The following is a 115026-nucleotide window of genomic DNA, read 5'->3' as shown; positions in this document are numbered from 1 at the left end:
CCCATGGTTACCTCTCTTCGATGTGGACCTCACCGATATCGGGAGGCCGGGTGGCCGCTCGGGATACGGGAGGCCGATGTCGCCCGGGGTCCTTCGACTCGATCGGTCACCGTGGTCGGACTCCCGGTGTCGGTCGGCATCGTCATCGATACGCGCCCACCACCGCAGTCAGCATACTTTCAGCTAACAGAACGTGGATGCTTTCCCGTACAGCGTCGAGGTTCGGAGCCATTGGATGGGCCACCACCGCGATCCTCGGCACGCTGCGGCGGTTCGAGAGCGCAATGGACGTTCGAAGCCGTCGGACGCCGCACGGGAACACAGCGACGGAGGCCGAGGGGGTCAGCGGAAGAAACCGAGCGCCGCGGTCAAGGCGACGGCCATGCCGAAGGCGATGAGGACCGCTGCGACCACGGAGGCCGACATGATGACGACGCCGGTGGTCAGGGTCGTGACGATCAGGCCGGACAGCCAGGCTGTACCCGGCTCGAACTTGGGAGATCTGTCAGGAGGGGTCGGTTTCACAGCCATATCGGGAAGACTCCCCGTGCTATTGATTGCGGAGCCGTCACACTCGGTGGCAGCTATCCGGTTGCTGAACGGTGATGGCCGACATTCCGGCGCGGCACCAGCGGGCGGAGGCTGTCTTCTTCAACCGTTCCACTCGGCGATACCGCCGTCTCGCAGGGCGACCCGGCGCTGGCTGAACAGCTTCGCGACGATCCCTAGTTGATATTTTTACCAGCATACGAGCTTGGTAGTAGACCATTCCGTGATAGTTAACCAGAAAGTTGCTTGAATTGCGCGGGCATCGTGACCGGTCTCATAGGCCTCCGATGCCGGACCGTCACCGAGCCACTCGCCGACGAGTTCCGCACACCCCGCACCCGCCAACGGGCGGCGAACGCGGCGGTACCCGCGCGCGGACCGGCACCGATGTACGAAGATCATCGGGTACCGCGTCGGCGCGGCCGGACCGGAATCGGTGCCAACGAGCGCACCCGTTCCCGGTGCGTCCGCGCGCCGCCGCGCCCGCACCGATCGACCGCCCGGTCGTCCCGAAGGAGTTCCGCCCGTGACGATTCCCGGTCACCCCATCGACATCCTGCTCGTCGAGGACGACCCGGGCGACGAATTGATGACCCGGGAAGCCTTCGAGGACAACAAGATCGGCAATACCCTGCATGTCGTCCGCGACGGGCAGCAGGCTCTGGACTTCCTGTTCCGCGAAGGCGAGTACGCCGACGCGCCCCGACCGGATCTGATCCTGCTCGATCTCAACCTGCCCAGATACGACGGCCGCCAGATCCTGGAGAAGATCCGCGCCGACGACCAGTTGACCGCCATCCCCGTGGTCATCCTGACCACATCCGCGGCCGAGGAGGGCATTCTGCGCAGCTATCAGTTGCACGCCGACGCCTACATCACCAAACCTGTCGACCTCGAACAATTCGTCGCCGCCATCCGGCAGATCGACGACTTCTTCGTCCACGTCGTGCGGCTGCCGCCCCGCGGTTGAACCCCGTCAGTCACGCACTCCCGAGACGGCCTTGGCGTTGGCGGCGAAATCGGCGAAGGTGGTGCCGGATTTCTCGCGGTGACTGAGGGCCCGAATAGATACGTCGTGGCCTTCCGCCGCCTTGCGCAACGCCCCGACGGTCGCCTGTTCCCGGGGGATGTGCGCGAACGGGTCGAAGGAATACCAGCGCATCGCGTTCTCGTGGGTGATCTTGTCGATCTCGGCGTCGGGCACGTCATAGGTGGCGAACACCCGCTCGAGTTCCTCCGGAGCGCCCGGCCACATCGAATCGCTGTGCGGGTAGTCCATCTCCCAGCACATATTGTCCACGCCGATCTCGTGGCGATTCTTGACCCCGATCGGATCGGAGATGAAACAGGTCAAGAAGTGCTCGCGGAACACCTCCGACGGGCGCTTACCCCCGAAATCCTGATGCGTCCAGGTGGAATGCATCTCGAATGTGCGGTCCACACGGTCGAGGAAATACGGAATCCAGCCCGTGCCGCCCTCCGAGAGCGCGATCTTCAAGTCCGGGTAGTCCTTGATCGGTTTGGACCACAGCAGGTCCGCCGCGGCCTGCACGATATTCATCGGCTGCAAGGTGATCATCACATCCATCGGCGAATCGGGCGCGGGTATCGACAGTCGCCCCGACGATCCGATATGGACGCTCATCACCGTGTCGGTCTCCACCAGCGCCCGCCACAGCGGCGTCCAGTAGTCATCATGGAACGATGGATAGCCGAGCGCGGCAGGGTTTTCGGTGAAGGTCAGCGAATGCACACCCTTCTCCGAGACGCGCCGCACCTCCGCCGCGCACAACTCGGCGTCCCAGATCACCGGCAACGCCATCGGAATGAACCGGCCGGGATGCGAACCGCACCACTCGTCGATATGCCAGTCGTTGTAGGCGCGCACCAGTGCCAGCGAGAAATCCGAGTCATCGGTGGCGAACAGCCTCGCGGCGAACCCAGGGAAGGACGGGAAGTTCATGGTGGCCAGTACGCCACCGGCGTTCATATCCTTGACCCGCTCGTCGGGGTCGAAGCAGCCGGGACGGATCTCGTCGAGTCCCTGCGGCTCGAGTCCGTACTCCTCCTTCGGTCGTCCGGCGACCGCGTTCAGCGCGACATTCGGAATTACCGTGTCGCGGAACCGCCAGGTATCCGACCCGTCGGGATTGTGCACCAACCGGGGAGCCTCGTCGATATATCGCTTCGGCAGGTGATTCAGGAACATGTCGGGCGGTTCGATGATGTGGTCATCGACACTGATCAGAATCATGTCGTCTTTGTCCACAGTGGTTCCTTCCCTTGTCACCACGAGGTGCTATACGCGCGTACAGGTTATCGCAGCGCAGGAAGGGAATATGGGGAATTCGCGGGACCGGTCCGAGAAGTTTCCACCGGAAGTCGCGCCGATCGACACGGCCCGGCGCCGTGGTCATTTCCAGGGGGTCAACACCACTTTTCCCCGCGAATGCCCTGACTCGCTGAGCGCGTGGGCGAGCACGACGTCGTCTAACGGCAACACGCGGTCGAGATGGACGTACAGGTCCCCGGCTACGGCAAGTTCCCCGATCGCCACCAGTTCCGCGGGTCGCGGACGCGCGGTGATCCTGCGGCAGCGCGGATCGTCGACGGCATCGGATTCCTGGGCCGTGATATAGCGGCCGTCCGCGCGCAGCACCCGGAGCGAACGCTGCCCGTATGCCCCGCCGACGAGATCGAACACGACGTCGACGCCGTCGAGCACGGTCGTGAAATCTGTCGTGGTGTAGTCGATCACCTCGTCGACGCCGAGCCCGCGGGGGAATTCGTGATTGACCGCTCGCGCCGTGCCGATGACGTGCGCGCCGCGTTGCCGGGCGAACTGGACGGCGAAATGGCCGACACCACCGGCGGCGGCGTGGACGAGAACGCGCTCGCCGACCTGAGGATTCGCCGCTACCACCCCCTGCCACGCGGTCGACGCGGCCGTCGGAAGGGCAGCGGCACGGAGATCGTCCAAACCCGCCGGGCGCGGACCGAGACGGTCGGCGCGCGCCACGACGTACTCGCAGTAGGTGCCGGTGCGACTGTGCACCATGCCGAAAACAGCGTCCCCCGAGCCGAATTCGGTGACGTCGGGGCCGACTCCCACCACCGTGCCGGACAGATCGAACCCGACGGTGAAGGGCGGCGGACCGAGGAATCGCACGCGACCCGAGCGCAATGCGCAGTCGACGGTGTTCACCGACGTCGCACCCAACCGGACCAGCACCTCACCCCGACCGGGTTCGGGAATCGGGACGTCGATGGTTTCGAGCACGTCCGGACCGCCGAGCGTGCGCTGACTGATCGCCTTCACCCGCCGCCGCCCGACACCGAGCCGCGCCGGGACCGCATCACGTTCGTCGCGGCGCGGGGTGACCATCGACCGTCGCGGATCCGGCGGGATCCAGGTATCGCTCGAACGCGTCCACCAGTTCCCGATGCGCGGTGGTGACCCCTATCCCCCGCTCCAGGTTGAGAAATTTCGGCATTCCGGTGAGCAGGAGCAACAACGCGCCGGGAGCGATATCGTCGCCGAGCGGGCCGAAACCCCGGTAATTCGTGGCGAGCGCCGCCAATTGGAGCGCGCGCACCTGCTCGGTCACGGCGGCGATCTCCGCGCGCACCGATTTCCTGTGGTTGCCCAGGGCCATGAACTCGGTGGTCAGCGCGCTCGTCGCCTCGTCCCGACTGTAATTCCAGAGCACTCGCGGCAATTGGTCGGCCGGCACCTGGAGCACCCGCGTCAGATGCGCGATATTGCGCTCCGAATAGCGGCGGATCGCCGCGAGGAAGATCCCGTCCAGGGTGCGGAAGTAGTACTGCACCAGACTCGGGGTCACGTCGGCCTTCGCCGCCACCGCGCGGAAGGTCACCGCGGCATATCCTTCGTCGAGCATCAACCGCTCGACACAGTCGAGCAGGATCTCCCGCGTCTTCGATGTCTCCGCACCGAAACGGCGAGGTGTCACCGTCATACCCACCTCCGCTCGCCCGTCATGAACTACCGTCGCGACAGTATGCTATACGATCGCATAGCATCGCAGATCAGGCGACATTACCGGCCGAAGTCGCGGCCACTCGCGATTTCCGACGTCGCCATATGGCTGCACCGAAAGTATTGTGCGCCTTGCCATTCGACCCGACACAGGTTCTCGTGAACCTCGCGTTAACGATTCCCGAATCGGTTGTGTTGCCAAGAGTTTGCGGATAGGTTTGAATGCGTTCCAGTTTTCAGACTGGGGTCGAGCCCGGACGGGCGTCGCGATGCCGATCGCATACGAGATTCGCAGGCCGTCATCTTCCGCGGCAACCGGACTGCGGCCCTCTTCGATCATCGATCATGATGCAGCCAAGGGAGTTCCACATGTCTGTTATGTCCGAAGTGTCGACGGTCCGGCCGTTCACGGTCGAGATTCCCGATGCCGATGTGGACGAAATGCGAAGACGTATCCGTGCCACGCGATGGCCCGAGAGGGAGACCGTCGCCGACCGGTCGCAGGGCACCCAGCTCGCGACGGTTCAGGCACTCGCTCGCTATTGGGCCTCGGATTACGACTGGCGCGCCTGCGAGGCGAGACTCACCGCTCTACCCCAGTTCATCACCGAGATAGACGGTCTGGACATTCATTTCGTTCATGTCCGCAGTAAGCACGAGGACGCGCTACCGCTCATCGTCACGCACGGATGGCCGGGCTCGATCATCGAACAGCTGAAGATCGTGGCGCCGCTCACCGATCCCACCGCCCACGGGGGTGATGCGTCGGACGCGTTCCACCTGGTGATTCCCTCGATGCCCGGCTACGGGTTCTCCGGCAGGCCGACAACGACGGGGTGGGGTCCCGAGCGCATCGCCGGCGGTTGGATCGAATTGATGAGGCAACTCGGATACACCCGGTTCGCGGCACAGGGCGGGGACTGGGGTGCGGTCGTCACCGATCTGATGGCGGTCCAAGCGCCACCGGAACTGGTCGGTATCCACACCAATATGGCGGGCGTGGTGCCGCCCGATATCGACGCGGCACTGCAAACGGGAAATCCGCTGCCGACCGATCTCTCCGACGAGGAGAAGCGCACCTGCGAGCAATTGGATTTCGTGTGGAAACACGTCGGCTACGCACTCATGATGGGGACGCGGCCGCAGACACTGACGGGTTTGGCCGATTCGCCGGTCGGCCTGGCGGCTTTCCTCCTCGATCACGACGCGGCGAGCCTGGATCTGATCTCCCGGGTCTTCGCGGGCGAGACAGAGGGACTGACCCGCGACGATATCCTCGACAACATCACCCTGTTCTGGCTGACGAATACCGGGGTCTCGTCCTCGCGCCTGTACTGGGAGAACAAATTCTCCTTCTTCGGCGCGAAGGGTGTCGAAATCCCGGTCGCCGTCAGCGTTTTTCCCGACGAGCTCTATCGCGCACCACGATCCTGGGCCGAGCGTGCCTACCCCGGCCTCGTGTACTTCAACGAAGTCCACCGGGGTGGTCATTTCGCAGCCTGGGAGCAGCCCCGGCTCTTCTCCGAAGAAGTGCGCGCGGGCTTCCGGTCGCTGCGCTGATCCCATCGTCGACGAACCTGTTCGAACCTCGATGACCTGACCGGTATTCGAGCGAAGCCGTCAGGCCGAGACGGCCGAACTGACGACCGCCTGGCTCCGCCGACGCCTGTCGGCGGGGACTCGAACACCGCGATCCTGAGCAGGAGATGGTCCGCGCTCGTCCCCGGCCGGGTCACACACCGGGGATATTACGCAGGTTCAGTCGGGCGAGGTCGACGATGTCGCCGACGCCGCCCGACAGCACGATCTTGCCCATGGCCATGGCGAATCCGCGCGCCTCGGCGGCGGTGAGGTGCGACGGGACTTCCAGCGCGTCCGGGGTGGTGACCACGTCCAGCAGTGCGGGACCGTCGTGTTCGAGGACCGCGCGCACGGCGTCGCGCAGGTCGCCGGGTTCGGTGACGCGGCGGGTGTGGAAACCCGCCGAGGCGGCGATCGCGGCGTAGTCGACCTGGTCGTGGTCGGTTTCGAACGGCGGATCGCCCGCGACCATCATCTCGAGGCGCACCATGCCGAGGCTGGAGTTGTCGAAGACGACGATCTTGACCGGCAGCCGGTGGGTCTTGACCGTGAGCAGTTCGCCGAGAAGCATCGCCAGGCCGCCGTCGCCCGAGAGCGAGACGACCTGGCGGTCGGGGTGGGCGAACTGCGCGCCGATCGCCATCGGCAACGCGTTGGCCATGGAACCGTGCACGAACGAGCCGAGCAGCCTGCGGCGGTCGGTCGGGGTGATGTAGCGGGCGGCCCAGGTGCAGCACATACCGGTGTCGACGGTGAATATCGCGTCGGCGGTAGCGAATTCGTCGACCAGGGCGGCGAGATGTTCGGGGTGGATGGGTGTGTGGGTGGCGATGTGGGTGCTGTAGGTGTCGACGCTGTGCCGCAGTTTCCGGTGGTGGGAGTGCAGCATCTCGTCCAGGAAGGCACGGTCGTCGCGCTGTGGGAGACCGGGCAGCAGCGCCTCCAGCGTCGCGCCGACATCGGCGACGATTCCCTGGACGATGGGCGCGCGGCGACCGAGCCGCGCGGGGTCCAGATCGACCTGGATGTTGTTGCGCGTCGGGAGAAAGTCGTCGTACGGGAAATCCGTGCCGAGCAGGAGCACCAGGTCGGCGGCGTGCAGTGCCTCGTAGCAGGCGCCGTAGCCGAGCAGGCCGGTCATGCCGACGTCGTAGGGGTTGTCGTACTGCAGGATGTCCTTGCCGCGCAACGTGTGTCCGACCGGCGCGCACACCCGCTCGGCCAGGCGCAGCACATTGTCGCGGGCGGCGGCACAACCGATTCCGCCGAAGATCGCGATGCGGTCGGCCGCCTGGATTCGGTCGGCCAACTCCTCGACGGCGGCGGACTCCGGACAGGGTGTGGCCGCGGCGCGGACCATCGCGCTGTCGACCGGATCGGCCGCGGCGGACTCGGCGAGGATATCGCCCGGCAGGACCAATACCGCGGCGCCGCGTCTGCCGGTCGCGCTCTGGATCGCGCTGCGGGACAGTCGCACGACCTGTTCGGGGTGCGCGACGGTCTCGCAGTAGTGACTCGTCTGCGCGAACAGCGTCTCGGGTTTGGTCTCCTGGAAGTATCCGGTGCCGATCTGCCGACTGGGAATATGGGAGGCCAGAGCCAGTACCGGCGCGCCGGAACGATGCGCGTCCATCACCCCCTGGATCAGGTGGGTGTTGCCGGGTCCGCAACTGCCCGCGCAAACCGCGAGGCGTCCGGTCAGCTGGGCCTCGGCCGATGCGGCGAACGCCGCGGCCTCCTCGTGATGGACGTGCACCCACTCGACCCTGCCGTCCCGGCGCACCGCGTCGGTGAACGCGTTGAGACTGTCCCCGACCAAGCCATACACCCGGCGCACCCCGGCCTGGACGAGTACCTCGAGCAGTTCGTCGGCCACCGTACGACCCATCGAATTCCACTCCTTCGACATCCGGTTCCCGCGAGCATCGGGCGAGCCGATGCGACGGTGCTGAACGTGCAGATTCGAGCAGTGCGCGCGAGCGTCGAAGACGAGCGTGCCGATCGGCACACTACGAGTTGTGCACCGGGTCCGGTCGGCGGACACACGGGGGTGACCAGGCCGTTGTATTTCCGCCGGTTTCAGCGGTCGGCGTCGGTGAACCGGATGACGCCGCGGATATTGCGCCCTTCCAGCATGTCCCGATAGCCGTCGTTGACCTCTTCCAGTCGGTACCGGCGGGTGACCATGTCGTCGAGATTCAATTTGCCCGCCCGATACAACGCCAGCAGATTCGGGATGTCGTGCTGTGGATTGCCCGCACCGAATATGGTGCCCTGCAAATTCTTCTGGAACAGGGTCAGCATCGACAGATTCAGCGTGACCTCGGTATCGAGTATCCCGCCCATCGCGGTGACGACACAGGTGCCCGCCTTCGCCGTCAACGCCAGATACAGGTCGATATCGCGACCCTCCACCCGACCGACCGTCACGATGACCTTCTGGGCCATCGCGCCCGCCGTCAGCTCCGGAATCTGCGCGAACGCGGCGTCGATATCGGGATAGACGTGGGTGGCGCCGAAATGCAGCGCTTGCTCACGTTTCCACTCGACGGGGTCGATGGCGAAGATGTACCGGGCTCCCGAGAGCACCGCGCCCTGCAACGCCGCCACCCCGACGCCGCCGATTCCGATGATCGCCACATCCTCGCCCGGACGCACGTCGGCCGACCGTGTCGCCGATCCGAATCCGGTCGTGACACCGCAGCTGAGCAGACACGCCACCTCGAACGGGATCTCCGGATCGATCTTGACGACCGAGCTGCGGTGCACCACCAGATACGGCGCGAAGGTGCCGAGCAACGACATCGGATAGACGTCGCGGCCCCGCGCCGTGACCCGGAACGACCCGTCCGACACCGACGCGCCCGCGAGCAGCCCGGCACCGAGATCGCACAGATTCGTCCGGCCCGCACGACACGACGGACACCGGCCGCAGGACGGAATGAACGACAACGCGACGTGATCGCCCACCGCGATATCGTCGACGCGCTCTCCGATCTCGATGACCACGCCCGCACCCTCGTGGCCTCCGAGAATCGGGAACGACGCCATCGGAATATCACCGGTGGCCAGGTGGTGGTCGGAATGACACAACCCCGCCGCTTCCATCCGGATCTTCACCTCGCCACGACGTGGATCACCGATCTCGATGTCCTCGATCGACCACGGCTGATGGAAATCCCAGATCAACGCGCCCTTGGTCCTCATCGACCACCTCCAGTGCTGATTACGCTTACAATAACACTTACGGTATCTCTATCTGTATGGCGTCCGAACTCGAATTCGGGATGTCGCCGGAGCACACTTTCGACGCTCCGGACGACCGTGCCCGAATCCGTTGAGCGCACAACCAAACCGGGGGCGGGGGCAGTGCGAATCCCGAGGGATGCCGGTTCTACCGAGGCATCACGGAGCGGTTCGGACTACCCGAGAGGATCCTCGACAGTGAGCAAACGGCGATCGGCACGGACGGCGACGGTGCACTGGGTGCTGGCGGGAGCACTCGCCGCCGCGGGCCTGGTCTGCGCACCCGGTGCCGCTCACGCGCAGCCGGGGGCGGCCCATGTGGTCTCCGCGGAGAATGTGAACGACAGGCAGCAGAACGTCATGGTCTTCTCGCCCGCCATGAACAGGCCGATCATGGTGCAGGTCATCAGGGCCGCGGATACCACGAGACCGCGACCGACGATGTACCTGCTCAACGGATCCGGGGGCGGCCCGAATCAGAGCGGCTGGGACGCGCAGACCGACGCGGTGAGTTTCCTGCGCGACAAGGACCTCAATGTCGTCACCCCCTACGGCGGCAGCAATTCCTATTACACCGACTGGGTGCGCGAGGACGCCGTCCTCGGCTACAACAAATGGCAGACATTCATCAACGAGGAATTGCCGCCCGCCATCGAGGAATTCCTCGGCGCGAACAACGACCGGGCGCTGGTCGGCGTCTCCATGAGCGGCACCTCGGTGCTGAATCTGGCGATCGCCAAACCCGGATTCTGGCGCAGTGTCACCTCCTACAGCGGTTGCGCACAGACCTCGGATCCCGTCGGGCAGGAGTTCGTCCGCATCACGGTGGAGAACTGGGGCGGTGGCCAGAGCGTCGAGAACATGTGGGGCCCGCGCAACGGACCGCTGTGGCGCGCGAACGATCCGCTGGTCAACGCGGAACGGCTGCGCGGCACCGAGATCTACCTGAGCACGGGCAGCGGGATCCCCGCCGCTCCGCACGACACTCCCGCCGATCCCCGGGTCCAGGACGGTCGGATTCCGCTGCCGGTCCAGATCGCGTTCGGCGGACCGATCGAGGCGGCCATCCGCTACTGCACACTGAACCTGGCGAATCGGCTCGATGAGCTGAATATTCCTGTGACGGTGGACGACAGGCCGGTCGGCACCCATTCCTGGGGTTATTGGGAGGACGACCTGCGACGTTCCTGGCCTTTCCTGGCCCGGTCGGTCGGCAGCCGCGAGAACTGAGTTCCACCGCGTAGGTCGCGTGGCCCGAATCGAACGCCGGGTCAGCGGGCGCGCGCGATGACGCCGCGCGTTCGACTCCCGTCCGGCAACTCCCACGCGATCGACACCTCACCGGATGCGGGCGCCGCGTTCGACGGAACCGGCACCCGCACGAGGTCGACACCGGCAACCTCCGGCGCCGCGCCGACCAGCACGGTGGGATCAGGAGTGTCGCTGGCATGCTGGGCCTGCGCCCGGACGCCGCCGCGGACCAGTGCCCGCAACTGCGTCCGGAAGACCGGGTCCGCGGGCGCGTCGTAGACGAACCGTGTGCCGAGCACCCCGTGCTCGGTGGTTCCGACGAGCGCGCCCGCGCACTCCGGCAGGGCGGCGGCCCGGTAGGTCATCGGCACGACGTAGCCGACCGGCTCGGTACCGGCCGCGTCGGTCACGACCACCACTTCGATTCCCACCTCGCCCTCCGGGTCGTCGAGCCGGAATCCGCCCGCACGGGCGAGCCGAGGACGTTCCGGGCCGCGGTACCAGGACTGCCGCGGCAGCCAGACGGTCAGCAGTTCCAGCTTCGACGGGACGAGGGTGGTGTTGTGGACGATCGCCATGTGCCGAAGCGTTTCACATCGCACCGACGAGCGGTGCCGACCCCGCACTCCCGGGGCCGGGAACAGCCCGAGCGATCAGCGGCATCACAGGGCGTCGGGTGCTCGGTTCACGAGTTCAGCTTCGCTCCGATCCGGCCACCGCCGATACCTGGAATGTCGAGCTGGATGCCAGGTCCTGGCGGCGGTCCGGAACGGTTGAGAGGCGACGTCACGCGGGGGCACCGAGCGGAGGGCGCTCGAGGACGCGGGGCTTGTACTCGACCAACTGGATGCGGCCGTCGAAGGTGCGGTGCTCGATCATCTCGAGGGCGACATCCGGATAGCCGTCATAGATACGTTCCGCGCCCGTGGCACCGGTGATGACCGGGAACATCACGACCCGGAATCGGTCGACGAGTCCGGCGCGTAGCAGAGACCGGCACAGGCTCAGGCTTCCGATCGTGGTGAGGAGTCCCGAACCAGTCGATTTCATGGCGCGGACCGCCTCGACGGCGTCGTCACGGACGAGCGTGGAATTGGCCCACGTCAGAGGCTGCTCGAGCGAGGAGGAGAACACCACCTTGGACGCTTTCGTGAGCCCGTCGACGGACGCCTCTTCTTCCGGCCTGAACTCGTCTTGGCCATCGGGGACCTCGCCCGCGGCGAAGCCCGACATCAGGCGGTAGGTGTTCGCTCCCATCAGGTGGGTGGCCTCCGGCTGCTCCCCGAGCCAGCTGAGGTACTCCGGACCCTCCAGGCCCCAGAACCCGGGCCATCCCTCTCCCGACGCGTAGCCGTCGAGGGAGGTGATGAAGTCGACGAGAAGCTCCGACATAGCGGTGTCCTTTCCTAGGGTGTCATGAGTTTCGACTCCCCGGGAGCCGCGAACTCATCGGCCGAGCTGTGGGTAACGAGCTATGGGTAACGAGGCTAGGCTCGAACACGACCGCTGTGTCGAAACGGTGTGGGAAGGGGAACCCGTGGCCAAGGTGTTTTCGTCCATCGATGATTCGTTGCGTGAGTTCATCGCGAAGCAGGCGATGTTCTTCGTCGCGACCGCGCCCTCCGAGGGGGGTCGGGTGAATCTGTCTCCCAAGGGGTACCGCGATACCTTCGCCGTGATCGACGATCACACCGTCGCCTACCTCGATCTGTTCGGCAGCGGCGTGGAAACCATCGCGCATCTGCGCGACAACGGCCGGATCACCATCATGTTCTGTTCGTTCACCCGCAACTCCCGAATCCTGCGCCTGTTCGGCACGGGCCGTGTCGTCCGCCCCGACGACGCGGAATTCGACACCCTGCGAACCCATTTCGGGACGGAGCACCCCGGCGTTCGGATGGCCATCGTGATCGCGGTGGATCGGATCGCGGATTCGTGCGGATACGCGGTCCCCTACTACGACCTCGTGGGCGAGCGACCCGTTCTGGATGCTCATCTCGCCGTGGTGCCCGAGGAGAAATTCGCCGGACGGATCGCGGGCGACAACGGCCACAGCATCGACGGTCTGCCCGCCCTCGACCCCGAACATCCCCTTCCCCTGCGGTGATCATCGCTGTCGAAGGCCGAGGGTGCCGGGCAAGTCCACGCCACCGAGGCTTGTGACCCTCGGGTCATGACAGCGGAGCGAGCACCCGCCGGACGAAATCGCTCGGCCACGAATCCGTTCCGTCCGCGGTCATGTCCCGCAGAACATCTCGGATCCTCGGATCGCCGAACCTCAGGATTCCGACCAGGCCCAGTTCGGCGCATCGGTTGACCAGGGGACGCAGGATCCGCTCGGCTTCGTCTCGTTCCTCCGTGGCGGCCAGGCACGTGATCAGGAGAAGTCTGGCGCGCAGCAGCGCGCGGGGGCGCGGCATTCGCGCGATCCTGTCGACGAGGCGACGTGCCCGCTCACAGGCCAGCGCGGCGGCCGTGGTCGAGTGCCGAGCCAGCAGTCGTCGGATCGCGGACTCCTCGCGGAATTCGGCGGTGAGCAACGCGATGCCGTCGGTGTCGCTCGGCGGCATCGGGTCGGGTGCGGGTTCGGTGTCCGTCAGGCCCGCGAGCAGGCCGTCGTTGTCGACGCGGGCCCGCAGGCGTGGCAGTGATTGCTCGTCGGCGATCCGGCGGCCTTCTTCGAGATACCGTCGGGCCGTGTCGAGATCCCCGCGCAGCGCCTTGATGCGCGCTCCGGTTCCGTAGCTGGCCGCGATCGCGTCGACCATGGCGCCCTCGGTGCCGAGCACCGAGTACCCCTCGTCGAGTAATTGCTCGGCCGCGTCGATCTCGCCGACGTCGAACAGCAGCTCACCCAGGAGCGCGCCCGCGGTGCGCGCGCTGTGCGAACCGCTGCCTCCGGAATTCCTCGCGACCTGGATGGCCTTGCGGAAACTGTTCTGGGCCGTGCGGATATCGAGCTCTTTGTTCGCGGCGATCCCGTCGAAGCAGTGCCCGTACATGGCGCTGAACGGGCCGCGGTTGCGGCGGTGATAGGCCTCGGCCCACTGCTGCAACCGGTGTGCTTCGGGATAGTCGAAACGGTAGATGGCGACGAATGTCGCCATATCGGCCGCGGTATTGACCACCCACGGATCGAACAGCTCCGGGCGCGCCAGACAATCCGCCAGGCGTTCGCTCACACCGTCGACGCGATCGCCCGCGACGCGGACGGCGGCGTCGAGTACCGCGGCCTCGACTTCCACCGCGTCGGCATCCTCGACGCCCTGCGCGAGCAGAGCTCGCACCTGTGCCAGCGCGGTGTTGACCCCCACCGGATTTCGCAGCAGCAGGCCGGCCCACGCGGTGGTCAACTGCAATCGCGGACTCGCGCGGACGGCGGCGGGCGGAAGTTTCGCGATGAGCCCGGGCACGATCGCGAAACGCCCCTGTTCCATCAGCCGGGTGCCGTCGTCTTCGACCAGTTCGACCGCGCGGGCCTCGTCTCCGGCGGCCAGCGCGTGATCGACGGCCTCGCGCAGGTACTGGTGCTCGGCGAACCATCGGGAAGCGTTGCGATGCAGGTCGGCGACCCATTCGGGATGTTCGCGGGCCAGGCGCTGACGGAGGAAGTCGGCGAACATGTGGTGGTAGCGCAACCACCCCGGGTCCGAATCCACCCGGCTCAGGAACAGGTCGCGCGCCTCCACCTCGGCGAGTAACGCGGGCCCGTCCGGTGTTTCCGACAGTTCCGCGGCCAGGCCGGGCGACAGCCGCCGGGTCACCGACGTACGCAGAACGAAGGTCCGCAACCGTGGTTCCAGACCGTCGAGCACGTTCTCGGCCAGGAAATCACCGATGGTGTTGCTACTGCCGGAGATACTGCCGATCAGCTCGCCCGGATCGTCACAGTCGCGCAGCGACAGCGACGCCAATTGCATTGCCGCGACCCACCCTTCGGTCGATTCGGTCAGGTGGGTGATATCGGTCGAATCCAACGCGAGCCCGCCCGCGCCCTCGAAGAACAACCGCGCCTCGGCGAGCGTGAAACGCAAGGTGTCGGCGCCGATCTCGACCAATTCGTCGTGGACGCGCATCTTGCTCATCGGCAATCCGGCACGGTTGCGGCTGGTCACGATGAACTGCAGGTGGTGGCAGCCGTGTTCGAGCAGGTAGCCGAGCACCGCGACCGCGGCCGGATCGACCACCCGGTGCCAGTCGTCGATGACGAACGCGACCTGCCTACCCTCGGAATGGACTTCGTTGATCAGCGTGGTCAGCACATAGGGTTCGGCGTCCTCGCCGTGTAACTCCATCAGGCGAGTCAGTTCGTCGGCGAGGGCGGGCAGCGCCTGCCGCAACGCCTCGACCAGATGGGCGAGCAACCATGCGGCGTTGTTGTCGTCGCGGTCGATACTCAACCAGGCGACCGCGACTCCCTGCTCGACCAGTCTGGCGCGCCACTGCGCGGTCAGCGTGCTCTTGCCGAAACCCGCAGGCGCGTGGATCACGATCAGCCTGCGCCGATGTCCGTCGTCGAGCATGCCGAACAGCCTGTCGCGCGACACCAGCGGACGGCTCGGCGTCGGCGGCCGGAACTTCGTCACCACCGTCGGGCGCGGACGTGGAGTACTCGGCACCGACGCCTGCCGCGTTTCCACGATCGATGCCACGGTGCGCGGCGGTTCGGAGATCTCGTCCACCGCTCGCGATCGTGAGGGCAGTGCCATCTGATCCACCGCGAGACCGTAGACCTGCTGGATCTCGGCCAGGTGGGTGCCCAGAGCGGCGGCGGACGGGAACCGATCGGCGGGTTCCTCGGACATGGCGCGCTCGATCGCGCGGCACGCCTCGTCGGGGATGTCGTGTTCGCGCAGGTCTGGGATCGGTTCGGAGGTGATGCGCAGGAATTGCGTGACGACCTTCTCCCCCACCCGCCGCTCGAAGGCCGCGTGCCCGGTCATCAGACAGAACAGGGTGGCACCGAGACTGTAGACGTCGGAGAGCGCGGTCGGCGCGTGCCCCTTGAGCACTTCCGGCGCGGTGAAGGCGGGCGAGCCGGTGATCACACCGGTACTGGTCACGAAACTGCCGGAGACATGGGCGATTCCGAAATCGGTCAGTTCCGGCTCACCGTATTCGGTGGTCAGGATATTGCCCGGTTTCACGTCACGATGCAGCACTCCGGCGCGGTGCGCGGCCTCGAGCGCGCCCGCCACCTTCACACCGATCCGCACCGCTTCGCCCCACGGCAACGGCCCGTCGCGTTCGATGCTGTCCTGCAACGACTTCCGCGGATGGAACGGCATCACGATATAGGGCCTGCCCGCCGTCAGGACACCGCTGAACAGGATGCTGACGATATTCGGATGCCCGGACAGTTTCCCCATCGCGCGCTGTTCACGCAGGAAACGTTCCAGATGCTCGGCCTCCAGATCCGCCGTCAACACCTTGACGGCGACGGTCCGGTCCAGCGCGGGCTGCTCACAGCGGAACACCACACCGAACCCGCCGCGCCCGATCTCGGCGGCGTCATCGAAACCCGCCGCTTTCAGATCGGTGGCTATCCTTGCGGCGAAATCACCTTCGGTGCGTAACTGGCCGTCATCGACCATCGGCGGACCCTAACTCCCGACCCGTAGCCCCGCTCCGGAACCACGATATCCGGGACGGGCGACCGACCCACCTAGCAGCATATCGCCAGCATACGCGGCTAGCACCGTCATCTCGGCTGATCGGAGCCGAAGTTCGATCCGGACCCGTGGTTCCAGCAAACCCACAGGACGGGGCCGGACTCCCTCCGACGAGAGTCGTCGGAGCGAGTCCGCGGCGAGCCTATTTCGCCAGTGACGTGAGCAGGGCCCTGGTCTGCGCGCCCTCGTCACCGCCCGCGAACACCGCGCCGACGAATTCGGTGGCGCCCGCTTCGAAAATCGCCTCGATCCGGGCCGTCACCTCTTTTTCCGAGCCGACGATCGCGAGGTCGCCGGGGCCGGATACACCTTCGCGGTCCATCATCGCCCGGTACGAGGGCAGTGAGCCGTAGGCGGCGAAATTCTCGGCGGCCGTCGCGCGCGCGGCGTCGGCGTCGTCGGTAACCAGGACCGGCAGCGCGCAGACGACGCGGGGCGCGGGGCGCTCGGCCTGCGCCGCCGCGGCGGTGATGGTCGGCGCGATGTGCTCGCGGATGGTGGCCGGGCCGGTCATCCACAGAACGGTGCCGTCGGTCCGGCGTCCCGCCAACCGCAGCATCGCGGTACCGAGGGCCGCGAGCAGTACCGGCACCCGGCCCTCGTTGGCGACCGACAATTGCAGGTTTGCGGTGTAGGTCTCGCCCGTATAGGACACGGGGCGATTCTCCAGTAGTGGGACCAGGATCGACAGGTAGTCCTTCATGTGCCGGGCGGGCCGGTCGAAGTCGTAGCCGAACATGTTCTCGATGACGATTTTGTGGGACAGACCGATCCCCAGATTCAGCCGGTTCGGGCCGACCGCGAGCGCCGTGGTCCGCGCCTGTTGGGCCAATGCTCCGGGATGACGCGGATAGGTGGGCACCACGGCGGTGCCGATCTCGATATCGGGCACCTGACTGCCCGCGACGGCGAGCGCGGTGAGCGCGTCGATGCCGAAGATGTGCGACAGCCACGCGGAATCGAAACCCTCCTCGGCGCCGCGTCGCAGTTGCTCGGTCAAGCGGACCAGGCCGTCGGGCCCGGAGGGTGCGTCGAGCATGATTCCGATCCGCACTGCGAACCTCCTCGTATCGGGACGGTGGACGTGGCGACACGATCGCGCCGACTATCGAGCCTACGTCGCCGCGCGCACGCGGCCGAATGCCCCCGGCGTCGCGAGGCCACGAGGGGGCGCGACGCGAAATTCGGTGGGCACGCGGTGTTCCGGGTGGTAGGAATCGGCGTTATGTCATCAGAAACGGGTTTGTTCGCCGGGACCGAACTTGTGTCGCGGATCGAGGGGGCCGAACGAACTCTCATCGAAGAGGGGGCGCGGGCAGCGGCGGCGCGCGAACCCCGCGAGCGGGTCGTCACGCTGCCGATCGGTGGCGGTAGCGCGGTGTGGGCGGGCCCGGATTCGCCGTTGGACAAGGTGGTCGGTGTCGGCATGGACGGCGGCCTCGACGAGAACGATCTCGTCGCGGTGGAACAGGCATTCGCCGAACGGCGTTCGCCGGTGCAGTTCGAGGTCTCGACGGTGGCCGATCCGGCAGTCGTGACACAACTGACCCGGCGCGGTTATGTGCTGTCGGGGTTCGAGAACGTCCTCGGTCTTCGCCTGGCACCCGGGCGGCGCGCCCACGCCGCGACGGGTATCGATATCGAGGCGGTCCCGCCTTCGGATCTCGATATCTGGATGACGGTGGTGGTCGACGGCTTCGCGACCCCCGATACCCGGGGTGTCGCCTCCCACGAGGAATTTCCGCGCGAGGCCATCGAGAGCGCCGAACGCGATATGGCCGCGACGAGCGGTTTTCTCGCCTCGCTCGCGAGGATCGACGGCGCGCCCGCCGGTGGCGCGGGCCTGCGTCTGAGCGACGGGATCGCACAGCTCTGCGGCGCGGCGACCCTGCCCCGATTCCGACGACGCGGCGTGCAGGGCGCGCTGCTCTCCGCACGTCTGGCCCTGGCGAGCGAAGCGGGCTGTGATCTCGCGGTCGTCACCACACAGCCCGGGTCCACGTCACAGCACAACGCGCAGCGAACCGGTTTCCAACTGCTCTACGCCCGCGCGATCCTCGTCCGCCCCGCGCCCGACTGACCTCCGCCGGGACGCCGCGAGGCCGTATCACCCCGACCAGGTGATGCCCGGTCACGGGTGATCGTCGGACGCTGGTCAGCGTGCGCACCGCTCCCGCCGTCGCGCGCCTGCCCTGTACGGACCGGAGGACGGATCACCGATGACGAGCCAGGTATCACCCGATGTCGCCGCGCACGCCTACCTGTACGGATTTCCGCTCGTCTTCGATCTGGAGCAGGTCCAGCGGGCAGTGCACGAGGGAATCGGATCGAATCCCGCGGCGCCGTTCAACACGTTCTCCCATGCCAGGACGTTGGCCGGACCGGCCGACACCTTCGTGTCGATCAACAACGACACCGTGTATTCGATGGCCCAACTCGATCTGTCGGTCGGGCCGGTGGCCCTCCATGTGCCCGACACCGCCGGGCGGTACTACGTCCTACAGTTCATCGACGCGTGGACCGACAATTTCGCCTATGTCGGTCACCGTGCCACGGGGACGGGGACAGGCGATTTCCTTCTCGTGCCACCGGATTGGGACGGGACGGTTCCGGCCGGTAGCACCGTCATCCGGTTCCCGACCCGGGTCGCCTCGATCCTCGGTCGGTGGGCATGTTCGGGAGCCGACGACCTTCCCGCGGTGCACGCGTTACAGGACGCCACGACGCTGACGCCGCTCGACAGCGCGGCCGAGCCGTCGGGACTGCCTTCTCCGGACCCGGCGGTCGGCGCGAACCTGCTGTTCTTCGAAAAACTCCGGGTGTGGTCGCAGGCGTTCCCGCCCGCGGATCGCGACCGTGAGTTGCAGGACTCGTTCGCGTCGATCGGTATCGGCGACGTCGGCGCGTCCCCGTACGTGTCACCCGACGTCGAGACCGCGTCCGCGCTGTACACGGGTCTCGCCGCCGGGGAGAAGGAGCTGGATTCGGTTCTGCTGCACGGAGCGAGTCTGGAGTCGAACGGCTGGAAGTTGACCTTCCACGCGTTCGACTACAACCTCGACTTCTTCGAGGTCGGCACGCTCGACGACCCGAGATTCAAGACCGCGGACCCGAAGGTGCGGATCCTCGAACGGGCGGGAGCGGCCAAAGGCGGGCTCTGGGGCAATCACGCCTACGAAGCCGCCTATCTCGTGACCTACGTCGACGATCAGGGCCGTCGGCTCAACGGCGCGAACACCTACACACTGCGTCTGGATCCGACGCCGCCGGTCGGCGCGTTCTGGTCGCTGACCATGTACTCCATGCCGGATTTCTTCCTGGTGGCCAACCCGATCGACCGCTACTCGGTCGGCGACCGCACCCCGGGAACGGTCCTGGAGGACAGCGGCGCCATCACGATCACCATCAGCCACACCGCCCCGACCGATCCCGTCGCGTTCGCGAACTGGCTTCCCGCGCCCGCGGGTGATTTCCGGCCGATACTGCGCATGTACGAGCCCGCGCCGTCGGTGCTCGATGGAACCTACGCGGTCCCGGCGATCACCAGGACCTGACCGCACAGCCATGACCGCACAGCACTGCCCCGCGTCGACCTCCGATTTCGATCCGAATGCTTGACTGATTCCAGAAAGCGGACGAGACTTCGGGACGTGCCGACCGGCTCGGAGTTCCAGCAGTTGCTGCGAGGAGTTTCGTTACGCGTGACCCGTCCGCGGGTCGCGGTACTGAGCGCGGTGCACGACCACCCGCACGCGGACACGGATTCGATCATCCGTGCCGTTCGGTCCGAATTGCCCGAGGTGTCGCACCAGACGGTCTACGACTCGCTCAGCACCCTCTCCTCCGCCGGACTGGTCCGGCGGATCCAGCCGTCGGGATCGGTGGCCCGCTACGAGTCGCGGGTCGGCGACAATCACCACCACGTCGTCTGCCGCACCTGCGGGGTGATCGCCGATGTCGACTGTGCCCTCGGCGCGGCACCGTGTCTGACCGCTTCCGATGATCACGGCTTCGCGATCGATGAGGCCGAGGTCGTCTACTGGGGTCGGTGTCCGGACTGTGCGCAATCACAGATTTCTCGATCAACCCGGTGATCGCAGCCCCGATCACCCCTCCACGGAAGGAATGCTGTGGCATCAGATAGCCGCCCGACCGAAACTCGCGACGCGAGCGAGAGCGAGAACCCGGCGATCCCGGCCCCGACGGTGAAAACCGACCAGCGCCCGCACACCAACACCGACTGGTGGCCGGAGCAGATCGATGTCTCGGTGCTGCACGGCCACTCGTCCAAGGCCAATCCGCTCGGCGCGGATTTCGACTATCCGACCGAATTCGCGAAACTCGACGTCGACGAGCTCAAGGCCGACGTCACGGCGGTGCTCACCGATTCGCAGGACTGGTGGCCCGCCGACTACGGCCACTACGGCGGGCTCTTCATCAGGATGAGCTGGCACGCCGCAGGCACCTATCGCATCGCCGACGGCCGGGGCGGCGGCGGACAGGGCGCCCAGCGTTTCGCGCCGCTGAACAGCTGGCCCGACAACGCCAATCTCGACAAGGCCCGCCGTCTGCTGTGGCCGGTCAAGCAGAAGCACGGCAACTCGATCTCCTGGGCCGACCTGCTGGTGTTCGCGGGCAATGTGGCACTGGAATCGATGGGGTTCCAGACCTTCGGTTTCGGCTTCGGCCGTCCCGATATCTGGGAGCCGGAAGAAGTCTTCTGGGGTCCGGAGGACACCTGGCTCGGCGACGAACGCTACAGCGGCGACCGGGAACTGTCGGGACCGCTCGGCGCCGTCCAGATGGGTCTGATCTACGTCAATCCCGAAGGGCCCAACGGCAGGCCGGATCCGGTGGCGGCGGCACGCGATATCCGCGAGACGTTCGGCCGCATGGCGATGAACGACGAGGAGACCGCGGCACTGATCGTCGGCGGTCACAGCTTCGGCAAGACCCACGGCGCGGGCGACGCCGACCTGGTCGGCGCGGAACCGGAGGCCGCCCCGATCGAACAGCAGGGCCTCGGCTGGAAGAGCGCGTTCGGCACCGGTAAGGGCAAGGACGCGATCACCAGCGGCCTCGAGGTGGTCTGGACCGCGACGCCGACCAAGTGGGGCAACGGCTTCCTCCAGAATCTCTACGGCTACGAATGGGAGCTGACCGAGAGCCCCGCGGGCGCGGCGCAGTGGAAGCCGAAGGACGGCGCGGGCGCGGGCACCATTCCGGATCCGTTCGACGGGCCCGCGCGGACGCCGACGATGCTGACCACCGATCTCGCGTTGCGCGAGGACCCGATCTACCGCGAGATCACCCGCCGCTGGCTCGACCATCCAGAGGAACTGTCCGAGGCTTTCGCCAAGGCGTGGTACAAACTGCTGCACCGCGATCTCGGACCCGTCAGCCGTTACCTCGGGCCGTGGATTCCCGAGCCGCAGCTGTGGCAGGATCCCGTCCCGGCCGTCGATCACGCGCTGATCGACGAGCGGGATATCGCGGCGCTGAAGAACAAGATCCTCGACGCCGGCCTCTCGGTGACCCAGTTGGTGAAGACCGCGTGGGCGTCGGCGGCGAGTTTCCGCAGCACCGACAAGCGCGGCGGGGCCAACGGCGCCCGGATTCGCCTGGAGCCGCAGCGCAACTGGGAGGTCAACGAGCCGGATCGGCTCGCCGAGGTCCTGCCCGTGCTCGAGCGGATCCAGACGGAATTCAACGATTCGGCGTCCGGGGGCAAAAAGGTCTCACTCGCCGACGTCATCGTGCTCGCCGGGTCCGCCGCGGTCGAGAAGGCGGCGAGGGACGCCGGACACGACGTGACGGTGCCGTTCTCGCCCGGTCGCACCGATGCCACCCAGGCCGACACCGACGTGGAGTCGTTCGCCGTGCTCGAACCACGCGCCGACGGGTTCCGCAACTATGTGCGGGCGGGCGAGAAGGCACCGCTCGAGCGTTTGCTGCTGGACCGGGCATACATGCTCGATCTGACCGCGCCCGAGTTGACCGTGTTGATCGGTGGTCTGCGCGCCCTCGGCGCCAACTACGGTGGCACCGCGCACGGTGTGTTCACCGACCGGCCCGGCGTGTTGAGCAACGACTTCTTCGTCAATCTCCTCGATCAGAGCACGCGCTGGAAGGCGTCGGAGTCCGCGGAGAACGTCTACGAGGGCTTCGACGGATCCTCCGACACGGTCAAGTGGACGGCCACGGCCAACGACCTGGTCTTCGGGTCGCATTCGGTACTGCGCGCGGTGGCCGAGGTGTACGCCCAGCGCGACGGTGCGGCGAAATTCGTGAACGATTTCGTCGCCGCCTGGGTCAAGGTGGCCGACAACGATCGGTTCGACCTCACCTGATCGGTGTGACGACTCCGGGCCCGTCCCCGTGGGGGCGGGCCCGGAGTAGTTCGCGCGGTGCCGGGTCGGCGTCGACGTCGACGTTCAGGATCCGTGGAAGAGCCGTTCGCACGGCAGGCGCGGCAGCGGGCGACGATCCTCGATCGTATCGCGGATCAATTCGATGGTGTACCAATGCTTTCGGGTCCAGTCCTGGATGATGTTACGTGCCGCCGCGACCGACACCACGTAGTCGAACACCGTGTCGGCCAGCCAGATCCGCAGGTGCACGTCCCCTTCGGACGGGAACCATCCTTCAGCGGTCATCGCATGCCTTCTCCTCGGACCCGAGACACCTTTTCCGCGGCGGCCGCCCACCGCCGTGAGCACATCGCGCAGGTGTTGCTCCCACCACGTTCGACGCGACATTCCCGACCCTGTCGGCCCCGTCGCCCGGCATTACCGAATGCTTCCCATATGTTAACGCACATTCTGATCAATACAATACATCTACCACGTCTCATTACCATTTATGTGACCGACTGATTAACAGAAATTTTGCACCGGGTAGCCTCGCGCCCAGGCGGCCTCCACCCGCGAATCGGGCAACTGCCGCGAATCGGATCGATTCGAGAGTCCGGGCGGGGTGCGGCAGGATGGGGTCACCATGAACGACGAGGACGATTCCGCCCCGGGCGGCAGGTGGCGTCATACCGTGCGACTCGCGGCGTGCGTGATCTTCCTGCTCGGGACGTTCTATCTCGTCGCCGTCGCCCGGGTGATCGATATCGATGGCGTGCGGTCCATGGTGGCGGCGACGGGCCCCGCCGCGCCGTTCGTCTACGTACCGGTATCCGCTGTTCTCGGCGCGATCCTGATCCCCGGCCCCATTCTGGCCGCCGGGAGCGGACTGCTGTTCGGCCCGCTGGTCGGCACCTTCGTGACACTGGGCGCGACCGTGGGCACCGCGACGATCTCCAGTTTCCTCGGGCAGCGCGCGGGCCGCGACAGCGCCCGCGCGCTCCTGGGCACCGCGCGTTCCGATCGCATCGACGCGCAGGTCGAACGCCACGGCCTGTGGGCCGTGGTCGGGCAGCGTTTCGTGCCCGGCATCCCGGACGCGATGGCCTCCTATGTGTTCGGCGCGTTCGGAATTCCGTTGTGGCAGATGGCGGCGGGCTCGTTCATCGGGTCGGCGCCGCGCGCCTTCGTCTACACCGCGCTCGGCGCGTCGATCGGCGACCTGTCCGCACCACTGGCCTACACCGCGATCGCCGTGTGGTGCGCCACCGCGATCATCGGCACCTTCGCCGCACATCGCGGGATCACGCACTGGCGCCGACGCGAGGTACGCCGGGAACCCGACATCGAGCCGACGGAACAGACGTCCCGGCCGCTGGTGTGTAGCGAGGGAACCGATCCGCACGCGTAGCGACCACGAGTAGCCGAGGGGAACCACCATGGAAGCCGATCTCGATTCCGATGGCACAGCGCTCTACCACCGCACGCGAGGCAGTGGACCGATCCTGCTGCTCCTCCCCGGCGGGGACGGTGATGCCGACACCTACGACCGGCTCGCCGACCATCTGGCGACCGATTTCACCGTGGCGACCTTCGACCGGCGCGGATTGTCCCGTAGCGCAGACGCCGGACCACCGTCGGATATTTCCACCCACGCCGACGACGCGGCACAGATCCTACGAACGCTGTCCGACGCGCCCGCCGCCGTCTTCGGCTCCAGTATCGGCGCGGTCATCGCCCTGGAACTGCTCACCAGGCACCCGGATCTGGTGCGGCTCGCCGTGGTGCACGAACCTCCCGCCGCGGCACTGCTCTCCGAGCCCGAACGTTCCGAACTCGCGACGGCGCAGTACGAGATCGAGCAGTCGCATCTCGCCGACGGTGTGCCCGCCGCCATGGCCCAGTTCGCACGACTGGCCGGTCTCGCGGTGGTCGATCGCGAACCCGATGTGGACCTGCCCGGCCCCAGCCCCTACCGGGCGGGCAATCTCGAGTACTTCCTGACCCACGACGCTCCGGCCGTTCGGACGTATCGTCCCGACACGGCCGCGTTGCGCGACCGTTCCTCGGCGATCATCCCGGCGGTCGGTGCGACGACAACCGGCGTGATCGCGCGGACCGCACCCGCGCTCGCCGCTCTGTTGGAGGTGAGCGTCGTGCGATTCCCCGGTGGGCATACCGGTCCGCGCATGTATCCCCGCGCGTACGCGCAAGGATTACGCGAACTGTTGCAGGCCTGAACGAATTCGTCGGCGACTCTTCACGACACGAAGACCCCCGTCCAGCGACGCCTGCTACGTCGTCGCCTTCAACATCTGCTCCGAATCCGCCGGTCGCAATCCGTCCGCGCGGTCCGCGAAGTAGCGCCGCCTCTGGTCGTCGGCCGAAATGATCTCCGCGGTGGCGAAACCCGACTCCCCCGCCAGACGCAACATCTCGTCCGGGCCGAAGAAGCTCAGGAACGGGGTTCCCGACGCGCGGGCGTTGCGCTCGATGACCTGTCGTATCGCCCGCTCGTCCGGCCCGACGAGTTCGAGCGGTTGCAGGTAGGTCATGGCCACGGTCGATCCGGCGGCAAGTCTCGAAAGCTGGTTCAGGGTAGCGATATTCGCCTCGCGGGTCAGATACATGGCGACCCCGGTGGAGCTCACCACGGCGGGGCGACCCGGATCGAATCCGGCGGCGATCGACCGGTCCCACCACGAGTCGGTCTCGAAATCGACCGGCACCAGCCGCAATCGTTCCGGGACGCCGAATCCGAGGTCGGCGAGACGTCGGCGTTTCCATGCCTGCGGCTCCGGCCGGTCGATCTCGAAGATCCTCAGCCGGGCCGCGATATCGGGCCTGCGCTGGGCGAAGGTGTCCAGACCCGCACCGAGCAGAATGTATTGGTCGACACCGTGTTCGACCTGTTCGGCGACCAGATCCTCCACGAATCGCGCGCGGGCGACGATTCCCGCGCGGGACGAACTCGTCGCCTTCGGGTCCATATCGGGTCGGTTTCGCCAGTCGTCGTCGACGTCGGCGAGCCGCAGTCCGATCTCGTCGGACATCACGTGCGGCTCCGAATCCTCCAGCACGTGCAGTGCCCGCCACAGCGCGACCCGGACCGCGGTGCTGTCCGGCCCTGCGGTCGCTTCGGCCCCCATCGTCACCCCTTGCCCGGGGCTTGCAGGGCCCAGAGGCGGCCGTCCGGATCACGGACGGTCATTTCCCTTGTGCCGTAGTGAGTTTCCTCGAAGCCGCTGACCACGTCGACATCACCGTCGAGGTGGACCTGCTCGGGATCTGCCACCTTCAGCATCAGCTGGGTACGGGGTTGCTCGGTCCCGGGGATCTCGGCGACGAAGACATACGGTCGCCCTTCACCGTTGCGGAACTGGCCGGAGTTGTGGCCGGTGTCGAATTCCATCTCGAAGCCTAGCGCTCGGAGAAATCCGGCCGTGCGGCCCCAATTATGCGTTTCGAGGAATACCGCTTCGATACCTTCGGTGGTCATGTCATTCCTTTCCGGAAGTCTGCTGATCGGTGTCGTCGAGGTAGGCACGCAACGCCTGCGCGACCAGTGCCGACAGGGATGAACCCGTCTCGATCGCGCGGAACTTGACCTCTTTGATCAGTCCGATCGGCAGGTACACGTTGAACTGCTTCACATCCTCGTCGCCCACCGACCGATGCTAGCATGCTAGCCTACTAGTAGTCGGCGCGTTCCCGAACCGGTTCGAGCGCCGACCGGATGTGCGAGGGTGGAGGGCATGACGGTAGAACGGTTCGAGGTCCAGCGGCAGATCGCCGCGTCACCCGCGGAGATCTTCACGCTGCTGCGCTCCCCCGAGGGGCACGTCACGATCGACAGTTCCGGCATGCTGCAATCGGCGGAGGGCAAACCGGTCAACGGTGTCGGCGACGAGTTCGTCGTGCACATGGATCGTGAGTCGCTCAACGACTTCCCGATGGGCAAATACGACGTGACGGTCATCATCACCGAATTCGAGCAGGACGCGCATCTGGAATGGACGATCTCCGGCGCGATCCAGCCGCCGATCGAACACCTCTACGGCTACCGGCTCGAACCCAGCGAGATCGGCACCCTGGTCACCTCGTACTACGACTGGAGCAAGATCGCCCCGCGCTATCGGGAAGCGGGCATCTTCCCGATCATTCCGGAATCGGCACTACGCGCGACCCTGGGCATCCTCGCCCGCACCGTCCAGAAATAGACACTCGAATATCGGAGAGTTCGCCCGCGCGACAAGGGTTCACCCACCGTCGCGCGGGCGAAGGCCGTCGGTGACGGTCCGGTGAACGAGATCACCGCGACACTGACGCGTCTGCTGCCCGTCGCCGGGCTGGTGGTCTCGGGATGGTGGCTGGCACGGCGGAAGATCATCGCGAGCGAGCTCTCGAAACCACTGTGCGACTTGGCGTTCCTGCTGTTGATCCCGGCATATCTGTTTCCGAAACTCTACGGCAGCGATCTCGGGCGCCTGTTCGACCTCACCGCGATCGGCGCGTACGCCGCCGTGGCGATCACCGGCATGGTGATCGTCGCGACGCTCTGCCTACGCCGCGCCGAACTCGGCCCCGCGGACACCGCCCTGCGGATGATGGCCGCCTGCCAGGTCAATACCGCCTACTTCGCCATCCCGGTGTTCGTGCAACTGTTCGGCGACGCCGCGCCGATCTTCCCGATCCTGATCCTGCAGGTGTGCCTGCTGACCGTCGTCGTGCTGACGGTTCTCGAATTCGCCCGAACCGACCACGAGACCCGTCGGAATCCGGCGGTGACCGTCACGCGATCGGTCGGCGCGGCGTTGGCCACGCCCGTCGTCGTCGCGTGCGTCGCCGCGATCGTCGCGAATCTCGCCTCGTGGCCGGTGCCCGAATCGGTCCTGTCGGGCCTGTCCTTCGCCGGAGACGCGGCCTCACCGGTGGCGTTGATCGCGCTCGGCCTGCATCTGGGCGGCTCCACGCTGCGCCTGCGCGGCGCGACCCCGGACGAGAACGCCGTCATCGTGTTCAAATGCGCGATTCTGCCGTCGATGGTCTACGGGGTGACCGAATATGTTGTCCACGTAGACGATCCGTGGCCCGCTTACCTCACGATGCTCGCGGCCATGCCGACACCGCAGAACGTCTTCGTGCTCGCCGGACGATATAACGTCGGACTCGATTTCGCCGGATCGGTGGTCGTCAAGACCACGGTCGTGGCTTTGGTACTTCTTCCGGTCTGGACCTTGCTCGTGACGTAGACGTATCGGGGCCGTACCCGCTGTCGCGTTCAGCCGAGGGACGTCAGCACGAAACGCTTTCCCGGGTCGACCATCTTGCGCACCGTCGACCCTTTCGCGTACTCGCCGAGCGCCGTCATATTCCAGCCCTGTGCGCCACGAGTCAGCATGCACATGAACGCACCGGTCATCCGCTCCCCCTTGGACAATTCGAAACGCACCAGTTCCGCGCCGGAATTGTCGTCCACCAAGCGGCAATGCGCGCGGCCGACCTGGTCGAAGGTATGCCCCGCGAACGAGTTGACGGTGAACACCAGGGCGTAGACCTCCGGACCCAACGCGGTCAGATCGACCGAGATCACCTCGTCGTCGCCCTCGCCACGTCCGGTCAGATTGTCGCCGGAGTGCCGGATGACGCCGTTGAACGCCTCCTGCCTCATGAACCAGACATTGACCAGCTTCTTGGCCCGGTTGTCGTAGGCGATGACCGAGGCGTCCAGGTCGATGTTGCGTCCACTGACAGCCGGGTCCCATCCCAACCCCATCCGCACGCGACTCAGTGGCGGCGCACCCTGTTTGGTGAGCGAGACGGTTTCGTTCTTGCGCAACGAGACTCGGCCCTTGTCCAGGCTGACCGTCGGCTGACCGAATCGCGGCGCGGCCTCGGGTGATGTCCCATCGAACGGCGAGGCGGCGGGCGGTGCACCGAACGCGGGCGGGTGTTGGGGATAGCCGTGACCCGGCGGTTGTCCGGATTGCGACGCCGGATACGGCTGCGCACCGTACGGCTGAGGCGCGGCGTCCACATGGGGCGGTTGCGCGGGATACGGCGTTGGATAGGGCTGCGCCTGTTGCGCGGGGTACGGCTGCGGCGGGGCGGCGTACGGCTGCTGGCCGGGGAACGGCTGCTGGGACGGCGCGGCGAAAGGCTGCTCAGGCTGGGGCGTGCGGTACGGCTCGGGCGCAGGGTACGGCTGCGGCGCGGTGCCGACCGGCGGAACGAGCGGCCGGGATCGATCCTGCGCCTGCTGAGCCGACGCCGACGCCTGCCCGGTGGACACCGGCGCCGACTGCGGTTCGTCGTCATCGACACTGATACCGAAATCGGTGGCGATACCGGCCAGCCCGTTCGCGTACCCCTGACCGACCGCGCGTACCTTCCACGCGCCCTGACGCCGGTAGATCTCGCAGGCGATCAGGGCGGTCTCGCGGCCGAGATCGGTCGGCGCGAAGGTCGCCAGCACCGTACCGGTCGCCGTATCGGTGACCGTCACCCGCAGCGGGCCCGCCTGGCCCCAATCGGCCGGTCCGGAACCGTCGAGACTCGCGGTCACCACGATCTTGTCGATCTCGCCGGGTACCGAGCCTGGAGCGACGCGGACGGCGTCGGGCGGCTGCACGGTGACCCCGGGCGCGGTCGGCTGGTTGTAGAAGACGAAGTCGGCGTCGGAGCGGACCTTGCCCGCGGGCGTGAGCAGTAGCGCCGCGACATCGATCGGTGCCGCCGCGACCACGGCGACCAGAACCTCCGAGGCGGCGATCGGCGCGTTCGCGCCCTTGACCAACTCCATGACTCCCCTTCCCTCGACACCGTCCACCTTAAGGGTGGCGCGGGTTCGGTGATCGCCCGTCGGCATCGCCACAGCGAACATGATGCGCGACCGCGGGCCCACGCGGTGCGGAACGACTCGGTGATCGCATCCTGACAATCCTTGACGGTATTGCACAGCGCGCGGGCGACAGGAGGTAGCGTCGAGTCGCGATACACGCCGGGACCGGCCGGCGAGAAAGAGGATTGAAAATGGTCAAATTCGATCTGGAGCAGGCAGCCTCGGCGATCGCCATCCAGCAGCTCGTTCACGAATGGGCCCATGAGCTCGACGTCAACAACGGACTCGTCGGCATGGGTGAACTGTTGGTCGAGGATGTCCGCTACAACGTCGGCGGCACAGTTCGACAGAACCGCGACGAGGTGCTGCAGTTCTACAAGGACCGTTACGCCCGGCTCGAGGCCACCGAGGAAGGTGTGCCGTTCCATCGCCACACCCTGCACAACCTGCGCGTCGACTTCGGCGGTGCGGACTCGGCCACGATCGATTTCGGTCTCGCGTACTTCACCACCGCGGGCGTCGCCGCCAAGCAGGAGCAGACCGATACGGCGCTCGTCGCCGACGTGCACATGGAAGCCCGCCGCGACGAAGAGGGTGAATGGCGTATCTCGCTGTTCGACAGCGCCCCCACCTTCCGGCGCGTGTAGATACCGAATTCTTCGGGCCGTTGCTCATCGATTCTCGACCGCGCAGCCCGGTCGAGAATCGTCGAGACGTAGGCGTCAGCGCGGTCGGCAGGCTGTCGACCGCGCGCCGACCGGGCCGCGTGGATAGTTCGGCGGCAAGATACTCGATCGCTGTGGGCAGATGAACGTCGGTTCCGGTGACACGGATCTGCCGAGTCGGTGTGAGCCGATGCCTCGGACTGCCTCTACCACCCGAATGCGGCTCAGGCTGAGATAATTTACCCCGTGGTTGAGTCTACGATCGTTCTCGATCGAGTGCGTGGCGCGCTGTTGGGTGGAGCGGTCGGCGACGCTCTCGGCGCACCGATCGAATTCATGGACCTGGCGAGAATTCGTACACGTTTCGGTACGGGCGGGACGACCGGGTTCGTCTCGAATCGCGCAGTGCCATGTGAGGTCACCGACGACACGCAGATGACGTTGTTCACCGCGGAGGGCCTGTTGCGCTGGCGGCCGGGGACCGACCCGGCACCCGCACTACGTCATGCCTATCTGCGCTGGCTACGAACGCAGCGTCGGCGCGAACCTCCTCCCCACAACGACAGTTGGCTGGCCGAGCAACAATTCCTGTATGCGGTCCGCGCGCCGGGTACCGCCTGTTTGCGCGGGCTCGACCAGCAGTTGCGCGGACTGCGCACGCCGCATCGCGTGGGCAAGCCGGGACCGCTGAATCCCGATTCGAAAGGGTGCGGCGCGGTGATGCGTTCGGCGCCGTTCGGTCTGGCCGGGTTCGGGCCCGATATGGCCTTCGCCTTCGCCGGTCGTTGTGCGCAACTGACCCACGGCCACCCGACCGGGTACCTCGCGGCCGGAGCGCTCGCCGCATTGCTGGATCGGGTACTGAACGGCACGGAACTGACGGTGGCGGTGCGGGATACCATCGCACAGCTGACCGAGGTGACGGGTGCGCAGGAGACGGTGGCCGCACTGCGCCACGCCGTGGAATGCGATGCCGCCGGAGCGGCGAGTCCGGAGCGGGTGGAGGCGGTCGGTGCGGGCTGGGTGGCCGAAGAATGCCTCGCCATCGGCGTCTACTGTGCGCTGTACGCCGCTCGGACCGGCGATATCCGCGGTGCACTGCTGTTGTCGGTCAACCATTCCGGTGACTCCGATTCCACGGGATCGGTGGCCGGCAACCTGCTCGGAGTCACCCACGGACTTTCCGCGCTGCCGACCGAGTGGGTCACCGCGGTCGAGGGACACGCCACGATCCTGCGCGTCGCCGACGATCTCGTCGCGAACTTCTTCCTGCGCGACAGGACCGCCCTCGGTGGTCGGTATCCGTTCGAGGACTGAACGCGCGCGCCGGGTGCATCTCGGGATGCGAATTCAGCGGATGGTTCCCTTTCCCGGGATCAGCGGCACGTCCAGGGCGGTCACCCAGCCGGGCGGGAGATCGTTGACGGCGGGCACCGCGTTGAGGGCGCGCATACCGGTGGCGAGGCAACCCGCGACGGCGGGGGTGCGGCCGGAGCCGTCGGTGAATCGGAACGAGGTCTCCTGGGAGATCGACGGGGAGCCGATGATATCGACCCGGTAGACGTCGTCGCTGGTGCCCGCGGGCCAGTCGGGTGCGGCGTCGCGGCCGATCCGGTTGACGTGCTCGAGGGTGATCACCTCGCGGCCGCGGTGAATTCCGTTGATGGTGAATCTGATCGCGGCCACGCTGCCCGCCGCGACGACGCCCTTGGCGGAGGGGCGATCCCGAGGTGTCACCCATTTGTCCCAGGTGGTCGTGATGTCGTCGAGTTCGATCCCGGCCGCCGACGCGATCATCGGCACGGTCGCGCCCCACGCCATGACGAGCAGGTCGGGATGTTCCAGCAGCGCGGTGAATTCCGGGGGATGGCCGATGCCCATCTCGAATTCGTAGTCGCCTTCGTAGGCGGTGTAGTCGAGCAGTTCCGATGCCCGGACCGACCGCACCTCACCGCAGAGACCCATGAGAGTCATGGGGAACAGATCGTTGGCGAAACCGGGGTCGATACCCGTGGTGAAACACGAGGCGCCGCCTTCGGCGCACGCCTCGGTGATCGGGTCGCGCCACACGTCGGGCAACTTGTCCATCCCCGGCCACACCCACGGGGTCATGGCGGTGGAACAGACGTCGATACCGGCGCGCAGGAACGCCCCGATCACCCGGATGTTCTCGTCGGCCAGCGCCGCGGTGGGTCCGTAGTGCACGACGGCGTCCGGCCGTGCCGCGATCAGCTCCTCTATCGAGTTCGTCGCCAGCACACCGGTTTTCGGCTGCCCGCACAGCTCGCCCGCGTCCTTGCCCACCTTGTCGGGATTGTTCACACCGACACCGACCAGGTCGAACAGCGGGTGCCGCACGATTTCGGCCAGCACCATCGAGCCGACGACGCCGGTACCCCACAGCACGATTCGTTTCTTCACCGCTACTCCCGTCGTCATCGGTGGAATTCACCGCAGTCCACTGTCAGCATCTGCCCGGTGACGGCGGTGGCCAGATCGCTGGCCAGGAACAGGGCGGCACGGGCGACTTCCTCCGGCCCGGCCAGCCGTCGCAGATCGGTCGGCGCCGCTTTGCGCCGATAGATCTCGGCGTGGTCGACCCCGGCCTGGTCGGCGAGCCAGTCGAAGTAGGCCTTGTTGATGCCCTCGTAGACATAGGACGGCGCGACACTGTTCACCCGGATCCCGCGCGGCCCCAGTTCGGTGGCCAGCGACGACGCCAGATGCGCCAGCGCGCCCTTGGACAGTTTGTAACCGGAGTACTCGGGCTGGGAGCTGTAGGAAACGCAGGAGTTGAGCATGACGATCGACCCGCGCGAACGTTCGAGCGCATCAGCGAAGAGGGCCGAAAGTCGCAGCGGGGCGAAGACATTGGTCTCGTTCGCGGTGCGCAACGCGTCCAATTCGATCTGCGTGATCGGGTTCATCGGCGGAATGGCGAACGCGTTGTTGATCAGGCAGTCCACCCGGCCGAATTCGTCGAGTGAGCGTTCGACCAGCGCACGGCGTTGCTGTTCGTCGGTGATGTCGGTGGTCGCCACTAGGGCTCTGCGCTCGAGAGCCGCCACCTCGTCGGCCAGTTTCCGCAGCTTCGTCTCGGTGCGGCTCACCAGGACCAGGTCGGCGCCCATTCGGGCCGCCTCGATCGTGAGCGAATGCCCGAGCCCGGGGCCGATACCGGACACCACGATGACTTTGTCCAGGAGCAGCGGCACCGGCCGATAGGTGTCGGGCGGGTCGGTGAGGTGCTGAGTAGCGGACATGAACTCCTCCTCGAGCCCATAGCAGTTACAGAGCGTAACGACTTAGATGTGACAGACTGTAACGACTCTTTATCGCACCGACAAGGACGGATTTCGTGACCGCACGCCACCGGCTCGGCCCGCACCGCGATCCCGCCGTGGACCGCGCCGTGCTCGACGCCGCGCGGAGCCTGGTCGTCGAACAGGGTTACACCGCGACCTCGATCGACGCGATCGCCGCGCGCGCGGGTGTCAGTCGTCCGGCGATATATCGGCGCTGGCCGTCCAAGGCGCATCTCATCGCCCAGGCGGTATTTCCCGATGTCGGTTCCGAGCAGGTCGCCCCCGATCTGACCTCCGAGATCAGCAAGGTGATCCGGGGGACCATCCAACTGTTCGGCTCGGCCGAGACCCGCGCCGCCATGCCGGGCCTGATGGCCGAGATGCGCGAGGACGCGGGCCTGTACCAGAAACTCTCGGCCCGGCTCGATACCCCGACCCGCGACGAACTGGCCGAATACCTCTCCGAGGACCGGGCCGCGGGCAGACCGGGCCCCGATCCCGACACGGTGCTCGACACCATCGCCGGCGCGGCCCTCTTCGCGCTCTGCGTGCGCGGTATCGATGATCTCGACGGATTCTCCGCGTCGCTGGAGGATCTCCTGCTGCACGGCATCCTGGGCATGCGCGCGCAGGCCGAGGATGGCGGGGCCGAGCCCTCCTGATCCGTCTCAGCGGGGTATCGCGGGCGCCAATCGAGGCACCGGCGGGAGCGGCGAGGCGTCCGGTGCGGCGCGCAGTGCCTGGATCGCGAGCGCCGCGAAACGTCGGGACGCCGCCACACGCTCCGGTGCCGCTTCCGCGTCGATGCCCGCGTTGGCCATGAGGACGAGGATCAGGTCGTCGATGACGAAATCCGGACGGAGTCGGCCTGTCGCCTTGGCGCGCCTGGCCGACTCGGCGACCGCGGCCAGCGCGGCTCCGCGATCCGCGCCGAAGTCGATGGCGTCGGGGTAGGCGGACATGAAAGCCGCGGTGAAACCTCCGTTGCGCGCGTGCAACACGCACAACTCCTCGATCACGAAACAGAAGCCGCGCCACGCGTCCGGGTCGGCGAGCCCCTCGTGGACGATCGCGCGGCAGGCGCGCATCTGGTCCCGGAAAGCCGCCGTGATCAGTGATTCCTTCGTCGGGAAGTGGCGGTAGAGGGTCGCCGGGCCGACTCCGGCGCGGCGGGCCACCTCGCGCATGGGCGCGCTCAGCCCGTCGGCGGCGAACACCTCGCGGGCCGCGTCGAGGATGCGTTCACGGTTGACCAGGGCGTCACTGCGCGGGGTGTGAGTCAAACGGTCGGTCATCACTCTCACTTCCGGTAAACGGACGGAAGCGTCCGTTAGCGTCGGTCGACGGTACCGAAACAAGGGAGACGACGGTGCAGGCAGTTGCGATCCGAACATTCGGCGATCCCACCGGGCTCGAGGTCGTCGACCTCCCCGACCCGAACCCCGAGCGGGGGCAGGCGCTGATCGTCACCGAGGCGATCGGCGTCGGCGGCGTCGACTCGGTGATCCGGCGCGGCACCCTCGCCGAATACGGATTTCGGGAGGGACACATCCTCGGCGGCGAGGTGGCGGGCACGGTCGCCGCGGTCGGCGCGGAGGTCGATACCTCGTGGGTCGGTCGGCGGGTCTGGGGTTTCGCCGGACTCGGCGGCGGTTACGCCGAGCAGGCCGTCGTTCCGGCCGAATCGCTGGTGCCGTTACCCGCGAACATGTCGGCCGTCGACGCGGTGACGGTCGGAAGTTCCTCGGTCGTAGCCCATTTCGGTCTACGTCACGCGCGATTCGTGCCCGGCGAGTCGGTACTGGTGCGCGGCGCGGCGGGCGGCATCGGCATCATGGCGGTCCAGCTCGCGGCGCGCGGTGGCGCGGGCGCGGTGGCGGTCACCACGTCTTCGCCCGAACGCGGGAGTCGACTGCGCGCGCTGGGCGCGACCCGTGTGCTCGACCGTTCCGGCGACGCAGGCGAGGCGTCCGACGACTACGACGTCATCATCGATGTGGTGTCGGGCGTCGATCTGCCCTCGTTCTTCGACCGGCTGCGCCCGAACGGCCGCATGGTCGCCGTCGGGGTCGTCGGGGGCAACCCACCCGCCGACTTCGGGACGCGGATGTTCGCGGCCTTCCAGCGGTCATTGTCCTTCGCGACCTTCAGCGCGAATACGGTGACCGATTCCGACCGCCGTGCCGTGACGGCCGAATCGCTGGCCGCCACGAGTCGCGGTGAATTGGAAGCCGTGGTTCACGAGGTATTACCGCTCGAACAGGCCGCGCTCGCACACCGGAAGATGGACGCCGGTGAGGTCTTCGGCAGGCTCGTGCTGACACCATCGGGGCAGGCATCGAAGTGAACGCGCCGCTTCGCCTCTTCCAGCACATCGATTCCGTCACGCCGGATCCGATCGCCGACCGCTTGCTCGGACGTTCGACTACATTGGCGACCGACCCGCCTTCAGCAGTAAGAGGACCCACGGTGCGCGTATCGCTCGATGTGGTGCACAACGATCTCGACGACTTCCACAACGAGAAAGTCCCGAATCGCTTCCTGCGACTGCGCTCGGACAACGGCACCGTCCACCGAACGGATTCCGGCACGGCGGGTAATTTCGCGCAGATCATCGAGGCGCTACCCGAATGCGGCCCGTGCTGGGTTCTGTGCCATTTCAGCTATTTCGACACCTCCGGCAATCCGTGTCTGGAACCGCTCATCCTGTCGTGGGCCCCACCCGCCCTCCGCGGCAGGACCGGCGCGCGACTGGTGCTGGGCGCCCAGCGAATCGGCGACTACTTCGCCCCCTCGCTGCCCCAGATCCTGCTGTACCGACCCATGTCGCACGAGGAGGTCGCCCACTTCCTGCGCTCGCTGGCGCGAGTCTGACGGAAGCGGGCCGTTCGGTCGGGAGGTCGATTACCGCCGGATCACGTATTCGGAGACCGCTGCAACGACCCGGTGCCGACCGGCGCGGGGACATTGTCGCGATTGGGTGTCATGACCTGCGGCGACCGCACCGGCGCGGCGTCGGCCGGATTTTCGGCCAAGGAGATCGGTGTGGGCGCCGACGTCGCCGGAAGGTGGGCGTCGACGCATTTGACCAGCTGCCGGATGGTGAACGGTTTGAGCAGGTAGTCATCCGCGCCCGCCGCCATCACCGCCGCGATCATCTCGGGATCACGGCTGGCCGAAACGACGACGATGGGCGTCGGCGCGAGCGCACGTATCGCCTTGCACACGGCAACACCGTCGATATCGGGAAGCACGAGATCGAGCAGCACCAGCCGCGGATGCGACCGCATGAATTCGGTGATAGCCCGTTCACCGGAACCCGTCACACACGGCCGCAGACTCTGGCCCGCCAGCACGATGCCGATCATTTCCGCGATCGCCCGATCGTCTTCGACGACCAGTACCTCCGCGGGCACCGCCCAATAATCACGCAGGCACACAGGTCTGTGTTGCTTGCGAGCGGCGGAACGCCGCGACCCCGGTGGGTACTGACTCATGCGCAGGTCCTCCCAGACACCAGTCGAAACGCGCCTGTCGGATCGCTCCGCACCGCGCTCCCCTCGACCGCGGCGCAGTGTGCAACCGCTATCGAATGAGATCTCGACGCTATGTGTGAACAAACCGGTTCGCAATACCGGTCAGTCTTTTTATGGAGGTTGATACCGGTCGGTATCGGCCCGCTACCCTCTCGTTATCAATTCGACGCCCAGTTCCCATGGCACGTAACCAAAATGTTGCCAACCAGGTTTCAGTCTTGAATTGTTCCAGGTAAAGGCGATATCAGATGGTTTTCCAGACGATACTTCGCGCGCCTCCCACATCAAGAAGGGACCGGCATTGTGATGCGCGGCGATGCGCAACGGGCTTCTCGCGACAGTTGGCCGTGTTCTCGCGCCGTCGGGTGGCGTGACGTCGCCCCGACGTCATGTTCTACAGTGACGTGCGCGACTGGCGTCACGTGGAGCTGACCACGAGGAAGCGCGAGATCGGAGTGTCGTCCGCCTGGGTGCTCCCGAATTCGACTTCGGGAAGTGGGGCACGACGATGACTTTGCGGTACGGCACGAATCCGCATCAGCAGGCGCGCGTCATCGACGGAAGCGGCGATCACCTCAGGGTGTTGCGTGGTTCCGCGTCGATGATCAACTATCTGGATGCGCTCAATGCCTGGCAACTCGTTGCCGATGCGCGACGCGCGGCCGGCAGAGCGGCAGCCGCCTCGTTCAAACATGTTTCCCCGGCGGGTGCGGCGTTGGACGGTCCACTCGACGACACCATGCGCGAGAGCTGGGGGTTGGGCACCGCGCGGCTGGGATCCCTTGCCGCAGCCTATGTCCGGGCTCGCGACGCCGACCCCCGGTCGTCGTACGGGGACATGGTCGCGGTATCCGAACCCGTGGACGACGAGCTTGCCGAAATGCTGGCCACCGTGGTGTCCGACGGCATCATCGCGCCGGGATACGCGCCCGGGACCGTCGCGAAGCTGGCCCGCAAGAAGAAGGGGCGCTTCCTCGTCCTCGAGATCGACCCCGCCTACCGACCGCCGTCGACCGAGATCCGTACCGTTTTCGGCGTCGCGATCGAGCAGGACCGCGACAACCGACCGATCACCGCGGACCTGCTCGACGCTGTGGACGGGTCCGCGCTCACCGATGCCTCGACCACGGATGCGCTGCTGGGCATGATCACCGCCCGCTTCACCCAATCGAACACCGTGGTCTTCGTACGCGACGGCATGACCGTCGGAGTGGGAGCCGGGCAGCAGTCACGTGTCGACTGCACTCAATTGGCCGGTGCCAAGGCACGAACCTGGTGGACACGCCGCCATCACAGCATCCGGAGCTTGGCCCTACCTGCGGACCTGCCGCGCCAGCAGCGGCTGAACTGGCAGATCGCCCTCGCCGCAGGCACTCTCACCGCCACACAGCACGACGAACTCGCGCACCTTCTGCTCCGGTCCGGTATCGCGATCGAAGACCTCGAACCCGCGACTCGGAGCCACCGACTCAGCGGCCTCACCATGGTTTCCGACGGCTATCTGCCGTTTCGCGACAACGTCGACGTCGCCGCCGAACACGGAGTCGCGGTCATCGTCGAACCGGCGGGAGCACTTCACGGCGACACGATCGTCCGAGCATGCCGCGAACACGACATCGCACTCGTCCGCACGAACCGCCGAATGTTCCATCACTGACCGGAACCACGACCGTCGGGGTTTCCCCGCCGCCGAAGCCCTCCCCGCGATCGCCCGTTCGGAAAAGTGGCAACCACCGGACCCACGCCTGGCCCGGCGTTCACGGCCCGGCATGATCGCGTCGACAGCGGACCGACACTTCACGAAATCTGAACGATTCCCGAAGTCCAAGTTTATTGTTCGGCCCGTCGGCGTTGGGCACACTGCACTGGGATCGCGGGTGCGATTGCGGACAGGGTCGAGCAGGAGGGAGCGGCGTATGTGTTGTCATCGCGTGCTCCGCGACCTCTCGACGGTCACTCCTCGGACCATGTTCTGTCCGAGTCGCTGTCGCCGCTGAGACCGTCCCCGTCGCGCCGCTGCCGCGCGCTGCCATTGAACGACAAGCTCTTTCGCGCGATTCCCCTGCGCGTCCGGTGAACGATCGCGCCGCAATCCTTTGTCGTGCCGTTCCGAGACAAGTATCGGAGTACCCCTTTCATGAGTATTTCCTCTTCCGGCGGACGACGCCTGATCGCCCTGCTGGCGATCGGCGTGACGTTGTTCGCCGGGGCGTGCAGTTCCGCCCTGGGCGGCGACGGCGATCCGGCGGGCGGCCCCGGCTCGGGCCAGACGCTGCGGCTGGCGTTGTCACGCCAGTTCACCGGATTGAACCCGCACAACGGCGGATCGCCGGATAGTGACGGCTCGGTGAAGGGGACGGTGTACGAGTCGCTCACCTATCTCGATCCCACCGGTCAGGTACAGCCGCGACTGGCCGTGAGCTGGACGAATCCGAGCCCGCTCGAATGGCGGTTCACCCTGCGCGACGGAGTGCGGTTCTCCGACGGCACCCCGCTCAGCGCCCGGGAGGTGGCCTGGAACTTCACCGAGCTGCTCGATCCAGCGACCAAGAGCCAGTTGGGCGCGCAGCTGAAGATCTATACCGCTTCGGTGACCGCGGCGGATGCGAACACCGTTGTCTTCCAGCTGAAGTCGCCCGCGATCGACCTACCTTCGCGGTTGTGGAACGTATACATCACCACCGAGAAGTTCTGGCAGACGGGCAATCTCAATACCGAGGCGATCGGTACCGGCCCCTACCTGCTGAAGTCGATCGACCTCGAGAACGGCGCGACGCTGACAGCCAACCCCGAATACTGGGGTAGCAAACCCGCGTTCGGCGATGTCGAGTACAAGGTGCTGCCCTCCGAGGCGGCCCGCGTCTCGGCGGTACAGGCCGGGGAGGTCGACATCGCGTTGAACCTCGATCCGCTGAGTCTGGATCAGTTCCAGAGCAACGCGAAATACCGTGCGACGTTGTCGGACAGTTCGTGGGTCCAGGTGATCTCCATCAACGAGAACAAGGGCGGACCGCTGGCCGATGTCCGAGTGCGCCGCGCGCTGAACTACGCGGTCGACAAGAAGTCGATCATCGACGGGCTCCTGAAGGGCGCGGTGAAACCGTCGCAAGGCCAGGTGATCGCGCCGCCGTTCTTCGAGCCGAATCCCGCGGTGTCGGCCTTCGAGTACAACCCCGAGCGCGCCAGGCAACTACTCGCCGAGGCCGGATACGCCGACGGCGTCACAGTGCAACTCGACATCCCCGCGGGCACCTACGCGGCGGGCGCGGCCATCGGTCAGGCGGTGGCACAGCAGGCGGCCGCGGTCGGAATCAAGATCACCATCACCGAAACACCGTTCCCCGCCTGGCTTTCACGCCAGAACCAACCCAGTGAGCAGGCCGCCGATCTGGTCTACATCGGCTGGGGTGGTCAATATCGCAACGCGTACACCGTCTTCGACCCGTTCACCAGCAAATCCCGCTACAAGCAGAGCAATATCACCGATCCGGTCTTCGACGATCTGGTGAACCGTCTGCAATCGGCCACCGACGCCGAGACCGCGCGCACCCTCGCCGCCCAGGCGACCCAGCGCTACTACGACGAGGCGCACACCGTGTTCCTGTGGCCCGGCACCTTCAGCTCCCTGGTGGCCGACGGCCTCACCTGGTCGCCGCGCACCACTCGCTATCTCTACGCACAGGAGGTCGCACGCACATGAGCGATCGACAGATCTTCCTCGCGGGGTACATCCTCTTTCCCAGCAATCATTACGTCGGGGCCTGGCGACATCCCTACTCCGAGCGCGATTTCAACGACCGCGCGCTGTTCGAAGACGTGGGCCGCACGCTGGAACGCGCTAAGTTCGACATGGCGTTCATTCCCGAAACCCTGGCCTACAACCCGAATTTCGCACGCTACGGGCTGAGCAACGGTATCAAGCACGAACCGACGCAGCTGGCGGCGGTCATCGCGGGCGTCACCCGGCACCTCGGAATCGGCGTCACGCTCTCGGCCAGCTACAACGCGCCCTATCACCTCGCGCGCACCCTCGGCAGCCTGGACCAGTTCAGCGGCGGGCGCGTGGCCTGGAACATCATCATGAGCAAAGGGGCCCCGACCCAGGCGAACTTCCCGTTCGTGGAGGAGTTGGAGCGCGACGAACTCTACGACCGCGGCGACGAAGTGGTCGAGGCGACCGTGGCGCTGTGGGAATCGTGGCGCCACGACGCGCTCGTCGCCGACAAGAGGTCCGGACTTTTCGTCGACACCGACAAGGTGACCACACCGGACTATCGGGGCAAGTACGTGCAGGTGCGCGGCCCACTCTCGCTGCCGCCCTCACCGCAGGGCACACCGGTCCTCATCCAGGCCGGGGATTCCGCGCGCGGCAGACGATTCGGCGCGAGGTGGGGGGAACTGATCTTCGCGATCGAGAACAACGAGGCCGATCTGCGCGCCAAGCGCGACGATCTGCGCAAGCTCGCGGCAGCGGCCGGACGTGACCCCGACAGCGTGAAACTCATCGCGGCCGTGCAGCCCATCGTCGGCGAGACCACCGAGATCGCGCGGGCACGCCAGCGCTTCCTGACCACGTTGGTCGACACCGACGCGGCTATCGCGTTCCTGAGCCAGTTCGTGCGAACCGATCTCACGGGACTGCCGCCGGAGTTGCGCTTCAGCGACGCGGTCGCGCGGCGAGCCACCGACGAGGCCGCGGGAGTCCGACTACTGGACAACCTCACCGCGCTCGCCGAGAGCAACGGCGACTCGCTCGACACCGGCCTCGGGCTCGGTGAGGTCGCCAAGATATTCGGCGCCAGTGAGTTCACCCCGCAGATCGTCGGCACCGGCGTCGAAGTCGCCGATCAGCTTGCGGCGTTGTTCGAAGCGGAGGCCGTGGACGGCTACGTCCTGTCGCCGACGCATTTTCCCGGCGCGTTCGACGACGTGGCCCGCGCCGTGGTGCCGGAACTACAGCGGCGCGGGCTCTTCCGCCGCGAATACGCCGACACCACCTTGCGCGGGAACCTCCTCGGCCGCCCCTACCGACACGGGCAGTCGTGACCGCGGCGGTGGCCCCGGCCCGCAGGGTGGTGCGATTCCCGTTGAATCCGCGGTATCTGGGCACGCGAGTGGTCACCGGCCTGCTCGCGGTGTGGGGTGCGATCACGGTGGTGTTCTTCGCGCTCTACGCCAGCGGGAATCCCGCGGTCATGCTGATCGCGCCCGACGCGCCGGCGGGCGAACTCGAACGGGTCAGCCGGTTGTACGGATTCGACCGACCGCTCTACGAACAGTACGTCCGGTTCGTCGGCGCGGTGCTGAGCGGCAACTTCCCGGATTCGCTTCGCTACGACAGTGATCCACTCGCGCTCGCGCTGGGACGGCTGCTGCCCAGTGCCACCCTGGGGGCCGCCGCGCTGCTGATCGGCGTGGTGGCGGGCGGGCTCATCGGCTACGTCGCCGCCACCAGCCGCTCACCGTTGCTGCGGCGGTTGCCGGTGTCGGTGGCGACCATGCTCGACGCGATCCCCGGATTCTTCCTCGCGGTGCTACTGGTGTTGCTGTTCTCGGTGACCCTGCACGTGCTGCCCTCGCGTGGGGCGGGCTCGCTCGCCCATCTCGTCCTTCCGGCGCTGACACTGGGAATCTTCTTCGTTCCCACCATCTCCCGCGTCTTTCGCACCGCGCTCGTGGAGGTGCTCGATTCCGATCACGTCAGGACCGCGCGGGCCAAGGGGCTCAGCACGGTCCGGCTCACGGTCCGGCACGTGATCGGGAATTCGCTCGGCTCCACCCTCAATGTCCTCGGCATCCAAGCCGGTGTCCTGCTGGGCGGCGCGGTGGTGACCGAATCGATCTTCTCCTGGCCCGGTGTGGGCCAACTGTCGGTGAACGCGGTGCAGAATCGCGACTATCCGCTGGTCATCGCGTGCGTACTGGTCATCGCCCTCGGATTCGTCGTGATCAATCTCGTCGTCGATGTCCTGTCCGCGCTGTTCGACCCCAGGATCGCGCTGTGAGCGCCCGGCGCGGACGCGGCCTGCCGATCGCGGGCGCACTCGGCATCGCGGCACTGACCCTGTTGATCGTCGTCTCGGTACTCGCCCCCGCGCTGTCCACGCACGGTCCGCTCGACCAGGACCTCGGCGCGGTGCTGCGACCGCCGAGCGCCCAACATTGGTTCGGCACCGACGAACTCGGGCGCGACGTGTTCAGCCGCGTTCTGCACGGCGGACGTATCGGACTCACCGTCACCGCCGTCGCCGCGGTGATCGCGGCGGCTATCGGACTGACGCTCGGTCTGCTCGGCGCACTGTTCGGCGGGTGGGTCGACGCGGTCGTCGGGCGACTGGCCGATGTGCAACTCGCCATTCCGTCGATCGTGCTGGCGCTGGTGATCCTGTCCTTCGTCGGCAATTCGACGGGCCCGCTCATCCTGGTCCTGGTGTCCGGGTCCTGGGTGCTGACCTTCCGGGTGATCCGAGGACACGCCCAGTCGGTGGTCAACCGACCGTTCATCGAGGCGGCACGGCTGTCCGGCGCGAACCGCCGCGATATCGCCGTTCGTCATCTGGTGCCGAGCGTGCTTCCGCTGTTCACCGTGGCATTCACCCTCAACGCCTCGGCGATCCTGCTGCTCGAGTCGAGTCTGGGCTTCCTCGGACTCGGGGTCCAACCGCCCACGCCGGATTGGGGGTCGATGGTCGCGGGCGGCCAGGCCAGGCTCGACAACGCCGCGTGGGTCGCACTGTTTCCCGGCGCGGCGCTGATTCTCGCGATCGTCGGTTTCCAGCTCACCGGAGACGCGCTCGCCGAACGATTCGCCGGGCGACCGCGTCGCGAGATCGGTCGACCGTTCGGCACCCGACACGGCGAGGAGGTCGCCCCCGCGATCACGGTAGAGGAGTCGCTGCGATGACCACGGTTCTGGTGCAATCACCCGATCGCGACGAGACGAGACCACCGCCGGGCGATCCGATCGCGGTGGTCGACGACCTGCGTGTCTCGGTAGGCGGGGACGGGCAACGCCACCTCGTCGTGGACGGGGTGTCGCTATCGGTCCACGCGGGTGAGACTGTCGGACTGGTAGGCGAGTCGGGGTCGGGAAAGACCATGACCGCGTTGGGGCTAGCGGGGCTGCTACCCCGCGGCGCCGCCGTCGATTCGGGCCGGATCACCCTGTCGGGTATCGACCTCGCCGCGCTCACCGACCGTAGACGCGCGCGAGTGCGCGCCGAGCGACTCGGCGTGGTCTTCCAGAATCCGACCGCCTCGCTCAACCCGCGCCTGACGATCGCGACCCAACTGCTCGAAGCGCTCCCCCGGACGGCGGGTTCGCGTGCCCGGCGACGGGCCCGCGCCGCGGAACTGCTCGGCCGGGTGGGCATCACCGAGGTGGGCAAGACACTCGGCGCGTTCCCGCACGAACTGTCGGGCGGGCTCAATCAGCGGGTCGTGATCGCCCTCGCACTGGCCCGCGACCCGGCGCTGCTGATCGCCGACGAACCCACTACCGCACTCGATGTCAGCGTGCAGGCGCAGGTTCTGGATCTGATCGATCGGCTCAAGGACGAACTCGGGCTCGGCGTGCTGCTCGTCAGTCACGACATCGGGGTGATCGGCGACCGCACCGACCGGGTTCACGTGATGTCGCAGGGCCGGATCGTCGAATCGGGGCCGACCCGGCGGGTACTGCACGCGCCCGAACACGAATACACCCGGGAACTGCTGGCGGCCACACCCGCCCTGCTGCGTCGCGCACCCGCCGAACCGGTGAAGACCACGGCGGAACCCCTGGTGCGGGTGTGCGACGTACGGCGCGCGTTCCCGGTCGCGGTGCCCGGTCGGCTGCGCAAGGCGAGACATGTGGCGCTGCACGGTGTCTCGTTGGACATTCCCTCGGGTGCCGCTGTCGGGATCGTCGGGGAATCCGGTTCGGGAAAAACGACGCTGGCCCGCCAGATCGTCGGGCTGGATCGCCCCGACGACGGAATGATCGAATACGACGGCGTGCCGCCCGACCGTCTCGATCGCGAGGCCGCGCGCCGGTGGCGACGTGCGGTGCAATACGTCTTCCAGGACCCCTACGGCGCGCTCGATCCCCGCCTCACCGTCGAACGGTCGATAGCGGAACCGCTCGAACTCAACGGCGTCGACCTGTCGGGCACGACCGTGCCCGACCGGGTGCGCGAACTGCTCGGCGAAGTCGAATTGCCCCCGTCGTTCGCGCGACGGCTGCCCCGCGAATTGTCCGGTGGGCAATTGCAGCGGGTGGTCATCGCCCGCGCCCTCGCCAATGATCCGCGGCTGGTCGTGGCCGACGAACCGGTCTCGGCGCTCGACCTCTCGGTCCAGGCGCGAATACTGCGCCTGCTCGAACGCCTGCGCCGCGAGCGCGGGCTCACCCTCGTGTTCATCTCACACGACCTCGCGGTGGTGCGCTTCCTCTGCGATCACGTCGTGGTGATGGAACGGGGCCGCATCGTGGAATCCGGTCCCACCGAACAGATCTACACCGCACCGGCCCATCCCTACACCCGGGCGCTGCTGGCTGCCGTACCCGGCACATCCATCGCCTCCCACGAAGGAGCACTTCCATGACCTCCACGATCGACTCGGGATTCCAGACCAACGACCTGCTCTCGACGCTCGGCGCGCGTGAATCGGCGCTGGGCGGCTTCGGTCCGGCGACCACCGGGCTCGCCGCCGACGCGATCCGCCTGCTCGGCGGGGTGCCCGCGAACGAGGCATTGCCGGTGACGCAGCTCGGGCGCGCCTTCGCCGAGACGCTGTCGGATCCGGCCGAATCGGCGGTGGCGCTTCAGTATTCGGTCGTGCACGGAATCGAGCCGTTGCGCGCGTGGGTCGCCGAGCACGAGGGCACCGCCGCCGACCGCGTCCTGATCACCAACGGCGCGTTGCACGGGCTCAGTCTGTTGTTCGGCGCGCTGCTCGATCCCGGCGATATCGTCGCGGTGGAGAGTCCGACCTTCCCGCTGGCCTTGCGGCTGATCGGGCACTACGGCGCGCGAGTGGTTCCCGTCCCGGTGTCGGCCGAGGGACTGGATCTGGATTCGCTCGAGCAGCGGCTGCGAGACGGCCTGCGCCTCAAACTGCTGTACCTGATCCCGGATTTCCAGAACCCCACCGGGACGACGTTGTCGGCGGCCGATCGTGCCCGCGCGGTCGGCCTCGCCGAGCGGTACGGCTTCGTCGTCGTCTCCGACAATCCCTACCGGGACCTGCGATTCGCGGGCACGGCCGTCGACGACCTGAGCGTCGACAGCGACGCGGTCGTCCGGGTCAACACCTTCTCCAAGACGCTGGGCCCCGGGCTGCGACTGGGTTGGATCGTCGCACCGAGTCGGCTGGTGCCCGCACTCACCCGGCTGCGGTCCAATACCGATCAGCATTCCTCGCTGCTCACCCAAACCGCCGTGGCACGGCTGTTGCACACACCGGGGACCTTCGACGGAATTCTGTCCACGGCGCGTGAACTGTATCGGGAACGCGCGGCGGCATTGACCTCGGAACTGCGTGACAGTCTGCCCGGTGCCGTCGAGTTCGATGATCCCGAGGGCGGAATCTTCCTGTGGGCCACGGCCACCGACCCCGCCGTCGATCTGGCCACGGTCAAGACCCGGGCCAACGAACTCGGCACCGATTTCGCTCTCGGTCGCTACTTCGATCCGGACGGCGCGGTCCGATACACCGACCGATTCCGCCTCGGGTTCAGCAACAACACTCCGGAAGATCTGCGCATCGCGGTGCGGCGGGTCGCGGCCGCGTTCGCCACGGAGTGAATCGCGTCGGCGGTGGGGCCGCCGGGTTCACCGCCGTCCTTCGCCTGCACGCGATGCCCCCATCACGGGCATGACCGTCATCGCGCGATCCGTGCCGGGGACCCGAATCATCAGCGGTCGATGGTGGCCATGTTCGCCTCGTCGTGTCGAGCTCCCACGGCCGGTGTAAGCCGGTCCAGGCGTGTCAGTTGGTCGGCGGACAGGACGACGGTGTCGGCGGCGGTGTTCTCCTCGACGCGTGCGACGCGGCGGGTGCCCGGGATCGGGGCGATGTCGTCGCCCTGGGCCAGCAGCCATGCCAGGGCGACCTGGGCGGAAGTGGCGCCGATCTCGTTTCCGACCGCCCGGACCTCGTCGACCAGGCGCAGGTTCTGGTCGAATGCCTGTCCGACGAACCGGGGGTTGGTCTTGCGCCAGTCGTCGTCGGGGATGTCGGCGGGCGAGCGGAGCTGTCCGGTGAGGAAGCCGTGGCCCAGCGGGGAGTAGGGCACGAATCCGATGCCGAGGCCGCGCAGCAGCGGCAGGAGTTCGGCCTCGGGGTCGCGGGTCCACAGCGAGTACTCGGTCTGTAACGCCGCGACCGGGTGTACCGCGTGGGCCCGGCGGATGGTGTCCGGGGATGCCTCCGACAGCCCGATATGGAGTACCTTGCCCTCGGCGACCAGCTCGGCCAGCGCGCCCACGGTCTCCTCGATCGGCGTGCCGGGATCGACACGGTGCTGGTAGTAGAGATCGATCCGGTCGGTGCCCAGCCGTTTCAGCGAACCCTCGACCGCGGCCCTGATGTTCGCGGCACTGCTGTCGATGACGCCGGGCCCGCCACCCGAATGCGAGACCAGACCGAATTTCGTAGCCAGAACAACCTCGTCGCGACGACCGGCGACGGCCCGGCCGACGATCTCCTCGCTGTGGAAGGGACCGTAGATCTCGGCGGTGTCGATATGGGTGACACCCAGGTCCAGTGCCCGGTGGATGGTGCGGATCGACTCGTCGTCGTCCAGACCACCGCCGGAGGTGTAGGCACCTGCCATGGTCATGGCGCCCAACCCGATCCTGGACACTTCCAACGCTCCGAGTGAAGCCTTCTTCATCGACTAACTCCTTCGTCGGTAATCATGGCGGGGACGGTCCGGTCGGCCCGTGGACCTACCGGCTGCCCAGGGCTGCGGTGTTGCCCCGGACTTCAGCCAACACCGCGGCCGACGCTCGAGACAGGGCCTGTCGAGAGGGTCACTCACGGTGACCCTCCTGGTGCCCTGCCTGCGTCTACCCTCGATGCCATGGACGAGAAGGAGGCAGCACGCACTGCGGTCCGTGACTTCCTCAGCACCCGCCGTGACCGGGTCTCCCCCTCCGATGTCGGCCTCCCGGACACCGGAACCCGACGCCGGGTCAAGGGTCTGCGCCGCGAGGAAGTCGCCCTGCTGGCCGGTGTCAGCCCGCAGTACTACATCCGCCTCGAACGCGGCCGCGCCACCGGCCCGTCCCCCAGCGTCGTCGCCGCCATCGCCGCGGTACTGCGACTCGACGACGACGAACGCACCCACCTGGACCGACTACTCGCCGCGCTGACCCCCGAAGGCCGCAAACGCCCCCGAACAGCACCCACCGCGACGATAAGCCCCGGCGTACAGGTACTGCTGGACTCGATAACCCACCTACCCGCCGTAGTGGTCAACGGCCGCTTGGACCTGCTGGCGGCCAACGATCTCGGCCGCGCCCTCTACGCCGGAATGCTCGACACCGACAACCCGGTCGACAACTCGGCCCGGTTCGTATTCCTCGACGAACCCGCCGCCAGGGACCTGTTCCCCGAATGGGAACGCGTCGCCGCGGACACCGTGTCCATCCTTCGCATCGAAGCCGGGCGCCATCCCGACGATCCGGAACTGATCGCCCTGATCGGCCAACTGTCCACCCGCAGCCGAGAATTCCGGACCCGATGGGCAACCAACGACGTCAAAACCCACAGGGCGGGCACCAAAGCCTTTCGGCATCCCCTCATCGGAACACTCACCCTGCCCTACGAAAACCTCACCATCGACGCCGCCACCGACCAGGTCATGACCGTCTACACCCCACAACCCGGCTCACCCGAACACGACGCCATCCGACTACTCGCCAGCTGGAACGCACCCGCCTACCCTGCGCAAGCGGAGAAATCCCCGGAAACCTGACCGCCGATCGGCTGTCAGCGGCTATCCGCCGACCCCAGGGCGACGGTGAGCTCCAGGATCGCGCACGGGTCGGTGAGACGCTCACCGTAGTGTTCGCGAAGTTGGCCGATCCGGTAGCGGACCGTCTGAGGGTGGACGTGCAGTGACGCGGCGATCTCGTCACGTCGTCCGTGGTGGAGTAGCCACGCGCGCAAAGTCTCGATCAGCTTGTCCCGTGTGGCGGGCCGCAGATCATCCAGTGGGGCAAGCACTTTGGTCCGCAGGTCGGACAATGCGACCGCGTCGGCCCGCAGGACGAGCTCGGTCAGGTAGTCGTCGGTGTCGACGACCGGCCCGGAGCCGAGACCCATGTCGATACTTCGCATCACGCGGTGCACCGACGCCGCGGCGTTCTCCCACGGTCTGACCGGGCCGAGGACGGCGCGGTGATCGGCCGACGCGCGGATCAATCTCGTTCGTGTCCGCCGGTTCAGATCGGGAAGCAGCAGCACGAGCCACTGCTCGCCGGTCCGGTCGGCGACGTTGTCGGGTAGTCGCAGTGTTCGCGGATCGAGTTGTGCGGCGACAGCGCGTTCGGCGCCCGCCGACAGGGCCAAGGCGGTCAGGGTGCGGGGTGGTCGCCACTCCGCGCGTTCGGCCGCCGACGCGAGATCGTCGACCGATGCGCCCGCCAGAATCTGCTGGACCAGACGCTCACGGTTGCGCTGACGTGACAGTCCGCTGATCGCGAGTTCCTCGGCGTGTCCGGCGACGCTGTAGGCCGAGAGGCGGTCGATGTAGCCGAACATCAATTCCGCGAGCAGTGCCAATGTGTCTCCCGGCAGTCCGTGGGACACGGCGATACCGCTCAACTCGCGCCACGCCACCGTCGCCCCGGTCCGGTACGCGGCGAGCAGGACATCGGTCGAGCGACCCTGCCGGGCCTCACCGCGTCCCAGCGAATACGCGCCGTCGAGACTCGGACCGGCCGCGGCGACGTCGGCGTCGTTCGGTGGGGGCTCGGTGGACTCCTTGATGAAACCTTGCAGTGCCTGCTGGACAGCGACTTCGATGATTCGGCCCATCCTGCCGCTGAAAGCGTCGGCGTAGCTGGGCACTTCCGCGATGACCGTGGCCACCGTTCGCTCGGCCACCGTCGGCAGCGCCGACCACATGGCATCGATCACGGCCTTCGGCAGATCCACCTGCGCTGACACCATGAATTTATCCTCTACGAACAAAACTAGCCCGAATTTTCACACATCAGGGTCAAGATTTTACACTTCCGAGCGCCCAGTATGGAGTAATGACACATTCGTTGGCAGAGCAGACCGCCGTTGTGGCACGGGTCGCCCGACGTCGGGTGCGAAGGCTGGCCGAACTCGTCACCACCCCGCTGGTCCCCCAGGACTTCGTCGATCTCGTCCGGCCGCTGAACAGTCGCACCGACCCGAGGGGGCGAATCGAGTCGGTCGTGGCGGAAACGGCCGAGGCGGCCACGATCAGGATCCGTCCCGGCCGAGGATGGCACCGTCCCGTCGCCGGACAGTATGTGCGCATCGGGGTCGACGTCGACGGCGTCCGGCAGTGGCGCGCCTATTCGATCTCCTCACGACACGACGACGGCACCTTCACCATCACCGTCAAGGCGGTACCCGACGGGGTCGTCTCGTCCCACCTGGTCGACCGGGCCCGGGCCGGAACAATCGTGCAACTCGATCAACCGGCGGGCGAGTTCGTCCTGCCCACCCCTCGGCCCGCCAAAACGCTGTTCATCACCGCCGGGAGCGGCATCACCCCGGTGATTAGCATGCTGCGCGAATCCTTGCGCGAACTCGACGACGTCGTACTCGTGCACTCCTGCCCCACCGCCGAGGACGCCATCTTCGGCGCCGAACTGCGCGCGCTGGCCGCCGCGCGCCGCATTCACCTGATCGAACGGTTCACCACCGGCCGGGGACGTCTCACCGTCGACGACATTGTCGCGGCGGTGCCGGATCTGGCGGAACGTTCCGCCTGGGCGTGCGGCCCGGCGCCGATGCTCGACGCGCTCGAACAGCACTACCGGGAATCCGGTATGGCGGATCGACTGCGCACCGAACGCTTCCGGGCCGCTCCCGTCGTCACCGGAGTCGGCGGCAGCGTCACCTTCACTCGCACGCGGACGTCGGTACACACCGACGGAGCGACGAGCGTGCTCGACGCGGGTGAAGCGGCCGGAGTGCTCATGCCGTCGGGATGCCGGATGGGCGTGTGCTTCGGATGCGTGGTTCCCCTGCACCGGGGCGCCGTCCGAGACCTCCGCAACGGCGACCTCACCACCGCCGCCGATTCCGGCGACGGCGTACTCGTCCAGACGTGCGTTTCCGCAGCCGCGGGTGCCTGCGAAATCGCTCTCTGACCACCGGACAACAGACTGGGAAACCTATGACCGCGATACAGAAGAACCCGAACAGCCCCGTGGCACACCTGAGTGCCGAGGACATCGAGACACTCGGCCGCGAACTCGACATCATTCGCGACGAGATCCTCGCCGACCGTGGCGCGCAGGACGCCGCCTATATCCGCGAGGTGATCACCACCCAGCGCTCACTGGAGGCGATCAGCCGAATCGTGCTGTTGGGTTCGATCTTTCCGCCCGCCTGGCTGCTCGGCACCGCGGGACTGTCGATCGCGAAGATCCTCGAGAACATGGAGATCGGACACAACGTCATGCACGGCCAGTGGGACTGGATGCGCGATCCGAAGATCCATTCCACGACGTGGGAGTGGGACAACGCTTCCCCGTCCGATCAGTGGAAGCACTCCCACAACGAGTTGCACCACACCTACACCAACGTGCTGGGCAAGGACAACGACCTCGGGTACGGCATCATGCGCGTCGACAAGGACCAGCGCTGGTCACCCCTGCATCTGGGCCAGCCGCTGTGGAACCTGCTCAATGCCTGCTTCTTCCAATACGGCATCGCCGCATACGATCTCGAACTCGGCAAGAATCTCAGCGGCGAGCGCCGACGCGATCCTGGGTTCCGTGCCCGGGTCGGCGCCACACTGCGCAAGATCGGCCGCCATGCCACCCGCGACTACCTGCTCCACCCGCTCCTGTCGGGGGTATCGGCCCCGACCACCTTCACGGCCAACCTGACCGCGAATCTCCTCCGCAATCTGTGGACCCATTCGGTGATCATGTGCGGTCACTTCCCCGAAGGCGTGCAGACATTCGAGAAGACGTCGATCGACGGTGAGACGCGGGGTGAGTGGTACCTGCGGCAGATGCTGGGATCGGCCAATATCGAAGGGAGCGCCCTGCTGCACCTGATGACCGGGAACCTCTCCTTCCAGATCGAACACCACCTGTTTCCCGACCTGCCCAGCAACCGCTACCAGGAGATCGCGCCACGGGTCGAGCAACTCTTCCAGCGCTACGGCCTCACCTACACCTCGGGTCCGATCCACCGCCAGGTCGCCTCGGCGTGGCACAAGGTGATCCGCCTGTCCCTGCCCAACGATTTCCTGCGGTCCGAGCACATCGAAACCGTGGCGGCCGAGTCCCTTTCGGAACGTATCGAGGTGACCGTATGAGTCCATTCGGGCAGGCTGCGGCCAATCACAGGTCGCTCTACCGCTGACCGCCCGCGGCATCGCCGCTGTGACGGGCCAGCACTCCGATCGCCTCGCCGCGCGTTTTCAGGGCGAGCCTGCGAGTGAATTCACGTAGTCGGTCGCCCACGATCCAGGTGGGACCGTTGGACAGATTCGCGATCGCCTCGGCGACAACCTCTTCCGGTGTCGCGGCCCCTTCGAGCGGGGTTGTCGCGGTCGGATTGTCGAGGGCGCCGCGCTCGGCGAGCGCACGACGCAGTGCGGGTGTGTCGGTGGTTCCCAGCACCAAAGCCAGGACATCGACGCCTTGTCCGTGCAGTTCGGACCACAGGGCCTCGGCCATGACCAGGTCGAATGCCTTGGTCGCCGAGTAGGTCACCATATTCGGGGCTCCGTAGAGGCCTGCCACCGAGGTGATCACCACCAGCGCACCCCTGCCCCGTTCCACCATGGCCGGGGCGAAATGGTGGCACAGCCGCATCGGCGTCACGCAGTTGCGCTGCACCATCGCCAAGGCGGTATCGAGCGGTTCGGTGAGGAAATGCGCGAAGTTCGGGTCCGCACCGGCGCAGTACAGCACCATGCCGACCTCCAGGCCCGCGGTCGCGGTGACGATGGTCGTGATCGCGTCCTGGCGGGACAGATCGACGGCGAGCACTCGCACGTCAACCCCGGTCCCGGTGCGGATGTCCTCGGCCACTTCTTCGAGGGCTTCGCGGCGGCGGGCCAGCAGGACGAGGTGCAGACCACGCTCCGCCATCGCGCGGGCGTACACCGCGCCCACCCCTTCCGAGGCGCCCGCGATGATCGCCCACGGGCCGTACCGGTCTCGGAAGGACAGGTCGGCGACGGGCGCACCGTCGTGCCCGGATCCGGTCGGGACGTCTTCGTTCATCGGATTTCCTCGTCGACGGCCGAACTCTCCCCTCGTGGCGGGAATGTCCGCGCGATCAGCGCCGCGCGAAGGGCCCATTGGCCGTCGGCGCGCGCGGGATCGAGTCCGGTGATCACCGCGATCCGTTTGAGTCGGTGGTCGATGGTGTTGGGGTGGATGTACATTCGCCGCGCGGCGTGCTGGCGGTTCTGATCGTTGAGCAGGTAGACGGTGAGCGTCTCCAGTAGTACGGGGTGGGCCATCAGCGGGTCGAGTCGGCGCGCGAGGGAGTCCCTGACCGCTCCCGGGCGGGTCAGTTGGTACTCGGCGGCCAACTGGTCGAACCGGTACAGTGTGGTCTCCGCCTTCGCCGACAGGGCGCGTCGCAGCCGGTCGGCGAGGTCGACCATGTGATGCAGTGTTTGCGAGTGCTCCGCGATGGCCTCGACCGGCACTTCGAGGTGCACCGCGGTGACCACGGCCTCGGCCGCGTCGGCGACGGCATCGACGAGGGATTTCAGCCGATCGACGGGCACTGCGGTGCTGGGAATAAGGATCGTCCCGCCGCCGAGACTCAGCGAGGAGATGGTGTCTCCGCCACCCTCGGCGGCGAGTGCGGATCGGATGCGCCGAACGACTTGCCGGGATGCGGCCCGGCGATCGACGGCGCCGACGAACGCGGTGGCGGGATATGTCAAGGACAACGCAAGAATGTGGTAGCGATCGGCGATGGTCACGCCGCATTCGCGCGCCATCGCCGCCGTGGCGCGGCCGTTCATCATCGCCACGGTGAGCGCGCGTATCGAATCGGGGCTCTGCCCCGCGGCAGCACGATATTCGCGCAGATAGGCCATCGTCACGGTCGTGGTCATCAGATCGAGCAGTTCGACGGTGCGCGCGCCGATGTCCACGCATTGGGCGACCGAGGCGATCCCGGACCTGGTCGCCACCAGTTCGTGGGCCATTCGCGAACCCTCGTGCAGCGCGTGCAGGATCACATCCACCGGCACGCCGTCGCGGGCCCATCGCGCGGCGGCCGATTCCAGTTGTGCCACTTCGTGTTCGGTGGGAGTGCCGCGTCCGTCGAGAATCGTGGTGGCGATCCGCAGGCAGTTCACGGTCACCGCGGTGATGTCGCCGCGTAGCGCATCGTCGGGCAGCGTGAGGCATTGGGCGACGGTCTGGCGGAAGTGCCGCACCATCTCCTCGGCGAGCGACTCGGTGTCACGCAGGGAGATAGCGGCAGGACCGAGGGCCCGAGCGGCGCCGGTGTGGCGGGATCTCTCGGTCGGCGCCACCGCCGCGCCCGCCGCCGACACCGCGACCCGTGGAACCCGTCTGCGCCCGTGCATACCGCTGCGGTTGCGCTCGTCCATCGACAACTCCTCTTCGAGTCGTGTGGTCTCGCAGGGCCACACCGGTAACCGGACAGTAGAATCCGGTTACCCGTCGGTAGTGTTCCCTACATCACCTCGTCGGTCAAGATGTGACGCGCGCCGCCCCGGCGCGAGGCGAGGAACGCGGTGTGCGCGTCGCACCGAACCCGCAGCTCGAAACCGCCGCTGGTGTCGAATATTTCGAGCGACACCCCCGCATGCGGTCTTGACACACTCGCGGCGAAAACCGACTCGGAGGCCCCGCACCGCCCCCGTGAGACGATCGGGATCGATGGGCCGCCGAGTAGAGTCGAAACCGTGAGTACCGCGAGTCGCGTCAACCGAGGACGCGCCGCCGCGGCCGAGAATCGTGCCGCGATCCTGGTCGCCGCCCGCGACATCTTCGCCGAACACGGCAGATCCGCGTCCATGACGCTGATCGCACAGACCGCGGGTGTCGGACAGGGCAGTCTCTATCGCCATTTCCCCACCCGGGGTCAGTTGATCCACGCCGTCTACGAGAGCAATCTCGTGGCGCTCGAATCCCTGGCCCAGCAGGACGAGTCCACCATCGATGACCTCCTCGAAGCCCTCTACCGGCAGCTCACCGATGCCGCCGCCTTCATTGCGGTACTCGACTCCACCGAGAGCCACAACCCGCATCTCGCCTCGATCCGGGCCAGACTGCGGAAACTGTTGTCGGACAAGTTCTCCGACATCCGTGGGCGCGGCAGCCTGCGCGACGAGATCACGGCGAACGACATCTACCTCGCGTTCGGCATGCTGGCGGCGCTGCTGCATCAGACGCCGCCGAGCGACCGTCGCGGCGCAGCACGACACGCCTGGGGCCTCTTACGCCACGCCCTCTATCGCACCGATCACCCGACGCCTGTGATCGCTGCAGACGGGAGCGGCGATCGGACATGAGGATTTCCAACAGATATCGCGAGACCTTCAGAATCAGGCACTCGGCCTGAGAGTCTGCCTCTCATGTTCGAGAACAATGTTGCGATAGTCGATGTTCCGATCGCCAGACGCCGTCGAAGCGTCGGGCACGGACTGCGGGCGCTCACCACGGTGGCGATGAAGGTGGTGTGCGTCGCCTCGTTCGTCGTCGCCTCCGCAGGCGTCGCACACGCCGACACCCCCGAGCCCGCTCCCGTGCCTTCCGCGGGTTGTGGCCGACCGGTTCCCGTTCAGGGGGCGACGACGGTGAAATTCCAGGGCACCGAGAAGTCGGGCCAGTATCGACAGAATGTCCCCGCAGGCGCGAATCGTCCGCTGCCGCTGGTCCTCGCCCTGCACGGTCTGCTGGAGAATATCGACATCGCCGAATTGGGCAGCGGTCTGGGCGAATACGGCTACCGAAACGGGTTCATCACCATCACCCCGCAACTGGACCGGCTCGGCCCGGCACAGTGGGAGTTCGGCCCCGACTCGGCGGACATCACGTGGCTGTCCCAGGTACTGACCCAGGTGGAGTCCACCCTGTGCGTCGATCTACGGCGCGTCTTCGTCACCGGCCTGTCGATGGGTGCGTTCGCCACAAGTTCGCTCGGTTGCCGATTCGCCGATCGGATCGCGGCCATCGCGCCGGTCTCCGGGTTGCGGGATTTCAGCTGGTGCCGTCCCGCGCGGCCGGTGCCGGTGATCGCGTTCCACGGCACCGACGACGCGATCGTTCCGTATGCCGGACAATCCAATTCCGGTTCGGCGTCCGGCTCCGGGGCCAGTGACGAGAACACCTCCGCGAGTCCGCGAGCCGTCACCGACAACGCCGCGGCCTGGGCGCGCCGCGACGGATGCACCGGCGCACCGGTCCGGACGACGATCGCGGCCGACGTGGTCGTCGACCGCTACTCGTGCCCGACGGGTATCGACGTGCATCTGTACTCGATCGTCGGGGGCGGCCATATCTGGCCCGGCACCGACTCACCGCTCTACCCGTCGTTCATCGTCGGCCAGAACACGAACTCGATCAGCGCCACGGCACTGATCTGGGACTTCTTCCGCAGCCATCCGATCAGGGACTGACCGCTCTCACGCCGAGAGTGTGATGTCCTCGGCCGCGCCCGATCCGGCGGGTTTCCACCCCAGTCTCGGTGCGATCAGTTCGACGGTGTCGTGCAGGATCTGCTCGTATTCGCCGCGATGGAATTCATAGGGCAGTTCCAGTCGCAATTCGGAGACCTGCGCGAGAACCGGATCGGCGCGCAGGCGATCCACGATCTCGTCGGCGGTGCCGACCACGTCGGGGGCGAACAGCACCCGCCGCTCGCCCTGGGGTGCGAGGGTGCGTTCGTGCCGGGAAGCCGCGTAGGCGCGGTAGCGTTCGCGGGTCGCTCGGTCGGCGCTGTCGAGCGGCACGATCACTCGCCCGACCGCGATCCTGCCCGGACGCGCCGGATCGATGCGCTGACGGTAGTCGTCGATCAGGCCCAGTTGGGTGGTGGCGAAATCGTCGCTGCGGTCGCCGATGACGATATTGCCGGTGAGCAGATTCAACCCGTTCTCACCCGCCCAGCGGACCGAACGGGTGCTGGAGCCGCCGTACCAGACCCGGTCGACCAGTCCGGGGCTGTAGGGCTGGAGGCGTGGGCGCTGGGTATTGCCCGGCGAGTGGATCACCGCGTCCTCGTCACCCAGGTAGGTGCCGCGCAGGTTCCCGATCAGCCGCTCGATGCGGCCGTAGGACAGATCGTAGGTTCGCCAGTCCCCGTCGAAGACGAGATGGCCCATGAGATCGGCGTGCGGTGGAGTGCCCGCGCTGAAACCCGGTTGCAGCCGCCCCTTGGACAGGGCGTCGGCCATCGAGAGATCCTCGGCGAGCCGGAACGGGCTTTCGTAACCGATGGGGATCACGGCCGTTCCCAGTTCGACGCGGCTGGTGCGCTGCGCGGCCGCGGCGAGGAACACCGCCGCGGATCCGACGCCGTGCTCGAGGTGCCGCTGCCGGATCCAGGCACCGTCGAAACCCAGACGCTCGCCGTATTCGAACAGTTCGAGCGTGTCCTCGAGACCGGTGGCGGGGTCGGCGTCGGGGAAGTTGCCGGGGGTCAGGAAGGCGAGTGTCGCGATCCGGGGTTCGTCCGGGATCGTCGGTTCCGGGCTCATCGGTTCCGCTCGTGGGGGATCTTCTCCCCCGCTTCGATCGCGACCGGAAGACGGTTCTCGGCGGGCGGCAGCGGGCAGGTCGCCAGATCCGTGTAGGCGCACGGCAGATTGACGGCCCGATTGAAATCGAGCGTGACCGCGCCGCCGGGATCCGGGGGCGGCAGTTGCAGAACGCGATTCGCGGCGTAGGTGGTGACTCCGGAGGTGGTGTCGGTGAACAGCACCGTCAGACTGCCCGGCGTCTTGCCGGGGAAGGCGGTCAGTCCGAGCGCGTGCCCGTCGAGTTCGAATTCGACGCGCCCGGGCGCCTCGTAGACGTGCTCCAGTCCTTCCACCGACGCGCCGACCGTGGTCGGTCGCGGCTGCTCGAAGGGCACGTACCGTCCCTCGACCACCCATTTCGGGTCCGGCGCGTAGGCCGGGGTGCCGCGGAATTCGGTGCGCAGCGAATTACCGGGATGGCGGGGGCGGACGATGTCGTAGCCGCCGCGCTTGGCCACCTCGATCACCGCGTCGCCCCAGATCGCTTCGATGCCACCGCGTTCCGGGATGATCCCGAATCGGTGCTCGCCGCGGACCGTCGCGCCGTCGATCACCAGTTCCTCACCGTCGTCGAGCGAGACGAGGACACCGTTCGGTCCCGCGGACCAGGCGCCGGGGGCGTCGGAGAACCGCTGCGGGGTGTCGGTCAACCAGTGCAGGGCGGTGATCGCCAGGAATCCGTGCGGTGCGGACAATCGGGCTTCCTGGGCGCTGTGCCAGTTCTCCCAGTCGACGCCGAACGCGTCGATGCGGGGGCCTGCGGCAGCCGATGTCGTCATGCGGTGCTCCTCTCGACCAGTGCCATCGACGATCTCGTGTCATGGCGAAAGACGCGGTGGACAGTGGCGCGTCCACCGCGTCACTCGATCCCACCGCGCGCGAGGCGGGGGCGACAGGTTTGCGATCAGCGGGAACGCAACCCCGGCTTCGTGCTTGCCGGACATGATCGGAACGCGCTCGCGGATCGAGTCGCACCAGAGCCCGAGCCGTTCAGCGTGTTTCGGCGAGCGCGGCGGCCGCGGCCGTGACGAGGGCGAGGAGTTCGGCCCGGTCCGCGGTCGGCAACCGATCGGTGAGTTCCTGTTCGAGCACGGCTCGGATCTCGGCGCGCAGTGCGATGCCGTGCGGAGTGAGGGCGGCGCGGGTGACGCGGCGGTCGGCGGGATCGGCTTGCCTGGTGAGGAATCCTCTGCGCTCCAGGCGATCCACCATGCCGGTGACGTTGGTCTTGTCGCAACCGAGCAGGGTCGCCAGTTCTCCGAAGGTGGGAGTGTGGCCGTCGAGCTGGCACAGGAGTTCGATCTGCTGGGTGGTCAAGCCGAAACTCCGCGCGATGAGGCTGTAGAGCGCGCCGAGTTCGCGATGCAGCGCGGAGAAGGCCGTCGCGAGGGCGGGGTCGGTGGTCGTCGCCATGTCGAAAGTCTAGATGATAGATAGTTGATACTATCGACCTAATAGTCCATAGTATCGACAATCGTTGACATCGATCATGGGAGGCGGATATGCCGGTTGCGATCGTCACCGGGGGCTCGCGGGGAATCGGCAGGGCCATCGCACAGCGGCTCGGCTCGGACGGCGTCTCGGTGGTGGTGAACTATCACACCGACCGAGACGCGGCCGAGCAGGTCGTTACCCATATCGAAGCCGCAGGCGGCCGAGCCGTCGCCGAGCAGGCCGATGTCGCGGATCCGTCCTCGTTGCGCGGACTCTTCGACATCGCCGAACAGCGCTTCGGCGGACTGGACATACTCGTCAACAATGTCGGCACAGCGCGTTTCGGCCCGATCGCCGAGACCACCGACGAGGATTTCGACCACACCTTCGCGGTGAACACCAAGGCGACCTTCGTCGCGTTGCGCGAAGCCGCGAACCGCCTGCGCGACAACGGGCGCATCGTGCTCGTGTCGTCCGGGGTGACCGCGACCCACCGGCCCGACTCCGGGATCTACGGCGCCAGCAAGGCCGCGGGAGAGGAGTTGGTCCGGGTGATCGCCCGAGAACTCGGATCCCGGGGTATCACCGCGAATTCGGTGCTGCCGGGTGTCACCAGGACCGAGGCACTTGTCGCCGCCACGACCGCGAGCGCCACCGACAGCGTCGTTCGCCAGACCCCGCTCGGGCGCATGGGCGAACCCGACGACATCGCCGATATCGTCGCCTTCCTCACCTCCGACGCGGCCCGATGGATCACGGGTGCGACGGTGCACGCCGGGGGCGGGCTGTTCTGAGTCCGGAAGGTGGGCTCAGGAGCGCAGTCCGAGGACGGCCGGGTTGCCGTCCGTCCAGACACCTCGGACACTGCGGGATACGAAGCGCCAACCGTCCGGTGTCCGGCGCAGCCGGTCGTCGTAGGTGCCGCCCGCCAGGAAATTGTCGCCGCCCTCCGTGCCGCGACGAATGTGCTGGGCGTGGTAGTAGCAGCTGTGCTCGGCGTCGTCTCCGCGCACGGTGACGACATGGTTGCCGTTCAAATGCTGAGTGGCATCGAGTTTTTCGATGGCATTGCCGATGTAGGCGACGATGGCCGCCGGGCCCTCGTGGCGCTGTTTGCCCGCAGGGTGCTCCCAGTGGGCATCGTCGGCGAACAACGCCGCCAATGCGTCCCAGTCCCGGTTGTCCACCGCCGCGGCGTAGGCGACGGCGAGATCGATGATCGCCGCTCGATCGGTGAAATCCCGCAATTGCGCGGACAGGTCGGTCATCGCGTCCTCTTCCGTATTCCTGGTTCACGAGCGGTTGCCCGGACCATACCGGCGACGGCATACCGCCGCCGCTGATCCGTCAGGCGCCGTCGACCGTCAGGACGATCTTGCCCCGGATATGTCCCGCTTCGGCGCGACGGTGCGCGGCGGCGGCTTCGGCGAGGGGGAACACGCTGTCGACACCGACACGAAGCGCGCCTGCGTCGAACAGTTCCGCCATCTCGGCCAATTGGGCGCCGTGCGAGCGGACCTGGCCCGCGCGCACCGCGATGCCGCGTTCGGTGCCGTAGTCCCCGTAGAACACCGGCATGATCGTTCCGCCGTCGCGCACGACGGCGGTCAGTCGGGACGACCTCGGTCCGCCGACCGAGTCGAAGAGGTAGTCGACATCGCGCGGCCAGTCCTCGACGGGAGTGCTCGTGTAGTCGATGAACCTCTCGACGCCCAATTCGGTCAGGAACGCGCGGTGGCGTCCCGAGGCGACGGCGACGACCGAGGCACCCGCGCGAGCGGCGAGTTGCACGAGAATGTGGCCGACTCCCCCGGCCGCGCCGTTGACCAGGACCGTGTCGCCCGCGCCGACTCCGGTGTGCTCGGTCGAAAACTGGTGCGCGGTCAGCACCACCAGCGGGGCCGCGGCCGCCTGGATGTGGTCCAGCCGAGACGGTTTGCGTGCCAGATCGTCTTCCGGCGCGGTGGCGTATTCGGCGTACGCGCGGCCGCCGTCGTCGCGCGAGGGGAACCGGACCAGTCCGAAGACCTCGTCGCCCACCGCCCATCGGGTGACCCGGTCACCGACCGCGACGACCGTGCCCGAGAGGTCGACGCCGGGAATGAACGGCAGCGTCGGCGGAGTCGGGCGCAACGATTCGGGAATGGCGGCGTATCCGGCGCGCCGGTACAGATCCAGCGGATTCAGGCCCGCCGCGTGGACTCGCACCAGAACATCGCCGGGTCCGGGGTCGGGTCGCGCGACGGTCTGTTCGACCAGAACTTCGGGACCGCCGTACCGCTGGACGAGTACGGCGCGCATGGTGGATACGTTCACCGGTGATCCTGTTCATCGGGGGTGCGCGGTCGAAGGGCCGCCCACATCAGTTAACGGAGCAGTGCTCCGTTTGTCAACGGAAGGGCCGTGTCGATGGATTCGCCTGTCCCGCAACCCGGTCGACCAGCGCGCAGCGATGCCAGGCGCAATCGCGAACACCTGCTCGAGGTCGCCCGCGAAGTGCTGGCCGAAGACGGGACGCAGGCATCGCTGCGCGAGATCGCACGGCGCGCCGGAGTCGGATTGGGCACGCTGTACCGGCACTTCCCGAACCGGGAGGCACTGCTGGACGCATTGCTCCGTCAGCGCTTCGAAGAGCTCACCACGCTGGCCGAAACGCTGGCGCGGACGCACGAACCCCGCGCGGCGCTCGTCGAATGGCTGCGTACCTTTCTCGCCGGAAGCACCACCTACCGCGGCCTCGTCACCGCCATGATCGCCACCATCGACGACGAGTCGTCGGCGCTGCACGCCTCGTGCGCGGCCATGCGGGCCGCCACCGCCGAACTGCTGACACGCGCGCAACGCAGCGGTGAAATACGCGGCGATGTCGATAATCTCGACGTCATAGCGCTCGTCAGCGCGGTCGGTTGGATCGTGGAACAGTCACCCCGGCTCGTCGGCCGGAGCGACCACCTCTACGCGCTGATCATGGACGCGCTCACCGTTTCCCGTGACGACCCCTGGGCCGACCGGCTGTACGGAGCCGACGTGCCATGATCGGCGTCGAACGATGCGGAACGAAGGGGTGCGGATGGATCTGGCGAGACTCGGACAGTTGACCGCCGAGGAGGCACGGCACTACGTCGAACGCTTCGAACCGCGACTGTCGATGCCGGATCCACGGATCGGGATGGACCTCGATCCGGAGGCGCTGTCCAGCGGGTCGACCGCGCATCCCGGCGCGCTGTTGCTGGCAGGCGGGCGGGTCGACATGTTGGTCACACCGCCCGGCGGCGCGTCCTCGGTTTTCGTGGAGGGCGACCTGCGGGTCGACGGGTGCCTGATCAACGACGGGCATCTGCTCGTCGCCGGCGATCTGGTCGCGCGCGACATCTACACCCAGCAGTACCTGGTCGTGCTGGGCGAGGTCCGCGTCGGGCGATACCTCGGTGTCGACGACGGATTCGGGACCAGGATCGTCGGCGATCTGCACGCCGACGACGTCGTCGGATACGCGAACCACCACCTGTCGCTGTTCGGCGCGATGCGCTGCGAGACCTACGTCGACGACGAGGAGCACGGGAGGGAGGCCGTCATCGACGTGCTGGCGCGGTGGGGTGTGCCCGACGCAGGGTACGTCGATCTCGCCGGGGCGCGCGCGGTGTTCAGCGCGCGATGACGAGGTTCGCCGTTGCCGGAACATCGTTCGTCCGGCAACGGCGACAACATCTCAGCTCTCGCGTGTGGTGATGCGGTCGATCTCCGCGAGATCCTCCGGGGTGGGCTGCCACTGTCCCGCTCGGACATTGGCCTCGACCTGTTCGGGCGAGGTGGCGCCCGCGATGACCGAACTCACGGCAGGCTGGGCGGCGAGACCGCCGATGGCGACCTCGAGCAGGGTGATCGACCGTTGCGCCGCGAAATCCTCCAGCTTCTCCAGGACGTCGAAAGTCGCGTCGGTGAGGACCGATTCGCGATTCCACGCGGCGATGCGGCTGCCCGCGGGCGCGGGCACGCCGCGCTTGTACTTGCCGGTGAGAAGTCCACTGGCCAGAGGGAAGAACGGGAGCAGGCCGATCCGGTAGTGCTGCAACGCCGGGACGAGATCGGCCTCGATCCCCCGTTGCAACAGGCTGTACTCGTTCTGCGCGCTGATGAAACGCTCGAGGTTCCTGGTCCTGGCGATCCATTCGGCGTCGGCGGTCTGCCAGCCGCTGAAATTCGAGTGCCCGAGGTAGCGGATCTTGCCCTCGTGCACGAGATCGTCGAGCGCGGACAGGGTTTCCTCGATCGGGGTCTCGGGATCGGGACGGTGGAATTGGTAGAGGTCGATCCAGTCCGTGCGCAGCCTGCGCAACGACTGCTCGACCGCGCGCCGGATGTAGCGTCGCGATCCACGCGCACCCCAGTCCTGGCCGTTGTCCTCGCCGAGCCTGCGCACGTCGTTGCCGAATTTGGTCGCGATCACGACATCGTCGCGCTTGCCCTGGAGGATCTCGCCGATGCGCCGCTCGGACTCGCCGTAGGAATCCGCGGTATCGATCAGATTGATACCGTGATCGAGGGCCGCGTGCACCACCGCCCTGCTCTGCTCGAGATCGAGCTTCATCCCGAAATTGTTGGTCCCGAGACCGACGACCGAGACGGCCAGGCCGGAACTCCCGATACGACGCAGTGAAGACGAGTCACCCATGGTTCTCCTTTGAGCTGCGGGACGGATCGCACGCGGGCACCCGGCGGGGAGCCCCGCTAGACCCTACGGCCTCCCCCCCACCCCGCAGCAGGGTTCGACGCAGCTCGAGCCGTTCCACCACGGCGGCGATCCGCCCGCGCGAGGCACCGTCCTGCCCTACCCTGGTGCCATGCGGGGGGCGCACGACGTACGCGCGCATTTCGACGAGCGCGCCGACGAATACGGCACAGGCGGCTGGCACGCCGACTACGCCGCAGGCCTGGTCGCCGCACTCACGATCGAGGCCACCGACACCGTCGTCGACGCAGGCGCGGGCACCGGTACCGCGAGCACGGCCATCGCCGCACGGCTCGACCCCGAGGGCCGGGTCCTCGCCGTCGACCTCTCCCAGCGCATGCTGCGACACGGACGGTTCGAGACCCGGCCGACCGGTCCCGTGGTGGCGCCCATCGTCGCCGATGCCACGGCGCTTCCGCTATCCGACGCCAGCGTCGATGTCGTCGTCGGCAGCGCGTCGCTGCTCTACATGCCCGTGGCGCGGGCTCTCGGCGAATGGCGCCGGGTGCTGCGGCCGGGTGGTCGGGTCGGGTTCTCCACCATGCGCGAAGGTCATCCCCCGGCCGCACGGCTGTTCCGGCGCCTCGCGCGGGAGTACGGGGTCGAATTGGGCGATGCCGCAGCGGGTTCGGGCAGCGAGACGGCCTGCGTGGCGGCCCTGTCGAGCGCGGGATTCGGCGACGTCGTGATCCATTCCGGCACGGTCCGCATGGGCCGGGCCGATCTCGAACACTCGTGGACCGTGCACGCGCGTCTCCACCGCGAACACCTCCAGGCTCGTCTCGACTCGAATCTGCTGCGCCACTTCGAGTTCGCCTACCGCGCTGCCCTCGATTCGCGACACCTCGACATGGCAGCGGTCGAGGTGCTCTACGCCACCGCCGTCAGGCCCTGACCGGGTCCGCGCGCGGTCGGTCCGGCACCGAGGTCCGACGCGAAAACAATTCCCACCTACAAGGTTTCGCACATCATCATTAAGAGATTCTTCAAATACGGTGCGCCCAGACCTCCGTTCACCATGAATTTATCGGTAGGTAAACCCTGTTGTGCGGCTTACCTTCTGAATCAAAACCATTCCTCGGTAGTGATCGGCCGGGCACAACCGGCGATCGGACCACCGCGAGAGAGGAAACGCCGTGAGCGGCAGAACAACGCATCCGGGAGCGCGAGCATGAGTGTCTTCGGAAGATTGCGCCTGATAAAGAAATTGTCGGCATTATCGGCACTGCTCGTCGCGGCGCCGGTGCTGCTGGCGGGATGCGGTAGCGGCAAAGAGGAAGGGGTGGTGTACTTCCGCTTCGCAAACTCGCCCACCGCTCTGTCACTCGTCAGGATCGCGGAAGAATTGGGCTACTGGGACAACGCCGGTGTTCGGCCGGAATACGTCGGGCCCGCCACCGCGGTGCCCGCGGTGCAATTGCTGGACCAGGGCAAGATCGATATCGCGACCGGGATGTTCAACAACGACATCGACGGCAAGGTGAAGGGTTTCAAATTCACCGCCATCGCGTCCAGCATGCTCGACCTGCCGAAGGAGCCGCATATGGCCTACTTCACCAAGGCGGGCTCGAACATCACCAAGGACAACCTGAAGGCCCTCGAGGGTAAAACGGTGGGCGTCAACGGCTTCAACAGCTGTGTCGACCTGGTCATCAAGCGGTATCTGAAGAACAACGGCGTCGACGTGGCCCGGGTCAACTTCCTCGAACTCAAGCCCGAACTCATCGCCCCCGCGATCGAACGGGGCGAGGTCGACCTCGGCGTCTTCCACCCACCGCTGGTCGGTGTGTTGCTCAGCAAGCCGGACAAGTTCACCCAGGCCTTCACCTCCTACGACGACTGGGGGCCGCTCGGCGGCCAAGCCCCGTATGTCGCGAGCAACGCGTGGTTGCAGAAGAATCCGCAGGCCGCGCGTGAATTCGTCGGCATCATCGCGAAGACGGCGAACTGGGCCAACGCCCATCCCAAGGAGTCGGCGGAGATCGCGGGCAAGACCACCGGCTACCCGGTCGAGCAGACAACCAACTGGCACTACGCGCCCAACGCGCTGCTCGACAAGGCCAGCCTGCAACTCTGGTGGGACCTCGTGGAAGAGGTGGGCACTCCGCTGCCGGGCTCGGAGCACCTGAAGCCGGAGGACATCGCGACCAACGCCTTCAATCCCTACGCCAAGACGGCCGATCTCCTGGAAACCCAGGATCACAACACGGTGATCCTCGATCAGGAACAGAACGACCGGGTGCTCGAGACCAAGCTCGTCGACATCCAGGGCGTCGAAGAGTGATTCGACGCGCTCGCCACTGAACGCGAAACACCTGTTTCCGCCGGGCCCGGCTCGATTCCGGGCCCGGCGTCATCATCCACCCAGAGAAAAGTCGATTGACATGAGTCAGCAAGTGCTCGTCGAGCAACGAGAAACGGATGCGGGACCCAGCCTCCGACCCCCGGCACGCACGGACTGGAAGATCGAGGCCAAACGCGTCACCAAACTCTTTCCGAAGACCGGATGGAGGTCGGGCGGGGAAGCCACCGCGGTGCTCGACGGATTCGACCTCAGGATCGGCGCGGGCGAATTCGTCTCCCTGCTCGGTCCGAGCGGCTGCGGCAAGTCCACGTTCCTCAACGTCCTCGCCGGTCTCGAGTCCTACAACGGAGGCGCCGTCCTCATCGACGGCAAGCGGGTCGAGGGCGTCAACAAGAACGTCGGCGTCGTGTTCCAGGGTTATGCCCTGTTCCCGTGGTTGACGGCACAGCGAAATGTCGAGGTGGGACTGAAGATTCGCGGCGTCCCGAAGGCCGAGCGCAGGGAGCGGGCGGCGAAGGTGCTCAAGACGGTGGGGCTGGAATCCGCCGCCGATCGACTGCCACACCAACTCTCCGGCGGTATGCGCCAGCGGGTCGCGATCGCTCGAGTTCTCGCCTACGAGCCCGAGGTGCTGGTATTCGACGAGCCCTTCGCGGCCCTGGACGCGCAGACCCGCGAATTCCTCCAGGGCGAACTGCTGCGCATCTGGGAAGCCGGTGAGACCAAGAAGACGGTCCTGTTCGTCACCCACTCGATCGACGAGGCCATCTTCCTGTCCGATCGCATCGCGGTCATGACGCGGGCACCGGGCACGGTGAAGGCACTGATCGATGTGGACCTGCCACGTCCACGCGACCTCGAGACCCGTAGTTCCGAGGATTTCGTCCACATCCGCTCCCGAGTCGCGCGGATCCTCGAAGAGGAGGTGCGCCTTGGCAACGACGATCACTGAGCCCCCGCTCGGCGGAGACCGCCTGCACGACGAGGATCTCGTCCCACCCAAGGCGCCCAACCCGTGGCTCGCGAAATACGGCAGGGTCGTCTACGGGGCTGTCGGCCTCGTCTTCTTCCTGGCCCTGTGGTGGTGGGTGGTCGACTCCGGTTCCGTCAGCGACCTCTACCTGTCGACACCGCAGGACACCGTCCGAGCGTTCATCGACGGCCTCGCCGACGGAACATTGCGGTCCGAGGTCCTGCCCAGTGTGCAGCGGGCGTTGCTCGGATTCGTGATCGCCCTGGTCACGGGTATCGCCCTGGGCATCTTCGTGGGTTCGTTCCCGATCTTCCAGCGGCTCGCCGAACCCGTCCTGCTGTTCTTCCGCAACCTCTCGCTGCTGGCACTGCTGCCCGTCTTCGTCGTCTTCCTCGGAATCGGCGAGGAATCGAAGGTCGCGATCGTGGTGTGGGCGTGCTTCTGGCCCATCTTCATCAACGCGGTCGGCGCGGTCGGCGGGGTCGAGCGCCTACTGATCAACGCGGCGCGGACCCTCGGCGCGGGGCGCGGGTACATCTTCACCCGTGTCGTCCTTCCCGCGGCGATCCCGGCGATCTTCCCCGGCATCCGGTTGGCGGCGGCCAACGCGTTCACCGCGCTCGTCGCGGCCGAACTGGTCGGTGGCGCGCACGGAATCGGCATCTACATCAACAATGCCGCGCTGCGGTATCAGACCCCGCAGATGTACGCGGGAATCCTCGCGCTGGGCCTGATCGGCATCCTGGTCAACGCGGTGATGACGGTCGCCGAATGGCGTCTGACGTCCTGGCAACGCGGTCTGACGAACAAGTCATGAATCCGCTGGGGCGACAGAGGATTCGCGGCCGTCGCGGCTTCCTCGCGGCGGCGGCGTTCACCCTGGTGATGGCGACAGGCGTGCTGGGTTGCGGATCGGAGACGACGACGGTCGCCTACGATTCCGCGGCCGACGGGGACGCACTCGTCGTCTACGTGGGGGCGGGAGACGATCGGGAGATCCTGGAGTACGCGGTCGAGAATATTCTGCCGGATTCGGTGAAGGTGAAACTGGTCGACGCGTCCGAGGATTCGAATTCGAAGGTCGCGGCGGGCGACGGTGACCTTTCCTACTACCAGCACATCCCCGCGTTCGAGGCCGACAAGGAAAAGAATTCGTTCGACAATCTGAGTGTCGTCTCCAAGGTCAATGTGGTGCCCTACGCGCTGTATTCATCCAAATGGAAAGATGTCGCGTCGACCGAGGACTGGGTGAACGTGGGACTGGTGGCGGATCAGGTCACCGGAAAAAGTCTCCCGCACGGCTCGCAGGTCGTTCTGCCCGCCACTCCGACCGGTTTCGCGCGCGGACTCTATCTGTTGCAGAGTTCGGGATTGGTGAAACTCGATCGCCCGTTCGGCGGCACGTCTGCGGCGGATCTCACGATCACCCAGGCGAACGTGCTGGATTCGCTGCGACACCTCACCCTGCTCGGGCTCGATTACGGCGAATACCTCGAGTCCATCTACCGCAACTACGACGCGGTCGTGCTCAGCCCCAAGCACGCCGCATCGATCGGCCTCGATCCGGCCGAGGACGCGCTCGCCATCGAACCCGGCCGGGACAACCCCTACACCCACGTACTCGTCGCGCCGTCCCGGCTGGCCGGCGATCAACGGGTTCTCGAACTGACGCACGCCCTGGAAACCCCCGAGCTGGCGCAGTTCCTGGAGACGAAGTACCACGGCACGAATATTCCCGCGACCGCGGGAACCAGCAGATGACCCCCGCTTCGGCCGCGCCTGTCGGCCGATATCCATCGAACGATTTCAGAAGGACGACCATGGTCGACAGCGACTCCCGCGGACAACGAGCACCCGCGCGGAAGCATTTCCCCCGGCGGTCGGTTGCCGTTGCTCTCGCGTCGGTTCTCGCGGCCGTGGCTTTCGCGGCCCCCGCCGCCGCCCATGTCCGCTCCGACGGCACACCGGTCACGCAGGGCGGCTACGGAATCGTGCGTTTGATCGTGCCCGGCGAGTCGGAGCGCGCCGCGACGGTCGCCCTCACCGTGACGATTCCGGAGGGTGTCGACCTGAAATCCGCGAGGACACTGCCTATTCCGGGCTGGACCGCGACAGTCGAACGCCAGAAGGTGGGCAGTGCCGAGCGAGTGTCGCGGATCGTGTGGACCGCGACCGACCCGGCGAACGGGTTCGGCAACACCGAATACCGGGAGTTCTCCTTCTCCGGTGGCCCGTGGCCCAAGGGCAAGGATTCGGTGGCGCTGCCATCGGATCAGCGCTACAGCGACGGCTCGGTGGTGTCGTGGAACGAGGTGGCGGTCGACAAGGCCAGCGAGCCCGAGCATCCGGCCCCGATCGTGACGCTGAACGCGGCGGCCGATGGACACGGCCACGACGGCGGGCACGGCGAGTCCGCCACGGCGGCCGGGGCGAGTCATCACGACGACACGGCGGCCCCCGGCGCGAACGAGTCGTCGGATGGGCTGTGGCATTCGATTTCGGTGATCGGCCTCCTTCTCGCTCTCGCCGCCTCGGTCGCGGTCGCGTGGGTGTTGCGGCGGGACCGTGTCACGGGTTCGTAGCGTCCTGCCGTGGTTGTTCGTATTCCTCGTCGTCACAGCGAGTTCGATGTGGGCGGCCGGTGCCGCGTCGGCGCATGCCGGGCTCGAATCGACGTCCCCCGCCAATGGCACCCATACCGACAAGTCGCCCGGTGAACTCCTGCTACGACTCAACGAGCCGGTCACCCTGGTCGAGGGTTCGGCGCAGCTGATCGACAGCGGCGGAGAGAGATGCGGTCTCGCGGACGTGCGGCTCGACGACGGCCAGCGCAGTGTCGTCCTGGTTCCGGCCGATGTCGTGCCGGACGGGGCCTACCTGGCCACCGCGCGCGTCGTTTCGGCGGATACCCACGTGGTCTCGCTCTCGATCCAGTTCACCGTGGGATCGGTCACCGAACAGGGGCAGTTCTCCGACGACACCGCCGCCGGGTTCGAGCAGTATCTGAACTATCCGAGCAAGGGGATCAGCTATCTCGGACTGGTCATGTCGGCGGGGCTGTTCGCCTCGGCGCGGTGGGTATGGCCGACGGCGACGGGTCTGCGCCGATTCCGGGTGACCTATCGCGTCGGCGCCGGATTAGCGATCGTCGGCCTCCTATCCCGTTTCGCGGTACTCGCGGCACAGCAGTCCGGCGGACTCTCGCAGGTGTCGGCGTCGAGCGCGCGGACCCTGCTCGCCACACCGCACGGGCTCGCGACGGCCGTCGCGGTGACACTCTCGGCCGCCGCCCTCGCACCGCCGGGCCGTCGGCACACGCCGCTTCTGGTGGCGCAAGCGATCGCGGCGGTACTCGCGGTATCGCTGGGGGGCCACGGCGGCTCCGTGCAGGGTTGGCCGTGGTCGTTCCTCGGCACGGTGATTCACGTGTACGGGATCACCGTCTGGCTGGGCGGTGTCGCCGTGATCGTCCTGGTGCACCGCGGCGTGCCCGAGCTTCGACGATGGCACGCGGTCGCCGTCGCGCACGTGGCTGTCGCGGTCGCCGGCGGACTGCTGCTGACCTTCCTTCAGGTGCGGCCCCTGGCCGCGCTCCTCGAGACGACATACGGTCTCGTCCTGGTCGGCAAGGTCCTCGGCGCGACGGTCGTCGCCGGGCTCGGATACGGCGCCTACCGACGCTCGCGTCGCGTCGGCGCGGACACCGGGGCGCCGCGCCTCGTCGCCCTGGAGACCGGGCTGGCGGTCGCCGTGCTGGCGGCGACCTCGGTACTGACGACGTTACCCCCGGCCAAGGACACCTACACCACCGACCTCGCGACCACGCTCGACTTCGGATCCGCCGAAATCCTGCACGTCGATATCGATTCCGTTCGCCGCGGCCCGCAGCGGCTCACCATCGAGCATCCGAGGGCGAACACCACCGCACGCCGGGGCGACTCGCCCGCCGTCAGCGTCGACCTGTCGTCCGCGTCCGCCAATGTCGCCCGCCTGCCGGTCAGATTGACCGATGCCGTCGAGGACAACGGAACCCTGGTGTGGCGCAGCGACCAACTCATCGTCCCCGCCCCGGGCGAATGGAAAGTCACCGTCCGATTCGACGGTGGACACGGCCCGAAGTTGGCGTCGTTCTACTACCGGGCGTTGTAGGCCGAAAACTCGCGTCCGGCTCGCAGGGCAGCCGCATCTCCCCTGCGGCATCGGCGCGAATCGGACGAAAGTCGCTGCGGTAGCAACGATTCGGGCATATAGGACCCGGTCGGGGTCGATCCGGGAATCCGTTGCGCGCATGCGAGACTCATCGCGATGCTCACCTACTTCCAAGCGACTGTCATCGGTGCGGTGCAGGGTGTCACCGAACTGTTTCCCATCTCCAGTCTCGGACATTCGGTACTGGTCGCGGCGTGGCTCGGCGGTGATTGGCAGGAGTTGGTCACCGAGGGCGAGTCGACCACGCGCACACCGTATCTGGCGTTCGTGGTGGCATTGCACGTGGGAACGGCGGTGGCGCTGCTCGGACACTACCGGCGGGATTGGCTCGCCATCGTGACCGGTCTGGTCACCACGATACGAACCGGGCGGCTCGACACCGTGTCGCAACGGCTGGCGATATTGATCCTCATCGCCACCGTTCCCGTCGCCGTACTCGGTCCGCTACTGCAACATCCGCTGCACGCGCTCTTCGCCGCACCGGTATGCGCCGCGACCTTCCTGGTGTGCAACGGTGTCGTGCTCGTCATCGGCGAGGCCCTGCGCCGACGTAACGAACCGTCGCTGGCCGAATACGGGCGACGGTTCGCCCGGCGGCAGAACCACGCCGGTGCCCGCACGGCGACAGCGCCACCGCGACGCCAGGCCGACCGGCCTTTGGCCGCCCTCGGATTCGGCGACGCCTTCGGCATCGGCGCGGCACAGGTCGGCGCGCTGCTGACCGGGTTCAGCCGCGCGGGCCTGACCATGGTCGGCGGTCTGTGGCGCGGTCTCGAACACGAACACGCGGCCAAATTCGCCTTTCTGCTGGCGACCCCCGCGATCCTGGGCGCGGGCGTATTGCAGATTCCGGAACTGATCGGCCCCGAGACCGCGGGTATCCGGGGGCCGGTGCTGGTCGGGGCCGTCGTCTCCGGACTGTCCTCGTGGCTGGCCGTGCGGTTCCTGGAGCGATACTTCCAGACCCGCACGCTGCTGCCCTTCGCCGCGTACTGCGTGGTCGTCGGGGCCTTCTCGATCATCCGATTCGCTTGATACATCGGCTTTCACGCCCGCACGGCAGCACGGACCGGGCCGACGCCGGTCAGGGTGCGGCGGGCAGGCCGAGATGGTCGCGCAGCGTCGAGGTGGTGTATTCGGTGCGGAAAATACCGCGCCGTTGCAGTTCGGGGACGACGAGATCGACGAACGCTTCGAGCGGGTACTCGGAGTAGGGAGGGAACACTTTGACACCGTCGATCTCGCGGTCTTCGAATCGCTGCTCGATCCAGTCGGCGACCTCGCGACCGCCGCCGACGACCGGCGCCTGGTTCCCGGGGAAATTCGCGATGTAGTTGAACAGGTCGCGGAAGGTGACCGCTTCGTCGCCGCCGTAGGCCTCCAGCGCCAGTTCGACGGCCCACAGCTTGTTGCCGGTATAGCGATCGATGGTCCAGGTGTTGCCCGCGGCGGCCAGGTCATCGGCGCCGGTGAGGGTCGGGCGCAGCGCCGAGGGGTCGATGACGTCGAGCACCCGCTCGGTGGGTTTTACCGAGGACAGATCGATGCCGACGAAATCGGAGACGGCGTGGGGCAGGTATTCGTCGGTCGTGAATCGTTGGATCTCACGGTATTTGGCGCGCGCTTCCCGGGTGGTGTCGGCGACGAAGAAGGTGAAGCCGGGCAGGATGAACTGGTGTTCGGGGTCACGGCCGTGAGCGGCCAAGCGGCCCTTGATGTCGTCGTAGTATCGACGGTTCCATTCCGGGCCGCGATACGGACTGAACCGGATGTCGGCGTATCTGGCGCCGTATTCGAAGGAGCGCTCGGAGGTCCCCGCGTGGATCAACGGAATACGGCCCTGCGGCGGTGGCGGCACGTTCAGCGGTCCTCGTACCGAGAAGAATTTGCCTTCGTGGTCGATCCGGTGGCCCTTGGCCGGGTCGAGGAAGCGGCCCGTCGCGCGGTCGTCGAGTAACCAGTCGGGCTCCCAGCTGCCGAGCAGGGCGTAGACGACGTCGGTGAATTCGTCGGCCCAGTCGTACTTGTCCTCGGTATCCGGATGGGCCGAGCGACTGAAATTGGCCGCGGCCTCGTGGGATCCGGCGACCCCGGTGATGACGTTGAGTCCCGCCCTGCCATGGGTGAGGTGATCGAGGGAGGCGATGGCGCGCGCGGTGTTGTACGGATCGGAGTAGGTGGCGTTGATCGTCACCACCACGCCGATGCGCTCGGTGATCGCGGCCGCGTATCCGGCGAGCGTGTAACCCTCGATCTTGAAGGTCTCGTTGCCGTTGGCCCTGGTGGAGTGCGGGTCGCTCTTGACCGAGTTGCCGATGAAGAAGTAGTCGAACAGTCCGCGTTCGGCGGTGCGGATGGATTTCGCCAGCAGCGCCGCGTCGGTGGTGCCGCTGTTGACCGCCTCGGGCAGTCGCCACGCGGTGCGGTGGTGGCCCGTGGGCCAGATCGAATAGCCGATCTTGAGTTGTCGGCGTTCGGAGGTGGTCATGGATGGATCTCCTTCACGGGGAGGACGGATGTGCGGCGCTGCCGCAGGTCGGCGACGGCCACGAGCAGCGCGAGGACCATGAACGAGCCGACCACCGCGATGCCACCGAGGAACGCGGAGCGAACGCCGCCCGAACCGTCGCCTTCGGGCAACAGCGCGAAATACACCGCGCCGCAGGCCGCTACGCCCACCGAGTTCCCGACGCGCTGGCCGAGTTGGGTCAGGGCGCTGGCCGTGCCGCCGAGTTCGGGGGCGACCCGTTCGAGGCTCAGTGCCTGATTCGGCGACACCACCAATCCGGCGCCCGCGCCCGCGATCAATTGCGTCACCGGGACCAGGAATGCGATGAGGTGTATCGGCGCAACGGCCCCGATACAGGCGGTGGCGCCGAGACCGAGCAGGGTGACCGCGATTCCGAGGACGACCACGCCGCGCCCGCGCAGAGGTACGTTGCGGGCGCCGAACCACGAGGTGAATCCGGCCGCGATGGCGAAGGTGACATTGGCCAGTCCCGAAGCCAGCGGCGACAGTCCGACACCGTCCTGAAGGAACAGGGTGATGACGAGGACGACACCGAGATTGGCGGCGAACCAGCAGGCCGCGATCGCTATTCCGTTGTGGTAGGTCGATTCCCGGATCAGGCGTGGTTCGATCAGCGGTGGGCGTGCACGCGAGGCCGCCGCTCGTTCCCAGTACACGAAGGCCGTCGTGAGGATCAGCGCCGGGATCAGCGCGAGCCAACGCGCGGCGGGGTCGTCGTCACCGCCGGTGGTGATGACGAACGGATACAGCGTGCACACCAGGGCGAGCGCGAACAGCAGCAGTCCGATCGGATCGATGCCGCGCCTTTGCGTCACCGTCGCCGCGGCTCCCCGCGGGGCGAAGCGCAGGACAGCGAACAGCGCGACGAGTCCGAGCGGGATATTCATCCAGAACACCGCTCGCCAACTGTCGGAGCCGTGCCACAGCGCCATGAGCGCACCGCCCAGGACCGGCCCGAGCGCGATCGAGGCGTTGACGGTCGCGCCGTAGAGTCCGAAGCCGCGGCCGCGATCGGCACCGGCGAGGGTGGCGTGCATGGTGCCCAGGACCTGCGGCATCAGCATTCCCGCCGCGACGCCCTGTACGGCGCGCGCGATGACCAGCATCCGCACGTCGACCGCGAGCGCGCACCCGACACCGGCCGCGAGGTAGATCACCAGGGCCACGATCATCAGGAGTTTGCGACTGCGGATATCACCGAGTCGTCCGGCCGGGACCAGGGTCAGGGCGTAGGTGACGATGTAGGCGCCGACGACCAGTTGCATGCCGGTGGCGTCGGCGTGCAGATCGCGCCCGATCGACGGTAGCGCCACATTCACCTTGGACAGGTCCAGGATGGTGAGTCCGGCCAGCGCCGCGCACAGGACGATAATGTCCCAGCGCGGCGCGGCCTTCGCGACGGACGGGTCGGCCGACAGGTTGCTTCCGGTGAGGGTCACGAGGCCGAGGGCAGGACGTGTCCGCTCAGGGCGACGCCGCCGGGTACCTGGTCGGGAGCGACCGCCGCGCCCTTGTCGATCCATTCCTGGGTGGCGACGAGGTCGACGGGAGCATCGATGTAGCGGGCGATCGTGGCGAAGGCGAGATTGTCGAGCTTCTTCTGATCACCGCCCGCGGTGGCGCGGTAGTCGATCTTGTTGTACTGCGCGGAGAGATCGCTGCGTTCATCGACGCTCGCGGCGTTGTACCAGGCCGCGAAGGCGCGGTAGCCGTCGGCGAAGCGTTGTGCGGCATCGGCATTGCGCTCGCCCCACTTCTTCGAGGTCCACCAGCCCGCCTGCATCGCCTTGGGATTCTGGAAAGCGGAGGTGTCCGGGTTGCCGACCGTCCGGAAACGGTGCCCGACACCGTCGTTGAGATAGGCGACCTGGTAACCGAGGGTCTGGATGGCGTCGACCGCCCCGTTGGCCAACGCCTCGGGCAGCGCGTTGCTCTGACGGATGACGTTGAATTTCACCGAAGCCGGGTCGATGCGGTTCTGTTCGAAGAAGCCGTTGGCGAACACCCGGAAGAAGGGCACACCGCCGATCCCGAGGCTCTTGCCGACCAGGTCTCGTGGTTCCCGGATGTCACTGTCGGCGCGAACCAGATAGCTGACCGCCGGACTGGTGTGGTTGGCGCCCGCGACGAGTTCGATATCGAAGCCGTTGCTGATGGCGTTGACCGCGGCGAAGGTGTCCGCGTAGGCGATATCGGCGCTGCCGCCCTGCACCGCGGCGATCGTCTCGGTGCCGGTGGCCAGCGTGCTGATCTGCACGGTGAGGTTCTGGGCCTGGAAGTAGTTCTTCGCCGCGGCGATCTCGGCACTGGTGGTGCCGGTGGTGACCGCGACGCGGATGTTGTCGCCGGAAGAACCGCTCTCGTCCGAGGAGCAGGAGGTCAGTGCCGCGGCCAGCAGTCCGGCCAGCGCGACGGTGACGACGCGACGCGCGCCTTTCGTGATTCTCATAGTGTGTCTGCTCCAACTGCGGTGTCGTGGATATCGAAGGAGGGAATACGGGTTTCGTCGGAGGCCAACGCGGCCCGGACGAGCGGGACCACCTCGGTGGCCAGGAGTTCGATGGTGCGCACCTGCGTGTCGTGCGGGACAGCGCGCCAATCGATTTGGAATATGTGCCGGTCGTGGCCGAGTACTCGGTACTGGTGGACGATCTTCGCCGCCACCTGTTCCGGATCGCCCGCGAAGATCCCGCTGCCGGGATCGGCGAGCAACTCGTCGTACCGAGCGCGGGTCGGTGCCGGTTTGCCGCGGTTGGCGCGCATGCCTGCGATGTAGTCGCGGTAGTGGGGGAAGAATTCGTCACGGGCGCGGCGGCTGTCGTCGTCGATGATGCCGTGCCCGCCGATGGCGACCCGCAGTCGCGAGGCGGGCCATCCGTGTTCGAGTCCGTCCGCTCGATACCGCGCGACCAACGGTCGCAATGCCGTGAGATCGCCTCCGGTGGCGGCGGTTTGGACCGAGAGCCCGAGCCGGGCCGCGCGGTGGAACGACTCCGAGGACGGTCCGGTTGCCTGCCAGATGCTCAGATGGCCTTCGGTCGCGCGCGGCCATACCTCGGCGTCGTCGATCGGTGGGCGACTGGAACCGGTGAAGGTGATCCGCTCGCGCGCGTCGATGGCGGTGAGCAGTGCCAGTTTCTCGGCGAACACCGCGGCCTTGTCCTCGAGCGTGCCGCCGAACAGCGCGAACGGTTCGACGAAGACTCCGCTGCCGACGCCGAGTTCGGCGCGGCCACCCGAGATCAGATCGAGTGTGGCGAACTGCTCGTACAGGCGCACCGGATCTTCGGTGGTCAGGACCGTGGTCGCGGTGCCGAGGTGGATACGCTCGGTGGTCGAGGCCGCCGCGGCGAGCACCGTCGAACAGGCGCTGATCGAGAAATCCGAGCGATGATGTTCTCCGACACCGAAATAGTCGAGTCCGAGCCGATCCGCGAGGCGAATTCGTTCGAGGACGTGCGCGAGATTCTCGCCCGGTGCTTGCCGCACACCGGTCACCGGGTGCGGGTAGGTGTCACCGAAGCTGAATATCCCGAATTCCAGCTGTGGTGGGCGGGATTCGGTCATGGCGATCAATCTCCGATCGTGTCGGTACGGCGCCAGCGCGTGAATCGACGCTCGAGACGCAGGAAAATGGTGTTGAAGACGTATCCGACGGCGGCTACCGTCACCACGCCCGCGAGGAGTTCGGTCACATTGAGCGACTGCTGCGCTTCGAGAATGAAATAGCCGATGCCGCCGTTACCCGCGAGCATGCCCACCACGACCGCCATCAACAGAGCCGATCCGAGCGCTTGGCGCATGCCGACGAGAATGTAGGGAATCGACGCGGGCAGCGCTATCTCCCATTGGGTCTGCACCCAGTTCAGGTGGAAGGTCTGGGCGGTTTCCCGCAGGGTGGGCGACACACTCTGCGCGCCCGCGTAGGCGGTCATGAGGAGCGGGAATACCGCGGACAGCAGGAAGACGGTGATCTTCATCGGGTCGCCGAGACCGAGGAACAGGATCAGAATCGGGATCACCGCCGACGTCGGGTGCAGTCGGGCGATTTCGACCGTCGGTTCCAACAGCGCCCAGATGACGCGTACGCGGCCCATGAGGAATCCGACCCCGATACCCACCGGAACCGCGATCGCGAATCCGATTCCCATCGTGCGCAGGGTGTCCAGCAGAGCCGTCAGCAATTCGCCGCCGGACAGACCCGACACCACCGCGGAGCCGATACGCGACGGTGAGGAGATCGATGGGTTGTATCGGACCTGCGACGACAGCTGCCAGGCGACGACGACCGCGACGAGCGCCAGCCAACCGAATACGCGGCTGCGAAAGAATCGCCTGCCGAGTGTGCGCGCGTTTCGTTTCATCGTGCCGCCGCGAATCCGGCGCGCGGGTGCGCTCTCGGACGCTGGGGCCGCGACCTCTCGTTCACCGATCACCGAGGCGCTCATGCCAGTACCGCTTCCATGACCTCGCGGCGCAGCGACAGATAGCGCGCGGATTCCCGGGTGTCCACCTGATCGCGTGGCCGCTCGAGGGCGACGTCGACATCGGCCACGATCCCCGTTCCCGCCGGGCCGAGTACGAGAACTCGGTCCGACAGGTACAGGGCCTCGTCGATGTCGTGGGTGACGAAAAGAACGGTCAGGCCGTGCTGTTCCCACAGACGGAGGACGAGGTCCTGGAGATTGGCGCGGCTCAACGCGTCGACCGCGCTGAACGGCTCGTCGAGCAGCAGCACCGTCGGCGACGAGGCCAGCGCGCGAGCGATCGCCACCCGCTGTTGCATGCCACCGGACAGTTCACTCGGATATCGGGCGGCGACCCCGTGCAGTCCCACCTCCGCGAGGTAGTGCTCGATCGCCGCACGGCGGGCCCGTTTCGACTTCGGTGGCGGTGACAACGAGTGACGCAGACCGAATTCCACGTTGTCCCCTACCGTTTTCCACGGCAGCAGCGATTCGCCGTAGTTCTGGAAGACGTAGCGGACCGTCTTGTCGGGGCCTCGGATGACACCACCCGCGACGTGGACGGCGCCGCCGGAGGGCGCGGTGAGACCGGCGATCATCCGCAACAGCGTCGATTTGCCGCAGCCCGACCTCCCGACGAAGGAGACGAATTCCCCGGCCCTGATGTCGAGCGAGACCGGAGCGATCCCGAGCACCTGATCGCCGTCGAGGGACTCGTAATTCTTGCGAACCTCCGACAGGGTGATGCCGGGCGATTGCTCGGCCTGGCCGGTGAGCAGAGTCGACACGTTCGTTCCTTCTGATTCGGGCGAGACACTGGCTCGCGGAGAATGGCGCCGGATTTCCACACCGTCGCGCCCGAGAAAAGTGTTGGAATGCAAGAGAATTGGAGAAAATATCCTATAGGATCATGCCGTGGCGGAGGCGCCGCGTATCACGACGCGCATTCGGGTTCGGAGATCGCGCCGAGATCTTGCAGGGTCCGTTCACGAATCGCCTGGATATGACATCTCATCGCCGCTTCCGCACGATCGGGATCGGCGCCGCGCAGCGCGTCCAGGATCAGGCCGTGCTCGTGGAAGACCTCGACGTGATCGGAACGCCCCGCGACGCCCATCAATTGGAATCGGCGAGAATGTCCGGTGATCGTGCCGTGCGCGTTGGACAGGAACCGGTTTCCGGATTGGGTGGCGATCAGATTGTGGAAATCCTCGCTCTGCTCGAGTACTTCGTTCGAGGATTGCGACAACTCCCCCGCGATTCGTGCCTCCAGGCTGCGCACCGACCGATCGAGTTCATCCAGGAACGATGCCGTGGTCCGGCCCGCGGCCAACCGCGCCAGGGTCGGTTCGACAGCCAGACGGGCGTCGAGGATCTCGCTCATCTGCTCGTCCGAAACCAGTTCGGCCGCCCGGTATCCCATATGCGCGACCCGAACGACCAAACCCGTCGCGGCCAAACGCGCGAGCGCCTCCCGGATCGGCGTTTGCGACACTTCCAATTCTCGCGCCAACGCGTCGATGTTCAAGCTCGAACCGGGCGCGATATCGCCGGAGAACAGACGTGACGTGAGAATCTCGTGTACGCCGTCGACCAGCGAGTGCCGCAGTGGTTTCACGTCTCATCCCGATTCGCTGTCGAATATCCTATAGGGTTCGGCCTCCGGATCTCCCCCGCGTAGGGATGCGACCTCGAGCCCGCGTCACTTGCTGTGTGATAGCCAAGACTGCCGGAGTTCGGTCGACAGGACAACGATTCGGATCGCGCTGAGAATAATCCCGCCGCAGGCGATCTCGGTCGCCCGCGGCGGGGAGGTGTTCGGGTCTCGGGACAGGTGACGCGCTCGACTACGTCCACGATCCCGGCGCCGAGTCGGCGCGGGAATTCACGTCACCGGAACCCCGAATTCAGGGCTGGATCACGTATTTCCCGCGTACGCCACCCTTCGCGACCGCGCGGTGGGCCTCGGCGGCCTGTTCGAGCGGGACGACGGCGTGCACGCGCGCCGTCAATCGGCCGCTCGCGGTATCGGCCAGCAGCCGCGCGAGCCGGGTACCGTCGGGCTGGACGGATACCGCACCGACGGTGACGCCGCGTTCGGCCTTCGGTTCCGCGCCGGGTCGTACGCCGACGAACACGCCGTTGTCGCGAACGAGGGCCAGGCCGCGTTCCTGGAGGGCGGCGGCGTCGACGACCGCGTCCCACGCGCGCGCGTCGGTCCGCGTGGTGAAATCCGCGCCGAGATCGCGGACGAACCGCTCGTCATCGGTGCGGGCGAGTCCGGTCACCAGCCAGCCGCGTTCCCGCGCGAACGTGACCGCGTAGGCGCCGACCGTGCCCGCCGCGCCGGTCACGAGCAGAGTTCTGCCCGCGCCGTCGCCGAGCAGGTCGACCGCTTGGGCGGCGGCCAGGCCGTTCATCGGGACCGTAGCCGCTGTGGTCAGGTCGAGCCCGTCCGGGACGAGGGCGATATCGGTGGCCGCCACGATCAGTTGCTCCGCGTAGGTGCCGTAATCGCGATCGAAGCCGGTGACGAGGCCCGCCACGCGAGCACCGGCCGGTACGTCGACATCGGGGCCGACGGCGGTGACGGTTCCGGCGAAATCCCACCCGATGCCGGTGTGGTCGGGTTGGTCGACGAATCCGAGTTCGTGGAACATCCCGTCCGCCAGCGCCAGGTCGACGGGGTTGACCGACGCCGCGGCAATCTCGACGCGAACCTCACCCGGCCCGGGATCGACCACGGGAACCTCGATGATCTCGATGGAATCCGGGCCGGCCGGGGTACGGATGACCGCTGTGCGGAAAGTGCTGGACATATTCGCCTCCTGTGGACATTTCGGTCGTACTACTCCACGATGGATGGGTAACTCTCCAATGGGAAGTACGCACTCCGAAGTGCGTAAGCCACCGCGCGGTGACAAGGAGGACCGATGCCGACCAAGACCGTGGCCCAGCAGCGAGCCGAGGCGAAAATGGATTACGACGCCTTCCTGGCGCGTTGCCCGAGCCGTCAACTCCTGGACCGGATCTCCGACAAATGGGTCGCTCTCGTGCTAGCGGCGCTGGGCAGCGACGGTCCGCATCCGGACTCGACCTGTGCCGGTGAGCCGAGGGTCATGCGTTATTCGGAATTGGGAGCCCGCCTCGCCGGCGTCAGCCAGAAGATGCTCACCCAGACGTTGCGCGCCCTCGAACGCGACGGCCTGCTCACCCGCACCGTCACACCGACGGTGCCCGTCACGGTCACCTACGAACTCACCGATCTCGGACTCTCCCTGCACCACGTCGTCCGCGGTATCAAGGTCTGGGCCGAGGCGCACATGGACGACGTGCTCGCCAACCGCGAGGCCTACGACAGCCGCGACGCCTGACGGTCGCGATGACCATCGACCCCCGGATTCGGGAAGAAGTCCCATATCGGTAGCGCACCCGTGGGACGACACTCGACGGTATGACCGACAGCAGAGATACCTCAGTTCTGTCTACGCCGGACGAATCGACACCGTCCGTGCCGGACCATTCGACGGTGTCGGCGGCGTTGAGACTCGCGAGCCGAGCTCCGTCGGTCCACAACACCCAGCCGTGGCGGTGGGTGTACGACGGCACACGGCTGCATCTGTATCGCGATACCGACCGGCAGCTGACGACGACGGATCCGCGCGGTAGACAGCAGGTGATCAGCTGTGGCGCGATGCTGCACCACGCGCGCACGGCGCTGGCCGCCGAGGGCTGGCACACCGACACGGTGCGGCTGCCCGATCCGGTACGTCCCGATCTGCTCGCGACCATCACCTTCCGCCGGTGGCCCGACCCGCCGGACGGGGTCACCGAGCGCGCCGGTGTCATCGAACGCCGCCGGACCGACCGTCTACCGCTGCGAGCGCCGGAGGGTCTGTCCGAACTGCTGCACGCGGCGCGCATGCTCGTGCACCCCCACGATCTCGAACTCGACGTCCTCGACGAATCCGCGCGTCCCCGCGTCGCCGCCGCCTCGGATCAGGCCACGGCGCTGCGTCGATACGATATGGAGTACCAGACCGAATTACACTGGTGGTCAGGCCATTCCAGTACGCCGGAAGGCGTCCCCTCGGACGCGCTCGCCTCGGCCGCGGAATCCGCCCGGGTCGACGTCGGACGGAGCTTCCCGCCCGGGTCGCCCTCCGCGCGACGCGGTGATCTCGATGACCACGCCCGGTTGCTCGTCCTCAGTACCGCCGCCGATTCGACCGCCGAATGGCTGCACACCGGCGAGGCGCTGTCGGTGCTGTTGCTCGAGTGCACCGCGGCCGGATTCGCCACCTGCGCGCTCACCCATATCACCGAATTACCCTCCGGCCGAGGAACATTGGCCGGGCTACTGCCGAAATCCGGTGTTCCGCAGGTCGTCGTCAGGGTCGGCACCGCCCCGGACGGCGGGGAGGCGATCGCACCCACGCCGCGCAGGCCGCTCGCCGAATTCCTCACCGTCCGGCGGTGAGCTACTCCCCCGCCGCGCCGTCGGATCCGGCGACCCGGCCCGCCGGCGCGGGAGCGACCAGCGTCAGATCGCCGTCGTAGCGCCGGTACAGCAGCCTGCCCCTCGCGTCGCCCGGGTCGGTGAAGAAGACGAAGGGCAGACCGTCGCGGCACAACCGCTCCGCGGCCTCGGAATCGGTGAGCACGGGGGCGGGATCCGGATTCATGGTCAGCGGCAGCGCGTTCGGAGTCCGTGGCGGATCGACGCGAAACTGTCGGGCCAGGTGCACGCCGATCGGCCCCGCGCGGTAGACGGTGGCGTCCTCGCCGGTCTCGCCGTCGATGTAGAGGTGTGCGTCGTAGTCCATCGCGTCCAGCACACCGACGGCAGCCGTGAGGCCGCCCCTGCGTAGCTCGCAGAATTTGCGGCGGGTGATCGGTCGCGGTCCGGTCACCGACGCCAGTGTCGGGCGCGCCGGATCGGGCCAGAGACGTGGCGTCTCGCCGGTGGACATCCGCGCGATCTGTCGATCCAGTCGCTCGGCGACGAACGGGGCGATGAACCCCGGGGGACCGTCGACCTGAACGCGAATCGGATGTTCGGCGAATCGGGTGTTCACCTGGGCCAGCACCGGAACCTCCGCGCCCGGCGCGACGGTGAGCCGCACCCGGGCGCTCGCCTCGATACGGTGATATCGCAGCACCCGATCGACCGATCGCACCGTGCGCTCGGCCTCCCGATCCCCGACATCGCCGCGGGTGCTCAACTCACACGACATACCGTCCCGATCGACCGCGTTTCGGACAGTTCCACCGACGACAACCCCGCTTCCTGCTAGTGAGATGAGACCGACCCACGCCACCACGTGCGGCCTGCCGGCAACAGGGTCCAAGGTCCCCGAAACCGGCGCGCGACCTCGTTGCACCCGATGAATCCCCCCGGGCCGCGACACCGCCGGGCGGATGTCGCAAACCGGACCGCTCGGCCGCGCCGTCCCGCGGGTATCCCGCACGACGAGGTAACCGAATCGGTCGCCGCCGCCGCGGTCTGCGGCGGGAGGAGCACCGACCGTCAACCGGTCGAGATCACCATCGACTCCGCACTGGTCGGTACCGCTGCCCTGAATCGGCGGGCCGGGCGGTCACCTGACCGTCTCGAACGGAGCCAGCACCTCGGTCGGTGCCCGGCGCGGTGTCTGCGGGAGCGGCGGTGCACCCGAGGGCGCCCAGCCGACCCGCAGGATCGCCTGGGGGTCGCCCGATCCGCCGAGTACTCCTGTGCGCACCAGATCCCGCGATCGCGGGATTTCCAGCGGTTCGGTGAGCGTGCAGCTCGCCAGGCCGATATTGGTCGCTGTCAGCAGAACCGCGCTCAACGCCTCTCCTGCACGTAGCCGGGACACCCGATCGTCACCGGCCGTGGCGAGTACCAACAGCTGGGAGGCATCCGGTTCGGACGCCGGATCGTGGAGCCGCGCGCCGGCGAAGTGCCGGGCGGGCAGGTCGTCTTGCGAGCGCGGTATCGGAGCGTTGCGGGCGGGCACACCGTCCGGACTGCTGTGCCTGCCGCTCCAGATCGTCAACTCGTACAGGTAGTCCGGATCCTGCTCGTGCTCGGCGACGGCCGCCCGGGCGGTGTCGAGCAGGCGCTCGCGCTCGAGATCGGCGACCGGGCGCAGGGTCGCCCCGAGTTTGTTCGCGCGTTCGACCAGCAGTCCGAGGTATCCGGGCGGGATCGGTTCCGGGGCGTAGTGCCGCCGGTCTGTGCGGCGCGTCGTGATCGCCGAGCACAGGGCGATATCGTGCGGCGTCGCCCGATGCGGTACCAACTCGACGGCCGCCAGATGGTTCGGGTCGGCCGGATTCGGCAGGCGGCGCACCACCGCCGACCATCCCGAGGCGGCCGAGGCGATCGCGAAATGATGCAGGGCCGCACCACAACTCAGCAGCATCTCGCGCTGATCCGGGTCGGTGGCGGGCAGTGCCCGGGTCGGGTCGAGCCACAGATGGACCGAGCGGTCACCGATGCCCCACCGCCAGGGTTGTGTGTTGTGCACCGACGGCGCCCGCACGGCGAGCGCGATGGCCGCCTCGATGGTCGCGTGGTCGGGCATTCCGTGTTCCATGTCGCCGTCCTCTGTTCGATGTCGTCTCACGGTCGCACCGTGGACATCGGGGAGGTAAGGGCACGATGGCCCTCGCGGCAGGGACTTCGGTGAGCTGTCGGCCGCCCAACCCCGTAGCCGTTGGGGCCGCAACGGCTACGGGGTTGGGCGGTACCGCTCAGCCGACGGTGATCGGCAGGGTTTCCCAGCCGCGCACCGTCGAGGTCGACGACAGCGCGATCCGGTCCCAGTCGACATCCCAGCTCGGGAAGCGGGCGAGGAATTCCTCCAGCGCCACTTTGGCTTCCAGCCGGGCCAAGGCCGCGCCGAGGCAGAAATGGGTGCCGAAACCGAAGGTGCGCAGGTTGTTCATCTTGCGATGGATGTCGAACCGGTCGGGGTCCGACCAGCGGTCCGCGTCGCGGTTCGACGAGGCGATCAGCAACATCATCGCGCTGCCCGCGGGCACGGTGGTGCCGTAGAGCTCGACGTCGGTGGTGACGTAGCGGGCGATCGCGTGCCCGGTCGGTTCGAAGCGCAGGGCCTCGTCGATCGCGTTCGGGATCAGTCGCGGGTCAGCGACGAGTTCGGCACGCTGGTCGGGGTGGCGGGCCAGCAGCGAACCAAGCCAGCCGAGCAACCTGGCCGTCGTCTCGTTACCCGCACCGGCGACGACCGAGACGTAGGTGAGGATCTCCTGTTTGGTCAGCGTGCGCGTCACGCCCTCGGTGTCGACGAATTCGGCGCGCAGCAGTTCTGTCATCAGATCGTCGGAGGGATGTTCGGCGCGCCAGTCGATGTACTGCGCGAAGTGATCCGCGTGCGGAATCGCCTTGTCCGACACCTGCATCTGCTGGCCGGGTTCGGTGCGCAGGTTCTCGTCGGCGCGATCGCGGACCGCCTGCTGATCCTCCTCCGGAATCCCCAGCAGCATCCCGATCACGCGCATCGGCACCTCGTTCGCGAATTCGGTCATGAGGTCGAAGTGATCGAGTCCGGCGAGCCGGTCCAGTGAGCGCGTACACATCTCGCGGATCTGCGGTTCCAGCGACAGCACCCGGCGCGGGGTGAACACACTGCGCAGCAACGCCCGGTGGATGTCGTGGGCGGGCGGATCCTCCATCAGCAGCGTGCCGGGCGGAATCTCGATGCCCGCCTTGATGATTTCCAGGATCGGACCACGCGAGGAGGAGAAGGTCTTCCAGTCCAGCAACGCGCGATCGATGTCCTCGTAGCGGCTCAGCGCGTAGAAGTCGTGCTTCTCGTTGTAGTACAGCGGGGCTTCCGCGCGTAACCGGGCATAGACGGGATAGGGGTCGCCCGCGATGTCGCGGTCGAAGGGATCCCAGTACACCGGCGCCGGGTCGGTCACCACGGTCGAGGGCTGTGCGTGTGTTTCGGTCATGCTGTCGGGCTTTCTCGTGACGTCGATGCGGGCTGTGGCTGTGGCTGTGGCGGAAAGGACGCGGTCATGGTCGCGCGCGGACGGTGTCGTAGCCGGCGGTGAGCCAGAACATGGTGCGGTCGATCGCCGGGACGATATCGGTGACCGCGATCTCTCCGGCCGCGAAACGGCCCATGAGCCCGTACACGAGGCTGGTGAGTATCGCGTCGAGATCGCGGATGAATCCGAGGTCGACGTCTTCCAGGGCGGCCATCGCGGCGGGGAAGACGGCCTCGATGCCGTGACTCATCAAGGTTTCCCCACTCGCCGAGGCGCGGGCCCGAAAGTAGGCGACCAGCAATCCGGGATGACGCTCCCACGGTTCGAAGATCGGTCGCAGTACCCGCATGAGCGCGGTGTGCAGCGATTCGCCGGAAACGGCGGAGTACTCGGCCAGTCCGGCGTAACAGTTGCGCGCCATCCACCAGTCCAGCGCCGCGAGGATGAGTTCGTCGCGGGTGCCGTACAGCTTGTAGATCTTGGTCAGCGATACCCGCGCGTGCCGGGCGACCTCGCGCACCTGGATCGCGTCGTAACCCTGGACCTCGAGCAGTTCGACGACGGTCTCGCGAATGCGGTACTCCCCCTGCCCGAGGGCCGACTCCATGACGACATCGTGGCCTTCGGCCAATGCGACCCGCCCCTTCCCGTCGTCGGTGGAGCCGACGCTCGCACTCACTGGTAATCAGATTACCACTAGTAGATAGGCATATTCGATGGTTTCGAGATCCCGATTCCCAAGGCGGCGGTGCGGGCGGCGCGGTCCTACCCGTCCCCCAGTCGCGCGTGCAGGTCGGGAAAGTCCGCGCGGAACCGATCGAGTGTCGCCTCGTCGAGTTCGACGTAGCGCAGGTCCACCGATTCCAGATGACGCAGTCCGAAGAACGACTCGGGCAGCGTCGTCAGGTCGTTGAACGCCAGGTCCAGCCTGCGCAGGCCCGGCATCCGGGCGAACGCGTCGTCGGGCAGTTCGGTGAGCCCGGGACGCCGCACCCGGCCGGCCGCGGACTTCTCGCCCCAGCGGTCGATCGCCAGGTGTTCCAAGGTGGTGATCGACCAGATGTCGTCGAGCAGTTCGCGGGGCGGTTCGGGCTGGAACGACCACGGGGTGCTGCCGTTGAGCCGGAGCACCTTCAGGCGCGGTAGCCGGTCCAGGCGCGGCAGACCCGGCAGGATCGCCGAGAGCGAGCCGCCCAGGTCGAGTTCCTCCAGTTCGGTCAGGGCGAGCAGTTCGTCGGGCACCGTGGTCAGCCATACGTGCGAGAGGTCGAGCCTGTGCAGGCCGGTCAGCCAGGTGACGGCCATCGGGAATTCGACCCGGCTCTGATAGTCCCCGGGCTGTAGCGACGACAGATCCAGTTCACGCAATCCGGTCAGCCTTCCGAGCCCTTCGGGAACCGGGCACGAAAGCCGCGCCGCCCGTAGCACTTCCAGCGTCGACAACTCGCCGATCTGCTCGGGCAGCGATTCGAAGGCGTTGCCGGAGATGTCGAGCACCCGCAGGGCGCGCAGGTCGCCGATGGCGTCGGGCAGACCGGTCAGCCCCGTCGATGCCAGATTCAATTCCTCCAGGTTCGCCAGCGCCGCCAGCGCACCGAGGCGTTCGACGGTAGTGGCGGCGGCGCCGAGGCTGTCGTTGCCCGCGAGGGACAGCACCCGAAGGTTCGAGTACTCCAGCAGCTCGACGGGCAGTTCACGCAACTTCCGGCCGGACAGGTCGAGTTCGGTCACCTCCCGCGCCCGCGGCAGCGATTCCCGCAGTTCGTCCAGCACCGCCAGATGACTCGGCCGCAGCCCCGCGGGCAGTACGGGACGACCGGCCCGCATCGCGGCGTGGATCAGGCGCTCTTCGGGCGTGCCGCCCTTTCCCCTCACTTCCGGCAGGGCGATGTCGAGCAGTTCGTCTTCCTCGAAGTCGACCGGACAGTTGACGCGATACGGGTCGGCGACCAACAGCGCCTCGGGCTGACCGGAGAAGGACATGTGGAAATAGGAGGTGCTGATGACGAATTCGGCTCGGACACGGCCTTTTACGGCGAGCACACCGCCGTTGTCGCCGTAGCTTCCGTGGATTCCACCCGTCAGGGTCAGATCGCCTCGCACCGCGACGTCGGGACAGCCGAAGAGGATCATGTTGCGGGCCCGCGCGTTCCCGGTGACGAGCAGGAAGTTGCCGCTGTCGTGATCCCACCAGTCGATATCGCCGGTGACCGTCAGATCACCGGCGACGATGACGTTGTAGGGCACCCAGTCGCCATCCGACTCCGGCCTGATCGACCCCTCGACACGCAGCCCGCTCTGGTAGAGGCGGATCTCCTGTTCGTCATCGAAATCCTGGAACGGGTGCTGGATGTGTGCCGAGACCGAGAAACGCTGTTCTGCTTCCTCGGCCGTGATGACGCGATAGTCCGTCAGCGACGTGGTGGGAGTCATCGGCGAATGGTAAACCGGTGAGCGACCCGGTCACGATTCGCCGAATATCAACCGACGCCGCGTATTCCACGCCTGCGATCGGCGCCGGTGGCATCCCCCGAGAACAGCGCGTCGAGGTTGTCCCAGTCGTAGTCGTCGGTGATCGCCCACACCGTGAACGCGTTCGCCGCACGAACCACCAGATCGTCGGGCACCTCGAGCCGCACCGGCGGCTGCGTCATCACCGATACCCGGCGGGGCAGCGCCGGGCGGTTCCCGGATTCACCGGATCCGTCACGCTTCGGGCAGGGAATGTGGCGCAAGGTCGACCTCGGTACGTGTGTGAGCCGTCCCCGATGACGACTGCTGTTCGGACAAACCGGCAACCCGGCCGACATCGTCCACGCACCAACCATTGTGCGCGTTACGGCCAGGACCGACGCCGACGATAAACCAATCGGCGGACCCACAGGGCTGCCCGCTTCGACGGCGAACCCGCTGCCTCCGTCCGCCGGTGACGAGCCAGCCGGGCGATCGCGCGGCACCGGGACGCCAGAAGTTCGCCGACGTGGGAGAACGCGATTTCCACATCCGGCGAACCACGCGATCACCGCCCGAACAACCACTCACCTCAGTGATCAAGATCTCATAATCGAATGTCCAATATGTGAAACATTTTCCCGTTCCAGAACGATGCGAAGCGCCCTTGCGACCCGATCCCCCACAGCGCCACCGGCGCTCGACGCGAGCGGTAGGGTGTGAGCCCATGACCGCGTGGACAGGGTGTGCGTCCGCACCCCGAATCGCGTGTCGGAAGCGGTATAAGGAGTCACCATGGCCATCGACAACGTGAGTCGCAGTGGTCTCACCCTCGCCGGAGAGCCCATGTCGGCCCCCCTGCAGGATGTTCGGGCGCTCTCGCGACGCATGGTCGGCCACTTCGTCGCCAACGTGGCACCGTGCGGAACGTTGCCCGGCGAGGCGATCGACGGTGACGTCACCACCATCACGCGCGTCTGTCTGCAATTGGCCGTCGACATGCTCGACGGCGACGACATCCCGGAGAAGACCGAGCAGCTCGAACACGCCGCAGCCGGATGGGCACGCGAGGGCGTACCGATCGACACCATCCTCCACGCGGTCCACGAGGGGTTCAAACTCGGTCTCGACCTCGTGGTCGGAAAAGCCACGACCACCGATTTCGGCGATCTCGTCGACGGGACGAAACTCGTCCTCGAAATCCTCGACACGATGACCACCGCCATCTCGGTCGCCTACGTGCGCGAACTGCGGTCGGTGGTCAGCGAACACCACACCGCGGTACACACCCTGACCTCCGCACTGCTCGGCGGTCACAGCACATCGACCATGGCCAGGGAATGCGGCATCGAGATCGCGGAATCGTATTCGGTACTGGCACTGTCGATTCCCGCCCACCCCGACGAGCACGATCCGAGGCTGGACGCGAAGGTGGTGGCACGGCGCAAGCTGCGGCGCGTGCAAGCGCGACTGGCGACCGCGTGCCGGGACCGGCCGCTGTCGCTGCTCAGCGTCGACGGCGGGACCGTGCTGATCCCGCGCACCGCGCTCTCCCACGAACAGCTCGCAGCGCTCGTCGGCGAACTGTCCGAGGCCGCGCGAGTGCCGATCACGGTCGCCGTGGTCGACACGGCGGTCCAGCGGATTCCGGAAGCCGCCGACCAGGCCCACGAATTGCTCGATATGGTGCAGCGATTGGGATGTGAGAACGGGTTGTACCGCTTCGACGATATGGCGCTGGAATACCAGCTCACCAGGCCGGGGCCCGGTCGTGAATATCTCGGCGCGCTGCTCGACCCGCTCGACCACCATCCCGAACTGCTCGAGACGCTGCGCCTGCACATCGGAAATAATCTGAATCGCCAGCGCACCGCGCGCGTCATGCACGTGCATACCAATACCGTCGACTACCGGCTGAAGAAAATCGGCAGTCTGATCGGAGTCGATCCCACCCAACCATCCGGTTTGTGGTACTTGCGGTCCGCATTGGTTGCCCGGACCTATCGCGTGCTCTGACACTACGAACCGTCACCGCGCCGCATTCCGTAGGCGCGGTCGACAGCCGCGGTCAACAAATCCAACACTTCCACCATGCGGACACCATCGACTTTCATGCCCGCGACAGAATGCGCCGCGGTCGGCTCGATGAGTCCGAAACACATTCGAACGCTGTCGCTGACGGCACTGCGCACCGCCTCGATCGGGACGCCTTCGCGCGCGCGCTGAGCCGCGGCCAATTCCAGCCGAGCCAGCACGACACCCGATTCATCCAGGTCGTCGAGCATCGCGATCGCGCGATCGAGCCCGTCGCGGAATGCCGCGAAGAACTCCGCACCCGCCTGACCTGCGAACCCGCGCGGCGCGGACGGACTCGATCTGGGCTCGCACGTTCCGTCCACGTCCATCGCACTCCTTCACCCGCACCGAACTCGCCACCGACGTTAGTGGCGACAACGCTCCGCATCGGCGTCGACCGACCTGTCTCGAGCAAAAGCCCGAAACGAGTGAATCCAGGTTGTGAAGTGTCCCATTACGGAACTCAGGCGGTCGCCCGTTCGTATGCCTCGACCACGCCGGACGCCACGCGACCACGTGAGGAAACGGGGTGACCGTTCTGTCGGGCCCAATCACGGATGACCGCGCTACGCTCACGGTCCGATGCCGACGGCACCTTCGCGATGAGCGAACGTTTCGTCCGACCACCGGTCCTGCGCGCATTCTCGACCCAGGGGCCGAGCAATTCGCGTAGTTCGGTGGCGTTCGCGGTCGACAGATCTATTTCGTAATGCACGCCGTCCAGAGAGAATTGAACGGTTTCGTCGGCGATCGAAGTTCCGTCGAAGTCGTCGACCAGGGTGACAGTCACCTTCTCGGCCATAGCAAGCCCCCTCGTGTCGTATTCGGTACTGCCTTCGGTGTTTTCCGTAACGCTGTGTGCAGAATAGCGCGCGAACGTCGACCGTTCACGTTCAGCTCGGGATCAGAAGTATGGCATCAACCGAGTTCCCGACTTCCGCCGGGTCGAATCCCTTGTCCCCACCCCTTTCCGCACGCACGACCGCGCGCGAGCCGTCGCGGGGCCGCCGCGGCGGTCAGGCGGGTGATTCCCCCGGGTCGGGGGCGATCTCGCGCGCCACGCGCAGGCCGGACTCGACCGCCCCGTCCATGTAACCGGCCCAACGCGTGGCGGTTTCGGTGCCCGCCCAGTGCAACGGCCCGACCGGGGCGCGCAGCGCGGGGCCGAATCGGGTCAGCGTCCCCGGAGTGGCGAACGCGCCGTAGCACCCGCGACTGAATTCCTCTTCTGCCCAATCTCTTTCGATGAAATCGATCGGGTCGCCCGCCTTCGGACCGAAGTAGCCGACGAGATCGGCCAGTACCCGCGCACGCCTGCCACCGTGGCCGAGGCGGGCGCCGATATCGGCGTGGCGGCCCTCGAGGAACCCGACGAGTACGCCCGGCGCACCGTCGAGCGGCGTGTTGTCGAAAACCGTACCGACCGGCCTGGTATCGCTGTTGGCCTGGCCGCTGAAACCGTCACGGCGCCAGAACGGTTCGTCGTAGACGACGTTCACCTTGATCACCCGCCCCATCGGAAGGCGCTGGAGGAGTTGATCACGATCACCGGGCAGGCCCGGTGCGTAGCGAATGCGAGCGCTCAACGGCGGCGGGATCGCCAGTACCGCACGGCGGGCGCGAACGACGATGCCCGCTGCCCGCACCCGGACACCCCCGGCATCCCAGTCGATCCCGTCCACCGGCGCCGCGAGTATCACCCGTTCACCGAGCTCCTCGGCCAGCGTGAGGGCGATCCGTTGCGATCCGCCCACGACGCGATCCTGCTGCGCCCCGCCCCTGGTATCGATCAGCGCGTCGAGCCCACCCGCCGCGCCGATATAGAAACCGGCCCACAGGGCCGACAGGTCCTCCGGGCCCGCCGAGAACACCGCCTCGGTGATCAACCGGAGAAAGGCCCGCCCGTCGCGGGTGCGCGCGGTCCGGCGCAGCCAGGTCGCGAAGGTCTGGGAGTCCAGACGTTCGGCGTCGGCGGCCAGCCACGGTTCCGCGGCGGAGATCCGGCGTGCCATCCGATTCAGCCGCCATTGCGTCTGCGCGATATCGGCCAGCGCCACCGGATTCAGCCTCGGGATGCGGCCGCTGTATTCCGAACGCGCCGTGCCGAGTTCGGCGATGCGCAACCCGTCGTCGAAGGTCGGGAAGGTTTTCAGGCCGAGTTCGCGGATCAGCGCGAGCACCCGCTTCTGGCCGGGGCCGACCCACTGGCCGCCGACCTCGATGGGCAGGCCGCCCGGCAATCGCGCGTTGAGCAGGCGTCCGCCCACGCGGTCGCGCGCCTCGAGCACCAGCACGTCCAGGCCGCGCCGGATCAGCTCCCTCGCCGCGACCAGCCCGGCCAGACCCGCGCCGACCACGACGACCTCCGTCGACATCTCCATGACGATCCACCTTCAACCGACGAATCCGACATACACACCGTATGCGTCCGCGGTCGCTCCTTCGGCCGAATGCCGAGCCCGCGCCGAAGGGCCGAGTGTCGCGACGGTCTCCGACGGCCCCGGCCCGGTGTTCTAGACTCGACCGGTGCCGGTCCCCTCGTCACCCGCGTCGGCCCCCGTCGGGGGCGGCAGGCAGGCGCGTTGGCAACCGCACAACGACCAGCGGCGCGAACGCATCGTGGCGGCGGTCATCGAGTTGCTCGAGGAAGGCCCGGCCGGGGCCGAGGTGGCGATGCAGTCGATCACCGAACGTGCCGGTTTGTCGAAATCGGTGGTGTACCGCCAGTTCTCCGGCCGCGACGAACTCGATCGCCGGACCAGGACCACGATCTGCGAGCAGTTCACCGACACGCTCGACACCGCACTCGACGTCACCGACGGCTCCATCCATCGGATCCTGCACCGCAGCATCGGCGCGGTGGTCGACTGGATCGATCGACATCCCCGGTTGCACGAATTCCTGCGCCGCGGGCCCGCCGGCGGCGATCCGGACGAGACGAACGCGATGAGCAGCCTGCAAACCTCCATCGCGGCCAGAACACGGCGGCTGGTCTCGGGACTGGCCGGAGTGGTCGGCGTCGTGGATGAACCGGTCGTCGACACCATGACCTTCGCCATCGTCTCGATGACCGAGGCCACCGTCACCCGCTGGGCGCACGATCCCGCACCGGCCCTCGATCGCGATCGGCTCGTCGCCGAACTCGCGAACTACGCGTGGAGCGTGCTCGACGGCGTCGCTCGCGCACACCGGCTCGCGCTCGATCCGGACCAGCCGCTGCTGGCTCTGCTCGAGCGCCTGGCCGTCCCCGATCCGTGACGAACGCTCAGGCGACCTCGCGCATCCGGCGTTCCGGTTCGCCGCGATAGCGCGACGGCGCACCGCCGATACGCAACGCCGACCACAGTCGCTCGGTCACCGGATTCATCAACCCCAGTTCGCGGGCGAGTTTGCGCATATCGCCAAAATAGCCGGCCAGGATGCGGCGCTGCTCCGGGCCGTCCCAGAACGCCTCGCGCATCACCTCGTCCGGAATATCGAAACGCTCGGCGAACGATTTCGGCGGCGCCATGATCTCCCCGGCCAGCCAGCGCATGGCCAGCGGAAAGGCGAGCGCGGCGGCCATTCTGCCCGGTCCGCTCATCCGCTTCAGGTGCGCGGCGAGGAATTCGCCCGCGAAGGAGATGTGCCTGGCCTCCTCGGCGATGTGGATCTCCATCGTGCGCAGCACCGCGGGCGGGATATTGCCGCCGTCGCGGATGACCGCCTTCTGGTAGTGGTCGATCGGCTCCTCGCCGCCCAGGACCCCGATCAGCAGGATGACGTGCGCGTATCCGCCCGCGACACCGATGAACGGCGAGAGCGCCCGGAACAACGGACGCATACCGGGAACGTCGACGCCGATGCGGTTCACCAATTCCTGGAACATCTGGATGTGGTTGCACTCTTCGGTCATCTCGTGCATGCAGTACCGGAACTCCGGCGCGCCGTTGGGCAACTTCATGACGTACTGCATCATGCCGCGGATCAGTACGCTCTCGAAAGCCGCGCCGACCTTGATCACATTCGCGACGCGCCATTTGCCGATGTCGATCTGGCGTCGCACCGGCAGATTCCGGTACCAACTCGTCGCACCGAGCGGATCGTATTCCGGCGACAGGATCCAGCGCGGATCATCCGGATCGATGGCGAATTCGGGCCCGTCCCAGTCGATATCCAGATAGGGGTCGAACTTGCGGTGCACCGAACCCTCGGACAGGGTCGCCAGCGCGTCCCGGTAGCTCTGGTCGAACAGTTCGGCGCCCACCGATTCGGACAGCGTCATCGATGCCTCCTCGTTCCGGCCGCTGGCGTGCGGCGTCGGCGATGCGCGGTAGTGCGCGTGGCATCAGAATATATGGGACTCGCGGTCCCATACAATACCCGGCGGCGCTCCGCTCACCATCCGGGATCGCCGAGGACCGGGATGTTGACCCAGCTCGGCCGACTCGGATCGAGTTCCAGATGCTGCGGTTTCAGCTCGCTCTCGTTGAGCAGCGGCCGCAACGGCAGGCCACGGGGCAGGTTCAGCGCGTAGACATCGATGCGCAGGCGATGCCCCGGCTGGAGTACGCCGTCGGTCGCGGCCAGACCGATATCGACCACGGTCGGCTCACCCGGCACGATCGGCCGCCGCGAGTCGAGGGTGAGCACCGGATAGGGATCGGTGTAATCACCGCTCGGCGACCGGGTGGCCTTCGCGTCGTCCACCGCGCGCAGCGACGCCTGGAGCTGACCGCTGGTCCACACGGTCGACCGCCCGTCCGGCGCAACATCGTTGACCGTCACCGCCCAGTACCCGTCGGTGCTGTCGAGCACCGTATTCAGGTGGGCCGCAACGGGTCCGGAGATGACGGTCGGCTCGGTGACCGGCGCGCTGGTGAATGTCAGCGCGGCCGCCTCGCTGATGCGGGAATCCTTCGCGCACACGTCGAGCACCGCGGTCACGCCCGCGGTTCCCGTGGCCGAATCACGCGAGCACAGCGTAAGCAGTTCGGGAGCGACGGTCAGCCGCGCCGCGCCGCCGGGAGCCGTGGCGAGCGAGCCGTCATGCGCGCTGCGCGCGGTGCCCGAGACGGCCGGATCGAGATACATGCGCCGGTATTCGGCTCCGGGGCGGGGGAATTCGGTGCCGCCGACCCAGCCGCCGCCCTGCTGCCACAGCGTCACCGGATCGTAGGTTTCGATGCCGTTGTCGATGCCCTTGAGCCAATGGTCGAACCACGCCCGTTGCAGCACGTCCAGCCGCGGCGGCCCGCCCGGCTGGCCCAGGCCACTGCCGGTGGTCAGATGGTAGGTGTCGCCCATGATCAGTTTCTTCTGGTCGGCGGGGACGTTCACCGCGTCGTAGACCCGAGGGGAGGAGTAGGCGAAGATGTCGTGCCAGCCGCCGTAGACGAAGGTCGGGATCTCGATCCTGTCGGGATGACCGAGCCAGGCCTGACGCACCGGCGTGCTGTCCTGGAGCAGTCCCATCAGGTTTTCCGGAATCTCGTCGACACTCGGCACCGTCAGCGCGGCGAACAGGTAGTCGAAGAACGTCATCGGATCCTGCACGCGGTCGGCGAGCCATCGCCAGTCGAACGTGCCAGTCACGATGGACCGCACGTCGGGCACCCATTTGGTGCTGTTGACCGCGAACAGCCACAGCGGCAGGAAGCCGATGCCGACACCGCCGCCGGTCGCGGCGATATCGCGCATGAGATCGCTGCCCGGCACCACCGGGAAGATCGCCCGCAGCGCCTCGGGACCGCGTTCGGCGGTCTGTAACTGGTTGATGGCCGAATACGAGATACCGCTCATCCCGACCTTGCCGTCCGACCACGGTTGCGCGGCGGCCCAATTCACCACCTCGACGCCGTCGGCCTGCTCGCGCTCGCCGAAGACCTGCCAGACCCCTTGGGAGAAACCGGTTCCGCGCACATCGACGACGACCTGGGTGTACCCGCTCTGGACCAGTTTGCGATCGACGGCGAACGTTCGCGCCGCACCGGCGGGCAGCGCCTTGGTGATCTCGGTGAGCCCGCCCAGGCCGAGCCCGGACAGATCGAAGCGGTTGAGCACATCCATCAGCGCGTCACCGAGCACCGGAACACTCAGCGCCGAATCGGCCACATTGGACACGAGTTTCGAATACGGCGTCAGGTTGACGATGGTGGGCGTGCGTTCCCGGATCGGTTGCCCCGTGGCGTCGGCGGGCCGATACACGTTGCCCTTGAGCACGGTGCCGTCACTCATGGTGATCGGGACGTCCCATTCGATGAAGACATTCGGATAGGCGCGCGGCCCGTCGTGCGTGGCGGTCCACTGCGCGCCGAGCGCTCCGCCATCCGGCACCGCCCGCCCGGATTGCGCTGATATCACACCGGTGCTGATCGCGATCGCCGCCACCACGAAGGTGACCGCGACCCGGACGAGACGACGCCGTCTGTTCATGAGTCCCCACTCGTTCCGATGTCACCGACGACATCGCCTACCTACTGGCGGGTAACTGTAACGGCGCGTACACCTCCGGGCAACAGGCAATCACCGAGTGTCGCGATTCAGCGACCGAAACCGAGCATGTCCAGGAATCCGTCGAGTTGCAGCTCGAAGAGTTCGTCGCGATCGGCGAAGGTCTCGGTGCCGTACTGGTCGAAGACGTCGAAGGTGACCGCGCCGAAGAGGGCGGGCCACACCGTCACCCCCCTGGCCATCAGCCAATCCGGTACGTCGAGACCGAATTCCGACCGGATCGCGGCGAAGCTCGCGGCCAACGGACCCGACAGTCGCGGCAGCGGATCGGGCGGAGTCAGCAAACCCCGCGCGTAGGCGTCGGCGAAGAGTGCCTGCATGGCGACGATCACGCGAGTGCCGGGTTCGACGGTCTGCTCGGCGGGCGCGGCATACCCGGGCACCGGTGTGCCGAAAAGCAATCCGTACCTTGCCGTTTCGGCGCGCGCCCAGTGCAGTACCGCGCGGCCGAGCACCCGCAGCCGCAGCGCCGGATCGTCCGGGGCGTCGGCGAGCGCGGCGTCCACCGCGTCCCCGAGCGCGTTGTATCCGTCGATGACGAGCAGCGTCAGTAATTCGTCACGACTGCTGACGTAGCGGTACACCGCCGAGGACACCACACCCAGGTCGCGCGCCACCGCGCGCAGCGACAGCGACGCCGCGCCGTCACTGGCCAGGTGTTCGCGGCCGATCCTGACGATGTCCTCCATGGTCTGGGCGCGAGCGCGGGAGCGGGGTGTCGTCGGCATGGGACCACCATGCTCGCACTAGAGAGCGTTGTCAACTAATGAGAGCACTGCTCTTGACAACGTCGTCGGACATCGGCCATGCTCGATGTCGTCAGAGAGCGTCGCTCTCAAAAGAGATCACCGCCCCCGAACGGGGCAACGAACGAAAAGGATCAATCATGTCGCTGCATATCGTCATCGGAGCCGGACCCGTCGGGCTCTCCGTCGCCGAACAACTCGCGACCTCCGGTCACACGGTCCGCGTCCTGACCCGGTCCGGCGGCGGCCCCGATCACCCCCTCGTCGAGCGTCGACGCGTCGACATCAGCGACCCGGAGCAACTGGCCGGACGCTTCGACGGCGCCGCGGCCGTCTACCACTGCGTGCACGCCTCGAAATACGAGGCAGCCACCTGGTGGAAGGAACTGCCCGGCATGGAACAACTCGTCATGGACGAAGCCGGACGGGCGGGAACCGTGGTCGCCTTCCCCGAAAGCGTCTACTCCTACGGCAGGGTCACCGGCCGCATCACCGAAAACCTCCCCCGCGACGCCGATTTCGGCAAACCAGCGGTCCGCGTCGCCCTACTGCGCGCCCGCGAAGCCCACACCACACCGACCGTGAGCGTCGCCGCCGCCGACTTCCTCGGCCCCCACGTCCGCACCTCCGTGGCGGGCGAAACCCTCTTCGCTCCCCTGCTCGCGGGCAAACGCGCCAAAGCGCTCGGCAGGCTCGACCTCCCCCATTCCTTCACCTACGTACCCGATCTGACCGCCGCCATGATCCGGGCCGCCACCGACCGCGAACTCTGGAACTCCTTCCTGCACGCTCCCACCGCACCCGCGATCACCCAACGTCAACTGATCGGCCTGATCGGACAGGTCGCCGGAATCGACGACCCGAAAGTCACCGCCCTCGCCCCCTGGATGATCCGCGCGATCGGCTCGGTCAACGGCCTCATGCGGGAAATGGCCGAGATGAGCTACCACCTCGCCGGGCCGATCGAATTCGATTCCACCCGCAGCGAACACCGCCTCGGCCTGGAAGCCACGCCCCTGGACGAGGCGGTCGCCGCCACCGTCGCCTGGTGGAAAACCCAAGGGTGAGTCCACCCGATCCACTGCGGCCCCGACACATGAGCGGTAGCACTGACAAGGGCCGGATATCCTTCGCCGGGTGCGATGCTGCGCGCGGTCGGCGACAGCGGCGGGTAGTCCGCGTCCGGCTCAGCTCGCGGCGCCGCAGACGCGATTGAGTTCGTCGGTGGCGGGGTCGAGATCGGTGATGTTGTCGTCGACCAAGGCGTTGGCGTAACCGACGATGGCGGCCTGCTCCTCACCACCGGCCAGCACCGCGAGACCGGACAGTCGGTCGGACAGACCACGCGCGGTGGCATCGTCGAGGTTGCCGCCGCTGATATCGACCGCGGCGTTGATGAGGTCGACCGCCTTGGCGCAGATCGGGGACTGCGCGTGCGCGGGCGCGGCGGGCGCGACCTGCATGGCGGCGGCCGCGGCCACGGTCAGCAGAGCGGCGGAGAAGAGCTTGATCATGACGTCCTAATAGTTTCGACAATGGTTCGGGTAGAGCTTCGCGCAGGAAGTATCACCCATACCTGTTGTCGCGCCACATCGGTGCGTGCGGACCGCAGCGCGTGAGCGGCGCTGGAAATTTGCCGCGTACTGTCGATGGCATCGGGACGGACCACCCCACGGGCCACGTTCCCGGTGGACTGTGCAGCGAGACGGAAAGGCGAGGTCGTGGCGGAAGAGGTTGGCGACTGTCGCGATCGGCCGACGCAGGACGAGGTGATGATCGGCTTCATGAGCCGGATGCGCGACGAGATGACGCGTTTCGTGATGGAGTACGAGTTCGCGGTGAAAGAGCTGCTCACGAAGGTGACGATCCTGCGTGAGGAATTCCTGCATCTGCACCACTACAACCCCATCGAACACGTCACGTCCCGGGTGAAATCTCCCACGAGCATTCTGCAGAAGGCGATCCGCAAGGACATCGCGCCCGAACTGCCCGCTCTGCGCGAGCACATCACCGATATCGCGGGGGTGCGGGTCACCTGTAGCTTCATCAGCGATACCTACCGGGTGCTCGAGGCGCTGACCTCGCAGGACGACGTGCGGGTGATCGCGGTCAAGGATTACATCGCCCACCCGAAGCCGAACGGCTACAAGAGCCTGCACGCCCTGGTCGAGATCCCGGTGTTCCTGTCCACCGGGCCGCTGAACGTGACGGTCGAACTCCAGGTTCGCACCGTCGCCATGGACTTCTGGGCGACGACCGAGCACAAGATCTTCTACAAATACGACGGCGATGTCCCGCAGCGGCTCATCGACGATCTGACCAGCGCCGCCGCGACCGCGGCGGAACTCGACCGCCGGATGGAGCAGTTGCATACCGAGGTGCACGGGGTGGACGGCAGGAACCTGGGTCCGCAGCGCGAAATCGATGACGAGGTCCTCCGGTACCTCACCGAGCACGCGCGCAGCCCCCGGACCTGACACCGCCGGGCGGCCCTGGCAGCCGAACCGCCAACGGCCGGGGCGTCGTCGGCGATGAGATCGTGCTCACAGACCGATCCTTCCGCCGGGAACGCACACTCGGACCGTTCGGCGTACTCCTGGAGCGTCACAACGGGATTCGTTTCGACTCGAGCGGGGGCAGCGAAGAGACGCGATGGCGGGATCGTGCCCACGACACGCTCCTTCAGGATTGGTTTCGGCGATTCGGGGTACTCGGTTCGGCTCGAGTCAGGACTGGCCGCAGCCGGACACGTAAGGTTTTCCCGGGAACAAGTAGTACATAACCGTTTCACGGGCCGACGCGCCGAGACGGAGCCGGTGTTCCCGCCTGGACCGGATCGATTCCGCTCCAAGCCCTTTTGCCGATACGAGGTTTGGTAATGACGGACACAGCGGCGCCCGCCGTACGGGCCGCGTCGGAGCACGTCCAGACGGCCCCCGGTCAGGTGGAGCTGCATCAACTCCTGGCCGGGCTGACGGCGGTACGCGACGGCGACTTCGGCACCCGGCTGCCGACCGACGCCGATGGATTACTCGGCGAGATCGCGACCGTGTTCAACGGCATGGTGGACCAGTTGTCGCTGTTCACTTCCGAGGTCACCCGAGTCGCGCGCGAGGTCGGCACCGACGGGCGGCTGGGCGGGCAGGCCGAGGTGCCGGGGGTGTCGGGTACCTGGAAGGACCTCACCGATTCGGTGAACGCGATGGCGGGCAACCTCACCAGTCAGGTCCGCGATATCGCCCAGGTCGCCACCGCGGTGGCCCGCGGCGATCTGTCGCAGAAGATCGACGTGGATGCCCGCGGCGAGATCCTGGAGTTGAAGAACACCGTCAACACGATGGTCGACCAGCTGTCGGCCTTCGCCGACGAGGTCACCCGTGTGGCCCGCGAGGTCGGCTCCGAAGGTCGGCTCGGCGGCCAGGCCGAGGTGCCCGGCGTAGGCGGGGTGTGGCGTGATCTCACCGACTCGGTGAACTTCATGGCCGGCAACCTCACCGACCAGGTCCGCAACATCGCCCAGGTGACGACCGCCGTCGCGCGCGGTGACCTGAGTCAGAAGATCACGGTCGGCGCGCGCGGTGAGATCCTCGAGTTGAAGAACACCATCAACACCATGGTCGACCAACTCTCCTCGTTCGCCGACGAAGTCACCCGGGTGTCGCGCGAGGTCGGCACCGAAGGCATTCTGGGCGGCCAAGCCGACGTCAAGGGCGTGTCGGGGACCTGGCGCGACCTGACCGACTCGGTGAACTTCATGGCGGGCAACCTCACCGCGCAGGTGCGCTCGATCGCGCAGGTCGCCACCGCCGTGGCCCGCGGCGATCTGACACAGAACATCACCGTTGACGCCCGCGGGGAAATTCTGGAACTCAAGAACACCATCAACACCATGGTCGACCAGCTCTCGGCCTTCGCCGACGAGGTCACCCGCGTCGCCCGCGAGGTCGGCACCGAAGGCAGGCTCGGCGGCCAAGCCGATGTCAAGGGTGTCTCGGGGACCTGGAAGGACCTCACCGAGTCGGTCAACGTCATGGGCGACAATCTGACCGCGCAGGTGCGTTCGATCGCGCAGGTGACCACCGCCGTCGCGCGCGGTGACCTGACCCAGAAGATCCGGGTCGACGCCCGTGGCGAGATCCTGGAACTCAAGGAGACCATCAACACGATGGTCGATCAGCTATCCTCCTTCGCCGACGAGGTCACTCGCGTCGCGCGCGAAGTCGGCACCGAGGGCAACCTCGGCGGCCAGGCCACCGTGCGCGGAGTCTCTGGCACCTGGAAAGACCTCACCGACAACGTCAATGTGATGGCCTCCAACCTGACCAGTCAGGTGCGCTCGATCGCCCAGGTCGCCACCGCGGTGGCCCGCGGCGATCTGAGCCAGAAGATCACCGTGGAGGCCAAGGGCGAGGTCGCGGCGCTGGCCGGGGTGATCAACACCATGGTCGACACCCTGTCCGCGTTCGCCGACGAAGTCACCCGCGTCGCGCGCGAAGTGGGCACCGAGGGCATGCTCGGCGGTCAGGCCCGGGTGCCCAATGTCGCGGGCACGTGGAAAGACCTGACCGACAACGTCAACTCCATGGCGAACAACCTGACCAATCAGGTGCGCAATATCGCCCAGGTCACCACGGCCGTCGCCCAGGGCGATCTGACCCGCAAGATCGACGTCGACGCGCGCGGGGAGATCCTCGCGCTCAAGACCACGATCAACACGATGGTCGATCAGCTCTCCGCGTTCGCGGCCGAGGTCACCCGCGTCGCGCGCGAGGTGGGGTCGGAGGGTCGCCTCGGCGGCCAGGCCGAGGTCGAGGGTGTCTCGGGCACGTGGAAACGGTTGACCGAGAACGTCAACGAACTGGCGGGCAACCTGACCCGTCAGGTCCGCGCCATCGCAGAGGTCACCAGCGCGGTCGCCGAGGGCGACCTCACCCGATCCATCACCGTCGAGGCCTCCGGCGAGGTCGCAGAACTCAAGGACAACATCAACTCGATGGTGGGGTCGTTGCGTGAGACCACCACCGCCAACCAGGACCAGGACTGGCTCAAGACCAATCTGGCCCGTATCTCCGGACTCATGCAGGGCCAGCGCGATCTGCACGTGGTCGCCGAGCTGATCATGGATGAACTGGCGCCGTTGGTTTCGGCGCAGTTCGGCGCCTTCTACCTGGCCGACGAGACCACCGAACGACCGGAACTGATCCTGATCAGCTCCTACGGCAGCCCGGCGGAGCCGGGTTCGCAGGTGCGGTTCACCTTCGGTCAGTCGCTGGTCGGACAGGCGGCGCGCAGCCGCCGCACCATCGCGGTGGACGAGGTACCCGGTGACTATGTCGCGATCTCCTCCGGGCTGGGCCGCACCGCGCCGGTCAACCTGCTCGTGCTGCCGATCGTGGTGGAGGAGCAGGTACTCGGTGTGATCGAGCTGGCCTCGCTGCATCGCTTCACCCGCATCCATCGCGACTTCCTGGACCAGCTGATGGAAACGGTGGGCGTCAACGTCAACACCATCATCGCCAACGCTCGCACCGACGAACTGTTGGTCGAGTCGCAGCGCCTGACCAGCGAGTTGCAGGCCCGCTCGGAGGAGTTGCAGGTGCAGCAGGACGAGTTGCAGCGCTCCAACGCCGAACTCGAGGAGAAGGCGGCGCTGCTGGCCACCCAGAATCGCGATATCGAAGCCAAGAATCTCGAGATCGAACAGGCCCGCCAAGAGCTGGAGACCCGGGCCCAGCAACTCGCGCTCGCCTCGAAGTACAAGTCGGAGTTCCTGGCCAATATGAGCCACGAACTGCGCACGCCGCTCAACAGCCTGCTGATCCTGGCGCAGTTGCTGGCTCAGAACCCGGCCCGCAACCTCACCGCCAAGCAGGTCGAATACGCGGGCATCATCCATTCGGCGGGTTCGGACCTGCTGCAACTGATCAACGACATCCTCGACCTGTCCAAGGTCGAGGCGGGCAAGATGGACATCACGCCCGAGGCCGTGCCGTTGCGCAAACTGCTGGACTACGTCGAAGCCACCTTCCGGCCGATGACCACGCAGAAGAGTCTCGGCTTCCGGGTCAGCGCGGCCCCCGGGTTGTCGCTGGACCTGCTCACCGACAACTCGCGGTTGCGGCAGGTGCTGGGCAACCTGCTGTCCAACGCGGTGAAGTTCACCGAGACCGGGTCGGTGGAGTTGCGCCTGGAATCGGCCACGATCGAGGAGTTGCCCGCCGCCGCCCGCCGTCACGGTCCGGCCATCGCCTTCCGGGTGATCGACACCGGTATCGGCATCGCCGAACATCAACTGGAGTCGATCTTCGGTGCGTTCCAGCAAGCCGACGGCACGACCAGCCGCAAATACGGCGGCACCGGTCTCGGCCTGTCGATCAGTCGTGAGATCGCCTACCTGCTCGGCGGCGCGATCACCGCGGAGAGCACACCGGGCAAGGGCAGTACCTTCACCCTGTATCTGCCGGTCGCCCGTCCCGACTTCCGAGAGGCACAGCATCCCGAGCGCGAGGACGATCGGCAGCCCGACCGTCAGCTCGAACACGCGCCCGCCCCGACCGCGCCGCAACAGCACCGCAAGCTGCTCGTCGTGGAGGAACGCCCGCAGGGATTGTTGACGCTCGTCGCGCAGAGTGCCGTCGCCGATCTCGCCGACCGTCACGATCCGCGCGGCCCGGTCCAGGTCGTCACCGCGATCGGCGTCGGGGAGGCGGCCGCGACCATGGCCTCCGAGGTGTTCCACTGCGTGGTGCTGGAGCTGGACATGCCCGAGGGCGCCGCGCTGCGTTTGCTGGAGACGATGGATGAGGACGCCGCACTGACCGACGTCCCGGTGCTCGCCCACAACAACCGGCGACTCGGCCTCGAACAGGAACACCTCCTGCAGGAACGCACCATGCGCAGGCCGCTGGAGTTGCTGTCGAGTCTGGACGAATTGCGCGAGCGCATCGCCCTGCACATCACCGCCGAAGCCCCCGGCGATGTGCTGCCGCTGGTCCGCGCCGACGAGACTCCGGCGGCCGTACCGCAGCGTCGGCACGGTCGGCTGGCAGGCCGCACCGTGCTGATCGTCGACGACGACGCCCGTAACCTGTTCGCGCTCAGCAGCATTCTCGAATTGCACGCCGTCACGGTGTTGCACGCCGAGAACGGGCGCGAGGGTATCGACGCCCTGCTCGCCCACCCGGAAACCGACCTGGTCCTGATGGACGTGATGATGCCCGAGATGGACGGCTACACCGCGACCGCGAAGATCCGCGAGATGCCGCACTACGAGAATCTGCCGATCATCGCCGTGACAGCCAAGGCCATGCTGGGTGATCGGGAGAAGAGCCTGGCGTCGGGCGCCAACGACTACGTGACCAAGCCGGTCGATGCCGACGCGTTGCTGGTCTGCATCCAGCACTGGCTCGGTACGAGATGACCGATCTCGACGTACCCGGCGCGGCGGAGGGGACGGTACCGAGCGGCGGGCCGGTACCGGAAGCGGCGGTCACCCGTCTCGCGGCCACCGTCGCGCGGTTGCGTGCGCAGATCCAGCACGCTCAAGCCACCGCCGACGGACGGGCGCTGATCGAGATGGCCAAGGGCATCATGGTCGAACGGCTGCGATGCGGACCCGCGCAGGCAGCGCGCCAACTGGAGAGGTTGGCCGAGCGGGCCGGTGTCACGTCGCTGGAACTGGCCGTCGATCTGATCAACCAGGCCGCGGATGACACGCTGAGCGCCGTGGTCGACGAATTCCCGCTGCGCACTGCCACTTCCGGGGAACCCTCGACGGTATCGCGCCTGCGTACCGCCGAAAGCGCGGTGCTCGCGACCGGCGACCCGCAGCGCGTGGCCCAGTCGATACTCGACCACGCGCTGGCGCCACTGGGGGCGTCGGCGGTGGCGATCTGGTCCGTCGGCGCGGATTCCTCGCTGTCGCTGGTGGGTTTCGCCGGGATCGACCGGCACGAGGCCGAGCGGTGGCGTTATGTGCCGCCCGGTGTCGCCACGCCCGCCCGTCAGGCGCTGATGCGACGGGAAGCGCAGTGGATCGAAGACCTGCGGACGGCCGGGTTGCCGTCGATCGGTGACCGCGCGGGCGGACGGGTCGCGATCCCGGCGGGCACCGGCGGCACGCTGACCGGGGTGCTGGAAATGTGCTGGCCGACACCGCTGGCACCGCAACCACCCCGCGTTCGGCGGCAACTGGAGGCGTTGGCGGAGTTGTGTGCCCACACCCTCGAATCCGATCCGTCCGCCGTGGGCGAACCGGATCGGCACGATGTCGCCGACCTGGTCCGCTTGACCGACAGCCTGCTCGACCCGGCGCTGGTGCTGCTGCCGCACCTCGGTGCGGACGGCGCGCTCACCGATTTCCGCATCCATCACGTCAACTCGTGTTTCGTCGATCCGGTGGGGCGTGCGCGCGGCGCGGTCAACGGCGCCCTGCTGCTCGAGGCTTACCCGTTGGCCGCGGTCGAAGGTCGACTGTTCGAACGGATCGAGCACGTCTTCGCCACCGGCGAGACCTACCGCGCCGACCGGGTCGTGCTGACCGAGCTCGTCGATCAGGTACCGCTGACGGTCTCGGCCGCGCTCAGCATCAGTCGCGACGGTGACTGCGTGCTGGTGCTGTGGCGGGTGGAGGACGAGACGGCTCGGCTGGCGGCGCTGCTGCAACACGCTCAGCGCCTCGGACGCGTCGGCGGTTTCGAGGAGGACACCGCCACCGGCCGGATCACCTGGAGCACACAGCTCTACGACCTGCACGGCCTGGGTATCGCGGCGAATCCCGTTCCCCTCGAACAGCTTCCGGACCACGTCCACGGCGACGACGCCGAATCGGTGCGGCGACTGGTGCGGACGCTGGTGCGCTACCACCGTCCCGCCTCGGCGGCATTCCGCCTGATCCGGCCCAGCGGCGACACCCGCCACATCCGGGTCGTCGCCGAGCCGGTTCTCGACCACGACGGGAACCTGCTCGCCCTGCGTGGCGCCTACCAGGACATCTCCGCACAGCACTGGACCGAGGTCGCGCTGTCGGCGACCCAGGATCGTCTCGCGCACACCGAGCAGCACGCGGCGGAGCAGAGCCGGTTGGCGCGGCAACTCCAGCAGGCGATCATGCCCGACAAACAACCGTCCATCGAGGCGTTCGGCCTGCATATCGCGGTGCGCTACCGCCCCGCCGAACAGAGCCATATGGTCGGTGGCGACTGGTACGACGCGATCGTGCTGCCCTCCAAGCAGATCCTGGTCTCGGTCGGCGACATCACCGGGCACGGCATCAAGGCCGCCACCGGAATGGTCGTGCTGCGCAACGCGCTTCGCGGCCTCGCCACCACCGGCGCGGGGCCGGGACAGATGCTGACCTGGCTCAATCTCGTCACCCATCACCTGACCGAGGATCTCTACGCCACCGCCGTGTGTGGGCTCTACGATCCGCAGACACGGGTATTGCGATGGGCTCGGGCGGGGCATCTGCCGCCGGTACTCGTGCGTGACGGTGTCGCCACGTCGCTACCCGAACTTCGCGGAATGCTGCTGGGCGCCGTCGCGGAGATGACCTACGAGGAAGCCGAACTCCAACTCGACTCCGACGACATCCTGCTGCTCTACACCGATGGCCTCATCGAACGCCGCGATCTGCCCTTGGACGATTGCGTGGAGCGACTGCTGAACCAGGCGGCGCGGTTCACCGGAGCGCTGGACGATCTCGTCGACCACGTTCTCCGGGACAGCGACGCGAACACCGACGACGACACCTGCGTGGTGGGAATCCAGGTGGGTCACGGCACCGGCGCGTCGACAGCACGGTGACGGAGGAGCGGAAAACGTCTCCTTCCACTTCCAACTTATAGCGCACCCCGGGGCTTGCGGCAAGACCCCGGTGATGCCGCACAATGGCCCACCGAAGCCATTACCTGCGGAAATGGAGTGCCGAATTGCGTGTGTTGTCGTCGACCGATGGGTCGAACGGAACAGATGACGCGAGCCCATCGACTGCCGGTGTGTTCGACCTTCCCGACCACCTGTCCCACAAGGCCGACCCGACACTCGTCGCCACCGACGAGCGGCATTTCGCCGCCATCGCGGAAAGTCTCGAGCGGTCGATCGCCGAGCTGACCCGACGCCTGGACCTCACCCGCAAAGCGCCCGTCGGCGCGGGACAGGAGGCGGTGGAGCGGGACGCGGAGATCTACCGGCTGACCTCGCGCCTGCGCTCGCTGCGACGCTTCGGCGTGGACCTGTGCCTGGGGCATATGGTCCTCGCGGACACCCCGGAGCCGGTGTATGTGGGACGACAGGGGCTGCTCGACGCCGCGGGGAATCAACTGCTGATCGATTGGCGCTCCCCCGACGCCGAACCGTTCTTCGGCGCGACCCACGCCAACCCCATGGGCCTGGTGCGTCGCCGCAGATATCGCTGGTCCCGCGAACGGATCAGCGACTACTGGGACGAGGTGTTCACCCCGGACGGGTTCGAGAGCAATGCCGCGCTCGACGATCAGTCCGCGTTCATCGCCAGTCTCGGCGGCAATCGGTCGGCCCGGATGCGGGATGTGCTCGGCACCATCCAGGCCGATCAGGACGCGATCATCCGCGCCGGGTCGCGCGGCGCGCTGGTCGTCGACGGTGGTCCGGGAACGGGCAAGACGGTCGTCGCCCTGCATCGCACCGCCTACCTGCTCTACTCCGACCCGGCCCTGCGGCACCGCGTGCTGTTCGTCGGCCCGCACGAGCCCTACCTGTCCTATGTCGCCGATGTGCTGCCCAGTCTCGGCGAGGAGAACGTGCAGTTGTGCACGCTGCGCGATCTCGTCCCCGAGGGCGCGGCGGCCGCGATCGAATCCGACCCGGAGGTCGCGCGCCTGAAATCGTCCGCCGACATGATGAAGGCGATCGAAGCGGCCGTGAAATTCTACGAACAGCCGCCCAGCGAGAGCATGACGGTCGCCACCGACTGGTCCGATATTCCGCTGAGCCCGGAGGACTGGACCGAAGCGTTCGACGCGCCCGAACCCGGTACCCCGCACAACGAAGCGCGCGAGCAGATCTGGGAACTGCTCATCACGATCCTGATGGACAAGTACGACGGTGGCACCTCGGCGGCACAACTGCGGAACTCGTTGCGGCACAACGATGAATTGCGCGCGACCCTGGACAACGCGTGGACTATGATCGAAGCGGCCGATCTGATCGCCGACCTGTGGTCGGTACCCGCCTATCTGCGCAGATGCGCTCCCTGGCTCGGCCCCGACGAGGTCGACAAACTCCAGCGCTCCGATCCCGGACGGTGGACCATGTCGGATCTGCCGCTGCTGGACGCGGCCCGCAGGCGGCTCGGCGACCCGACGGCGTCGCGACGCGCGCGTCGGCACCACGCCGCGGTCGCCGCCGAACGCGAGCGCATGTCCAGCGTCATCGACGACCTGATCGCCTCCGATACCTACGCCGACGGCGAAGGCCTGATGACCCAGTTGCGTCAGCAGGACCTGCGGGAGGTACTCGTCGACGAGACCGCGCTGCCTGGCGCCGAGCCCGATCAGCTCGGCGGTCCCTTCGCGCACATCATCGTGGACGAAGCCCAGGAATTGACCGACGCGGAATGGCAGATGCTGGTGCAGCGCTGCCCGTCGCGCAGTTTCACCATCGTCGGCGATCGCGCCCAGGCCCGGCACGGGTTCACCGAGTCGTGGCGCGAACGTCTGGAGCGGATCGGTCTGGACCGGATCGACGTGGCGTCGTTGAGCATCAACTACCGGACGCCGCGGGAGGTGATGACCGAAGCCGAGCCGGTCATCAGGGCGGTACTTCCCGACGCCAACGTGCCGACCTCCATCCGTAGCAGCGCCATCCCGGTCACCCACGGCTCGACCGCGGAACTCGGTTCGATCCTGGAAACCTGGCTCGCCGACCATGCCGACGGAATCGCCTGCGTCATAGGCGATCCGATGTTCCGGGCGACATCGCGGGTTCGATCGCTGTCCCCAACGCTGTCGAAGGGCCTCGAATTCGACCTCGTCGTTCTCGTCGAGCCGGAATCGTTCGGCGAAAGCGTCGAAGGAGCGGTCGACCGCTATGTGGCGATGACCCGGGCGACACAGCAACTCGTCATCCTCAGCTGACAGTGTCGTGGGGGTCTCCTCCGCGGGAGGCCGCCCACGGCCCGCTCACGCGCGCGGGATATCGCCGTGTAAACCGGCACCGAGCAGGTCGAACAGTTCCTCGACGACCTCTTCGAGGGTGTCGTCGCTGCGATCGGTGTGCCACACGGTCAGCCCCGTACGGACCACCGCGAGCAGGCAGGCCGCCAACAGTCGGGAGTGGCTGTCGACCACGGACGGGTCGCCGCCGCGGCGGGCGATGACGGCGGCGAAGCCTTCCTCGAGTCCGGCGAAACGTTCGGCGAGGCTGCCGACCAGGCTGCGGTCGTCGTGGAGCAGACGCGCGGCCAGTCGCATCTGCTCGGTCGGTGTCTCGCGGTTGATCAGCCCGTTCAGGGCGGTGCGCCGTACGGCGGTGAACGCGTCCACTTCGGGCGGCTGCTCGGACAGTTCCGCCTCGAAGAGGGCGACCGCGGAGGCTCGGTCGCCGAACAGTACGTCCTCCTTGGCGGCGAAATGGGAGAAGAAGGTGCGCGGGGACACATCGGCGGCTTCGGTGATATCGGTGACGGTCGTGCCCGCGAACCCGCGCTCGGCGAACAGTCGCACGGCGGCGTCGTGGATCGCTTGGCGGGTCTGCAATTTCTTGCGTTCGCGACGCGACAGGGCGACCGGATCCGATGCCGGGTCGCTTTCCCCGGTATCGGGTGAGTGGACGGTTGCCGGTGCCGAGTCCATGGGTGATGTCCTCCGAACGCTCATGTAAGTGCCGTCACTATCCTACTACATTCATTGCCTGTTTGCAGTGACTGCATTTATCGTGTGAATACCGCTGAACTGGTCGACGTGGACCGACCCGATCCGGAATGTTCGTTCGGAAGGACTTCTTCGATGGCCACCTCTCTGTATCGCCTGGGGCGAGCGGCGTTCACGCACCGCAAGCGCGTCCTCGCCGCCTGGCTACTTCTCCTCGTCGCCTTCGGCGGTCTCGCCATGGGCTTCGGCAAATCGACCGATACCGCGTTCACCATTCCCGGCGTGGAAGCGATCGAAGCCGCCGACCTGCTCGCCCAGCGTCTGCCCGACAGCGGAGCGGGCGGAGCCAGCGCCCGGATCGTCTTCGCCGCGCCACAGGGCCGTACCGTCTCCGATCCCGCGTACCGGGACGGGATCGAATCGACGATCGCCGCCGCCGCTACCGGCGGCGCGGTGGCGCAGGTCTCCGACCCCTACCGCACCGGCGCGATCTCCCCCGACGGTCGCATCGCCTACGCCACCGTGACCTACCGCGGCGACGCCAACGCCGTCACCGACGCCGACCGCACCGCCTTGCGCGCGGCGGGCGACCGAGCCGCTTCGGCCGGAGTACAGGTCGAATACGGCGGTGAGGCGATGAACACCCCGCCGGGCAACTCCGCGGCGGAACTGATCGGTGTCGCCGTCGCGCTCGTCGTCCTCGCCGTCACACTCGGTTCACTGCTGGCCGCCGGACTGCCGTTGCTGACAGCACTGTTCGGTGTCGGCACCGCCATGGCCGCGGTCACCGCGCTGACCGCCGTCATCGATCTGTCCAGCATCGCGCCCACCCTCGGCCTGATGATCGGGCTGGCCGTCGGCATCGACTACGCGCTGTTCATCGTCACCCGCCACAAGGAGAACCTCGCCGCCGGACTCGATCCGCGCGAGGCCACCGCCCGCGCGGTCGCCACGGCGGGCAGCGCGGTCGTCTTCGCCGGAGCCACGGTGATGATCGCCCTCGCCGCGCTGTCGGTGGTCGGAATCCCCTTCCTGACCTCGATGGGCCTGGTCGCCGCCGGTGTGGTCGCGATCGCGGTGCTGATCGCGCTGACCCTGGTCCCCGCGCTGTTCGGCTTCGCCGGTGAGCGCTTCGACCGGTGGCCGGTCCCCGGCATGGGCAAACGACAGCAACGCCTGAGCACCGGCGACTCCTTCGGCACCCGCTGGGCCCGCGCCATCACCCGCCGTCCACTGCCGGTACTGCTGGTCGCGATCATCGGCACCGGGGTGCTCGCGCTGCCCGCGCTCGGCTTGCAACTCGGACTGCCCGACGACGGCACCAAAGCTCCCGACACCACCCAACGTCACGCCTACGATCTACTCGCCGAAGGTTTCGGCCCCGGCTTCAACGGTCCGCTGACCCTCGTCATCGACGCCGCCGACGGCGGGAACCTCGACGCCGCGAGTTCCGAGATCACCTCCGCGATCCGGAACACCGCCGACATCGCCGCGGTCGTGCCGATGCCCGCGAGCAGCGACACCGGATTGGTCACGGTCATCCCCCGCAGCGGGCCCTCCACCGAGGAGACCAAGAACCTCGTCGGTCAGATCCGCGACCTGCGCGGTGCGATCGAGGACTCCACGGGCACCCGCGTTCTCGTCACCGGCAATACCGCCACCGGAATCGACATCTCCCAGAAACTCGCCTCCGCACTGCCGATCTTCCTGGCGGTCGTGGTCGGGCTGTCGTTCGTGCTCCTGACGATCGCGTTCCGCTCGGTCCTGGTGCCCCTCAAGGCCACCCTCGGCTTCCTGCTCAGCCTCGCCGTCACCTTCGGCGCGTTGGTCGCGGTATTCCAATGGGGTTGGGGCGCAGAACTTCTCGGCATCGACACCACCGGACCGATCATCAGCTTCCTTCCGGTACTGCTGATCGGATTGCTGTTCGGTCTCGCCATGGACTACGAGGTCTTCCTCGTCAGCCGCATGCGCGAGGATTACACCCACGGCGCCACCCCCGACGAGGCCGTCATCGGCGGATTCCGCCACGGCGCCCGCGTCGTCACCGCCGCCGCGCTCATCATGGGCTCGGTATTCGCGGGCTTCATCCTCGGCCACGACACCACCATCAAGAGCATCGGTTTCGCACTGGCCATCGGTGTGCTGGTGGACGCCTTCGTCGTCCGCATGACCATCGTCCCCGCGGTCATGGCGCTGCTCGGACACCGGGCATGGCAGCTGCCCGCCTGGCTCGATCGGATTCTGCCGAACGTCGATATCGAAGGCGCGGGACTCGAGACCGAGGCGCGAGCCGACACCGTGGACCGGCCCGAACTGGCCCACAGCAGGTAGCGCGTCACCACGGCGTAGGCCTCGTCCGCTGGACGCTAACCGAGCGGCAGGACGCTCGCGATCGGGTTGTAGGCCCAGTTCAGCATGCGCTCGGCGTCGTTCTTCGCGGCGAGTTCGCTGTGGGGCGAGCTGTGCAGGACCACGCCGATCATCGGGATGCCCGCCCGGACCGTCTCGAACAGCAGACAGGTTCCCGCGGCGTCGGTGTATCCGGTTTTGATGCCGATGGCGCCCGGATAGTCGCGCAGCAGCAGGTTCGTGGTCTGCCAGAGGTGAGCTCGGTTACCGGGGCCCTCGGGCAGGTGATAGGTCCGCGACGCGGCGATGTCACGGAACGCGGGCAGGCTCATCACGCGCAGACCGAGGGTGAGCAGGTCCGCCGGGGTGGAATACGTGGAGTAGTCGGTGGGCGCGGGCAGTCCGCTGGGATCGGTGAAATGCGTTCCCGCCAAACCCATTCGACGCGCGGTGTCGTTCATCTTGGCGATGAAGGCGTCCTGGCCGGGCCCGTAGGCCTCGGCGAGGGCGTAGGCGGCGTCGCAGCCGGACGGCAGCATCATCGCGTACAGGAGTTGCCGCGCGGTCAGCACCTCGCCGGGGACCAGGCCCGCGTTGCTTCCGTCGTACTCGGCGGCGTAGGTGATGGCCTCGCGCGGCACGGTGACGGCTCGGTCGAGGTCGCCCGCCTCGATCACGACCAGCGCCGTCATCACCTTGGTGATACTGGCGATCGGCACCGAGGTGTTCGACTGCCGCGACCACAGCATCGTGCCGGTGAATCCGTCCGCCAGCGCCGCCCCTGTCGCCTGCACTCCCTCGGGCCCGGGACCCAGCCACGGCACACCGATATGGGCCTCGCTCGTGGCGGGAGCGGCCGTCGCGCCATGACCGGCCACCACGAGCACGAACCCGACAACGACAGCCTGCAACAATCGAGCAAATATCCGCATGGCCGCATTCTGCCGTGCGAATCGGTCCATCGGCGGGATTTGGCCAGGCGAATCACCGCAGCTCGGGAAGCATCAACCGGGTATGGCACCGGCCACGGCCGCACCGCCGCCTACAACAACGGATCGTGGTCCCGCACTTCGGAGCTACCGCGAGTCGGTGTCGGCTATCCCGGCCAGCAACGACCGGATCGCGTCGGCGATCAGTCGATCGTCGAGCGGATCGATCATCCCGTTGTTGACCAGTGTCGCCAGGCCGTGCAGCGTCGCGAAGATCAACGTCCCGACCCGTCGCACGTCGCCCGACACCAGTTCGCCACCGGCCTGGCCTCGTTCGACCAGATCGCGGACCGGCGCGAAACTCGCCTCACGCGCCTCGACCAGCGCGGCGGGGGCCTGCGAGAGATACCGGCTCCTCGACATCAGATCCACCATCGCCGGACTGTCGGTGGCGAACCGGATGTAGCTGATCGCGACCGCGGTCAGCACTTCGGCGAAATCGCGCCCGTCGGGTTCGACCGCCTCGGCCA

Annotated in this window: 105 protein-coding genes and 1 riboswitch (2 of these 106 cut by a window edge); of the genes, 50 read left to right on the top strand and 55 right to left on the bottom strand. The window is 67.1% G+C overall.

Features of this window, described 5'->3' with window-relative positions; all coding sequences use genetic code 11:
• Positions 1-5, bottom strand: the beginning of a protein-coding gene (locus DAT37_RS17480; RefSeq protein WP_109525830.1) for an alpha/beta fold hydrolase. Its footprint begins 820 nt before the window's first position; the window shows 5 of its 825 coding nt (coding positions 1-5); the start codon lies at positions 3-5; its stop codon lies beyond the left edge, outside the window.
• A 337-nt stretch (positions 6-342) separates the two neighbouring features.
• Positions 343-531, bottom strand: a complete 189-nt coding sequence (locus DAT37_RS17475) for a hypothetical protein (protein WP_109525829.1) — start codon at positions 529-531, stop codon at positions 343-345.
• A gap of 544 nt (positions 532-1075) precedes the next feature.
• Between DAT37_RS17475 and DAT37_RS17470 the strand changes: the two genes are divergently transcribed.
• A complete protein-coding gene (locus DAT37_RS17470) occupies positions 1076-1519 on the top strand; it encodes a response regulator (RefSeq protein ID WP_109525828.1) in 444 nt (147 codons plus the stop codon).
• Positions 1520-1525: 6 nt separating this feature from the next.
• On the opposite strand, the gene DAT37_RS17465 is transcribed toward DAT37_RS17470, so the two are convergent.
• The 3 genes from DAT37_RS17465 to DAT37_RS17455 all read right to left on the bottom strand — a co-directional run bounded on the left by DAT37_RS17465 (position 1526) and on the right by DAT37_RS17455 (position 4529).
• On the bottom strand, positions 1526-2818 hold the full coding sequence (locus DAT37_RS17465; protein WP_109525827.1) for an amidohydrolase family protein: 1293 nt from the start codon (positions 2816-2818) through the stop codon (positions 1526-1528).
• Between the two features lie 144 nt (positions 2819-2962).
• Positions 2963-3934 (bottom strand): NADP-dependent oxidoreductase, encoded by a 972-nt coding sequence (locus DAT37_RS17460; RefSeq protein ID WP_232839814.1) that lies wholly within the window; start codon positions 3932-3934, stop codon positions 2963-2965.
• On the bottom strand, positions 3906-4529 hold the full coding sequence (locus tag DAT37_RS17455) for a TetR/AcrR family transcriptional regulator (RefSeq protein WP_109525826.1): 624 nt from the start codon (positions 4527-4529) through the stop codon (positions 3906-3908). The genes DAT37_RS17460 and DAT37_RS17455 overlap by 29 nt, the downstream gene beginning before the upstream one ends.
• 389 nt (positions 4530-4918) lie before the next feature.
• On the opposite strand from DAT37_RS17455, the gene DAT37_RS17450 reads away from it, so the two are divergent.
• The gene (locus DAT37_RS17450; RefSeq protein WP_109525825.1) at positions 4919-6109 is read left to right on the top strand and encodes an epoxide hydrolase family protein; all 1191 of its coding nucleotides are present in this window, start codon (positions 4919-4921) and stop codon (positions 6107-6109) included.
• A 172-nt stretch (positions 6110-6281) separates the two neighbouring features.
• Here DAT37_RS17450 and DAT37_RS17445 read toward each other — a convergent pair whose 3' ends face one another.
• Both DAT37_RS17445 and DAT37_RS17440 read right to left on the bottom strand, forming a co-directional pair.
• Positions 6282-8018, bottom strand: coding sequence for a thiamine pyrophosphate-dependent enzyme (locus DAT37_RS17445; protein WP_109526058.1), 1737 nt, complete (start codon positions 8016-8018; stop codon positions 6282-6284).
• Between the two features lie 191 nt (positions 8019-8209).
• Positions 8210-9337: an NDMA-dependent alcohol dehydrogenase gene (locus DAT37_RS17440; RefSeq protein WP_109525824.1), complete on the bottom strand. Its 1128-nt coding sequence runs from the start codon at positions 9335-9337 to the stop codon at positions 8210-8212.
• Between the two features lie 237 nt (positions 9338-9574).
• On the opposite strand from DAT37_RS17440, the gene DAT37_RS17435 reads away from it, so the two are divergent.
• Entirely contained in the window at positions 9575-10606 is a 1032-nt protein-coding gene (locus tag DAT37_RS17435) for an alpha/beta hydrolase (protein ID WP_232839813.1), read from the top strand.
• Positions 10607-10647: 41 nt separating this feature from the next.
• Here the strand turns inward: DAT37_RS17435 and DAT37_RS17430 are convergent, their stop codons facing one another.
• Both DAT37_RS17430 and DAT37_RS17425 read right to left on the bottom strand, forming a co-directional pair.
• A complete protein-coding gene (locus DAT37_RS17430; RefSeq protein ID WP_109525823.1) occupies positions 10648-11205 on the bottom strand; it encodes a maltokinase N-terminal cap-like domain-containing protein in 558 nt (185 codons plus the stop codon).
• A gap of 208 nt (positions 11206-11413) precedes the next feature.
• Positions 11414-12019: a dihydrofolate reductase family protein gene (locus DAT37_RS17425; protein WP_109525822.1), complete on the bottom strand. Its 606-nt coding sequence runs from the start codon at positions 12017-12019 to the stop codon at positions 11414-11416.
• Between the two features lie 145 nt (positions 12020-12164).
• Here DAT37_RS17425 and DAT37_RS17420 point away from each other — a divergent pair, with 145 nt between their 5' ends.
• Positions 12165-12734, top strand: a complete 570-nt coding sequence (locus tag DAT37_RS17420) for a pyridoxamine 5'-phosphate oxidase family protein (protein WP_109525821.1) — start codon at positions 12165-12167, stop codon at positions 12732-12734.
• A 64-nt stretch (positions 12735-12798) separates the two neighbouring features.
• On the opposite strand, the gene DAT37_RS17415 is transcribed toward DAT37_RS17420, so the two are convergent.
• On the bottom strand, positions 12799-16221 hold the full coding sequence (locus DAT37_RS17415; protein WP_109525820.1) for a serine/threonine-protein kinase: 3423 nt from the start codon (positions 16219-16221) through the stop codon (positions 12799-12801).
• Between the two features lie 220 nt (positions 16222-16441).
• A complete protein-coding gene (locus DAT37_RS17410; RefSeq protein WP_109525819.1) occupies positions 16442-17353 on the bottom strand; it encodes a TIGR03564 family F420-dependent LLM class oxidoreductase in 912 nt (303 codons plus the stop codon).
• A 171-nt stretch (positions 17354-17524) separates the two neighbouring features.
• Here DAT37_RS17410 and DAT37_RS17405 point away from each other — a divergent pair, with 171 nt between their 5' ends.
• The 4 genes from DAT37_RS17405 to katG all read left to right on the top strand — a co-directional run bounded on the left by DAT37_RS17405 (position 17525) and on the right by katG (position 22649).
• Positions 17525-18379 (top strand): GNAT family N-acetyltransferase, encoded by an 855-nt coding sequence (locus DAT37_RS17405; RefSeq protein WP_109525818.1) that lies wholly within the window; start codon positions 17525-17527, stop codon positions 18377-18379.
• 139 nt (positions 18380-18518) lie between these two features.
• Positions 18519-19853, top strand: coding sequence for a DUF1254 domain-containing protein (locus DAT37_RS17400; protein ID WP_109525817.1), 1335 nt, complete (start codon positions 18519-18521; stop codon positions 19851-19853).
• A 96-nt stretch (positions 19854-19949) separates the two neighbouring features.
• Positions 19950-20393 carry a Fur family transcriptional regulator gene (locus DAT37_RS17395; RefSeq protein ID WP_109525816.1) on the top strand — a complete coding sequence of 148 codons (444 nt, stop codon included), beginning with the start codon at positions 19950-19952 and terminating at the stop codon, positions 20391-20393.
• Between the two features lie 36 nt (positions 20394-20429).
• On the top strand, positions 20430-22649 hold the full coding sequence (gene katG / locus DAT37_RS17390; RefSeq protein ID WP_109525815.1) for a catalase/peroxidase HPI: 2220 nt from the start codon (positions 20430-20432) through the stop codon (positions 22647-22649).
• 84 nt (positions 22650-22733) lie between these two features.
• On the opposite strand, the gene DAT37_RS17385 is transcribed toward katG, so the two are convergent.
• Complete coding sequence (locus DAT37_RS17385) at positions 22734-22955, bottom strand: hypothetical protein (protein ID WP_109525814.1); 222 nt, start codon at positions 22953-22955, stop codon at positions 22734-22736.
• Between the two features lie 340 nt (positions 22956-23295).
• Here DAT37_RS17385 and DAT37_RS17380 point away from each other — a divergent pair, with 340 nt between their 5' ends.
• The gene (locus DAT37_RS17380; protein ID WP_109526056.1) at positions 23296-24060 is read left to right on the top strand and encodes a TVP38/TMEM64 family protein; all 765 of its coding nucleotides are present in this window, start codon (positions 23296-23298) and stop codon (positions 24058-24060) included.
• 28 nt (positions 24061-24088) lie between these two features.
• Positions 24089-24889 (top strand): alpha/beta fold hydrolase, encoded by an 801-nt coding sequence (locus DAT37_RS17375; protein ID WP_109525813.1) that lies wholly within the window; start codon positions 24089-24091, stop codon positions 24887-24889.
• 54 nt (positions 24890-24943) lie between these two features.
• On the opposite strand, the gene DAT37_RS17370 is transcribed toward DAT37_RS17375, so the two are convergent.
• The 3 genes from DAT37_RS17370 to DAT37_RS17360 are packed head-to-tail and all read right to left on the bottom strand — an operon-like array spanning position 24944 to position 26317.
• On the bottom strand, positions 24944-25798 hold the full coding sequence (locus DAT37_RS17370) for a class I SAM-dependent methyltransferase (RefSeq protein WP_109525812.1): 855 nt from the start codon (positions 25796-25798) through the stop codon (positions 24944-24946).
• A gap of 2 nt (positions 25799-25800) precedes the next feature.
• Entirely contained in the window at positions 25801-26148 is a 348-nt protein-coding gene (locus tag DAT37_RS17365) for a VOC family protein (protein ID WP_109525811.1), read from the bottom strand.
• A gap of 1 nt (position 26149) precedes the next feature.
• On the bottom strand, positions 26150-26317 hold the full coding sequence (locus DAT37_RS17360; RefSeq protein WP_109525810.1) for a ribbon-helix-helix protein, CopG family: 168 nt from the start codon (positions 26315-26317) through the stop codon (positions 26150-26152).
• 87 nt (positions 26318-26404) lie between these two features.
• Here DAT37_RS17360 and DAT37_RS17355 point away from each other — a divergent pair, with 87 nt between their 5' ends.
• On the top strand, positions 26405-26869 hold the full coding sequence (locus tag DAT37_RS17355) for an SRPBCC family protein (protein ID WP_109525809.1): 465 nt from the start codon (positions 26405-26407) through the stop codon (positions 26867-26869).
• An 81-nt stretch (positions 26870-26950) separates the two neighbouring features.
• Positions 26951-27901 (top strand): AEC family transporter, encoded by a 951-nt coding sequence (locus DAT37_RS17350; protein WP_109525808.1) that lies wholly within the window; start codon positions 26951-26953, stop codon positions 27899-27901.
• A gap of 29 nt (positions 27902-27930) precedes the next feature.
• Here the strand turns inward: DAT37_RS17350 and DAT37_RS17345 are convergent, their stop codons facing one another.
• On the bottom strand, positions 27931-29451 hold the full coding sequence (locus DAT37_RS17345; protein WP_109526055.1) for a TerD family protein: 1521 nt from the start codon (positions 29449-29451) through the stop codon (positions 27931-27933).
• 230 nt (positions 29452-29681) lie between these two features.
• On the opposite strand from DAT37_RS17345, the gene DAT37_RS17340 reads away from it, so the two are divergent.
• Together DAT37_RS17340 and DAT37_RS17335 are read left to right on the top strand one after the other, a co-directional pair.
• Positions 29682-30137: a nuclear transport factor 2 family protein gene (locus DAT37_RS17340; RefSeq protein WP_109525807.1), complete on the top strand. Its 456-nt coding sequence runs from the start codon at positions 29682-29684 to the stop codon at positions 30135-30137.
• A 264-nt stretch (positions 30138-30401) separates the two neighbouring features.
• A complete protein-coding gene (locus DAT37_RS17335) occupies positions 30402-31472 on the top strand; it encodes an ADP-ribosylglycohydrolase family protein (RefSeq protein ID WP_198654309.1) in 1071 nt (356 codons plus the stop codon).
• Between the two features lie 33 nt (positions 31473-31505).
• Here DAT37_RS17335 and DAT37_RS17330 read toward each other — a convergent pair whose 3' ends face one another.
• Both DAT37_RS17330 and DAT37_RS17325 read right to left on the bottom strand, forming a co-directional pair.
• Entirely contained in the window at positions 31506-32594 is a 1089-nt protein-coding gene (locus tag DAT37_RS17330; protein WP_109525805.1) for an NAD(P)H-dependent amine dehydrogenase family protein, read from the bottom strand.
• The gene (locus tag DAT37_RS17325; RefSeq protein WP_109525804.1) at positions 32591-33418 is read right to left on the bottom strand and encodes an SDR family oxidoreductase; all 828 of its coding nucleotides are present in this window, start codon (positions 33416-33418) and stop codon (positions 32591-32593) included. The genes DAT37_RS17330 and DAT37_RS17325 overlap by 4 nt, the downstream gene beginning before the upstream one ends.
• Positions 33419-33513: 95 nt before the next feature.
• Here DAT37_RS17325 and DAT37_RS17320 point away from each other — a divergent pair, with 95 nt between their 5' ends.
• Positions 33514-34122 (top strand): TetR/AcrR family transcriptional regulator, encoded by a 609-nt coding sequence (locus tag DAT37_RS17320; RefSeq protein WP_109525803.1) that lies wholly within the window; start codon positions 33514-33516, stop codon positions 34120-34122.
• 6 nt (positions 34123-34128) lie between these two features.
• Here the strand turns inward: DAT37_RS17320 and DAT37_RS17315 are convergent, their stop codons facing one another.
• On the bottom strand, positions 34129-34755 hold the full coding sequence (locus tag DAT37_RS17315; RefSeq protein WP_109525802.1) for a TetR/AcrR family transcriptional regulator: 627 nt from the start codon (positions 34753-34755) through the stop codon (positions 34129-34131).
• Positions 34756-34829: 74 nt separating this feature from the next.
• On the opposite strand from DAT37_RS17315, the gene DAT37_RS17310 reads away from it, so the two are divergent.
• Positions 34830-35807 (top strand): zinc-binding dehydrogenase, encoded by a 978-nt coding sequence (locus DAT37_RS17310; RefSeq protein ID WP_109525801.1) that lies wholly within the window; start codon positions 34830-34832, stop codon positions 35805-35807.
• 122 nt (positions 35808-35929) lie between these two features.
• Positions 35930-36334 (top strand): hypothetical protein, encoded by a 405-nt coding sequence (locus DAT37_RS17305; protein ID WP_157978524.1) that lies wholly within the window; start codon positions 35930-35932, stop codon positions 36332-36334.
• Positions 36335-36375: 41 nt separating this feature from the next.
• Here DAT37_RS17305 and DAT37_RS17300 read toward each other — a convergent pair whose 3' ends face one another.
• Positions 36376-36876 (bottom strand): response regulator, encoded by a 501-nt coding sequence (locus DAT37_RS17300; protein WP_157978523.1) that lies wholly within the window; start codon positions 36874-36876, stop codon positions 36376-36378.
• Positions 36877-37394: 518 nt separating this feature from the next.
• A riboswitch (ZMP/ZTP riboswitch) is annotated at positions 37395-37475 on the top strand.
• A 29-nt stretch (positions 37476-37504) separates the two neighbouring features.
• On the opposite strand from DAT37_RS17300, the gene DAT37_RS17295 reads away from it, so the two are divergent.
• The 7 genes from DAT37_RS17295 to DAT37_RS17265 all read left to right on the top strand — a co-directional run bounded on the left by DAT37_RS17295 (position 37505) and on the right by DAT37_RS17265 (position 46784).
• On the top strand, positions 37505-38653 hold the full coding sequence (locus DAT37_RS17295) for a 5-aminoimidazole-4-carboxamide ribonucleotide transformylase (protein WP_109525798.1): 1149 nt from the start codon (positions 37505-37507) through the stop codon (positions 38651-38653).
• A 480-nt stretch (positions 38654-39133) separates the two neighbouring features.
• Positions 39134-40696: an ABC transporter substrate-binding protein gene (locus DAT37_RS17290; RefSeq protein ID WP_109525797.1), complete on the top strand. Its 1563-nt coding sequence runs from the start codon at positions 39134-39136 to the stop codon at positions 40694-40696.
• Positions 40693-42042: an NtaA/DmoA family FMN-dependent monooxygenase gene (locus DAT37_RS17285; protein WP_109525796.1), complete on the top strand. Its 1350-nt coding sequence runs from the start codon at positions 40693-40695 to the stop codon at positions 42040-42042. The genes DAT37_RS17290 and DAT37_RS17285 overlap by 4 nt, the downstream gene beginning before the upstream one ends.
• A complete protein-coding gene (locus DAT37_RS17280; RefSeq protein WP_109525795.1) occupies positions 42039-43001 on the top strand; it encodes an ABC transporter permease in 963 nt (320 codons plus the stop codon). Before DAT37_RS17285 ends, DAT37_RS17280 begins: the two co-directional genes overlap by 4 nt.
• Positions 42998-43900, top strand: coding sequence for an ABC transporter permease (locus DAT37_RS17275; protein ID WP_157978522.1), 903 nt, complete (start codon positions 42998-43000; stop codon positions 43898-43900). Before DAT37_RS17280 ends, DAT37_RS17275 begins: the two co-directional genes overlap by 4 nt.
• Positions 43897-45582, top strand: a complete 1686-nt coding sequence (locus tag DAT37_RS17270; RefSeq protein ID WP_109525793.1) for a dipeptide ABC transporter ATP-binding protein — start codon at positions 43897-43899, stop codon at positions 45580-45582. The genes DAT37_RS17275 and DAT37_RS17270 overlap by 4 nt, the downstream gene beginning before the upstream one ends.
• Positions 45579-46784: an aminotransferase-like domain-containing protein gene (locus tag DAT37_RS17265; protein WP_109525792.1), complete on the top strand. Its 1206-nt coding sequence runs from the start codon at positions 45579-45581 to the stop codon at positions 46782-46784. Before DAT37_RS17270 ends, DAT37_RS17265 begins: the two co-directional genes overlap by 4 nt.
• A 110-nt stretch (positions 46785-46894) precedes the next feature.
• Here the strand turns inward: DAT37_RS17265 and DAT37_RS17260 are convergent, their stop codons facing one another.
• A complete protein-coding gene (locus DAT37_RS17260) occupies positions 46895-47875 on the bottom strand; it encodes an aldo/keto reductase (RefSeq protein WP_109525791.1) in 981 nt (326 codons plus the stop codon).
• Positions 47876-48064: 189 nt separating this feature from the next.
• Here DAT37_RS17260 and DAT37_RS17255 point away from each other — a divergent pair, with 189 nt between their 5' ends.
• Complete coding sequence (locus DAT37_RS17255) at positions 48065-48961, top strand: helix-turn-helix domain-containing protein (RefSeq protein WP_109525790.1); 897 nt, start codon at positions 48065-48067, stop codon at positions 48959-48961.
• Positions 48962-48975: 14 nt separating this feature from the next.
• Here the strand turns inward: DAT37_RS17255 and DAT37_RS17250 are convergent, their stop codons facing one another.
• On the bottom strand, positions 48976-50160 hold the full coding sequence (locus tag DAT37_RS17250) for a PucR family transcriptional regulator (RefSeq protein ID WP_109525789.1): 1185 nt from the start codon (positions 50158-50160) through the stop codon (positions 48976-48978).
• Positions 50161-50246: 86 nt separating this feature from the next.
• Between DAT37_RS17250 and DAT37_RS17245 the strand changes: the two genes are divergently transcribed.
• Both DAT37_RS17245 and DAT37_RS17240 read left to right on the top strand, forming a co-directional pair.
• The gene (locus DAT37_RS17245; protein WP_109525788.1) at positions 50247-51341 is read left to right on the top strand and encodes a ferredoxin reductase; all 1095 of its coding nucleotides are present in this window, start codon (positions 50247-50249) and stop codon (positions 51339-51341) included.
• A gap of 26 nt (positions 51342-51367) precedes the next feature.
• The gene (locus DAT37_RS17240) at positions 51368-52522 is read left to right on the top strand and encodes a fatty acid desaturase family protein (protein ID WP_109525787.1); all 1155 of its coding nucleotides are present in this window, start codon (positions 51368-51370) and stop codon (positions 52520-52522) included.
• A 37-nt stretch (positions 52523-52559) separates the two neighbouring features.
• On the opposite strand, the gene DAT37_RS17235 is transcribed toward DAT37_RS17240, so the two are convergent.
• The 3 genes from DAT37_RS17235 to DAT37_RS46055 all read right to left on the bottom strand — a co-directional run bounded on the left by DAT37_RS17235 (position 52560) and on the right by DAT37_RS46055 (position 55005).
• Complete coding sequence (locus DAT37_RS17235; protein ID WP_109526054.1) at positions 52560-53384, bottom strand: SDR family NAD(P)-dependent oxidoreductase; 825 nt, start codon at positions 53382-53384, stop codon at positions 52560-52562.
• A gap of 50 nt (positions 53385-53434) precedes the next feature.
• On the bottom strand, positions 53435-54793 hold the full coding sequence (locus tag DAT37_RS17230) for a PucR family transcriptional regulator (protein WP_157978521.1): 1359 nt from the start codon (positions 54791-54793) through the stop codon (positions 53435-53437).
• Between the two features lie 86 nt (positions 54794-54879).
• The gene (locus DAT37_RS46055) at positions 54880-55005 is read right to left on the bottom strand and encodes a hypothetical protein (RefSeq protein ID WP_269814780.1); all 126 of its coding nucleotides are present in this window, start codon (positions 55003-55005) and stop codon (positions 54880-54882) included.
• Between the two features lie 106 nt (positions 55006-55111).
• Between DAT37_RS46055 and DAT37_RS17225 the strand changes: the two genes are divergently transcribed.
• Both DAT37_RS17225 and DAT37_RS17220 read left to right on the top strand, forming a co-directional pair.
• The gene (locus tag DAT37_RS17225) at positions 55112-55720 is read left to right on the top strand and encodes a TetR/AcrR family transcriptional regulator (protein WP_157978520.1); all 609 of its coding nucleotides are present in this window, start codon (positions 55112-55114) and stop codon (positions 55718-55720) included.
• Positions 55721-55783: 63 nt separating this feature from the next.
• Entirely contained in the window at positions 55784-56827 is a 1044-nt protein-coding gene (locus tag DAT37_RS17220) for an alpha/beta hydrolase family esterase (protein WP_109525784.1), read from the top strand.
• Between the two features lie 6 nt (positions 56828-56833).
• Here the strand turns inward: DAT37_RS17220 and DAT37_RS17215 are convergent, their stop codons facing one another.
• From DAT37_RS17215 to DAT37_RS17205, 3 genes are all read right to left on the bottom strand, one after another.
• Positions 56834-57907, bottom strand: a complete 1074-nt coding sequence (locus DAT37_RS17215; protein WP_109525783.1) for an LLM class flavin-dependent oxidoreductase — start codon at positions 57905-57907, stop codon at positions 56834-56836.
• The gene (locus DAT37_RS17210; protein WP_109525782.1) at positions 57904-58728 is read right to left on the bottom strand and encodes a DUF1684 domain-containing protein; all 825 of its coding nucleotides are present in this window, start codon (positions 58726-58728) and stop codon (positions 57904-57906) included. The genes DAT37_RS17215 and DAT37_RS17210 overlap by 4 nt, the downstream gene beginning before the upstream one ends.
• Before the next feature lie 211 nt (positions 58729-58939).
• Complete coding sequence (locus DAT37_RS17205) at positions 58940-59362, bottom strand: MarR family winged helix-turn-helix transcriptional regulator (RefSeq protein WP_109525781.1); 423 nt, start codon at positions 59360-59362, stop codon at positions 58940-58942.
• Positions 59363-59451: 89 nt separating this feature from the next.
• Between DAT37_RS17205 and DAT37_RS17200 the strand changes: the two genes are divergently transcribed.
• On the top strand, positions 59452-60177 hold the full coding sequence (locus DAT37_RS17200; protein ID WP_109525780.1) for an SDR family oxidoreductase: 726 nt from the start codon (positions 59452-59454) through the stop codon (positions 60175-60177).
• A 15-nt stretch (positions 60178-60192) separates the two neighbouring features.
• Here the strand turns inward: DAT37_RS17200 and DAT37_RS17195 are convergent, their stop codons facing one another.
• Positions 60193-60651 (bottom strand): nuclear transport factor 2 family protein, encoded by a 459-nt coding sequence (locus DAT37_RS17195; RefSeq protein ID WP_109525779.1) that lies wholly within the window; start codon positions 60649-60651, stop codon positions 60193-60195.
• Positions 60652-60730: 79 nt separating this feature from the next.
• Entirely contained in the window at positions 60731-61699 is a 969-nt protein-coding gene (locus DAT37_RS17190; RefSeq protein WP_232839812.1) for an NADP-dependent oxidoreductase, read from the bottom strand.
• 93 nt (positions 61700-61792) lie between these two features.
• Between DAT37_RS17190 and DAT37_RS17185 the strand changes: the two genes are divergently transcribed.
• A complete protein-coding gene (locus DAT37_RS17185; RefSeq protein WP_109525778.1) occupies positions 61793-62419 on the top strand; it encodes a TetR/AcrR family transcriptional regulator in 627 nt (208 codons plus the stop codon).
• A gap of 34 nt (positions 62420-62453) precedes the next feature.
• The gene (locus DAT37_RS17180; RefSeq protein ID WP_109525777.1) at positions 62454-63041 is read left to right on the top strand and encodes a hypothetical protein; all 588 of its coding nucleotides are present in this window, start codon (positions 62454-62456) and stop codon (positions 63039-63041) included.
• Between the two features lie 51 nt (positions 63042-63092).
• Here the strand turns inward: DAT37_RS17180 and DAT37_RS17175 are convergent, their stop codons facing one another.
• Entirely contained in the window at positions 63093-64055 is a 963-nt protein-coding gene (locus DAT37_RS17175) for an aldo/keto reductase (protein WP_109525776.1), read from the bottom strand.
• A 169-nt stretch (positions 64056-64224) separates the two neighbouring features.
• Between DAT37_RS17175 and DAT37_RS17170 the strand changes: the two genes are divergently transcribed.
• The 8 genes from DAT37_RS17170 to DAT37_RS17135 all read left to right on the top strand — a co-directional run bounded on the left by DAT37_RS17170 (position 64225) and on the right by DAT37_RS17135 (position 72634).
• A complete protein-coding gene (locus tag DAT37_RS17170) occupies positions 64225-65007 on the top strand; it encodes a class I SAM-dependent methyltransferase (RefSeq protein WP_109525775.1) in 783 nt (260 codons plus the stop codon).
• A 276-nt stretch (positions 65008-65283) separates the two neighbouring features.
• The gene (locus tag DAT37_RS17165; protein WP_109525774.1) at positions 65284-66396 is read left to right on the top strand and encodes an ABC transporter substrate-binding protein; all 1113 of its coding nucleotides are present in this window, start codon (positions 65284-65286) and stop codon (positions 66394-66396) included.
• Between the two features lie 100 nt (positions 66397-66496).
• Positions 66497-67369: an ABC transporter ATP-binding protein gene (locus DAT37_RS17160; protein ID WP_109525773.1), complete on the top strand. Its 873-nt coding sequence runs from the start codon at positions 66497-66499 to the stop codon at positions 67367-67369.
• Positions 67350-68207, top strand: coding sequence for an ABC transporter permease (locus DAT37_RS17155; RefSeq protein WP_198654337.1), 858 nt, complete (start codon positions 67350-67352; stop codon positions 68205-68207). The genes DAT37_RS17160 and DAT37_RS17155 overlap by 20 nt, the downstream gene beginning before the upstream one ends.
• Positions 68204-69151 (top strand): MetQ/NlpA family ABC transporter substrate-binding protein, encoded by a 948-nt coding sequence (locus tag DAT37_RS17150; RefSeq protein WP_232839811.1) that lies wholly within the window; start codon positions 68204-68206, stop codon positions 69149-69151. The genes DAT37_RS17155 and DAT37_RS17150 overlap by 4 nt, the downstream gene beginning before the upstream one ends.
• 155 nt (positions 69152-69306) lie before the next feature.
• The gene (locus DAT37_RS17145) at positions 69307-69972 is read left to right on the top strand and encodes a YcnI family copper-binding membrane protein (protein ID WP_232839810.1); all 666 of its coding nucleotides are present in this window, start codon (positions 69307-69309) and stop codon (positions 69970-69972) included.
• Positions 69956-71539, top strand: coding sequence for a copper resistance CopC/CopD family protein (locus DAT37_RS17140; RefSeq protein ID WP_109525771.1), 1584 nt, complete (start codon positions 69956-69958; stop codon positions 71537-71539). Before DAT37_RS17145 ends, DAT37_RS17140 begins: the two co-directional genes overlap by 17 nt.
• Before the next feature lie 150 nt (positions 71540-71689).
• Positions 71690-72634, top strand: a complete 945-nt coding sequence (locus DAT37_RS17135; protein ID WP_109525770.1) for an undecaprenyl-diphosphate phosphatase — start codon at positions 71690-71692, stop codon at positions 72632-72634.
• A gap of 49 nt (positions 72635-72683) precedes the next feature.
• Here DAT37_RS17135 and DAT37_RS17130 read toward each other — a convergent pair whose 3' ends face one another.
• The 8 genes from DAT37_RS17130 to DAT37_RS17095 all read right to left on the bottom strand — a co-directional run bounded on the left by DAT37_RS17130 (position 72684) and on the right by DAT37_RS17095 (position 81414).
• Positions 72684-74087, bottom strand: a complete 1404-nt coding sequence (locus DAT37_RS17130) for an NtaA/DmoA family FMN-dependent monooxygenase (protein ID WP_109525769.1) — start codon at positions 74085-74087, stop codon at positions 72684-72686.
• A complete protein-coding gene (locus tag DAT37_RS17125) occupies positions 74084-75568 on the bottom strand; it encodes an MFS transporter (protein ID WP_157978518.1) in 1485 nt (494 codons plus the stop codon). Before DAT37_RS17125 ends, DAT37_RS17130 begins: the two co-directional genes overlap by 4 nt.
• Positions 75565-76578, bottom strand: a complete 1014-nt coding sequence (locus tag DAT37_RS17120; protein ID WP_109525768.1) for an ABC transporter substrate-binding protein — start codon at positions 76576-76578, stop codon at positions 75565-75567. Before DAT37_RS17120 ends, DAT37_RS17125 begins: the two co-directional genes overlap by 4 nt.
• The gene (locus DAT37_RS17115) at positions 76575-77696 is read right to left on the bottom strand and encodes an LLM class flavin-dependent oxidoreductase (RefSeq protein WP_198654308.1); all 1122 of its coding nucleotides are present in this window, start codon (positions 77694-77696) and stop codon (positions 76575-76577) included. The genes DAT37_RS17120 and DAT37_RS17115 overlap by 4 nt, the downstream gene beginning before the upstream one ends.
• A gap of 5 nt (positions 77697-77701) precedes the next feature.
• Positions 77702-78577, bottom strand: coding sequence for an ABC transporter permease (locus DAT37_RS17110; RefSeq protein ID WP_109525767.1), 876 nt, complete (start codon positions 78575-78577; stop codon positions 77702-77704).
• Entirely contained in the window at positions 78574-79383 is an 810-nt protein-coding gene (locus DAT37_RS17105; protein ID WP_198654307.1) for an ABC transporter ATP-binding protein, read from the bottom strand. The genes DAT37_RS17110 and DAT37_RS17105 overlap by 4 nt, the downstream gene beginning before the upstream one ends.
• Before the next feature lie 146 nt (positions 79384-79529).
• Positions 79530-80213 carry a GntR family transcriptional regulator gene (locus DAT37_RS17100; RefSeq protein WP_109525766.1) on the bottom strand — a complete coding sequence of 228 codons (684 nt, stop codon included), beginning with the start codon at positions 80211-80213 and terminating at the stop codon, positions 79530-79532.
• Positions 80214-80502: 289 nt separating this feature from the next.
• Complete coding sequence (locus tag DAT37_RS17095) at positions 80503-81414, bottom strand: NADP-dependent oxidoreductase (RefSeq protein WP_109525765.1); 912 nt, start codon at positions 81412-81414, stop codon at positions 80503-80505.
• Between the two features lie 114 nt (positions 81415-81528).
• Between DAT37_RS17095 and DAT37_RS17090 the strand changes: the two genes are divergently transcribed.
• Together DAT37_RS17090 and DAT37_RS17085 are read left to right on the top strand one after the other, a co-directional pair.
• Positions 81529-81969, top strand: coding sequence for a winged helix-turn-helix transcriptional regulator (locus tag DAT37_RS17090; protein ID WP_109525764.1), 441 nt, complete (start codon positions 81529-81531; stop codon positions 81967-81969).
• 80 nt (positions 81970-82049) lie between these two features.
• Positions 82050-83075, top strand: a complete 1026-nt coding sequence (locus DAT37_RS17085; RefSeq protein ID WP_109525763.1) for an Acg family FMN-binding oxidoreductase — start codon at positions 82050-82052, stop codon at positions 83073-83075.
• A gap of 1 nt (position 83076) precedes the next feature.
• Here DAT37_RS17085 and DAT37_RS17080 read toward each other — a convergent pair whose 3' ends face one another.
• From DAT37_RS17080 to DAT37_RS44145, 6 genes are all read right to left on the bottom strand, one after another.
• Positions 83077-83820 carry a hypothetical protein gene (locus DAT37_RS17080; RefSeq protein ID WP_232839809.1) on the bottom strand — a complete coding sequence of 248 codons (744 nt, stop codon included), beginning with the start codon at positions 83818-83820 and terminating at the stop codon, positions 83077-83079.
• Positions 83821-84195: 375 nt separating this feature from the next.
• Complete coding sequence (locus DAT37_RS17075) at positions 84196-85179, bottom strand: Acg family FMN-binding oxidoreductase (protein ID WP_109525761.1); 984 nt, start codon at positions 85177-85179, stop codon at positions 84196-84198.
• 157 nt (positions 85180-85336) lie between these two features.
• Positions 85337-86563, bottom strand: a complete 1227-nt coding sequence (locus tag DAT37_RS17070) for a cytochrome P450 (protein WP_198654306.1) — start codon at positions 86561-86563, stop codon at positions 85337-85339.
• Between the two features lie 64 nt (positions 86564-86627).
• Positions 86628-87281, bottom strand: a complete 654-nt coding sequence (locus DAT37_RS17065; protein WP_408637413.1) for a TetR family transcriptional regulator — start codon at positions 87279-87281, stop codon at positions 86628-86630.
• Positions 87282-87367: 86 nt separating this feature from the next.
• Complete coding sequence (locus tag DAT37_RS17060; RefSeq protein ID WP_109525760.1) at positions 87368-89035, bottom strand: leucine-rich repeat domain-containing protein; 1668 nt, start codon at positions 89033-89035, stop codon at positions 87368-87370.
• 47 nt (positions 89036-89082) lie between these two features.
• Positions 89083-89256: a hypothetical protein gene (locus DAT37_RS44145; RefSeq protein ID WP_157978517.1), complete on the bottom strand. Its 174-nt coding sequence runs from the start codon at positions 89254-89256 to the stop codon at positions 89083-89085.
• A gap of 592 nt (positions 89257-89848) precedes the next feature.
• On the opposite strand from DAT37_RS44145, the gene DAT37_RS17055 reads away from it, so the two are divergent.
• A complete protein-coding gene (locus tag DAT37_RS17055) occupies positions 89849-91069 on the top strand; it encodes a PucR family transcriptional regulator (protein ID WP_109525759.1) in 1221 nt (406 codons plus the stop codon).
• A 2-nt stretch (positions 91070-91071) separates the two neighbouring features.
• Here the strand turns inward: DAT37_RS17055 and DAT37_RS17050 are convergent, their stop codons facing one another.
• From DAT37_RS17050 to DAT37_RS17040, 3 genes are all read right to left on the bottom strand, one after another.
• The gene (locus DAT37_RS17050) at positions 91072-91458 is read right to left on the bottom strand and encodes a hypothetical protein (protein WP_109525758.1); all 387 of its coding nucleotides are present in this window, start codon (positions 91456-91458) and stop codon (positions 91072-91074) included.
• Positions 91459-91592: 134 nt separating this feature from the next.
• Positions 91593-91931, bottom strand: coding sequence for a histone-like nucleoid-structuring protein Lsr2 (locus DAT37_RS17045; protein ID WP_109525757.1), 339 nt, complete (start codon positions 91929-91931; stop codon positions 91593-91595).
• A 214-nt stretch (positions 91932-92145) separates the two neighbouring features.
• Positions 92146-93510 (bottom strand): flavin monoamine oxidase family protein, encoded by a 1365-nt coding sequence (locus tag DAT37_RS17040; protein ID WP_109525756.1) that lies wholly within the window; start codon positions 93508-93510, stop codon positions 92146-92148.
• Between the two features lie 145 nt (positions 93511-93655).
• Between DAT37_RS17040 and DAT37_RS17035 the strand changes: the two genes are divergently transcribed.
• The gene (locus tag DAT37_RS17035) at positions 93656-94387 is read left to right on the top strand and encodes a TetR/AcrR family transcriptional regulator (RefSeq protein WP_232839808.1); all 732 of its coding nucleotides are present in this window, start codon (positions 93656-93658) and stop codon (positions 94385-94387) included.
• A gap of 7 nt (positions 94388-94394) precedes the next feature.
• Here DAT37_RS17035 and DAT37_RS17030 read toward each other — a convergent pair whose 3' ends face one another.
• From DAT37_RS17030 to DAT37_RS17020, 3 genes are all read right to left on the bottom strand, one after another.
• Positions 94395-95393, bottom strand: coding sequence for an AurF N-oxygenase family protein (locus DAT37_RS17030; RefSeq protein WP_109525755.1), 999 nt, complete (start codon positions 95391-95393; stop codon positions 94395-94397).
• A 113-nt stretch (positions 95394-95506) separates the two neighbouring features.
• Positions 95507-97543 (bottom strand): CocE/NonD family hydrolase, encoded by a 2037-nt coding sequence (locus DAT37_RS17025; protein WP_109525754.1) that lies wholly within the window; start codon positions 97541-97543, stop codon positions 95507-95509.
• A 107-nt stretch (positions 97544-97650) separates the two neighbouring features.
• Complete coding sequence (locus tag DAT37_RS17020) at positions 97651-98349, bottom strand: TetR/AcrR family transcriptional regulator (protein WP_109525753.1); 699 nt, start codon at positions 98347-98349, stop codon at positions 97651-97653.
• 155 nt (positions 98350-98504) lie between these two features.
• On the opposite strand from DAT37_RS17020, the gene DAT37_RS17015 reads away from it, so the two are divergent.
• Entirely contained in the window at positions 98505-99434 is a 930-nt protein-coding gene (locus DAT37_RS17015) for an NAD-dependent epimerase/dehydratase family protein (protein ID WP_109526044.1), read from the top strand.
• A 120-nt stretch (positions 99435-99554) separates the two neighbouring features.
• On the opposite strand, the gene DAT37_RS17010 is transcribed toward DAT37_RS17015, so the two are convergent.
• Positions 99555-99881 carry a hypothetical protein gene (locus tag DAT37_RS17010; RefSeq protein ID WP_109525752.1) on the bottom strand — a complete coding sequence of 109 codons (327 nt, stop codon included), beginning with the start codon at positions 99879-99881 and terminating at the stop codon, positions 99555-99557.
• Positions 99882-100139: 258 nt separating this feature from the next.
• Between DAT37_RS17010 and DAT37_RS17005 the strand changes: the two genes are divergently transcribed.
• The 4 genes from DAT37_RS17005 to helR all read left to right on the top strand — a co-directional run bounded on the left by DAT37_RS17005 (position 100140) and on the right by helR (position 110480).
• Positions 100140-100844, top strand: a complete 705-nt coding sequence (locus DAT37_RS17005) for a GTP pyrophosphokinase (protein ID WP_109525751.1) — start codon at positions 100140-100142, stop codon at positions 100842-100844.
• A gap of 401 nt (positions 100845-101245) precedes the next feature.
• Positions 101246-105787 (top strand): HAMP domain-containing protein, encoded by a 4542-nt coding sequence (locus tag DAT37_RS17000; RefSeq protein WP_109525750.1) that lies wholly within the window; start codon positions 101246-101248, stop codon positions 105785-105787.
• Positions 105784-108171, top strand: coding sequence for a SpoIIE family protein phosphatase (locus DAT37_RS16995; RefSeq protein WP_109525749.1), 2388 nt, complete (start codon positions 105784-105786; stop codon positions 108169-108171). Before DAT37_RS17000 ends, DAT37_RS16995 begins: the two co-directional genes overlap by 4 nt.
• A gap of 191 nt (positions 108172-108362) precedes the next feature.
• Positions 108363-110480, top strand: a complete 2118-nt coding sequence (gene helR, locus DAT37_RS16990) for an RNA polymerase recycling motor ATPase HelR (RefSeq protein ID WP_232839807.1) — start codon at positions 108363-108365, stop codon at positions 110478-110480.
• A gap of 45 nt (positions 110481-110525) precedes the next feature.
• Here the strand turns inward: helR and DAT37_RS16985 are convergent, their stop codons facing one another.
• Complete coding sequence (locus tag DAT37_RS16985; protein ID WP_198654305.1) at positions 110526-111197, bottom strand: TetR family transcriptional regulator; 672 nt, start codon at positions 111195-111197, stop codon at positions 110526-110528.
• Between the two features lie 153 nt (positions 111198-111350).
• On the opposite strand from DAT37_RS16985, the gene DAT37_RS16980 reads away from it, so the two are divergent.
• Positions 111351-113549 (top strand): MMPL family transporter, encoded by a 2199-nt coding sequence (locus tag DAT37_RS16980; RefSeq protein WP_109525746.1) that lies wholly within the window; start codon positions 111351-111353, stop codon positions 113547-113549.
• 35 nt (positions 113550-113584) lie between these two features.
• On the opposite strand, the gene DAT37_RS16975 is transcribed toward DAT37_RS16980, so the two are convergent.
• Positions 113585-114499: a D-alanyl-D-alanine carboxypeptidase family protein gene (locus DAT37_RS16975; protein WP_109526043.1), complete on the bottom strand. Its 915-nt coding sequence runs from the start codon at positions 114497-114499 to the stop codon at positions 113585-113587.
• Between the two features lie 144 nt (positions 114500-114643).
• A protein-coding gene (locus DAT37_RS16970) for a TetR/AcrR family transcriptional regulator (RefSeq protein ID WP_109525745.1) crosses the window boundary here: on the bottom strand, positions 114644-115026 show its 3' portion. It continues 217 nt past the right edge of the window; only the last 383 of its 600 coding nucleotides appear in the window; its start codon lies off the right edge, out of view; the stop codon is at positions 114644-114646.

The organism is Nocardia aurea, from assembly GCF_003123685.1.
Classification (GTDB): Bacteria; Actinomycetota; Actinomycetes; order Mycobacteriales; family Mycobacteriaceae; genus Nocardia; species Nocardia aurea.
The sequence above is the reverse complement of the archived record's forward strand: the minus strand, read 5'-3'. Positions and strand labels throughout refer to the sequence as shown.

What these genes read in the sequence shown, in the direction of transcription:
- DAT37_RS17475 (WP_109525829.1), bottom strand. Translation starts at nt 531, where the DNA reads ATGGCTGTGAAACCGACCCCTCCTGACAGATCTCCCAAGTTCGAGCCG.
- DAT37_RS17460 (WP_232839814.1), bottom strand. Translation starts at nt 3,934, where the DNA reads ATGGTCACCCCGCGCCGCGACGAACGTGATGCGGTCCCGGCGCGGCTC.
- DAT37_RS17455 (WP_109525826.1), bottom strand. Translation starts at nt 4,529, where the DNA reads ATGACGGTGACACCTCGCCGTTTCGGTGCGGAGACATCGAAGACGCGG.
- DAT37_RS17450 (WP_109525825.1), top strand. Translation starts at nt 4,919, where the DNA reads ATGTCTGTTATGTCCGAAGTGTCGACGGTCCGGCCGTTCACGGTCGAG.
- DAT37_RS17445 (WP_109526058.1), bottom strand. Translation starts at nt 8,018, where the DNA reads ATGGGTCGTACGGTGGCCGACGAACTGCTCGAGGTACTCGTCCAGGCC.
- DAT37_RS17440 (WP_109525824.1), bottom strand. Translation starts at nt 9,337, where the DNA reads ATGAGGACCAAGGGCGCGTTGATCTGGGATTTCCATCAGCCGTGGTCG.
- DAT37_RS17430 (WP_109525823.1), bottom strand. Translation starts at nt 11,205, where the DNA reads ATGGCGATCGTCCACAACACCACCCTCGTCCCGTCGAAGCTGGAACTG.
- DAT37_RS17425 (WP_109525822.1), bottom strand. Translation starts at nt 12,019, where the DNA reads ATGTCGGAGCTTCTCGTCGACTTCATCACCTCCCTCGACGGCTACGCG.
- DAT37_RS17415 (WP_109525820.1), bottom strand. Translation starts at nt 16,221, where the DNA reads ATGGTCGATGACGGCCAGTTACGCACCGAAGGTGATTTCGCCGCAAGG.
- DAT37_RS17405 (WP_109525818.1), top strand. Translation starts at nt 17,525, where the DNA reads ATGTCATCAGAAACGGGTTTGTTCGCCGGGACCGAACTTGTGTCGCGG.
- DAT37_RS17400 (WP_109525817.1), top strand. Translation starts at nt 18,519, where the DNA reads ATGACGAGCCAGGTATCACCCGATGTCGCCGCGCACGCCTACCTGTAC.
- DAT37_RS17385 (WP_109525814.1), bottom strand. Translation starts at nt 22,955, where the DNA reads ATGACCGCTGAAGGATGGTTCCCGTCCGAAGGGGACGTGCACCTGCGG.
- DAT37_RS17380 (WP_109526056.1), top strand. Translation starts at nt 23,296, where the DNA reads ATGAACGACGAGGACGATTCCGCCCCGGGCGGCAGGTGGCGTCATACC.
- DAT37_RS17375 (WP_109525813.1), top strand. Translation starts at nt 24,089, where the DNA reads ATGGAAGCCGATCTCGATTCCGATGGCACAGCGCTCTACCACCGCACG.
- DAT37_RS17370 (WP_109525812.1), bottom strand. Translation starts at nt 25,798, where the DNA reads ATGGGGGCCGAAGCGACCGCAGGGCCGGACAGCACCGCGGTCCGGGTC.
- DAT37_RS17365 (WP_109525811.1), bottom strand. Translation starts at nt 26,148, where the DNA reads ATGACCACCGAAGGTATCGAAGCGGTATTCCTCGAAACGCATAATTGG.
- DAT37_RS17355 (WP_109525809.1), top strand. Translation starts at nt 26,405, where the DNA reads ATGACGGTAGAACGGTTCGAGGTCCAGCGGCAGATCGCCGCGTCACCC.
- DAT37_RS17345 (WP_109526055.1), bottom strand. Translation starts at nt 29,451, where the DNA reads ATGGAGTTGGTCAAGGGCGCGAACGCGCCGATCGCCGCCTCGGAGGTT.
- DAT37_RS17340 (WP_109525807.1), top strand. Translation starts at nt 29,682, where the DNA reads ATGGTCAAATTCGATCTGGAGCAGGCAGCCTCGGCGATCGCCATCCAG.
- DAT37_RS17330 (WP_109525805.1), bottom strand. Translation starts at nt 32,594, where the DNA reads ATGACGACGGGAGTAGCGGTGAAGAAACGAATCGTGCTGTGGGGTACC.
- DAT37_RS17325 (WP_109525804.1), bottom strand. Translation starts at nt 33,418, where the DNA reads ATGTCCGCTACTCAGCACCTCACCGACCCGCCCGACACCTATCGGCCG.
- DAT37_RS17315 (WP_109525802.1), bottom strand. Translation starts at nt 34,755, where the DNA reads ATGACCGACCGTTTGACTCACACCCCGCGCAGTGACGCCCTGGTCAAC.
- DAT37_RS17295 (WP_109525798.1), top strand. Translation starts at nt 37,505, where the DNA reads ATGACTTTGCGGTACGGCACGAATCCGCATCAGCAGGCGCGCGTCATC.
- DAT37_RS17290 (WP_109525797.1), top strand. Translation starts at nt 39,134, where the DNA reads ATGAGTATTTCCTCTTCCGGCGGACGACGCCTGATCGCCCTGCTGGCG.
- DAT37_RS17285 (WP_109525796.1), top strand. Translation starts at nt 40,693, where the DNA reads ATGAGCGATCGACAGATCTTCCTCGCGGGGTACATCCTCTTTCCCAGC.
- DAT37_RS17270 (WP_109525793.1), top strand. Translation starts at nt 43,897, where the DNA reads ATGACCACGGTTCTGGTGCAATCACCCGATCGCGACGAGACGAGACCA.
- DAT37_RS17265 (WP_109525792.1), top strand. Translation starts at nt 45,579, where the DNA reads ATGACCTCCACGATCGACTCGGGATTCCAGACCAACGACCTGCTCTCG.
- DAT37_RS17260 (WP_109525791.1), bottom strand. Translation starts at nt 47,875, where the DNA reads ATGAAGAAGGCTTCACTCGGAGCGTTGGAAGTGTCCAGGATCGGGTTG.
- DAT37_RS17255 (WP_109525790.1), top strand. Translation starts at nt 48,065, where the DNA reads ATGGACGAGAAGGAGGCAGCACGCACTGCGGTCCGTGACTTCCTCAGC.
- DAT37_RS17250 (WP_109525789.1), bottom strand. Translation starts at nt 50,160, where the DNA reads ATGGTGTCAGCGCAGGTGGATCTGCCGAAGGCCGTGATCGATGCCATG.
- DAT37_RS17245 (WP_109525788.1), top strand. Translation starts at nt 50,247, where the DNA reads ATGACACATTCGTTGGCAGAGCAGACCGCCGTTGTGGCACGGGTCGCC.
- DAT37_RS17240 (WP_109525787.1), top strand. Translation starts at nt 51,368, where the DNA reads ATGACCGCGATACAGAAGAACCCGAACAGCCCCGTGGCACACCTGAGT.
- DAT37_RS17230 (WP_157978521.1), bottom strand. Translation starts at nt 54,793, where the DNA reads ATGGACGAGCGCAACCGCAGCGGTATGCACGGGCGCAGACGGGTTCCA.
- DAT37_RS17220 (WP_109525784.1), top strand. Translation starts at nt 55,784, where the DNA reads ATGTTCGAGAACAATGTTGCGATAGTCGATGTTCCGATCGCCAGACGC.
- DAT37_RS17215 (WP_109525783.1), bottom strand. Translation starts at nt 57,907, where the DNA reads ATGAGCCCGGAACCGACGATCCCGGACGAACCCCGGATCGCGACACTC.
- DAT37_RS17210 (WP_109525782.1), bottom strand. Translation starts at nt 58,728, where the DNA reads ATGACGACATCGGCTGCCGCAGGCCCCCGCATCGACGCGTTCGGCGTC.
- DAT37_RS17205 (WP_109525781.1), bottom strand. Translation starts at nt 59,362, where the DNA reads ATGGCGACGACCACCGACCCCGCCCTCGCGACGGCCTTCTCCGCGCTG.
- DAT37_RS17200 (WP_109525780.1), top strand. Translation starts at nt 59,452, where the DNA reads ATGCCGGTTGCGATCGTCACCGGGGGCTCGCGGGGAATCGGCAGGGCC.
- DAT37_RS17195 (WP_109525779.1), bottom strand. Translation starts at nt 60,651, where the DNA reads ATGACCGACCTGTCCGCGCAATTGCGGGATTTCACCGATCGAGCGGCG.
- DAT37_RS17185 (WP_109525778.1), top strand. Translation starts at nt 61,793, where the DNA reads ATGGATTCGCCTGTCCCGCAACCCGGTCGACCAGCGCGCAGCGATGCC.
- DAT37_RS17180 (WP_109525777.1), top strand. Translation starts at nt 62,454, where the DNA reads ATGGATCTGGCGAGACTCGGACAGTTGACCGCCGAGGAGGCACGGCAC.
- DAT37_RS17175 (WP_109525776.1), bottom strand. Translation starts at nt 64,055, where the DNA reads ATGGGTGACTCGTCTTCACTGCGTCGTATCGGGAGTTCCGGCCTGGCC.
- DAT37_RS17170 (WP_109525775.1), top strand. Translation starts at nt 64,225, where the DNA reads ATGCGGGGGGCGCACGACGTACGCGCGCATTTCGACGAGCGCGCCGAC.
- DAT37_RS17165 (WP_109525774.1), top strand. Translation starts at nt 65,284, where the DNA reads ATGAGTGTCTTCGGAAGATTGCGCCTGATAAAGAAATTGTCGGCATTA.
- DAT37_RS17160 (WP_109525773.1), top strand. Translation starts at nt 66,497, where the DNA reads ATGAGTCAGCAAGTGCTCGTCGAGCAACGAGAAACGGATGCGGGACCC.
- DAT37_RS17150 (WP_232839811.1), top strand. Translation starts at nt 68,204, where the DNA reads ATGAATCCGCTGGGGCGACAGAGGATTCGCGGCCGTCGCGGCTTCCTC.
- DAT37_RS17130 (WP_109525769.1), bottom strand. Translation starts at nt 74,087, where the DNA reads ATGACCACCTCCGAACGCCGACAACTCAAGATCGGCTATTCGATCTGG.
- DAT37_RS17120 (WP_109525768.1), bottom strand. Translation starts at nt 76,578, where the DNA reads ATGAGAATCACGAAAGGCGCGCGTCGCGTCGTCACCGTCGCGCTGGCC.
- DAT37_RS17115 (WP_198654308.1), bottom strand. Translation starts at nt 77,696, where the DNA reads ATGACCGAATCCCGCCCACCACAGCTGGAATTCGGGATATTCAGCTTC.
- DAT37_RS17110 (WP_109525767.1), bottom strand. Translation starts at nt 78,577, where the DNA reads ATGAGCGCCTCGGTGATCGGTGAACGAGAGGTCGCGGCCCCAGCGTCC.
- DAT37_RS17095 (WP_109525765.1), bottom strand. Translation starts at nt 81,414, where the DNA reads ATGTCCAGCACTTTCCGCACAGCGGTCATCCGTACCCCGGCCGGCCCG.
- DAT37_RS17090 (WP_109525764.1), top strand. Translation starts at nt 81,529, where the DNA reads ATGCCGACCAAGACCGTGGCCCAGCAGCGAGCCGAGGCGAAAATGGAT.
- DAT37_RS17085 (WP_109525763.1), top strand. Translation starts at nt 82,050, where the DNA reads ATGACCGACAGCAGAGATACCTCAGTTCTGTCTACGCCGGACGAATCG.
- DAT37_RS17075 (WP_109525761.1), bottom strand. Translation starts at nt 85,179, where the DNA reads ATGGAACACGGAATGCCCGACCACGCGACCATCGAGGCGGCCATCGCG.
- DAT37_RS17070 (WP_198654306.1), bottom strand. Translation starts at nt 86,563, where the DNA reads ATGACCGAAACACACGCACAGCCCTCGACCGTGGTGACCGACCCGGCG.
- DAT37_RS17060 (WP_109525760.1), bottom strand. Translation starts at nt 89,035, where the DNA reads ATGACTCCCACCACGTCGCTGACGGACTATCGCGTCATCACGGCCGAG.
- DAT37_RS44145 (WP_157978517.1), bottom strand. Translation starts at nt 89,256, where the DNA reads ATGACGCAGCCGCCGGTGCGGCTCGAGGTGCCCGACGATCTGGTGGTT.
- DAT37_RS17055 (WP_109525759.1), top strand. Translation starts at nt 89,849, where the DNA reads ATGGCCATCGACAACGTGAGTCGCAGTGGTCTCACCCTCGCCGGAGAG.
- DAT37_RS17050 (WP_109525758.1), bottom strand. Translation starts at nt 91,458, where the DNA reads ATGGACGTGGACGGAACGTGCGAGCCCAGATCGAGTCCGTCCGCGCCG.
- DAT37_RS17045 (WP_109525757.1), bottom strand. Translation starts at nt 91,931, where the DNA reads ATGGCCGAGAAGGTGACTGTCACCCTGGTCGACGACTTCGACGGAACT.
- DAT37_RS17040 (WP_109525756.1), bottom strand. Translation starts at nt 93,510, where the DNA reads ATGGAGATGTCGACGGAGGTCGTCGTGGTCGGCGCGGGTCTGGCCGGG.
- DAT37_RS17030 (WP_109525755.1), bottom strand. Translation starts at nt 95,393, where the DNA reads ATGACGCTGTCCGAATCGGTGGGCGCCGAACTGTTCGACCAGAGCTAC.
- DAT37_RS17025 (WP_109525754.1), bottom strand. Translation starts at nt 97,543, where the DNA reads ATGAACAGACGGCGTCGTCTCGTCCGGGTCGCGGTCACCTTCGTGGTG.
- DAT37_RS17020 (WP_109525753.1), bottom strand. Translation starts at nt 98,349, where the DNA reads ATGCCGACGACACCCCGCTCCCGCGCTCGCGCCCAGACCATGGAGGAC.
- DAT37_RS17010 (WP_109525752.1), bottom strand. Translation starts at nt 99,881, where the DNA reads ATGATCAAGCTCTTCTCCGCCGCTCTGCTGACCGTGGCCGCGGCCGCC.
- DAT37_RS17005 (WP_109525751.1), top strand. Translation starts at nt 100,140, where the DNA reads ATGATCGGCTTCATGAGCCGGATGCGCGACGAGATGACGCGTTTCGTG.
- DAT37_RS17000 (WP_109525750.1), top strand. Translation starts at nt 101,246, where the DNA reads ATGACGGACACAGCGGCGCCCGCCGTACGGGCCGCGTCGGAGCACGTC.
- DAT37_RS16995 (WP_109525749.1), top strand. Translation starts at nt 105,784, where the DNA reads ATGACCGATCTCGACGTACCCGGCGCGGCGGAGGGGACGGTACCGAGC.
- DAT37_RS16985 (WP_198654305.1), bottom strand. Translation starts at nt 111,197, where the DNA reads ATGGACTCGGCACCGGCAACCGTCCACTCACCCGATACCGGGGAAAGC.
- DAT37_RS16980 (WP_109525746.1), top strand. Translation starts at nt 111,351, where the DNA reads ATGGCCACCTCTCTGTATCGCCTGGGGCGAGCGGCGTTCACGCACCGC.
- DAT37_RS16975 (WP_109526043.1), bottom strand. Translation starts at nt 114,499, where the DNA reads ATGCGGATATTTGCTCGATTGTTGCAGGCTGTCGTTGTCGGGTTCGTG.